Below are 115343 nucleotides of genomic sequence, written 5' to 3'. Positions count from 1 at the left end.
ATCTTTATTTAAAAGATGAAAACAATCACGAAACAGTGGAGGAATTCGAATTCGGCAGTGGAATCGTTGTTTTGCCCTATCATCAATCAGAAGCGATGTATCTTGAGCTTGTAGCGGTTGACAGCAGCGGCGCCAGTGGGCGATTCAAATTAGAACATCCGATTACTGTGGTAGATCCACCCACTCTGCCGTCACCAACTCCAGATGAAATTAGTACTGAATTCTTTTGGGAGGATGAAAGAACATTTGTGAACAATCGCTTATACATGGGAATCGCTGGAGAAACAGAAATAGACAGATTCCGAGTATCAGAAGCGAAGATCCATGAAGCAGTCGAATCGATTGGCGGGACAATTTTGCAAGAAGCGGATTGGTCATGGCACATTCTCATAGGTGTCAAAAAAAGTACCGCTGAAGAGCTGATCGCCATGATTATGAGTCTGGTGACGAATTATCCTGAGGTCTTCGACGGGGGCAGTTTAGATATAATTGAGAATGTCGGACATGCAGGAGAGACAAGTGAGACATTTGATGTGGACACGAACGAGACCTTAAATGATCCGTTGGCCTATGCACGATCAAATGAGGCTGCAGCTTCTACTGAGCCGTTGGAGATTCCCACCGGAATGACACTATTTCTTTATATAATAATGGTAATACCAGTGCCAAGTTTGGCCATAACATGGTTTTTACTCAGACACAAACGCTAAATAGGAGGAAAAATGGAAATAAAAAAGAAACGATTGCGCAATAAAGTCGTGGTATTAGTGATCATCTTGCTGTTTACACCCAAAATCAGTCATGCTGAAACGAATAGTAATACAGAAAGAGACGGGCAAACAATTATAAACATGGAAGATAAACCGATCATCGAACTACTCAGTGAAGAGCCTGGTGCAGAATTAAATGTGCCCTTTTTTGAGATAATCTACGCAATAACCCCTACTACAGGTAGTTTTATTGATGAAGTGTTCGTGAAGGTCGATGGGGAATTCGATCGTTATCTTTTTCGAAGTATCACTTCATCAGTAATGATCGAACCCGGTCGAAAAATAGCTGACGCACGTTTATTTCTTCCAACTGAATCTGAAGCGCATCGATTTGAACTTGTAGCCATTGACAGCACAGGAGCAATGGCGACCTATTCATTTGAAGAACCATTTTATATGAACGAATCTCCAGGCCTACCTGCACTGTTTTTGGAGCATATCACTACTTATGAGGCAGACGGCGTAAAAAAGGGTTTTGTGAACAATCGCATACACCTTGAAATCGACCGTGCTGCTCGCGATGAGCAGTTTCCCACATTGACTGAACAATTGTTGGATAGTCTCATCACACGTGAAGCTCAACTTTTAGCTGGACCTGATCAAAATGATCGAGTAACAATTGAAGTAGCACCCTTTTCCTTTGAGGAATTTCATCAGATCCTCTTTGAAATCAGACAATTTTCTTCTGGGTTGATCAAAAGGGGAGCTTTGGAAGAAATTGATCCCACGACTGTTTCACTTGATCCTAGAGACGAAAAGCATGCAGCTCGGCCCATGACAATTACTTCAGATATGGTTCAGACAGGGTGGGTCCCTGGACTATTTTTGCGCAAATATCAAGCGAATCTGCTCAGGTTTAAGTTTACCCTGAGTGAGGAGAATTATTTGCTGCACAAGTACTTTCCGTCCACTGATTTAGGACGATCATTGTTCTATCAACGGGCGGACGATGCCGTAAGGCAAATCGATGGAATCAGAGTAATCGATCCTCTGCCGATGTTTCCGTATATATGGGTAGAACTCGATGAAAATAGTCCCAATGAATTGATCGAAAAAGCCCAAAAAGTAATGAGAGAATCCGCGGATGTATTTGACCAAGCAGAGATGGTCTTGATCAATGATTTTCTAAATGGCGAACCATTCTACGAAGAGGTGCATAGGCAAGTACCAGTTGTGATCAATGAGAATGGTACCGTAGGCTCGCTGTTTTCGGTAAAATGGATAGGGATCACACCGACTATGAAGTCAACTTACCGCACTATCATAAGTCTCCCCATAATTTACTTATGCTTCATTTTTTGTGTGTATCTTTGGAACCGAGTGCGTTTTCGTCCCAAATAGTTTTAGATTTTTCAGGAATCGACGGCGATCAACAAGGCAGGTTCAGAAAGGAGCTAAGAAAGCAAGGTGGTTGAAGGAAGCTGAGTTGTTACAAATTTGCTTTTTGATTATTTCTGAAACAGAAAAGACGAAAGCGAAAAAACTTTTAAAAGTTTTTCATTTTGTTAAGAATTCTAAGAATGTTCGTTTAGTTTTTTAAAAGACTCTTTCCCGAGTGTAAAGTGAACATTGTTTGCACTGTTAGATGTTTTTCCGTATAATAGCTGTATTGATTTATTTGAAAAAACGTATAGTTACTGGAGGAAAAAAATGGGAAGTTATCAAACAAGAAGTGAAAGACATCATCAACCAAAGAAGACGATAAAAAGACCTACTAAAAAGGCGGTGGTCTCTTTGATGGGGGCAGGAATGATGTTAGCGCCAATGACGGTCACTTTCGTTCCTCAACAGGTACAAGCTGCTGAGAATCAATACGCGACGCAGGACGTCTCAGGTTTTATTGAGCAAATTGGCTGGTCAGCACAAGATGTTGCTGCCAACAATGATCTCTATGCTTCTGTGATGATTGCTCAAGCGATTTTGGAAAGCGGCTATGGTTCTTCCGCGTTATCCAATGCACCCTATTACAATTTGTTTGGGGTCAAAGGCAGTTACAACGGACAAAGTGTCTATATGCCTACACAAGAGTATTTGAATGGTCAGTGGGTAGAGATGAATGAACCGTTTCGTCAATATAACTCTTACTGGGAATCGTTTCAGGATCATGCGAATGTCTTGCGCAGCACGAGTTTCGCGACAGGAACTGCTCATTACAGTGGTGTTTGGAAAAGCCAAACAACCTCATTTTATGATGCAACGAATTACTTGACGGGGCGCTATGCTACCGATCCAGGGTATGCACAAAAACTGAACTGGTTAATTGAAACGTATCAGCTCACACGCTTTGATACTGGGACAACGCAAAGTACCGCATGGACAAGTACAACGAGCACGACTAGCACCAGTACTACGCAAACTACAACGACGACTCAGGTAAACAGCGGATCTACAGCGCAGAGCTATCACGTTGCTTCAGGCGATACACTTTGGGATATCGCCAATAAATTTGGCACAACGGTCGACGCTCTAATGGCAACAAATGGGTTATCTAGTGAGGTCATTGTTGTTGGCCAAGAATTAATCGTTTAATTATCTGATACCGCCTTAAGAATGATTGCTCTAAATGGCATCATTCTTAAGGTTTTTTTGTAATGGAAAAACAAAATCAAGAAAGTGAATACTAACAAATATAAAAAAATAAGAAAAAAATTGAAATTGCTTACTTTTTATTCGCAACTCGGGGTTATTTTAGGTAGAATGGAAGAATAAGAACGGGAGGGATTTTCAATGACAAAAATCTATCAATCGGTCAATGAGTTAGTTGGGCATACGCCAATCGTCAAATTAAATCACATCGTAGAAGAAGGTTCTGCGGATGTGTATCTGAAATTAGAGTTCTTCAATCCTGGGGGAAGTGTCAAGGACAGAATTGCTTTAGCCATGATTGAAAAAGCAGAAAAAAATGGCTTGTTAAAAGCTGGTTATACCATCATCGAACCAACATCTGGGAATACTGGGATCGGCTTAGCCATGATCGGTACGGCAAAAGGCTATCGTGTCGTGCTGGTTATGCCAGAAACCATGAGTATTGAAAGACGTAAAATTGTTCAAGCTTATGGCGCAGAGTTGATTTTGACCCCTGGGTCTGAAGGAATCACTGGTTCTATCAATAAAGCAAAAGAATTAGCAGAACAAGACGGCTATTATATGCCATTACAATTTGAAAACCCAGCCAATCCAGAAGTCCATGAAAAAACGACAGGGAAAGAAATTGAGGATGCGTTTGAATCTAAAGGGTTAGACGCTTTTGTTGCTGGGATCGGCACAGGTGGCACGATCACTGGTGCGGGGAAGGAATTGAAGCGCGTCTATCCTAATTTGAAGATCGTGGGCGTTGAGCCTGCAGAATCAGCTATTTTAGGAGGTGGCAAACCTGGTCCCCATAAGATCCAAGGGATCGGCACGGGATTTGTTCCTAAAGTACTAGACACTGAGATTTATGATCAGGTGATTGCCATCGCTAGTGAGGATGCCATGGAAACTGCGCGTCAAGTTGGGATGAAAGAAGGAATCTTAGTAGGAATTTCTTCTGGTGCAGCGATCAAAGCGGCATTAGAGGTTGCTAAGGACTTAGGAAAAGGCAAAAAAGTCTTAGCGATCGTACCAGATAATGGTGAACGCTATTTGTCTACGGCACTGTATCAGTTTGAAGACTAGCAAAGAGGGGGAAAGCAGGCATTCGTTTGTCTGCTTTTCTTTCTCGAAAAACTGAGGGAAGACGGGCTAGGCAAATGCGTTATTCCTTTAAAAAAACAAGGAAAGCTGTTTGAATTTTTAGGTTTTACATAGTATGATAGGTAAGATAAGAGAAATGGAGGAACTCCTGTGAGTACGATCTACGATGAAGCGATCAAACGATTAAAACATGAAAATATTCGTATTACACCGCAGCGAGTAGCGATATTAGAATTTTTAGCCAGTCACGATGCCCATCCGACCGCTGAAGAGATTTATCGGGCGATCGAAGTTCATTTTCCTGGTATAAGTGTCGCAACGGTATACAATAACTTACGTTTGTTCACAGAAATTGGCTTTGTAAAAGAAATGAATTATGGAGATGCCTCCAGTCGTTTTGATTTTACAACGGAGCCTCATTATCATGCTATCTGCCAAAAGTGTGGAAAGATCGCTGATTTTTACTATCCAGGATTGGAAGATGTCGAGATGGCAGCTTCGAAATTAACTGGGTATCAAATAAATAACCATCGACTAGAAGTTTATGGTCTATGTCCCGAATGCCAAGTGAAAGAGGAGGAAACAAAATGAAGATAATTTCTACAGATCAAGCACCACAAGCAATCGGTCCTTATGTTCAAGCAAAAATCGCAAACGGCTTTTTGTTTGCTTCTGGTCAAGTGCCATTAGATCCTGTTTCAGGGGAAGTTGTCGGTACGACGATTGAAGTACAGACACAGCAAGTATTGAAAAATATCAACGCGATTCTTGAAGCGGCGGAACTTACGCCAGATGACATCGTTAAGACGACATGTTTTTTAAAAAATATGAATGATTTCGTTCCTTTCAATAATACGTATAGCACATTGTTCAATGAAGCGTTACCTGCACGTTCTGCTGTCGAAGTTGCTCGCTTACCAAAAGATGTTTTGGTTGAAGTTGAGATCATCGCAGCAGTCAAAGAAAAAGCGTAACCAACAAAGAATCGTGGGACGTCCGCATTTGCGTCGTCCCCTTTTTATTGATTCGATCCTGATAGGAAGAATCTTAATGTTTCAAGTGAGCCAAGGAGAAGAGGATGTAGTATGGTTTCGTTAAAGGAATATTTGGCAAAAGGGCAAACGACGATTTCAAATTTGCTTTTAGAGAATTACCATCATCTTGGTTTGACGAATGATGAATTTTTGTTATGGCTGCAACTGTATCGCAGCCATGAGCAAGGCAATGATTTTCCAGATTTACGTGAGATCGCCTCGGTGATGGGCAGCGACCAAAAAGAGATCTATCATTGGTTGAATCAATTGCTGAAAAAAGATGTGCTGCGAATGGGTTCTAAAAAAGACGACGCAGGAAAAATGGTTGATTATTATGATTTCACTGGCATTTATGAACGGCTCGAGTTTCTTTTACAGCAGCAATCCAAAAAAGAAGTCGCTGAAACAAATGAAGAGAAGATACGCGAGTTGTATCGCTTATTTGAAGGAGAATTTGGTCGCCCCTTATCGGCGATCGAATACCAACGGATCGGGCAGTGGTTGGATGAGGACCACTATGATCCCGAGCTGGTCCAGTTTGCTTTGCGAGAAGCGGTCTTGAATCAAGCGTATAGTTTAAACTATATCGATCGTATTTTGCTTTCGTGGGAACGCAAGAATATTACCTCAAAAGCGCAAGTAGAAGAAGAGCAAAAAAGAAGAAAAAAACAGTTTCTTCAAAATGAAACCACGCCACAAGAAGATGGCCCAATGCCCAAAATCCCTATGCATAATTGGTTAGAAGGAGAGTAAGATACAAGGAGTTTAATTCGTCCAATGATCAGTAAAGAAAAAACAATGACTGCGATAGAAATAATGTATGAGATGTTTCCTGAAGCACATGGAGAACTAGTGTCACAAAATGCCTTTGAATTGCTGATTGCTGTCATTCTAAGCGCACAGGCAACGGACGTGTCAGTCAATAAAGTGACACCGGCACTTTTTGAAGCATATCCAACGCCTCAGGCTCTCAGCGAGGCGCCGTTAGAAGACATTATTGAAAAAATCAAATCGATTGGCCTCTATCGAAACAAAGCGAAAAATATCAAAACTTGTGCCTCTGAATTGTTGCTGCGTTTTGGAGGCGAAGTGCCTCAAACCAGAGAAGACTTAATTTCTTTGCCAGGTGTCGGCAGAAAAACAGCGAACGTCGTTCTTGGCGATGCATTTGGCATTCCAGCAATCGCTGTCGATACGCATGTCGAACGGGTATCAAAAAGGCTGCGCATCTGTAAACTAGACGCCAACGTATTAGAAGTCGAACAAACATTGATGAAAAAGATTCCAGATACGTTGTGGGTCAAAACGCATCACACGTTAATTTTCTTTGGTCGTTATCATTGCACAGCACGGGCACCTAAGTGTGAGGTTTGTCCATTGTTGACAATGTGCCAAGAAGGAAAACTTCGGATGAAGGGGAAGAAAACCATTTAATGGTGAACATAAACCAAAAGTAACTAGGATCAAGACGCTAAGCGAAATCGCTTAGCGTTTTTTTTTTTTTTTTTGCACAAATTGATAAAAAAACAGGTAATTAACGTAATACACTTTATTAAAGCCCTTTCAAGTAACTGGAAAAACATAAGCTTACTGAATTTTTTTGATTACACCACTCAAAATTAGGTGCTTTTTCACAAAGAGATCGTGTGAGGGATGATGCTCGATGCGAAATGAACCTTCCGATACGCCTTTTTTTTGAAACTATTTGTAAGCTTAGTATGATGGGCTTCTTTCGCACAGTTTTTACCCTTTCTTTTTATAAAAATGCTTATTTATAGTCAATAAAATGTAAAATCAATAAGAAAATTCACCTATTGGTGAAAAATAGTATTTCAAATCTGTGAAAATCATCAGTATAGTGAACTTTGTCAAAGGTTATAAGTCTTTCTCTGCTATTTTACGAATGACAGAAAAAGCGTTGCACAGTTCAAATGATTCTGTAACGATCTCAAAATCATTTTTTGTTAACGGGTCTTAGACAAACGCAGTTTTGAAAAGATCACTTATAAGATGTGGCAAGTATAGAGGAGGAGGGAGAATGAAAGGAGAAAAGGTATGGAAATTAGTTCGTATGGTTCTGTTTTGCACTCTTTTTTATGGGATAACTATTTCTACGGCAGCGGTGAATGCTCAGGAAGTGCAGTCGGTTGAAACAGAAAGCTCTGTGCTTTTTACCGGTGTTTATGAGCCTATTGGGCAACCCGAACCAGCACCGCCAGCAGGCCCTACAGAGAATATCTCGCCACCAAACGAGGTAGCAAAACCAGGTGGTATTTTACCAAAGACCAACGAGACAAGAACTTACGGCGTAATCTTACTTGGATTACTGCTCGTACTGGTTGTATTGTATGTGCAATATACCAAACATCGATCAAGATTTATGATGGTTAAAAAGAAAAGACAAATAATTTGAAAGCAGGGATGAATTTGAAATTCGTACGATTTGCATCGGCAGCTGTTTTAGCTGCAACTTTATTTACTATTAGCGCGCAAGCCTTCGCTACTGAAAGTGTAACAAACCATGATACAGAAGGGAAAGTTCTCTTTGTACCAAACGATAGCGAAGCGACAGTGGTTCAACCACCAAATCCTGGTCCTAATGGTCCAGATGTAGAGATCAATCCAGTCGGCCCGGAAGGACAAACGGGACCATTGACGATTGCTTACGCACCTACGCTTAATTTCGGTGAGCAAGTGATTTCTAATACCGATCAAGAATATAAGCTAGTGGCTGAATTACACAAGCTAAAAGACGCGGAAGATAGTGAAGAAAGAGTTCCATATGTTTCATTTGCTCAAGTCCAAGATACGCGTGGGACAAATGCTGGTTGGGACTTAAAAGTTTCCTTAAGTGCTTTTGAATCAGGAACACAGAATAATGAACTGACTGGAGCAAGAATTCGTTTTAATTCGCCAAAATTGGAATATAACGGAAGCAACCAAGAAAATGAACCACAAATTCATGCGGATGGATTGATTTTAGATGCTACAAATAGTGAGCGTTCGGTTCTGACCGCTGCTCAAACAAAAGGTGCTGGCGTATCGTCAGTCGTTTGGGGCGATCAGGAAGAAATCAATCGACAAGTGGAAGCAGGCGCAGAGGTTGTTGAAAATGCTGGAATCGAGTTACTTGTTCCTGGATCAACAGCAAAAGACGCTGCTCTTTATGAAGCAACCCTTACTTGGACATTGGCTGCAACAGCTGGACCGGACGGAGAAACGGTTCAATAACTTAGTTTTGTACTGAATAAAAAAGAAAGAAGGAACTAGAAATGAAAAAGATTCGTTTAGCTACGGTCGCTGTATTATCCACCACTTTACTAGCAGGAGGCGTTCAAGCCTTTGCCCAATCTTCATTAGAAACGACTACCGATAACGTTGTAGGATTTACCTCAGACGGAAGCGATCTAACAGTGGTACAACCGCCAGTCGTGCACCCAGAAGTAGAAACGATCGAACCAACACCGCCAGGACAAACGGGTCCATTTACCATTGCTTATGCACCACAAACATTTGATTTTGGTCAGAATGCTATTTCTACCAGTGATCGTTGGTATTCGATCGTTGCTGATGAGCGTAATTTGGCTGATCAATCAGGTACGACACCGTATGTATCGTTTGCCCAAGTACAAGATACCCGAGGAACGCATGCTGGTTGGACATTAAATGTTAGTCTAACTGATTTTACTTCTGAATCAGGGGATGTCTTGACTGGGGCAAAAATCAAGTTGGCAAACCCTGAGATCGTGTTCAACAAAGGTGAGGGTGATCGAGACTTACAGCCAAGTGCCGTTATCAATAATGAAGAACAAAATGCGTTGATCCTAGATGTCAACGATCAAGACATTCCTGTCATGCGTGCTTCGGTCGGTCAAGGCGCGGGCGCTTCATCGATTTACTGGGGAGATCAAGAAAAATTGACGGAACAAAATCTTAATAAACAAGAAGGCGAAATTATCAGAAATGATGATATTCAACTATTTGTACCAGGCTCTACCACGCAGCTAGCAACTAACTATACTGCGGAAATGACATGGACGCTAACTGCTTCTGTTGATAGTAGTGGCGAAACAGTAAATCCGTAAGAAGGATCATAGCTTGCAACAAGAAACAACTGGCAGGAATAGTAAATTATTCCTGCCTTTTTTGGAAGGAGAACCACTTTTGACTGAACAACGTATGAGAATGAAATGGATAAAAACGGTTACCTGTACGGTCATCCTACTATCATTCTTTTTTTCACCAAGATTGAGCTATGCTCAGACAGAATCAGAATTAAACTTCTATGTGACGCCTATCTTACCTGAAAGTCAGCTGGAAGGAGGGGCGTTAGGGTATTTCGATTTAAATCTTGGGGCGGGAGAACGTGATGAATTGGCTTTAGAGATCGAAAATGGTTCTGATCAAGCGATCGAAATAGAAATTTCTGCCCATACGGCATTTACGAATGTGAATGGTGTTGTGGAATATGGCCGGGATGCAGAATCCCCTGATCCGACTTTACCTGCATCAATTGATGAACTGGTAGAGGTGCCTGAAACCGTATCGTTCGATCCATTAGAAAAACGAATCATTTCTTTACCGATTACGATGCCAGAAGAGGAATTTAAAGGGGTTTTGGCAGGTGGCATTCGAATCAAAGAGGTTATTTCGGAAGAGGAGCAAACACAATCTGCTGAACAAGGATTAGGCATTCGGAATGCATTTTCCTATGTCATTGGTGTGGTAGTAAGCAACAATCGGTCCGCAACGGATCCGGGATTGGAACTGCTTGATGTTTTTGCCGATCAAGTAAACTACCGAAACGTATTTAGTGCTGTTATCCAAAATTATACTTCAACATTTGTCAATCAATTGGAAGTAACAGCTGAAATTCGATCTGTTGGCAGTGAGACGATTTTATATGAAACAAGTCAATCAGCGATGCAAATGGCTCCTAATTCACATATGCATTTCCCAATTCCCTTGAATGGTGATCGTTTTCGTAATGGGGAGTATGTATTGAATCTTACTGCGCGGTCAGGAGAGGAAGAGTGGTCTTGGGAACAGACATTTAGCGTAGAGGCAGAAGATGCTCGCCGCTTAAATGAACTCGATGTCACTGTAGATACGTCACTCAATTGGTGGATGATCGCCACGGCTGGTCTAATCAGCTTGTTTCTATTGCTTGCGATCATCCTAATTGTTCGTCAGAAAAAAAATGCAAAGGAAGGTGGGAAAAGTTGAAATGAAGAATACCTCACACAAGGTAATAATTGCGATCATTATTGGATTACTAAGTGTGCAAACTTTTTTTCCAAGTCTGAGCAGTTTACTATTGCCAGAAATCCACGCCATCGATCACACGATTGAACCATTGGACGAAACGCAGAACATGTCCTTGCTTGATAAAGCAACACAACCGATCCAAACAAAAGAATTTGACATCCATACCCCTTTTTTTCAGTTTCCAGTTAGTGTGATTGAAGGTGTCGTGGATCAACCGATCGATGTTTTCGTCGTATCAAGCCAACCGTTAGATGAGATTACGCTGGTTGTAGCGAAAGAAGCAGCGATCGTGGAAGAAGAATTTGCTGCAGAAGTGAAGAGTAAAAAGCTGTCTGAAGAAGAACAGGAATGGACGCTTACCTTTGATGAAGAGCTAATGGAGTTCGAGATTCCTATCGTCTTTAATAAAATAGGCGATTATCAACTGGTTATAGGTGAAGCGGAACTAACGATCGAAGTACAGGCAGAAGATGACGAGGAAGAGGACTCGGATGATGATGCAGATAATGAAACGATCGAGACAGAAGTCTCACCATCAGAGACGCCGCAGGAAGGGGAACGAACCACGCAACCTTCCAATGACGCGAACCTAAACGAGAATCAGCAAGACACAGAAGCTGATCAAGCAGAAGCGATTGCCCAATTGACAGAACCGGTCACACCGTTAAACGAAATCAGTCACCGGGATGTTTCCAACTGGCAAGAATTTATGGCGGCAATCGTGAATAAAGATGTAAATTATATCAATATCGTAAACGACTTTGAATCTTCGGATAATCCTACTCAAGGAGTTTCTGGAGTGGCTGTGGGAAGTGCAACTTCCAACCCAACAAATGGATTAGCCTATATTTGGACCAATGCTTCTGGAATTTCAAGAACGCTTGTGATCGAAGGCAATGGGTATCAAATCGACTTTAGAGCTGTTGCTGTCGGATTTTATGATAGTACCGTCAATAGTGCAACGCCGTGGGACATCACGTACCAAAATATCGATATCGTTCATGGCAACTATTATGGCTTCATGAATTTTACGAATATGAGCATTCCACAACAGAATCTATCCAGAATGCGCTACCATAACTTGACCAATGCGGGAAATCAATTGATTCACTCGCACGCAACACCTGTCGTTATGTCTGGCGAGGTAACATCGCATCAATCACCGACGTATACGTCCCGATCAGGACGAGTACAAACGATCAACGCAACGAATCAAGTAAATATGGAAATAACCCAATTAGAAGTTCTTGATAACGCAGTAGTTGACATGTCAACGATTAATGCGGGAAATATTTATTTGTACTATGCAACGGGTCGAATGATTATTGGCGATGATGTGAAAATGACCTTGCGAACAGCTGGCACAGGAGGAGAAGCCTATGGGGCAAATATTTACATTCAAAATGGTCGGATCGATATCGGTAATCGATCAGAGCTTCATTTGAATGCTCGAGCCAACTCCCCCGCAATCAGTATGTATGCTAGCGGCGCCCACTTTGAAATGTCTGAGGATAGCAAAGTGGTAATCAAAGCTGACGGACGTACCACAAGCCTCAATGGATGGGGCTATAACATTATCTACATGGGTGCTGGAAGCACGATGCTTATTGGAAATAAAAGCAGTGTCGAAATTGATGCAGTGAATCAAGGGACCACCACATCCGGAGTGATCCATGTAGCTGGTGCCGCCACATTTATTGTTGCTAAAGAAGGAATCTTGGATATTAAGTCAGACGGAACCAATCCCTCTCATTCCTTGATGACATTTTTGAGCTCGGCCTCAACCTTCACTTTTGCGGATGCACAACGCATCAATTTAGAGAAAACAAGGGCGGTTACCGGAAATGCAGCAAATAGCAGCCTTATTTCGATCTCCGGCAGCGGTGGGCTATTAGATGTGGATATTCAAGCAGCGAAACAATGGCGGCACGGAAACTTGACGGAGGAACCAGACTTCAGTTGGAGTCCAATCTTCAACTTAAAAGTGAATTTTGCCTCTACCTTGTCATCGATTTCGAATGTTTCTTCCATCTCTCAAGAGATCGTTGATCATTTTCGCGCGAATTTTACCACAAGAGCACAACGTATCCTATTTGAATATATTCCAGATGTCGAGGTTCATTTAGAACCATTAACGGAAGACCCGGCACTGGAAGGTTCAAGAATCATTAGGGGAAAAGCCACACCTTATAGTGTGATTCGTTTTGACGGAGATCCAGCGATTCCCGCACCGCAACTGCAATCACCTTCTTTTGATGATAACAGCTTGTTCCATCTTCAAGCAGATGCCAATGGTGATTTCAGCTTGACTTTAGCCGAGGGGGATCGGTTTACAAAACATAATACGGTGACGGCTTACGCTTTCTTAAATGGAAAATTTGATACAGCTGAAACAGTTGTTCAAGAGATTGCCACAATGAATCCACGAGATCCGATCGCACCAGATATTGAAGTGAACCCAGAAAATAAACCGGATATACCAGAACATTTAGGGTTTATCAGTATCGATTTCATCTCCCAGTATAGCTTTGGAGATGTATCAATAAGTGCAGATACCAAACAGTACAAGGCATTGCCGCAACGTCTTAGTAGTGCAGATGGCTCAGTAACTGAGGAACGGCCAAATTACGTGCAGATTTCTGACCGGCGCGCTCAATTTACCGGTTGGGAACTTAACGCGACATTATCCGCTGCAGGATTTCGTAATGATCGAGGAGAAGAACTTCGGGGTGCACGAATTATTTTAGAAAATGCAGTTATGCTGACGAATGCTGCCAATTCAGCAATTCCTCCCACTTATAGTGAATCAATGATCCTTGATCCTGGGGTACCCGCTTTGATCGCTGAAGCAGATGCAAATGAAGGAAGCGGTACCTGGATTCAGCGCTACGGGGATATGGGGACGATGGGGGATAGTGTCAAACTTGAAGTACCCATTGGATCAAATCCGCGTAACATGACCTACCAAGCAACAATTGAATGGGAGTTAAGTTTTGTCCCATCTACCGAATGATCAATGCTCAATCTTATCAAATGGAAGCTGTTGACGCCTATGACAGCTTCCATTCTTGATAGGAAGATAGTGAGTAAATCGCTTGAAAAGCAGTGGGTTTTACCGTTTTTTTGCGGTAGATCACGCTTGCTTCATAATAACCGCGAAGATATAGAGTTCACCTAAACTCGTGCAAAAACTATTCAAGCAGCTTTGAATCAGTTCGTCAGGTTTTGTTCAAAACCAATGATGCCAGCTGAAACAAGAGAAAGGAAACTGTATGAAGAGTAAAAAAAAGAAGTCATATCTGACATTATTCAGTGCTGGGATTTTAGCAAGCCAACTTTTTGTTTCTCCCGTATTGCTGGCGAAAGAAAGCCCTCAGCCTGATAACTATTCAGAAAATACAAATGTCGAACAGCAACTTGATGACCAAGATTCATCGGCAGCAGAAGACCAAGAAAGTCAAGAAGACGTCAGCAAAGAGCAAACGGAGGACTCGACCGAGTTATCCTCCGAATCAAATGAACCGCTTATGGATTCAGAAACAGCAGATCCCGTTGTAGAATCTCTTGATTCGTCTGAAGAATCAGACTCAACACAAACGACCGAGTCAGCGGAAACGACCGAACTAGAGGAATTAGAGTCCACGGAACCTTCCGAGGAAGAGGAAAAAATAGATGCTGAAACGGACGATCTAGAAGTAGAAACAGAGAACAAGCCAAAAGAGACCGACTTGATTGATGAGTCATTGGCACCAAAAGAAAATGAAATTTCAACTGAGAGCAACGAAAATACTGAAAATGCAAAAAAAGAGGAGCCGAAAACACCTCCGATTATTGCACCTGAGCAAGTAATAAACCCTGTCGTTCAATCACCAGATGCTACTTCTCACTTGAAAAATTCTTTTTATGATGGACGTACCATTGATTTACCAGAGAGTTTTCGGGCAGCGAAGATCGCAGATTCGAATCTGTTAGATTTCACCTTGCCGATATTAGCTGATTATGATGCCCAATGGCAAGCGGCATTGGTCTACGAGATCATCGGGCAAATTGGTGAACTAGAAGAACCATCGACAATGGACGAATGGATCAATGAACGGATCAAAGCGGTTATAGAAGGAAAAGCTAGCTGGATAGAAAAAGAACAGCAGGTTGAACAATTACAACCGGGGGATCTTTTATATGACGCAAATAAGTTAATCGGTATCTACCTCGCAGATGGTTACCAAGCAAGTTTAGTGACAAATCAAGAAGAGCCAACGAAAACTGCCATCGAAGTTCAGCGGGTTTCAATCGAAGAGCCGCTATCGATCAGACGGCTATCAAATCCTGAATTGGCTACATATGGCGAAAAGCTAGTTACTGAATATCCAGCCCCTTACGAATTTACAGTGAATCAAAAGACCCAGACGTTTATTGAAACATTGGCACAAGAAGCCCAAAGCTTAGGGCAAGAATACGATGTCTTTGCTTCTGTATTAATCGCGCAAGCGATCCTTGAAAGCGGCAGTGGCGACAGCGGGCTTTCCAGCAGTCCCCATTATAACCTTTTTGGGATCAAAGGCAGTTATCAAGGAAGCAGCGTGACTTTACCAACAATGGAAGATAAAGGCAACGGAGAACTATTCCAAATTCAAGCAGCCTTTCGTTCCTATTCAAGTTATCGAGATTCGATGGCAGATTATGTCAAATTGATTCGCGGAGGAATCACTGGAAATCCAACCTTTTATCAAGACGTGTGGCGCTCTGAATCAAAAAACTATCTTCGGGCAGCAGATGCTTTGACGGGCACTTATGCGACCGATGTTAATTATAGTAAAAAAATCAATTCACTGATTGCGGTCTATGGATTGACGCAATATGACCAAGTGATCGCAACAGAAACAGGCTTGTTTATCCAAGGAAAAGAACAAATTCCAGAAGAGTATCGCTCCCTCATGACATTTCCAGAATACAACGGTCGTGACTACAATCTTTCTGGTTCGTATCCTGTTGGACAATGTACTTGGTATGTGTTCAATCGGGTGAGTCAATTAGGCGGTCAAGTAGATGACTACATGGGAAATGGTGGTCAATGGGGCAATACCGGACGACGTTTAGGTTACAACGTCAGTCAAACGCCTAAAGCAGGTAGTATGATCTCTTTTGCACCTGGAACAGCTGGATCTGATCCTCGTTATGGTCATGTCGCTTTTGTTGAAGCCGTTGGTCCAAATGGTATTTTGGTTTCAGAAGGAAATGTCTATGGTGGAACCACAATCTCTTATCGCGTGATCAGCAATGAATTGGCGCACTCATCAAGTGTTTCATATATTATGCCAAAATAAGGATGGAGGGCTGGCAATATGAGTAAAAGGCATAGACAAATAGGTCTTCCTATCAGCGGTATCTTTTTGATGGTCCTTTTGCTTATTGCGTTTCTTCAGCCGTATCGACTGGCGTTAGTCAGAGGAACGTCCATGCTGCCGACGATCGAGGATCGACAAGTTGTGCTGATTCATAAAAAGCGCCAGCCAAATCGCTATCAGCTGATCGCTTTCGAACAGGAAGGAAAATTTTTGATCAAGAGAGTGATTGGTGTACCGGGGGATTCCTTCGTTCGTACACAGGAGCGGTTGTTGATTGGGGCGGAGGATACTGACTTTGATTTTTCATTTATGATCACTGTGAAGGATGAAGCCGTTGAGGCGTTGCCGATTCGGGGGTACCTCAAAGAAGATGAGTACTTTGTCGTTGGCGATGCACTGCTCACTTCAAGTGATAGTAGAGAATTTGGAATCATTTCAAGTAAAACCTTTTATGGTGTGGTGACCACGTTCTTCTGACACATCAGCTTTTTGAAAGGAAGTTTGCGATGATTCATTTCTTGCAACATATCAACGAGACTAAGTTTGTATCAAAATGGATGAATAAAACGAATTTTAGTTTTGATGGAAGGAAGAGACTGTGATTTTTATCTATATTGGGATGATACTGCTTGCCATTGGAGCAGGTAGTATCATCGGTTGGCGATTGTATCGAGAATATTTATTAAGAAAAGTTGAAAAGCAGCTGTCGTCAGATGCTTTATCCAAAAGGAAACTGCGTTTATTTAAGCACAACCTGCGCAGTGGGCACCTGCTAATTGTATTGGGCTGCAGTAGTGCCATAATCGTAAGTGTCTTGCTACTAACAGTTTTTCAGCTGACAGGCGGCATTCATTTGCAAAAGCTGCAAGAAGAAACCAGTCAATTGAAAGAGGAAGTCTTCGCGCTAAGAACTGAACAAACGGAATGGATGCGTATGCCGATTTTTGCATATCCTGAGAACGGCTTTTCTTTTGAAGCGATTGATTGGGAGCATTTACTCGTCTCCAATGATCGTGAAGCACAGTTTGCAGCTGAATATGAGTTGGCCTATCAGTTATCACCATATCTAGGTCGCACTGTAGCGATGATTTTTGTTGATCAGCCTTTGCAAGAAATCTCGATTGTTCTATCTAGCAAATTACCATCAATTGATGACTTAAACGGATGGGAAGAGAATTTTTCTCGTCTACTCCATGATATGTAGAACGTTCCCCTGATCACCCAAGGAACCTTCTCTGTCCAATTTTCCAAGGATTCTGATCAGTCCTTTGAGCAGACGATCATTCGTGACGAGAATGGGGTCTGGACCCTTTTAGAACGCAGATTCCCAAACACTGATGCTCAAGAAGTAGCCAACAACGAGAGGAGCGAGAGCATATCGTCTACTCCTCAAACGGATCAAAGTGAAACGATCAATACAAATGAACAAAAAGGCAGTGTGAAAAATTAATGATGAAAAAGAAAAACAAAGGTTGGTTTTCTGCCCAAAAGCTAATGGATGAAGTGAATCAATTATCCATAGAAGAGCTGAATGAATTTGAGGAGACAAATCAAGAAGAGGGAATCGTTGAGGATCAAGGGTCCGCAAAGGCTACCCCTGAAAAAAAAGAGGATAAGACCAATCGACCAGCAGACAATGAACTCCCTAAAACCCAGAAAGAAGCAGTAAAACCTGTCGCACAAACTTTCGCAAAACCGATTTCTCACCAAAGAGTGGCTGGAGATCAGCAGAAAGAGCAAAGTGTCAAAAAGATAGCAGTGCAGCAAAAGTCCTCTGGCAACCGTGATAGCTACGCCAAGGATAGTCAACTCGTTGAAGATAAAGGAGAACGTATGGAGAAAGAATTGAGTACAAACCAGACAAATAAGCAAGAGTCAAAAGAACAAGAAAAGGATCATATGATTGAAAATTTATCTTTTGAAATCAAAGAATTGATTTTAGAAAATGAGCAACTACAGGAAGAAAAAAATCAGTTAAAAAAACAGCAGAAGGTAGTGGCTCAACAAGAAGCAGAGGCAAAAGAATTAAAAGCTTCGCTAGTAGAAGCGAATAAGAAAGTCAAAGACCTAGAAGAGCAGCTTGCAAAAGTAGATACAGAAAAACTTGAAGTAAAAATCCAGCAATTAGAAGCCAAGTTAGCTGTTCAGCAAGAAAAAGAGCAACAAGAGAAACAAACTTACGAAAAGGAACGCGCTGAATGGACCTTGAAGCGGCAAGAAATCCAGCAGCTGCAAGAGGTAATTGCTGATTTGAAACAGCAATTGGCAGAAAAAGAAGAGCTTGCTGCAAATGTATCAGCTAGCGAATCAAATGAAGAAGTCGCAGAGCTTCAGGCGACAATCGAAGCATTAAGGGAAGAAAATGCAGCCCTACAAATCGAAAACGAGCAGTTCCAAACAGAAATCAGTGAGGTCTTAGTCTTTGCTAGAAGAAAAGCGAATCGCACAATTCAGGAAGCGAAAATCGAATCTGAACGAATGATCCGTACAACAGAAATGCGGATCGATGGGATTCATGATCGTGCCAAAGAGATTCTTTTTGAAGTGAACGAGACGAAAGAAAATGTGATTCACTTGTTTGACGATCTGCATAATCAAGTTTATCAGCTTTCCGATAAAAAATTGCTGTTTGAAGAGCTTGAAAAGTAAGCTTCTACATTTATATGGCAGTTAGTTATAAAAAAACAGTAGATCAGATTTTGATCTACTGTTTTTTTGCGATTCTCCATTATTCGACACTACCATCGTTTGGTTCCGGCGGGTCCGGTGGTGAGGAAGGATTATCCTCACTGCTGGAAGGTGTTGTTGAACCGGGATCCTGACTAGAAGCAGGAGGCGTAACGACCGATGATGAATCATCCTCATCAGGTGTTGTCACTGGTGGTGTTACTTCGCTTGATGATTCTGTTGTACTTGATGGTGTTGATTCGCTACTTTCTGTAGAAGGTGTCGTTGGTTCAACGTAGGAACTGCTGCTGGACGAACTTGGTGCTGAATAGCTTGGTTGGGTGTACGTCCCTTCAAGATAAAGCTCTCTTCCGATCCGTGTCAATCCGTCAGGCATTGTCCAGTCCGTGTTTTCTACAGAAGCAGAAACATAGCGCATCAATTCACGATAGACATCTGAAGCCACATGGGTACTACTATCAGTGATCGGTGTCATTTTGTCGTTGTAGCCTGTCCAAACCGCCAATGAGTAGGAGGGAGTATAGCCGGCAAAGGTAATATCAGGGTAGGCACCATTCGATGTATCCAGTTGTGCTAACTGGTCATCGGTGTAGTTGGACGTTCCCGTTTTCCCTGCTTGGTACAAACCATCGATTTGCGCGTTGGTTCCAGTTCCGACAGAAATAACATCTTTCAAGATATCGGTCACCATGTAAGCTGTCGTATCATCCATTGCTTCTTGACCAGAAACTTTAAAGGATTCTTCGTCTTCTGTACCATCTTGCATGACGATTTTATTGACGTACTGTGGTTCATAATAGGTGCCACCATTTGAAAACGCAGCATAAGCAGCGGCCATTTTCAGACTGGAGATCCCATACTTTGTGCCATCCAATTTATCCGTATTGCTGGAAATCGCATTGGATTGGGTGATCGTATCATATTCGATTCCTAAACCACTGAGAAAGTCTGCGATATTGTCCGCGCCGACTTCATCAAACAGCTTCACTGCCGGCACATTTCTAGACTCTGCTAGAGCGGTCCGCAAGGTGATATTGCCCATATATTGGCGATCCCAGTTGTAAACAGGAATATTCGTCCCTTTATACGTGTAAGGTTCATCTAAAATCATTCTACCCGTGGAATCTTGTAGAAATTGAAAGGCAGGGCCATAGTCTGTGATTGGTTTGACGGTCGAACCAAAGTCTCGTGCGACATTGACAGCCAGGTTATTTGCTAGAACATCATCAACATTACGGGCACCGATCTGAGCGGTCACCTTGCCTGTGTTAACATCAACTAAGGTAGCGGCAACTTGCATCTTGTCATCTGGGTAATCAACGTAGTCGTCACTGTTGACGATGTCATATAATCGTTTTTGTGCATCGATATCGACATTAGTATAAATATCTAAGCCGTCAGTATACACATCTTTCCCAGTTTTTTCTTTGACTTCAGCGATCACTTCGTTAAAGTAGTTGTCAAAGTATTTCCACTCTTGGTTTTCACGGGGATTGTCTTGCAAGCCTTCTTGAATATCCTCGGCAACGGCCGCATCATATTCCGCTTGCGTGATTTTTTCATTTTCCAGCATCGCACCTAAAACAACATCTCGCCGACTTTTCGCATTATCAGGATGCGCAAATGGGTCAAAAGCTGAAGGGGCATTTGGTAAACCGGCAATCAAAGCGGTTTGCGCAAGGTCTAGTTCAGCTAACGGCTTGCCGTAAAACTTCATTGCGGCCGTTTGCATCCCATATACACCATTGGACATATATACTTTATTGATGTAGTAAGTGAGGATCTCTTGTTTTGATTTCATTTGTTCAAGACGAACCGCCATCCATGCTTCTTGTGCTTTTCGACGTAATGTTTGGTCTTCAGCGCTGGTAGAAAAGAAGGACAGCTTGATCAATTGCTGTGTCAACGTACTTCCGCCTTGCATACCGCCGGTTGTGGCATTGGATAATGCGGAACCGACGATCCGAATCGGATCGACTCCGATATGCTGGTAGAAGCGGCGATCTTCGACAGAGACGATCGCGTCTTCCAGCAGTTGAGGAATCTCACTTGCTGTAATTTTTTCTCTGGTTTCACTACCGAATTCAGTGATCAATTCGCCATTTGACGCATAGAAACGAGAAGAAACCGTTGAATCCAAACGTGTTTCATCAAGTGCAGGCGCATCTTTGGCATACCACCAGAATAGCCCCATCCCGGATAGAATCCCGATACAGCCTAAGAAAAACAGCCCCATAAATACTTTTAAAAGAATACTCCCAATGCTTCGTTTGCCTTTTGCCTTAGGAGGCTTTGGTGCTTTTTTAGCTGTACCTTTTTTAGAATCATGCCGAGAGGTCCTCGATTGTGATCCATTTGCCATACTAATCATTCTCCTTCATCGTTAAAAATTGATCAACTGCTTTTAAATAGGGAATACGCGGCGCAATTGAAGGGATGATTTCAATCCCATTCGTTTCAATATAGGCCAGTGTCATTGATTTTTTTCCCGTTTCTTTTTGCAGGTGCCATTGAGAAACTAAGCACTTGCTATCGAGAAAAAAGCAGCGTTGTAGACTAGAAAACCATAAAAGAACAAAACATAAACCCGCTTGTTCCAAACAGTCTTCCATATGCTTGATTTGGTGTGGATGAAAATTTTTAAAGGGAAATGACGTTTTGTTTTGAGTCTCTTTCGCTTCAAAGTCGATATATTGCCCTTGATAAACCCCATTGTAATCAGTGGTGGATGCCTCACGGAAATAGGCTTCTTTGATTACGGCGGCGCTTCTTCTTGGATAATCTACTTTCACGATTTGAATTGGTGTCGGTTTCTTATGAATGACAGCAAGTTTCCGATTCAAATAATAAAGGTTGCTTTCATTGATCGCTTCTTCAAAACGCATCCCACGATTGGCATACGTTTTTGGCTTTATTAGTTTCTCTTGCATTTTTTGTTTTTTGCCGTCATCATAGGTAGTAGATTGTCCATTCGGGTAACGAATAACCATGTTGTTCACACTCCTAGGCAACATTATACCAAAAAGTCGTTTGGAAAGAAAAGAGATGACCAGAGAAACAATGAAAACCTTATACTTTACTGGCTATCGTAATTATGAATTAGGTGTCTTTCAAGCAAAAGATCCCAAGATTGCAGTTATTAAGAAAGTAATAATGTCGACTTTGACCAATTATGTCGAAGAAGGGTTAGAATGGCTCTTGATCAGCGGGAATCTTGGCGCGGAGCTGTGGTGTGCCGAAGCCGTTGAACAATTAAAACAGACATACCCAGAACTGAAACTAGGAATTATTTTTCCATTTGAAGGGTTTGGTGAAAATTGGAACGAAACAAATCAGCAGGCACTGCAAACAGCGAAGTCATTTGCCGATTATGTCAATGCCACCAGCCATAAGCCTTACCAAGACCCCAGTCAATTAAGAAATCACACGGCATTTTTACTGGAGCATACCGAAGGCGCACTTGTGTTATATGATGACGAATTTCCAGGAAAACCTAATTATTTCTTAAGAGATGCCAAAGCTTATAGTGAGCAAAATCCCTACTTTATTCATCAAATAACAATGGATGACCTACAAAACGCAACATTTGATAGTAATTTACTTTGATTTTCGTATATTTTTTGATAGAATGGTCTAGAAAGTGAAAACCATTTGGAATAAACAATGAGGTGTAAATAATGGCAAATTTAATTTATAGTCCAAAAGATATTCTGCAACAAGAATTCAAAACAAAAATGCGCGGGTATGATCCAGTTGAAGTGGATGAGTTTTTAGATAATATCATTAAAGACTACGAAAGCTACAATAAAGAGATCTTAGCCCTGCAAGAAGAAAATGACCGTCTGACAGCGAAAATCGATCAATTGTCGAAAAACCAAGCGATCGCATCTCGTGTTCAACAAGAAGCGCCGAAAAGCCAAACCGTTACAAACTTTGATATTTTGAAACGTTTGTCTAATCTTGAAAAAGAAGTGTTTGGCAAAAAGCTTGATCGTGAATCAGAACCTGTCACTCGTTCTTCTTCCTACAACAGCAACTATACAAATGCTGATTTTGAAGATGACAACGAAAAAACCCGTCAATTCTAATCTATTTTAGAAAAGATAGTTGTGGTTTTCGGGTAATTGCGGCATAACTCGATTATGCTGAGGAAAGTCCATGCTCGCACAAGCTGAGATGCTTGTAGTGTTCGTGCCTAGCGAAACCATAAGCTAGGGTACTTGAGAAAGTAACGGCAGGAAAAATGGCTAAGGTGTAAGCTATGCCAAAGTATCCTTGAAAGTGCCACAGTGACGAAGCAAGGCGGGAAACCGTCTTGGTGGAACGCGGTAAACCCCTCGAGCGAGCAACCCAAACAATGGTAGGGGCACTTTTTGCACGGAAATGAACGGAGCAAGAAGGCAAGTAATTGCAGATAGATAATTACCCAGTGTTTTCTTCTCCCTGAGGAAAATACGGACAAAACATGGCTTATAGAAAATCACAACCTATCAGGGAATCCTTCCAGCAACGGAAGGTTTTTTTATACCAAGAAGGAGAGCGTTATGACTGAAAAAACATTTAATTGTATTGCCACCGCTGCGAGCGGTTTAGAAGCACTAGTGGGCAAAGAATTACGGGATTTAGGGATCGAGTGTGAGGTTGAAAACGGCCGAGCGCGTTTTAAAGGGACGATGGAGACCATTGCTACCGCGAACTTGTGGCTCCGTACAGCGGACCGTATCAAAATCGTCGTCGGGGAATTTGACGTATTGACTTTCGATCAGCTGTTTGAAGAAGTTAAAGCGTTACCGTGGGAAGACTTTTTACCTTTAGATGCTGAATTTCCGGTAGCTGGAAAATCAATCAAATCAAAATTGTATAGTGTACCTGATTGTCAAGCGATTACCAAAAAAGCAATCGTCAATCGCTTAAGAGAAGTATACCATCGTCCAGCAAGTGTGCCGCTGACTGAAACGGGCGCTTTTTTCCAATTAGAAGTCGCTTTATTGAAAGACCATGCGATGATCACATTGGATACGACTGGCCCTAGTTTGTTTAAACGTGGCTATCGTTTAGAAAAAGGAGGCGCGCCGCTGAAAGAAAACATGGCTGCGGCTTTAGTGATGCTGACAAATTGGTACAAAGACAAGCCGTTTGTCGATCCCGTTTGTGGATCAGGCACGTTGTGCATTGAAGCAGCGTTGATCGGTCACAATATCGCCCCTGGCTTTAATCGGGAATTTGTTTGCGAAACGTGGGATTGGTTCCCAGCAGAAGTATTTGAAAAAGTACGGAAAGAAGCAGATGAAGCAGCAGATTATGATGTCGAATTAGATATTACCGGTTCGGATATCAATGGTCGAATGATTGAGATCGCCCGCAGAAATGCGGAAGAAATCGGTCTAGGAGATTCGATCACCTTCAAACAACAAGCCGTTAAAGACTTTAAAACAGAAAAAGAGTATGGTGTCGTTGTGGCTAACCCTCCTTATGGTGAACGCTTAGGAGAAGAAGCGTCCGTTCAGCGACTGTATCAGGAAATGGGCCAAGTGTTTCGGCCGCTAAAAACCTGGAGCAAGTACTTTTTGACCAGTGACTTGACTTTTGAGACCCATTACGGCGAAAAAGCGACAAAAAAACGCAAATTATACAACGGTGCGATTCGTACCGATCTCTTCCAATACTGGGGACAACGTCCGCCACGCAAAAAGGAGTCTGCTGAATGAAAGAACAAGAATTTCTGAAAGAATTAAAAGAAATCGATCTATTACAACAAGCAATGGGGATCTTAGGCTGGGATAATCAAACAGGGATGCCAGAAAAAGCCAGTGATTACCGTGCGGAAGTTGACAGCTATTTATATGGTCTATACTTTGATAAAAAAGTGGGGGAACCAATCCAAGAAGCGATCAGCTATTTCGGGAAACACCCAGATGAATTATCAGAAGTAGGGAAAGCTGCGTATCAATTAGTCAAAGAAGAATATGAATTGCAAAAAGATGTACCCAATGAGTTGGCGATGGCGGCTTCCGCAGCTACGTCAAAAGCACATACTGCTTGGCTCAAAGCCCGTAAAGAAAAAGATTTTTCTTTATTTAAAGACGCTCTTTCTGAAAACATTCGCTTGACGAAAGAATTGATTCCTTATTGGAAGAAAAATGAGCTGACGAACTATGACGTCTTGTTAAACCAATACGAGCCGAATATGACGGTTGAGATCTTGGATAACGTATTCTCACAAGTGAGAGACGGTATCATGGATATTCGTCGTCAATTGGCTGAAAAAGGAACAGCGCCAGACACTTCGATCCTTTCACGTAAGATGACCGAAGCGCAACAACGTAAATTTATCTCAAAAGTGATCGCCGACTTAGGCTATGACTTTTCTCGCGGCCGTTTGGATAATACGGTCCACCCATTCGCTACGGGGATCAACCACAATGATGTACGGTTGACCACACGCTGGAGCGAAACTGACTTTTCGATGGGACTGTTCGGTGTGATTCATGAAGCTGGTCACGGGATGTACGAGCAAAACATCGATGAGAAATACGAAGGCACGCCTGTTCATGAAGGGGCGTCCATGGGAATCCACGAATCCCAATCGCTGTTTAATGAAATCATTATCGGCAGCAACCGCAATTTCTGGGCAAAGCAATACCCATTTTTCCAAGAATGTGCGGAAGGCACGTTTGATGATGTGTCTTTTGACACTTTCTATGACTCCTTAAAGCACTCAAAAGCTAGCTTGATCCGTATTGAAGCTGATAGTCTGACATATGTCATTCATATTATTATTCGTTACGAGATCGAAAAAATGATCTTTAACGAAACCGTATCGATCGATGAACTGCCAAAAATCTGGAATGACAAATACGAGGAATATTTAGGGATTCGTCCAGAAAATGACTTGGAAGGGATCTTACAAGACGTTCATTGGTCAGGTTCAAGCTTCGGGTATTTCCCATCCTATGCTCTAGGATATATGTATGCAGCGCAATTACTCCACGCCATGGAAAAAGAAATTAATGTCGATGAAGTGTTGGCTTCGGATGATTATTCACCGATTCGTAAATGGCTGACTGAAAATATTCATCAATATGGCGCATCCAAGAAACCAAATGAATTGATTTTAGATGCAACGGATGAATTATTGAATCCTCAATATCTATTAGACTATTTACGCAAGATCTATTTTAGTGTCTATAAAATCAGCGAGACGCAAGATTTCGCTTAAAAGTAACGAGTGGAAAGAAGCTTCGCAAGACGTTGCCGCCCCAATTATTTCATGGGGTGCTCGTCTTGTTGAACTTCTTTTCCTTTTGTATCAATCACCATCGAAAAAAGAAGGCTAGCTGCTTTCATATCGAAAGAAGGAAAAAAATGAAGGAAGAAAACAATGTTGCCGATCTTAGCAAAGTAATTGCTTATGCCGAAAGTATTCTGGGGAATGATTACACAGGACATGGGTTTGATCATGTCAAACGAGTGGCTGGGTTAAGTCAAGCCATCATTGATGCCGACGAATTGGCAGTTGATTGCTTTGTCGTACAGGCGGCAGCCTATCTCCATGATACGGTGGATGACAAAGTTGTGGCGGATGTCACAGCGGCGTCTAACGAAGTGCGAGCTTGTTTGACCACAGCGGGAGCCAGTGAAGCACAAACGAAAGAAATTTTTTCTATTATCGAGAATCTGTCTTTTTCAAAAGAACTTTTGCAAGGCGCGCAAGTTGTCTCAGTAGAGGGCCGCGTCGTTCGTGATGCGGATCGTCTCGATGCTTTAGGTGCGATCGGTATTTTACGGACGAGTTATTTTGGTGGCAGTCATCAACACCCGATCCATGTCAGTGACTTAGCCCCGAAGACGTTTCAAAATCATGAAGATTACCGAAAAGGGACGACGGTGATCAATCATTTTTATGAGAAACTATTTTTGCTTCCTGAAAAGATGACCACGGCGTATGGCAAAAAAGAAGCCCAACGACGTGTGGCTTTCATGAAGGATTTTTTAGAAGAATTCTATGCAGAATGGGATGTCTAACTTTGTTTAGAGTTTTTTAAACTAGAATTCGATTATTTCCTTTTTCCTCCTTTGTTCTTTATAATAGTAAGTACAAAGGAGGGATGGAAATGTACTACCAACAGGCATTACAACCGAATGAATTATTGCCAGCGATTTCCAATTCAGGAGAGTGCTTTTTTGTCATTCGGGCTGAGCTACCCATCCGGCAATATCAAATCGCAGTCTATCTTTACGACGATCAATTCTTTTTGTTGCAAGATGATCGCTTGTTTGATCAAATCGACCAAATCTCTAGTGAAACATTAGGGGATGAAGAAGAGATTTTACCATTTATCGAAGAAGCGCTGGAAGAAAACCATTATTTATTAGTGGAAAAAGCGTTTATTCGTTTAGATCTATCTACTTTACAAAAGATGACCGATCTTACTAGTTTCGATATCTTGTTTTATGAATTTTTTGACTCATGGGGGGAAGAAGGATGAAACGGACTGAATACGTAACGCTACAAGACCAAACATTGATCGACCTATTCCAGCAGTTAGGAGAGGATGTTTCGAATCTCGAGCTGATCGATGAAGAAAAGAATATCGATGTGGTGGTTGTGTCGAATAGTGACTGGCAATATTTATTGGAGCAAGTCAATGATGATGTGAAAGAGTCTTTTGCTGATACCTCAGAGACAGACCTGGATGAAGAACTAGCCGACGAATAAACCTTTTTTTAGTTGATAAACTGTTTTACTACGAAAGTGGCGGATGGATCTTTAGAAGGGGTCTAGCAATCTAGGCAGCTTACCAAAAAAATACGAAGCGATCTCATTTCCCGTCAAGAGGAGCAGGATCAATTCGTATTTCTAGGTAAGTTGTTTTTATTTTGTCCGCAGACGAACGTTTTTGACTTTTAAATAGCCGCGAATCAAGTTGACAATCAGTAAAAGAATGCCCACAATCAATGGAATCGCTAATAAGTAAGGCGAGTAAAGGTGGGTTGCTTGCACGTGTTCAAGAGATGTTTTTTCCACTTCATTGATGGCTTGTTGAATGACTTGTAAACTAAATCCTGTCAGAAAACCAGCAATGATGAAAAGGACGAAGCCTAAATAGGGAATATCGGAAGACCGGCGAAAAAGAGCAAAAGCTGCATATAAAACCAAAAGGAATGCCGGTACGCCAAAGGCAAAATAGGGATTTAACATGGTTTTTTAACCTCCTTTTCTTTTATGATACTCCAAAATTTACGTTTTGGGAAATAGCGTGTAAGATAAAAAGAAAACGTGAAGGAGTTCTTTATGTCCGCTTATATTACCCCAATAAAGGTTGCCTTGCTGGTTTTTCCTTTCCTAGCATTGGCGATATCAATGATTTTTTTTGTTATCCAATATCGAAAATACGGTCGTTTTATCTTGTCACGCGCACTGGTTCTGTATTCATTTGTCTTCTATTTATTGTGCGCCTATTTCTTAGTTATCCTACCATTGCCCTCGATCGAAGAGGTAGCGCAGATGACTGGTCCTAAGATGGAATTGCAGTTAGGGGCATCGTGGCAACATTTTGTCCAACAGACCGTCTTAAACATTCACGATCCGCAAACCTATCTTCCCGCTATGAAGCAGGGGGTCTTCCTTGAGCCACTCTTTAATTTATTGTTGACCTTACCATTTGGGGTCTATTTGCGTTATTACTTCAAATGTTCCTTTTTAAAAACACTCGTTATTACGTTTTGCCTGACGTTGTTTTTTGAATTAACGCAGTTGACGGGACTGTATTTTATTTATCCTCGTCCGTATCGCTTATTCGATGTCAATGATCTCTTTGTCAATACAATTGGAGGGCTTGTGGGCTGGACGATCGCCCCACTTTTTACGTTCTTATTGCCATCAAGGGAAGAGATGGATGCCGATTCTTACGCCAAAGGCACTCGGGTGACTGTGACACGAAGGGTGTTTGCTTGGTTGATCGACTGGGGAATACTGAATGTGGTCAGTTTTATTGTGGTGATCGCTGTTCGTTTGCTCACTCAACAGACGGTACGGGACTTTAGTGGGGACTATTGGTACTTTGCTCTTGAAGTGTTGCTGTACTTTGTGTTGTTGGCTTACCTTGCCAAAGGACAAACGATTGGAAAAAAACTCGTACGAATCAAAATCATGCAAGAAGGTCGTGAGCGTGTCAGCTTGGGGGCTTTATTGAAACGCTATGGTTTGTTTTATCTGATTTATGCCAGCATCAGTCGGGTCAATATCTTTTTCGCACCGTTTCTTGAGTCCAACAATCTGCTGCTTTTAGTCGTTAGTTTGTTGATGGTAGTTATTTTTGGGTTGATCCAGTTTGGTTTTTACTTGAATCTCTTGTGGGCAGCAATAAAAAAAGAAAGCCGCTTTTTCTATGAACGCCGCAGTGCAACGTATACTATCAGTACGATCGATCCTCAATCGATTACAAAAGAAAGTTAGGAAAACAAGGCAACATATGCTATAATCCAAAGGATGCTAAAAGAAAGAAGGTGTTTGAATGTCTTTTGAGTCATTTAAATTTCAACCATTTATTTATGAAGCACTTGCTGATAAAAAGTTCTCTAAACCAACAGAAGTGCAAGAAAAACTGATACCTGTTATCCAAAAAGGACGCAGTGTTGTAGGGCAATCACAGACCGGAAGTGGTAAGACCCACACATTTTTACTGCCGTTGATGGATAAAATCGATGCCGAAAAAGATGAAGTGCAAGTAGTGATCACTGCACCGAGTCGTGAATTAGCCACGCAAATCTATCACGCCGCAAAACAAATCGGCGGATTTCATGATCCTGAAATTCGAGTGTCAAATTTCGTCGGAGGAACAGATAAGCAACGTCAATTAAGCCGTCTGCAAAATCAACAGCCCCATGTCGTGATTGGGACACCTGGTCGTATCCTGGATATGATCAACGAACAAGCGTTAGGGGTTCACACTGCCAATGTATTTGTCGTGGATGAAGCAGACATGACCTTGGATATGGGCTTTTTAGAAGAAGTCGATCAAATTGCGGGGCGTTTGCCTGAGAAACTACAAATGCTGGTTTTCTCCGCAACGATTCCAGAGAAATTGCGCCCATTCTTGAAAAAATACATGGCCAATCCATTGATCGAAGAAATCAAATCGAAAGCAGTCATCTCTGATACGATCGAGAATTGGTTGATTTCTACCAAAGGGAAAAATACCAATAAATTGATCTATCAATTATTGACTACAGGCCATCCCTATCTTGCCATCGTTTTTGCCAACACGAAGAGCCGTGTGGATGAAATTACGGATTACTTAAAGGAACAAGGCTTAAAAGTAGCGAAGATCCACGGCGACATCAGTCCTCGTGAAAGAAAACGGATCATGCGCCAAGTGCAAAATTTGGACTACCAATATGTTGTCGCAACAGATTTAGCTGCGCGAGGAATTGATATTGAAGGGGTTTCTCATGTCATCAATGCTGAGATTCCAGCTGATTTAGACTTCTTTATCCACCGTGTTGGTCGGACCGGTCGAAACCAAATGGATGGGACCGCGATCACTTTATATGATCCAAGCGATGAAGGGGCAATCCAAGCCATCGAAGATCTAGGGGTTGTTTTCCAACCGAAGGAAATCAAAAATGGCGAGATCGTTGCGACTTACGATCGGAATCGTCGGCAAAAGCGAGAAAAATCTCGTGACGAATTAGACCCAACCTTGATTGGCTTAGTCAAGAAAAAGAAGAAAAAAATCAAGCCTGGCTACAAGAAAAAAATTCAATGGGCTGTTGATAAGAAGAACAAAGAAAAACGGAAGATCGAACGTCGTCAAACGACTCGAACGGCCCGTAAAAACAAGAAAAATTCGAATAGCTAATGCTTAGCAAAACAGCAGTCAAGGAAGAGAACTACTCTTCCTTGACTGCTGTTTTTAATTGTTTGGTCATTTCTACACACAATACGCCATCTTCAGCATAGGGTTCAGATGTTTTTTGATACCCACAGGATTCATAAAACGCACAAGCGTCGATCTCTGCGGATAACACTGATTGGAGGGCACCCTCTTGGACACCACGCATTTCGAGATAATGCAATAATTTGGTGCCGTATCCTTGGTGCCGATAGGCCTTAGCTACGCAAAAGCGATCAGGTTGCAGGGTGTTTGGCGTAGAGAATTGATATCTGATGGTAGCGATCGATGCGTTTCCATCTAGCCAAAGATAGTATGGGCAAGTTTGGTCTTTTTCATCAAATTCCCATTCTATAGGGATTTGCTGTTCTTCCACAAAAACGGCTTGCCGCAGGGCGAAAACCGCTTGTAGCATCCACGGACTGCGTCCAAAATAAAGCATCCGTCGTTTTCCTCCTTTTTCGTGGTATACTCGTTATATAGTAATTGTAGCAGATGAGAGGAGAAATGACGTGGATTTTTTTGAGGCGTTACAATGGTCAAATTGGAAGACACTGTCCTTTGAAATCAAAGAACAGCTGATCCAGCAAATTTTAATGTATTTTGTCAGTCCTTTAAAGGAGATCACCGATGTCCATTTTAGTCAGTTGACGTATGCAGGGTTGAAATGTGCTACCTTTGAATTAACGATCGATGGCGAAGACTTTGTCTTTATACCAGGGAACTCTGAGGCGATCTTAGGTTGGGATCTCGGTGTGCAAGGATTACCAGCTACTTGCTGGAGTAAAAATTGGCAGTCAGCCCCCAACGAGATCATTCGCCAGCTGGAAACAATCTATGAGTTAGAAACCAGCCAGGATTGGGGGATTTTTGTCAATGAGTCTACGAGCCCTTTGCGCAAAGCTGTGATTGATCCTATGCTAGTCCAAAAAAGTTCTCTGCCTGCTGGCGCAAGGTATATCGGGCAGTTAAATACGATCACTGGGGAGTTTCACGGGTTAGTCGATCAATTCAGTGTTTTCGAAAAAGAGCTAAAGGCACAATTCACAGCACCAGCGTCCTTTGAGGAAAGCTTGCGTTGGGAATTACCCGCTTTTTATCACGAAGAGAATCGCTATTTTGCTGCACTCGAGCCGTTATCGGAAACCTATCAGTTATTTACCCACGAATCCGTCAGTCAAACAGAATTGAAACAGCAGTTAGACAAACAAGGCTTTCAGCTGCTATCAGAGGATCAATGGGAATACGTTTGCGGTGCTGCGACTCGGCGACTTTTTCGCTGGGGCAATGAAAAGTCCTGCGACGATGGTGTCTCTTTGTCAACCGCTGAATTGCTTGAACCGAATTTATTTGGCTGCACCTATGGGCTTGCGGATGCGTGGGAGCTGACAGATGGCTTGTCTTTAAAAATGGAGAACTGGCAGATTTGTGGGCATCCCTTATTCGATGCCTTGCCATATGCCAGTTATTACCGTTCACGGAAAATGCTGCAGCCAGATCAAAAGCTTTCTCCCCAGAGCTATCGTTACCGCAAAGCGATTCTGATCAACAAAGAACGGATTTGAGGATTGACTTTTTCGAAACATTTCCTTATACTTTGATTGACGAAGGATATGGTCGGTTTGATGATTCATTACAGAAAGTTTTTCATTGCTGAGAGAAAAACATGAATTCGGACGGATTGCTCCCTTTGGTGCTCAACTGCAGCAGAAATGTTGCCGTCCACTCCGCGTTAACGAGTCTAAGAGGTAATGAGTCACATCATTGCAAGCAAGGTGGTACCGCGTATCGACGTCCTTGCTCTGCAATGGTGTTTTTTTATCGTCAAAATGACTCTACAGGAATAAGAGCGCCTTACCAGCAATTTTGTCAGCCCCTGTATCTTAAGCGAACACAGAAGAAAGTAGGAGAATAACGTGAAACAATTATCCAGTGCAGAAGTACGCCAAATGTTTTTGGACTTCTTTCAATCAAAAGGACATTCCATCGAGCCGAGTGCGTCCCTTGTTCCAGTCAACGATCCAACCTTGTTATGGATCAATTCAGGGGTGGCAACGCTAAAAAAATATTTTGATGGCAGTGTTGTTCCTGAAAACCCAAGAATTACCAATGCGCAAAAATCGATTCGGACTAACGACATTGAAAACGTTGGAAAAACAGCAAGACATCATACGATGTTTGAAATGCTAGGCAACTTTTCAATCGGCGATTACTTCAAAAATGAGGCGATCCATTGGGCATGGGAGTTTTTGACCTCACCAGAATGGATGGCTTTTGATCCAGACAAATTATATGTCACGGTTTATCCAAAAGACACAGAAGCAAAACGGATTTGGGCAGAAGAAGTCGGCTTACCAACAGAGCATATCGTTGAGATTGAAGACAACTTTTGGGACATCGGTGCAGGACCTTGTGGACCGGATTCAGAGATTTTCTATGACCGTGGTCCTGAGTTTAATGACGTAGCGGAAGATGATCCCGAAAACTACCCTGGTGGCGAAAATGAACGCTATTTGGAAATCTGGAATCTGGTCTTTTCAGAATTCAATCATCAACCAGATGGCTCCTATGAACCACTACCACATAAAAACATTGATACGGGGATGGGGCTGGAACGAATGGTTTCCATCGTTCAAAATGCACCAACCAATTTTGAAACAGACTTGTTTCTGCCGATCATTAATGCAGTGGCAGATTTAAGCGGTCGTGTGAACTACGGCGACAGCAAAACGACAGATATCTCCTTTAAAGTGATTGCAGACCATATCCGCGCGCTTTCTTTTGCGATCGGCGATGGGGCACTTCCTTCAAATGAAGGCCGTGGCTATGTTTTACGTCGTTTATTACGTCGTGCAGTCATGCATGGGAAAAAATTAGGGATCGATACTGCCTTCTTATACAAATTAGTACCGATCGTTGGCGAGATCATGGAAAGCTACTATCCTGAAGTACTAGAGCAGCAAGAATTTATTGAGAAAGTGATCCGCAACGAGGAAGAACGTTTCCATGAAACGATCAATGAAGGGTTAGATATTTTAAATCAAGTGATCGCCCAAGTAAAAGCAGACGGTCAAGATACGTTAGCTGGTCAAGATATTTTCAAATTGTATGACACTTACGGCTTCCCAGTTGAATTGACAGAAGAAGTGGCGGAAGACGAAGGGTTGAAAGTGGACCACCAAGGGTTTGAACAAGAAATGGATGCACAACGTGCCCGTGCTCGTGCGGCTCGACAAACGGAGCTTTCAATGGGCGTACAATCCGCTTTATTGACAGATATCAAAGTAGACAGCCGTTTCGTTGGCTATGATTCACTTGAAGCAAACAGCGAATTATTAGTGATCATCCAAGACGAAGCGTTACATGATTCTGTTTCGACAGGTGAAGCAAAACTGATTTTTGCCGAAACACCATTTTACGCAGAAATGGGTGGACAAGTTGCGGATACAGGCACGATCGTAGCAGAAGATGGTACGATTGTAGCGGAAGTGACGGATGTCAAAAAAGCACCGAACGGTCAGTTCTTGCATACTGCTACAATCAAAGCGCCACTAAAAGAAGGCGTGAACTATTTCTTACAAGTGGATCAGCATCGTCGCAATAAGATCATTAAAAATCATACGGCGACTCACTTATTGCATAAAGCCTTAAAAGAAGTATTAGGCAGCCATGCGAACCAAGCAGGTTCATTAGTTGCTCCAGGACATTTGCGCTTTGACTTTAGTCATTTTGGGCAAGTGACCAGCGAAGAGCTGAGCCAAATGGAACAAATCGTCAACCAGAAAATTTGGGAAGCTCTTCCTGTTGTGACGATCGAAACGGATATCGATACCGCAAAAGGCATGGGAGCGATGGCACTCTTTGGTGAAAAATATGGGCATGACGTTCGCGTCGTCAATGTTGCCGATTGGTCGATCGAATTATGCGGGGGAACCCATGTAGCAAATACGGAGGATATCGGTATTTTCAAAATCGTTTCTGAATCAGGGATCGGTGCTGGTGTTCGTCGGATCGAAGCAGTGACTAGTCAAGAAGCTTATACGTTATTTCATGAAGAAGAAGCGCAATTAAAAGCAATTGCAGGGATCGTTAAATCCGCCCAATTAAAAGAAGTCGTTGCGAAAACAGAACAACTGCAAGCGCAGCTGCGTGAATTGCAAAAAGAAAACGAAGCTCTTGCCAGCAAGTTAGCAAACCAGCAAGCAGGGGATGTTTTCAAGGATGTCAAAGAAGTAAATGGTCTGCGTCTGATCACAGCAAAAGTGACTGTAAAGGACATGAACCAATTACGTCAACTAGCTGACCAATGGAAACAAAAAGACCATTCTGATATTTTAGTGTTAGCTACCGCGAATGATGGCAAAGTGAATCTTTTAGCTGCCATGAACAAAGCAGCCAACGAAAAAGGATTGAAAGCAGGCGATTTGATCAAAGAGATCGCGCCTAAAGTTGGCGGCGGCGGTGGCGGCCGTCCTGATATGGCACAAGCCGGCGGGAAGAATCCAGAAGGAATCGCAGCAGCGCTTGAGACAGCAGCAGCGTGGTTAGCTGCCAAGTAAGCACACTATGGTTGAATCTGTACCCGCGAGTTCCTTTCCTTTAAGAAGATAGGTGAAAGAGGAGCGTAGGTCTTTAACACATTCCTTTTTTGAACGAAGATGACGGAGGGGGAGACCCTTCCGTTATCTTTTTCCTTTTTTCCTACGTGTTATCTGAAAATGCGTTTGATAATTGAAGGGAATTCGCTTTTTTTTCGAAAAAACGATACGAATAGTTGTTTAATTGAATTCCTTCGGGGTAAAATAAGAAAGATGGTTTTTTGAGAGGGTGATGATTTGCTAAACTTTTTTTTAAATCGCAGCAAAAAAAATGGTGTCTACGAACGTACAGCCATCGGGAAGTTAGCAGGCAGCCTCGGGTTGCTTTCCAACCTACTATTATTTGCTGGGAAATTTATCATTGGCTTATCTGCCCAGTCTGTTTCGATTATGGCAGATGCCATCAACAGTCTTTCAGATACCGCTTCGTCTATTTTAACATTGATCGGTTTTCGGATCTCTGCGAAACCAGCCGACAGTGAACATCCATATGGTCATGAGCGATTTGAAGCCATCAGTGGGTTTGTAGTATCTTTGATCATCACGTTTGTTGGCGGCCAATTTCTCATCAGCTCTGTGCAACGCATCATGGAACCGACGAGTATCCGTCTTTCCCCACTATTGTTTATCGTTTTGGTCTTATCGATTTTGATCAAAATCTGGCAGGGAGCGATGTACCGCAAACTGGCGAACCTGATCGGCTCTCAAACACTTAAAGCCAGCGGACAAGACAGTCTCAACGATGTGTATACAACGGGGGCAGTTTTGTTTTCAGCGACGATCGAGTGGCTGACTGGCCTACGTATCGATGGCTTTGTCGGCTGTCTGATTGCCTTGTATATTTTGATTAGCGGAATCAAAATGATTCGTTCCTTTATCAACGAATTATTAGGGGCACGCCCAACCCAAGAAGAAGTAGCTGCCATGGAGCAACGCTTGGATCACTATCCGACGATTCTCGGTTACCATGATTTACTGGTTCATAATTATGGACCGAAAAATCGCTTTGCCAGTGTGCATATCGAAGTGGATGAAACGTGGTCTTTACGAGAAGCGCATGAGGTGATTGATGCGATTGAACAAGATTTTCGCCAATCTTTAAAGGTCGACCTGGTCTGTCATCTTGATCCAGTACCAATTCAAGATCAGCAGTATCGGCATTTAAAAAAAGAAGTGTCAAAGATCATTCGCTTCGTTGACCCACAGTTACGGATGCATGATTTTCAGGTCAAAGGAGATCTGTTGGCTTTTGATTTAGTGATTCCCGCAAAATCGGCGTATAGTGATCAAGAAATCGAAGAAATGCTGAAACAAAAAATCAAAGAAACACTAGGGGACTATGAATTGAAGCTTGCTTTCGATCACAGTTACCTATTATAGGGTTACAGGATATAGGAGGAAACTATGATAAAAATGGATATGAGCATGATTTCCACGGTATTATTGGCACTTTTGTTTATTAATACGATCGCTGCCTTTATTACTGTTTTTCGGAAACCACGCTCGATTGCAAGTGTCTTTGCTTGGATGATGACGTTGGTATTCATCCCCGGCATCGGGTTCTTGTTGTACTTGTTTTGTGGTCGGGGGATCGACGGAGAAATTATTTATAAATTTAGTGAGCACCACCAAAGTAGGATCAATGAGTTGAATCAAATCATCAAAGTGCACAATTATTCTTTTCCTGAACATCCTTACTCAGATGACAATCATCTATTAGAGCGCTATTTTAAGAACCTTGATGAATCGCCCTTGACGAAAGGAAACAAAGTAGAATTTTATACAGATGGAAAAGAAAAATTTGCAGCATTGTTTGAGGACATGAAGCAAGCAGAAGATAATCTGCATGTGGAGTATTATTCGTTTTTTAATGATGAGATCGGTGGCCAATTCTTGTCAATCTTGATCGATAAAGCCCGTGAAGGTGTTGAAGTGCGTTTGGTCTATGATCCATGGGGGTCACCGAAGGCCAATCGGAAATTCTTTCAACCGTTGATTGATGCCGGTGGAAAAGTCGTGCCTTTCATCACTTCGAAGAACCTGATCCGCAACACACGATTGAACTACCATCTACATCGAAAAATCGTTGTGATCGACGGTCAAATCGGATGGACTGGCGGCTTTAATGTCGGCGATCAATATTTAGGGAAAAAGGCCAAATTTGGCTATTGGCGAGACACCCATGCGAGAATCGTAGGTACTGCCAGTTTTACACTACAAGAGATTTTTATTCGTGACTGGAACGCATCTGTAAAAAGAGAAGAGGATCAGCTGGAATACGAGGATCGCTACTTTATTCTACCGCCGAAAGAGCGCTCTGGAAATGTCGATTTGCAGATCGTCGCTGATGGGCCTGAAAGTGAGACCCAAATTCTCAAAGGCGGTTTTGTAAAAATGATCTTAGCTGCCAAAGAATCGATTTGGATCCAAACGCCTTATTTGATTCCTGATGACAGTATGATGAACGCATTGGAAATTGCCATCCACTCAGGTGTAGACGTCCGAATCATGATTCCATGTATGCCTGACCACCCATTCATTTATCGGGCAACACAGCATTATGCCAATTACTTGCATCGCCGTGGTGCAAAAATCTACATCTATAACAATGGTTTCCTCCATGCGAAGACGGTCATGATGGATGATACCATTAGTTCCTTTGGGACGACGAATCAAGACATTCGGAGTTATGCCTTGAATTTTGAAGTCAATGCCTTCGCCTACGATCACGATGTCACGCAAACGTTGAAAGGCTTCTTTGAAGAAGATATGGCACAATCAACATTACTGACGGATGAAATTTTGGCGAAGCAATCTTACTGGTTGCGCTTCAAACAAAACTTCTCTCGGTTATTGTCTCCGATCCTTTAATTTCATCGCTTTTGCTAATCCTTGGCGTGCCAAATGGTCGGCACCTTTGTTTTGACTCTCAGGGACCCATTGGATGATTGCTAAAGCGAACTGTTTCAACAAGTATTGAATTTCTGTTAAATAATCAGAAAAAGCAGGGTTTTTGGTATAATTCTTGTCGATGGTCTGCGCAACGACTTTGCTGTCGGTATAGAGCATAATTGTCTGTTCCTGTAAACCTTTGTCAATCAGCAGCTGCAACGCGTTGACCATCACAGCGAACTCTGCTTGGTGGTTGGTTGAATCAGGTAGCGGAAACGCAATTTGTTCATGCAGATCAGTACCGACAATGACGATTCCACCGCCACTAGGGCCGGGGTTGCCTTTCGTGGAAGCATCAAGATAAACTTTTAACATTGTCTCACCCTTTTTTGATATGATAAAGATAGTATACTAGAAATTTTATGTTGTGAGGAACTTTTATGAAGCGTAAATTGTATTGGCAACCGGAAGCTGCTACAGCGATCATTTATTGGTCGTTTACTATGATGATATTATTTATCAGTTTGATTCTTTCGTTAGAAAATACCAGACCTTATTGGAAAAGCAACCTCGTTTTAGCCGTCTTTTTCTTTTTTGTATGGTTAGGGATTCACCGAAGCATGCTCATCAGGAATGATTTGCTCCTGATTCGCTATGCGCGCTTATGGAAGAAAAGCCTTATTTCTTTACCTGAGATAGAAAAATGGCAAATTATAAACCGTTTAATAAGCATTACCGATCATCAAAAAACATATACCTTCACGTTGCGTAAAAAAGATGTGGCATGGTTAGAAACTTTTTTTCAAGAAAAAATCCCTGAAAAAAGGGTGCAGATCGAAACCAACGAGTAATTCATAGGAATCTAGAAAGCAACGATCACTCCTTTTGGCGTTACAGCCTTAGGAGGGACGTTGTTTTTTGTTTACATAAAGGATTCGTGAAACTTCTTGTAAAAGTGTGAAAAATCACTCTTTCTTTCTGAATAAAATCAAGTATAATAAGAGCATAGCAAACAAAATACATTTTAAAGTGCTAAATAGTTCGTGAATTGAGGGTAAAAATGAAATCAGATATCGAAATTGCACAAGAATCAATGCCTAAACCGATTATTGAAATTGCTGAACCACTTGGTTTGACAGGCGATGACCTGGAACTTTATGGCAAATATAAAGCAAAAATCGAATGGTCGGCAATCAACGAAAAAGCAAACAATCCGCTGGGTAAACTCATTTTAGTCACAGCGATCAGTCCGACACCCGCTGGAGAAGGCAAGTCAACCGTGACCATTGGACTTGCAGATGCGTTAAATCAAATCGGCAAGCAAACCGTCATCGCCTTACGTGAGCCATCTTTAGGACCAGTAATGGGCATCAAAGGCGGCGCCACCGGCGGCGGCAAAGCACAAGTGTTGCCGATGGAGGACATCAACTTACACTTCACTGGCGATATGCATGCGATCACAGCAGCAAACAATGCCTTGTCTGCATTGATCGACAATCATATCCAGCAAGGCAATGAGCTGGGGATCGACGGACGTCGGGTCACATGGAAACGGGTTGTCGATTTGAATGATCGAGCGTTACGACAAGTGATCGTCGGTCTAGGGGGACCGTTACAAGGCGTTCCCCGAGAAGACGGTTTTGACATCACCGTTGCTAGTGAAATCATGGCGATTTTGTGCTTGGCAACAAGCATTGATAATTTAAAAGAGCGATTAGGAAAGATTTTAATTGGTTATTCTTTTGAGAAACAACCGATTTACGTAAAAGATCTGGCGGTCCAAGGTGCTTTAGCCTTACTTTTAAAAGATGCCCTCAAACCGAATCTTGTTCAAACGATTGAAGGAACCCCTGCGCTGATCCATGGCGGACCTTTTGCAAATATCGCTCATGGGTGTAATAGTGTCATCGCAACCGAGACGGCTTTGCACTTAGGCGAATACACGGTGACCGAAGCTGGGTTTGGTGCTGACTTAGGGGCAGAGAAATTTCTTGATATCAAAACACCGAACTTATCAAAGGCACCAGATGCGATCGTAGTAGTAGCGACGATCAGAGCACTGAAGATGCATGGTGGGGTCGCTGTGGCTGATTTAGGGACAGAAAACTTAAAAGCATTAGAGTTAGGCTTCAGTAATTTAAAGCGACATGTTGAAAACATGCGTAAATACGGGATTCCAGTTGTCGTTGCGCTTAATGAGTTCTCACAAGACACCGAAGCGGAGCGAACATTAGTCGAAACCATGTGCCAGCAAATCGACGTCACCATCGCACGGACAGCCGTTTGGGCAGACGGTGGTGCAGGTGGAACGGATCTAGCAAAAGCAGTGGTTCAAGTAATCGAGGAAAAACCTGCCAACTATCAACGCTTGTATACCGACGATTTGCCTTTAGCGGATAAAGCTTCTTTGATCGTGCGGGAAATCTATGGCGGGGCAGAGGTTGAGTTTGCGCCGAAAGCCAAGGCACAGTTGCAAAGCTTCAAAGAACAAGGCTGGGATCAGCTGCCGATCTGTATGGCAAAAACCCAGTATTCCTTCAGTGATGATCCAAAGCGATTGGGCGCACCAGATGACTTTACAGTAACGATTCGCGAATTCGTGCCAAAATTAGGGGCTGGCTTTATCGTAGCCTTGACAGGTGCCGTGATGACGATGCCAGGATTACCGAAGAAACCTGCCGCCATCAATATGGACGTGACTTCTGATGGCCAAGCGATCGGTCTTTTCTAAAAGAGCTATCACAAACAAAGAAGGCATTCGCGGCATTTGAAACGGAAAAACGGAAAGAGATGATTTGAAAGGACGGGTGCAAGCGGCATTCGTCTTTTTCTCGTTCATTAGACGTGATGGAAGATAAAAGTAGGGATTCTTGTTATAATAATCAAGGAAGCAAGCAAAAGTCTATTTTCTTTCTTTTGATAATCAAGTATACTTAACCAATTGAGGTGATCTTTGTCAATGGAGCTACAACTAACTAGGAGGACTGGTTTTTATGGAATGGGCAGTCCCTTGGAGGTCATGCAAGGAAAAAAAAGAATCGCTGCCATCAATCATCAGCAAACGATTTTTTTGGGGCTAGCTGAGCAGACGCCGATTCGTGTGCGCATGTTTTTTTTAGAAAGTCAGCCTTTTCAGTTACCAAAAGGCCAATCAGCGCTCAAGCTGGAGGTCGTGATGAATCCTGCGCTTAAAAGAATATATATCGGCTTTTATTTAAGCCTTTTTCTCATGATGGGGGTATTGGGCTTATTATCCATCTCCCTTTACTCGTTGCTTTTTGTCGGTGTGTATTTAGTGGCATATTTTGTCTTTGTTTTGATTTATTTAAAAAAAGCGTATCTTATCAAGGAGGTTCCTCATGGCTAGTGGTGCAGATCAATTTTTGAGCAGTTTCAATCGAATTGAAAAGCGGCTTCGTGACGAATTGGATAATCCGCGGAATATGGGTTTTTCTGAAATGGTTCGTCGCTTGTCAAAAAGCAAAAATATCAATGTCAGAAGAGCAGAAGATGATCTATTACAAATGGCTCAGCTGCGCAATGCCATCGTACATGAAAAAATCGGAGAAAACTTTGTCATTGCGGAACCGAATGAATGGGTTGTCAATCGCATCCAAGAAATTGAACGCTCCTTACTGGCACCTGAAAAAGTCATGCCGCGTTTTGCGAAACGAGTGACTGGTTTTGAAAAGCACCTGCCATTACCAGAGTTATTGAAAATCGTTGCCCAAAAGCGCTATTCACAATTTCCGATCTATGATAATGGTCGATTTTTGGGCTTGATCACCTTGCGGATGCTGGGATACTGGTTAGCGAAAGAAAGCCTCCATGGTGAAATCAAGTTGGCAGGCAGAACGGCAGATGAATTATTAGCAGGAGATGGGAAACGATCGAATTATTGTTTCGTGTCGGCTGAAACGGCCATCGTAGAAGTGGAAGAATTGTTTCAAAAAAATGCCCTGCTTGAGGCGGTTTTGATCACCAAGGATAAAAATCCGAATGGAAATCTCTTGGGCATCATCCGTCCGCGAGATATTTTTAAAGAAGAAAGAGTGGAAAATTTATGATCGCGTTGTTTTTTTTGTTAAGTGCTGTTGTCATTGGCTTGGATCAATGGCTGAAAATTTGGATCGTTGCCAATTATCAACTGGGTGAAACACATTCTCTGATCGACAATGTGTTGTCCCTGACCTATCTTCAGAATACGGGCGCAGCTTGGAGTATTCTAGAAGGAAAAATCACCTTTTTTGCGATCATCACCGTTATCGCGGTTGCTGTTGTTGTTTACCTATTGTTTCGCTACCAAAAAAGCAGCCTATGGTTTCGTTTCGGACTGGCGTTTGTTCTAGGTGGGGCGATCGGTAATTTTATCGATCGGTTGCAGCATGGCTTTGTGGTCGATATGTTCCAGCTTGATTTTATCAATTTCCCAATTTTCAATATCGCTGATATGTCATTAGTGTTCGGGGTGATCTTGATTTTTATTTATGCACTGGTAGATGACGAAGCAAAAGGGAAACAAGGAGAATCAAATGGAAAAGCAAATTGAAGTAATCATTAAAGAAGAAAATGGGCGGGTCGACAAAGTGTTGGCTGAACGCTTGCCAAATCATAGTCGGTCACAAATCCAGCAGTGGCTAAAAGAAGATGCGGTCACATTGAAGGGCAAAACGGTTCGGGCAAATTATAAGGTAAAAGCAGGTGATCACTTGATCATCCAAGTACCAGAACCTGAAGTTGTAGACTTACAACCAGAAAATATTCCTTTGACGATCGTCTATCAAGATGCTGATGTGGCAGTCATCAACAAACCGCAAGGGATGGTGGTTCATCCATCCGCTGGGCATCCAAATGGCACCTTGGTTAATGCGTTATTGTACCATATGAATGATTTATCCACGATCAATGATGTTGTTCGGCCAGGAATCGTTCATCGAATCGACAAAGATACGTCGGGTCTGTTAATGATCGCCAAAAATGATCAGGCACATGAGTCGTTAGCGAAACAATTGAAAGACAAAACATCGTTACGCAAGTACGTAGCATTGGTTCATGGTACGATCAGCCACGAAAAAGGCACCATCAATGCACCAATCGGTCGATCAAAAGTCAATCGCAAAATGCAAGCCGTGATCGAAAATGGCAAACCCGCTGTCACTCACTTCACCGTGTTGGAGCGCTTCGAGCAGTTCACCTTAGTAGAACTACAGCTGGAAACAGGAAGAACCCATCAAATAAGAGTCCACATGCAGTACATCGGTTTTCCGCTAGCTGGCGATCCGCTATATGGACCTAAACGCACGCTAAAAGGCAATGGGCAGTTTTTACATGCCAAGCTTCTAGGCTTCACCCACCCAACAACAGGCGAGTCGCTGGTCTTTGAAGCGCCATTACCAGAGCTGTTCGCCGACACGTTAAAAAAATTGCGAAAAAATGATTGATTTTTTTGTGTGAGAACTGTATAGTAATTGTAACAACTAAATAGCTCCTTTAAATGTAGTCCCGTGAGGCTAAGAAGGAATGAGTAAGCAGACGACTCCCGCGTTGGAGATTCGAACCCTTACTAGATGATAACGTGTACCCAAAATCCACAGAATGGGATTTTAGGCAACGATCGGAAAACATGACTCCTACCTCAAGCAGGTAGGAGTTTTTTTATGTTCAAAATTAGGAGGGAATAACATATGGCAGCGAAAGAAGTAGTAGATGCAGTAACAATGAAACGAGCGTTAACGCGGATCACCTATGAAATTATAGAAAGAAATCGCGGCATTGATAACTTGGTGCTGGTAGGGATCAAAACCCGCGGCATCTATATCGCGCAACGAATAGCAGAACGTTTAAAACAACTAGAAGGCGTAGAAGTACCTGTCGGTGAATTGGACATCACCTTGTACCGAGATGACAAAAAGACAGAAGATGATCCAGAGATCCATTCATCAGACATCCCGACTGCCATTGATGGCAAAGAAGTCATCTTGATCGATGATGTCTTGTTTACAGGACGGACGATTCGGGCAGCTTTGGATGCCATCATGGATATTGGTCGACCAAAAAGAATCTCACTCGCCGTTTTAGTTGACCGCGGTCATCGTGAACTGCCGATTCGGGCAGATTTTGTTGGAAAAAATATTCCAACTGCTTTAAGTGAAGAAATTATCGTGGAGATGGAAGAATCAGATGGTTCTGACCGGATCATGATCAATAAAGAAAACGACTAGGAAGAAGAGTGACAGCAACATGCAGAAGCAAGAATTTCGTAATCCAGACGCAGTTTTAGACATCAAAGATCGGCCCAAAGCGCTGCCTTGGTTAGGCCTAAGCTTACAACATCTTTTCACGATGTTTGGGGCAACCGTTTTAGTTCCGATCCTCGTTGGGATCAACCCCAGCATAGCATTAGTTAGTTCAGGTATTGGAACATTGGTTTACTTGGTCACGACGAAAGGGAAGATTCCAGCGTATCTAGGCAGCAGCTTTGCGTTTATCGCAGCGATGCAGATGCTGATGAAATCTGACGGCTACCCAGCTATCGCACAAGGCGCCATCACGACTGGGTTGGTCTACGTGATCGTTTCGATGATCATTAAACGTGCAGGTGCTGCTTGGTTGGATAAGATCTTACCACCGATCATTGTCGGTCCTGTGATTATGGTGATTGGATTAGGGTTAGCCGCTAACGCAGCTCAGAATGCGATGTACAATGACTCAGTCTACGATTTCAAGTACATTCTGGTAGCCTTGGCTACCTTAGGATTAACGATTTTCTTCAATATGTTTCTGCGAGGGTTCTTAGGACTGATTCCGATCCTTCTGGGGATCGTGGGCGGATACTTGATCGCCTTAGCAGCGGGAATCGTCGATGTACAGCCCATCATTGACGCCAACTGGTTTGGCATGCCGAGCTTCGAGATTCCCTTCATTAACTATGAACCAAAACTGTATCTGAATGCGATCACGACGATGGCGCCGATCGCTTTTGTTACCATGACCGAACACATCGGTCATCTGATGGTCTTGAACAAATTAACGAAGCGGAACTTTTTTGAAGAGCCAGGCTTGAACCGAACACTTTTGGGCGATGGTTTTGCTCAAATCGCAGCTGGTCTCGTTGGGGGACCCCCAGTGACAAGTTACGGAGAAAACATCGGGGTTTTAGCCATTACACGCGTCCACAGTGTGTTCGTCATCGGTGGTGCGGCAATTCTAGCCATCGTACTAGGCTTCGTTGGAAAACTAAGCGCATTGATCTTAAGTATTCCTGGTCCAGTCATCTCAGGGATCAGCTTCCTGCTCTTTGGCGTCATCGCTGCCAGCGGGTTAAAAATTTTGATCGACAATAAAATCGATTTTGATCGTAAAAAGAATTTGATCATTGCGTCAGTGATCCTTGTGGTAGGAATCGGCGGGCTTGTCTTCACGGTCGGGACCTTCACCTTATCCGCAATGGCGTTAGCAAATGTCCTAGGAATCTTCTTGAATCTTATTTTACCTGACAGCTCTCGCAGCGAAGAAAAATAACTTGTGCCAACTCATCGTTTAAACAGAATCAAAGGAGGAATTCATTCATGATTATTCAATCCGAAAGAATCAGCTTAAAGCATCTTTTGACGGTCGAAGCATTGACAGACCGTGAAGTGATGGGACTCATCCGCAGAGGACAAGAATTCAAAAGAGGGGCGAAATGGATGCCCCAAAAAGAACAATATTTCGCAACAAATCTCTTTTTTGAGAACAGTACCAGAACCCACAAAAGCTTCGATGTTGCTGAGAAAAAACTAGGGATCGAAGTCATCGAATTTGAAGCCTCCACCAGCTCTGTTCAAAAAGGCGAGACCTTGTATGACACGGTCTTGACGATGTCGGCTTTAGGTGTAGACGTTGCGGTCATTCGCCACGGCGATGAAAACTACTACGACTCTTTGATCCAAAGCAAAACGATCCAGTGCAGTATCATCAATGGCGGGGACGGCAGCGGCCAACACCCAACGCAATGTTTGCTAGATCTGATGACAATCTATGAAGAGTTCGGGCACTTTGACGACTTGAAAGTCGCAATCGTAGGCGACATCACCCACTCACGGGTCGCAAAATCAAACATGCAAATGTTGAAGCGTCTCGGCGCGAAAGTCTTCTTCTCAGGTCCAAAGGAATGGTATGACGAAGAATTTGAAGTATACGGTCACTGGATGCCACTCGACGAATTGGTCGCAGAAGTCGATGTCATGATGATGCTTCGTGTCCAGCACGAGCGCCATGATGGAACGGAAAGCTTTTCAAAAGAAGAATACTTAAAAAATCACGGATTGACCGTCGAACGCGCCGCAAGAATGAAAGAGCATGCGATCATTATGCACCCAGCACCAGTCAATCGCGATGTGGAGTTAGCTGATGCCTTAGTTGAAAGCTTACGCTCGCGAATCATCACCCAGATGTCCAATGGCGTCTTTGTTCGAATGGCAATTCTTGAAGCGGTGTTGAACGGTAAGGCCTAACAGGCAAAAAGGAATGAATTAGAGGAGGAAGTTTACATGAAAACGCTCATTAAAAACGGTAAAATCATCAAAAAAGACAATCACTGTGTTCCTGCAGCAATTTGGATCGAAGACGGAATCATTCGCGGGATCGGTACAGAATTTCCCGAAACAGATTTTGACGAAGTCATCGATGCCAAAGAGCAATTGATCACACCAGGTTTAGTGGATGTTCATGTACACTTCAGAGAACCGGGCTTTGAATACAAAGAAACAATCGAAACGGGCAGCATGGCAGCCGCTCGTGGCGGGTTTACGACAGTTTGCGCAATGCCAAACCTTGACCCAGTTCCTGATACACCAGAAAAATTAGCAGCTGTTTACGAAAAAATCAACGCAGATGCATCAATCAATGTCTTACAATACGCCCCGATCACCGAAAACTTGCGCAGCGAAACGTTGACGGATGCAGCTGGAATGAAAGCCGCGGGGGCATTTGCCTTAACAAATGACGGTGTCGGGGTTCAGACTGCTGGCACAATGTATTTGGCAATGAAGCAAGCCGCCGAAAATGACTTGGCATTGGTTGCCCATACAGAAGATGATTCCTTACTCTTTGGCGGCGTGATGCATGCTGGTAAAAAAGCGGAAGAACTTGGATTGCCAGGGATCTTGAGTGTAACAGAAGCATCTCAAATCGCTCGGGATGTGCTTTTAGCGGAAGCAACAGGAGCCCATTACCATGTCTGCCATGTCTCTACGAAAGAAAGTGTTCGAGTGATTCGAGATGCCAAAAAAGCTGGGATCCATGTGACAGCCGAAGTTTCTCCCCACCATTTGCTTCTCATCGATGAAGATATTCCTGCCGATGAAGGCTTTTGGAAAATGAACCCACCGTTACGTGGGCAAGAAGACCGTGAAGCGTTGATCGAAGGTCTGTTGGATGGCACGATCGATTGTATCGCAACGGATCATGCCCCACATGGCTATGAAGAAAAAATGCAAAGCTTTTTAAAAGCACCCTTTGGCATCGTCGGATCAGAATATGCCTTCCAATTGTTGTACACTCATTTTGTGAAAACAGGACGCTTTACCTTGCAGCAGCTAGTGGATTGGATGACCGTGAAACCAGCGTCGCTCTTTGGTCTAAGTGCTGGAACGATGATGGTCGGAGACAAAGCCGACCTGGCAATTTTTGACTTAGAATCAGCTTATAACGTGGATCCTAAGCAATTCCTATCAAAAGGAGTCAATACGCCTTTCGGTGGATGGACGTTATATGGGGATACGAGTTATACATTTGTAAATGGTAAAACAGTATGGCAAAAAGGTGGGCAATAATATGAAGCGTTGGCTTATTTTAGAAGATGGAACATACTTTGAAGGCGAAGGGTTTGGTGCCAGTGTCAATGTTTTTGGTGAGATCGTTTTTACCACAAGCATGACAGGGTATCAAGAAGCCATTACGGATCAAAGCTTTAACGGACAAATCATTACGTTTACGTATCCGATGGTTGGCAATTACGGCGTCAACCGAGACGATTACGAATCAATTTCACCGACTTGTAAAGGGGTTGTTGTGAAAGAACACGCGCGTCTAGCAAGCAATTGGCGGAAGCAGCTGACGTTAGACGAATTTTTAAAACGCAAAAATATTCCAGGGATCGCAGGAATCGATACACGAGCGCTGACGAGAAAGATTCGTCAACACGGGACCATGAAAGCGAGTATCGTTGATGCAGGCGATGTCTTTGATCATGCCTTTGATCAATTAAAAGCGGCGGTTTTACCAACCAATCAAGTGGCACAAGTTTCTACCTCAAAACCTTATCCAAGTCCTGGAACGGGTCGCAATATCGTAGTCATCGACTTCGGCTTAAAGCACAGTATTTTACGGGAGTTGTCACGCCGCAACTGCAATTTAACGATTTTGCCATACAATACGACAGCCCAAGAAATTTTAGACCTCGCACCAGATGGTGTAATGCTGACGAATGGACCAGGCGATCCCAAAAGCTTGCCAGAAGCAATTAAAATGATACAAGGGATTCAAGGCAAGGTACCAATCTTCGGGATTTGTTTAGGCCATCAGCTCTTCTCATTAGCAAATGGGGCAGATACCTATAAAATGAAATTCGGTCACCGCGGATTAAACCATCCGGTAAGAGAGATCGCCACTGGTCGGATCGATTTTACCTCACAAAACCATGGCTTTGCTGTGGATGAAGCATCCATCGATCCAGAAAAACTAATGGTAACCCACGTCGAAGTAAACGATGGCACGATCGAAGGGGTTCGTCATCGCCGTTACCCCGCATTCAGTGTCCAGTACCACCCAGATGCGGCACCGGGCCCGCATGATGCAGTCCACTTATTTGACGAATTTTTAGAGATGATCGATGCATGGAAGGAGCAGAACTAATATGCCAAAACGTACAGATATCAAGAAAATCATGGTTATCGGTTCTGGACCGATTATTATAGGACAAGCGGCAGAGTTTGATTATGCCGGTACACAAGCTTGTTTAGCTTTACGAGAAGAAGGCTACGAAGTGGTGTTAGTCAATTCGAATCCCGCAACGATCATGACGGACAAAGAAATTGCTGACAAAGTCTACATTGAACCAATCACATTTGAGTTCGTCTCACGGATTTTACGTAAAGAACAGCCTGATGCAATTTTACCGACATTAGGCGGACAAACGGGCTTGAATATGGCGATGGAATTAGCCAACTCAGGTATTTTGGATGAATTAGGAATTGAGTTGCTAGGAACCAAATTAGCAGCAATCGACCAGGCAGAAGACAGAGATCTATTCAAACAATTAATGGAAGAATTGGATCAACCGATCCCAGAATCAGAAATCGTGTCAACGGTGGAAGCAGCAGTTGAATTTGCGAAAAAAATCGGCTTTCCAATCATTGTTCGTCCAGCATTTACGCTAGGAGGAACGGGCGGTGGCATGTGTAACAATGAAGAAGAACTTCGCCAAATCGCTGAAAACGGCTTGAAGCTCTCGCCAGTGACCCAATGCTTGATTGAACGGAGTATTGCTGGATATAAAGAGATTGAATATGAAGTGATGCGAGATTCTGCTGACAACGCGATCGTCGTTTGTAATATGGAAAACTTCGATCCAGTCGGTATCCACACCGGCGATTCCATCGTCTTTGCGCCGAGCCAAACTTTGTCAGACCATGAATACCAAATGTTACGGGATGCCTCATTAAAAATCATCCGCGCGTTAAAAATCGAAGGTGGCTGTAACGTTCAATTGGCGCTTGATCCTCATAGCTTCAACTACTATGTCATTGAAGTAAATCCACGGGTCTCACGTTCCTCTGCGTTAGCAAGTAAAGCTACAGGGTACCCGATTGCCAAACTGGCAGCGAAAATTGCCGTCGGTTTAACATTGGATGAAATGAAAAATCCAGTCACAGAAACGACGTATGCAGAATTTGAACCCGCCCTTGACTATGTCGTCGCAAAAATTCCTCGCTGGCCGTTTGACAAGTTTGAAACTGGGGAACGTCGATTAGGAACACAAATGAAAGCGACTGGTGAAGTGATGGCGATCGGTCGTAATATTGAAGAGTCATTATTAAAAGCCGTTCGTTCATTGGAGATCGGCACACACCATATCGAAATGAAAGAATTAGAAGCTCTTTCTGACAATGATCTGATGGAAAAAGTCATCAAAGCGCAAGATGATCGCCTATTCTACGTCATGGAAGCCATCCGAAGAGGGTACACCATCGAAGATTTGAACGAAATGACGAAAATCGACTTGTTCTTCTTGGATAAGATGCTTCACATCTTTGAGATCGAACAAGCATTAGCAAACGAACCACATTCCCTTGATGTGTTGAAAAAAGCCAAGCAAAACGGCTTTACGGATAAAAAGATTGCTGAGCTGTGGGAAACCACGGAAGCTGAGATCCGCACGCTGCGTCATGAGCAAAAGATTTTGCCCGTCTACAAAATGGTAGATACATGTGCCGCAGAATTTGAATCAGCAACACCTTATTTCTACAGCACCTATGAGTTTGAGAATGAAAGCAAGCGCAGTGAAAAAGAATCTGTTCTTGTCCTAGGTTCTGGACCGATCCGAATCGGACAAGGGGTGGAGTTCGACTATGCAACAGTGCACTCGGTGAAAGCGATCCAAGCTGCTGGCTATGAAGCGATCATCATGAACAGTAATCCTGAAACGGTTTCGACTGACTTTTCTATCTCCGACAAGCTGTACTTTGAACCATTGACCTTAGAGGATGTCTTACACGTCATCGATTTGGAACAACCCATTGGGGTCATCGTCCAATTTGGCGGGCAAACGGCGATCAACTTAGCAGAGCCTTTAGTAAAAGCTGGGGTCAAAATCTTAGGCACCAGCATTGAAGATCTTGATCGTGCCGAAAATCGTGATCTCTTTGAGCAAGCATTACAAGCGCTAGATATTCCGCAACCACCAGGGGATACAGCGACGAACGAACAAGAAGCGATCGCCATCGCTCAAGAAATCGGCTATCCTGTTTTAGTCCGCCCAAGTTATGTCTTAGGGGGACGTGCGATGGAAATCGTGGAAAACCAAGCCGATTTAGAAGATTATATGCGTCATGCAGTGAAAGCATCACCAGAACATCCTGTTTTGGTCGATCGTTACTTGGTCGGTAAAGAATGTGAAGTCGATGCTATCTGTGACGGCAAAACTGTTTTGATACCTGGAATCATGGAACATATCGAGCGTGCAGGGGTCCATTCAGGAGATTCAATGGCGGTCTATCCACCGCAAAATCTTTCGGATGAACTAATTGTTACGATCGAAGAATATACCAAACGCTTGGCATTAGGTTTAAATTGTATCGGTATGATGAATATCCAATTTGTCATCCATGAGAACAAAGTGTATGTCATTGAAGTAAATCCTCGTGCTAGCCGAACCGTACCATTTTTAAGCAAGGTAACAGAGATCCCAATGGCCCAAATTGCCACGAAGGCGATTCTCGGGGAAGAGATCACAGCGTTAGGTTATCAAGACGGACTTGCCCCAACACCAAATGAAGTACACATCAAAGCACCTGTCTTCTCCTTTACAAAACTTTTAAAAGTCGATACTTACTTAGGCCCTGAAATGAAATCAACGGGTGAAGTAATGGGATCAGACAAAGATTTGGCAAAAGCACTTTATAAAGCTTTTGAGGCATCAGGCCTGCATATTCCTGAATTTGGAAAAGCACTTTTCACCGTTGCAGACGAAAGCAAAGAAGAGGCAGCAGCACTGGCAGCGCGTTTCGTAGAGGTCGGCTTCACCTTATTGGCTACCAATGGAACCGCCGATTACTTTGAAGAAAAAGGACTACAAGTGACTCGGGTTGCCAAGATTTCCGAACAGCAAGCAGAAGAAACGGTTGTTGATTTGATCCGTAAAGGAACGACCCAAGTAGTAGTCAATACCATGGACAAAGATCGCCAAAATGCAACGGAAGACGGATTTATCATCCGCCGTGAAGCGGTGGAACATGGTGTACCGACCTTTACTTCTCTTGATACAGCGGATGCGATTCTAAAAGTGATGGAATCCCGCAGTTTTTCAACGAAAGCAATTTAACGCAGATAAAGGAGTTTTTTGATGAAGCAAGAAATCATGACCATCAGCAAACAGCGTCAACTGGCACCGCGGATTTTTGAAATGACATTGACGGGTGAATTAGTCAATGAGATGAGGACCCCAGGGCAATTTCTACACCTGCGGGTTCCTCAAAATGCCTTTCTTCTTCGCCGACCGATCAGTATCAATCATATCGATGCTGAGAAAAAAGAATGCCGAATCATTTATCGGGTCGAAGGAGATGGCACAAGAATTTTTTCAGAAATGACTGTTGGTGATCCAATCGATGTGATGGGGCCGTTAGGAAATGGGTTTCGCTATCATCATTTAAACCAAGGGGACACTGCATTTATCGTAGGGGGCGGTATCGGTGTACCGCCGCTCTATGAATTATCGAAACGCCTGACGCAACAAGGCGTCCACGTCATTCACTTTTTGGGCTTTGCCAGCAAAGACGTCATGTATTATGAAGAGGAATTTCGCGCACTGGGAGATACGAGGATCGCTACCGATGATGGCAGCGCGGGTTTACAAGGAAATGTTGGCAACCTGTTATTAGCTGCAGAGCAAACACCTGCGGCGGTCTTTGCTTGCGGAAATAACGGTCTTTTAAAAACCACCGCCCAGCTTTTCGAAGACCTTCCAGATGTTCAATTATCCATGGAGGCGCGAATGGCTTGCGGGATGGGTGCCTGTTATGCCTGTGTTTGCCATACGAAAGATGATGAACAAGGCACAAAAAGTGTCAAAGTTTGTGACGAAGGGCCTGTATTTCAGGCGAGAAAGGTGGTCATTTAATGTCGATCAATGTCGAGCTACCCGGATTGAGTCTAAAAAATCCGATCATGCCTGCCAGCGGCTGTTTTGGGTTTGGTGCAGAATATGATAAATATTATGACATCAGTCAATTAGGTGCGGTGATGATCAAAGCGACCACACCTGAACCACGTTTTGGCAATCCGACCCCAAGGGTAGCAGAAACGCCTAGCGGTATGTTAAATGCCATCGGGTTGCAAAATCCTGGGTTAGAAGCGGTCATGAATCAAATTTTACCCGACTTAGCTCAAAAACACCCCGATTTGCCAATCATCGCGAATGTTGCCGGTTCGACCGTCGAAGATTATGTTCTTGTGTGTCAGGAAATCAGTCAGGCAGAAAATGTCAAAGCGATCGAATTGAATATCTCTTGCCCGAACGTCAAGCATGGCGGCATCACGTTCGGAACCGATCCTGCGGTTGCTGGTGCATTGACTGAAGCGGTCAAAAAAGTCTCGCAAGTGCCGATCTATGTCAAACTTTCGCCGAATGTGACGGATATCGTCCCAATTGCACAAGCGATCGAAGCAGGCGGCGCCGACGGGTTTACGATGATCAATACACTTTTAGGCATGCGGATCGATCTAAAAACACGGAAACCAATTTTAGCTAACCAAACAGGGGGCTTGTCTGGTCCGTCAATCAAACCAGTGGCGATTCGCCTGATCAAACAAGTGGCGCAAGTTTCTCAATTACCAATTATTGGCATGGGGGGCGTGATGTCAGTGGATGATGTCCTTGAAATGTATCTGGCAGGTGCTAGTGCTGTTGCAGTCGGAACCGCAAACTTTACCGATCCTTACATTTGCCCAAAGTTGATTGAAGAATTGCCTATACGAATGGCAGAATTAGGAATCCCTTCTTTGGAACAGCTGATAAAAGAAGTGAGAGAGGAGCACATGTGATGAGTGAACGGCCAATTATTGCCTTAGATTTTCCTAACAAACAGGCTATTGAAACTTTTTTAGCGCAATTTCCTATAGAGGAAAAGTTGTTTGTGAAAGTGGGAATGGAGATTTTCTACCAAGAAGGACCAGCGATCGTTACTTGGTTAAAAGACTGTGGTCATGATATTTTTTTAGATTTAAAACTACATGATATTCCCAATACAGTAGGACGAGCAATGGAACGCTTAGCTTCTTTAGGTGTGGCTTTGACGAATGTTCATGCAGCCGGTGGGATCGAAATGATGACTGCTGCTAAAAAAGGCCTGCAGCAAGGAACCCCCGCAGGGCACAAAGTTCCTGATTTGATTGCAGTTACCCAATTGACCTCCACTAGTGAGGCACAAATGCATCATGATCAGCAGATCATGACGTCACTGCAAGAAAGTGTCATGCATTACGCCACTTGTGCCCAAAAAGCTGGGTTAGACGGTGTTGTTTGCTCCGCTCACGAAGCAAAGCAGATCAAACAAAGGACAACGGATGCCTTCATACGCTTGACGCCTGGTATCCGACCAGCTGGCAGTGAAGTTGGTGATCAAAAACGGATCATGACACCTGCACAAGCTCGTAAAGCAGGGGCTACCATGATCGTTGTGGGACGTCCAATCACCCAATCTAAGGCACCGTATGAAAGTTATCTGCAAATAAAACAAGAATGGAAGGAAGCTAGCCAATGAAAGAACAATCCAATCAAATCGCCAAAGATCTTTTAGACATCGAGGCGATTTTCTTACGACCGAATGAACCATTTACTTGGGCAAGCGGCATCAAAAGCCCTATTTACTGCGACAATCGAATTACTATGAGTTATCCACATGTACGTCGCGCCATTGCGAAAGGCTTAGCTGCAGTCATCAAAACGACTTACCCAGAAGCAGAAGTGATTGCAGGGACCGCAACAGCTGGGATTCCCCATGCTGCATGGGTCGCTGAATTGTTAGATTTGCCAATGGTTTATATTCGCAGCAAAGCAAAAGAACACGGTAAAGGCAATCAAATTGAAGGGCGTATTCAACCAAATCAAAAAATGGTCGTCATTGAAGATTTATTGTCAACAGGTGGGAGTGTCTTAGAGGCTTGTGAAGCAGCCAAAAGAGAAGGAGCCGATGTATTAGGCGTCGCTGCGATCTTTACTTACGAGCTGCCTCAAGTCCAAGAAAATTTTGATCAAGCAGGTTTATCCTATGTGACTTTGACAAACTATACAGCGTTGATCGAGTCGGCTTTAGAAACGGGTGCTATTCAAGAATCTGATGTTGCCCTGTTACAAGAGTGGCGTAAAGATCCTGCTGCTTGGTTGAGTGAATAAGGAATTGAAATAAGAAACGGATATGTGAGGGAATGACCAAGCATATTCGTTTTATTTTTACCTATTTTCTGATAGCATTGGGAGAAAGTTTTTTGATAGGAAGGTCTATACCTTGCTGTCAACTTGAATTAGGAGGCTGTTTTTTTTGAAAAGAAATATGGACGTTCCCTGGAGTTATTCCGGAGACAATGGACCTGAACATTGGCACACTTTGTGCGACTGGTATGCACAAGGTGCCGAATTTCCTTACCAATCCCCAATCGCTTTAGTCCACGATGAGACCGAAGAACCCATCGATCAGGACTTGGCTTTTCACTATAAACGAGAGCGGTTCACGGAAAAAGAATTCAAAAATACGATTCACTTCGTTCCTTATAACAAAGAAAGCTATGTCACATTTAAAGGGATCAACTACTATTTGACGGATATTCATTTTCACATGCCGTCTGAACACATTATCGATGACGAGCAGCAAGAGTTAGAGTTTCACCTCGTTCATATGAATGATGACGGTGAAAACTTGGTGGTGGGTATCTTATTCAAACTGACGGATAAACTCAACTGGATCTGCAATCAGCAAGACGACAGCATCTGGGACTTTGAGAACCACACCCAATGGTTTGATCCGAGCATGTTCTTGCCAGAACGTACCCACCATTTTCATTATGTTGGTTCCTTGACGACCCCACCAACGAAAGGGCCAATCAACTGGTTTGTCTTTGACTGGATTGGGGAGATGAGCCGTCGCTTCATTTTAGAATTCCGCGAAGAAGTATTAGAAAATAATAATCGCCCATTACAAGACCGCAAAGATCGGCCTATTTATTTCTATTGATTTATAAAAATGGTTCCTTTTACGTATTTTTTTCGGACTTCTCTTCTGATTATCCTATAAAACCCGACGTAGTGGGAACCTTCAAGCAATACAATAGTTTAAAACGAACGGAAAAAAAGACGAGAATCCTCGTCTTTTTTTATTTTCATAGGCATCGAGCACAAAGACTATGCTAAACTAATCAATAAGCAGGTTTTAAGTATTCGTTTTATTGTGAAATAAAACACAATTGAATCAATTGAAAAAGAGCAGACACGGTAAAGCTTTTTTAGCGAATTATTTTATAGTAAAAGAAAGGAAATTCATATGCATGCATGGGAGGCAATCCAAAAATCAATCGATTATATTGAAGACAATCTTACCGAGCCGTTAGAGATCGAAACGTTGGCGCAAGTTGCATCATTGTCCGTTTTTTATTATCAGCGCTTATTCACTCGTTTGGTTAAAATTTCTGTTAGGGAATATATAAAACTGCGTCGTTTGGCAAGAGGTGCGCTTTTATTGAAAAACCAAAAGAAGCGAGTCATTGATGTCGCTTTTGAAGTCGGCTTTAGCAGTCATGCCGTTTTTTCAAGAACGTTTAAAACGGTCTATAGAATTTCACCCTCGCTTTATCAGAAAAAGCCCATTGGCTTACAAAACTTTGATAAGCCAGATCTTTCATTAGGATATATTGTGACGGAAGAGGGTATCCCATTGATCAGTGAAGGGGTTGTTTTAGAAATCCAGAAAAAAAGCAATCCGCATCCACTGGTCTTCTATGGGATCGTCGGTTACTACCCATTCAACTATGGGAAAATGCTAGGGCAACGAACAGGGATCGACCCGATTGAAGAAATTTGGCATAAATTTCTTCAAAAGATTGCCAATCAACCGGGAAAAGCCAACTACCAGATCGGTGTTTCGTTTCCAGGAGATGCGCCAGAAGGCTATTCGAGTTACTTTGTTGGCCAAGTAGGTGATGACTCACAGGGATCGACCTTCAGTGAATGGACGCTACCGGCTCGGGATTACGTTGTTTGCAGTTTTGATACGATTTCAGAGCAACTGATCATCAATATGGGGAAGGCGATGCGCTATACCCGTTTCTGGTTAAAGAAGAAGGGGTGGATTGCTGAGGATTTTTTCCCTGAGCTTTATCAAGAAAGAGAAAATCATGTCGTTCATGTTGAATTATGGATTCCTTTTAAAAAAAGAAGTGAGATGTAAGGAGGAACAGTACAATGACTCAGTTTGAAGAAGGAGTAAAACTACTTGAAGAAAAATTCGGACATTTTAAAGACAATGTAATCGCCCTTGCCACGACTGCTTGTAACGAGAATGACAAGGGAGAAACACAGCCAGTCGTCCGAGAAGTAGATGCTTTTTATGAAGACGGCGTTTTTTACGTGTCAACTCATGAGCAATCAAACAAAATGAAGCAAATCAGTAAGAATTCAGCAGTTGCGATTGCTGTCAGTGGTGAATGGTTTACTGCGATCGGTCAAGGAGAGAATTTAGGGTGGGTGCTAGACCCTAAAAATGCAGAATTAAGAAGCAAAATTCGCAAAGCCTTTGTCTGGTACGACGAAGTTAACAATGAGGATGATAAAGGCTGTTGTTTTCTAGCGATCCGTTTGACCAAAGGAACGTTGAATATCAATCACTGGGAAAAGCTGTATCATTTTGATTTTGAGAAGAAAGTCACTATGGAGGATGGCGGGATTTATTAGCCAGCAGAGCCTATTAGCCGCAGGTGCTGTTCAATTGCCATTCTAGCGGATCTAGCAGATATGTTGATGGCTGAATTCTGAGAAGGCTTGCCTTTTGTGATACAAGCTAAGCAAAATTGTTGCTGAAAGAGCAGTAGATAGAACGAAAAAGCATAAAAACCGATCACAAGCGCTGCGAAGAGGCACGCGCTTGTGATCGGTTTTTTGATTGATTACTTTATGATTTTTGATCCGAATAAACTTAGAAACAGCTAGGACTGTTTTAATCTCAAAATTCCCTCATCAGGTGTCACAAAAAGTGTTTTTTGATTCTCATAAATGACGAATCCAGGCTTGGCACCATTCGGTTTCCGAATATGTTTGACTTGCACGTAGTCCACTGGTACTTGGGCAGATTGACGATATTTTGAGAAATATGCGGCAAGCTCTGCAGCTTCCATTAAGGTTGTCTCACTAGGATCATCCGAACGAATGATGACATGAGAGCCAGGAATATTTTTGGTATGCAGCCAGGTATCACTCTTACGAGCTGTTTTTAAGGTCAGTTGGTCATTTTGTAAATTGTTTTTTCCGACGAAAATTTCAGTTCCGTCTGAAGAAAGAAATCGTTCTGGTTGCGAAGGAGCAGCTTTTTTACGCTGTTTCGCCCGATTTTTGACATAGCCTTGTGCGATCAGTTCTTCCCGAATAACCGCCAGATCCATGGGAGAGGCGATTTCTAATTGGGCTAACACGGATTCGAGATACGCGATTTCTTCTTTCGTTTCGGCAATCTGCTGATGGATCAGTTTGACTGCATTTTTTAATTTCTGGTAACGTTGAAAATATTTCTGAGCATTTTGATTTGGAGAAAGAGCAGGATCGAGTTTGATCGTCAAAAGCCGATTCTCATCATAATAATTTTCCAAATCAACTGAAGCAGCACCACGGGGGACTTGATTCATAAAGGTCGTCAAAAGCTCACCTTTTTGACGGAATTCTTCGGCGTTTTCTGAATCGATCAACGTTTGTTGGCGTTTCTTTAACTTCAATTGGTTCCGTTTCAGTTCATTCTCAATCTTCTTTAGTAATTCGCCACCTTGTTGTTTGACCCGATCTCTTTCCGCCTTGTCGTGATAAAACGCATCTAAAAGCTCGCTCAGACTCTGATAATGGGTGACAGTGGTGGTCGCATCGATCAATGTTGGATAGGGAATTGGTGTAAAATATTCCTTTTTCTCTGACTGGAGATAACTTGGTGCTAGCTCCTGGGTAAGCTCTGTAAAGAAAGCTTCCCACTGACGCAGTTTTTCATTGGGATTGGCATTGATTCGAGCGATCAATTCTTCTGCTGTATCGCGGCCTAAGCCTTGGAATCGTTGTTGAAGTTCTTTTGCCGTCAATGGATCAAGAGTAGATAATTCTTCAAAAATCTTGGTGCGAGAGGCTGTGAAAGGATTAAGCGTCGATTGCTTTGGTGGTGCAACATAGACAGCTCCTGGCAATAAGGTACGATACGTATTTTGGGAATGACCAATGTGTTTGATCGTATCGACGATTTTTCCACTCGTCTTATTCATTAATAAAATCGTACTGTGACGGCCCATTAGTTCGACGATCAAGACGAGGGCTTGCAAATCACCTAATTCATCTCGTCGCGTGAAATGAAAATGGATCACACGGTCATTGTCGATTTGTTCGATTGATTCTAAGATCGCCCCTTCTAAATATTTCCGTAGCATCATCAAGAAATTCGGTGGGGTTTCTGGATTGCTATAGGCGATCGTTGTGCATTGTACACGAGCATAGGTGGGGTGTGCGGATAGCAAAAGTTTGTGATTTTTCCCTTGGGAACGAATCACAAATACGACCTCATTTTCATAAGGTTGATGAATTTTGTTTACACGTCCACTGGTTAATTGATTTTGTAATTCTTGGACCATTAAATGGGTAAAGACACCATCAAAAGACATATTGTTTCCCTCTTTTCTTTTAAGAATAGTTTGACTGAGGGATTGATCCTTCCAATGTCAAATATTCCTATCTATTATACCGAAGAATCCAAAGAAAAGCCATGGCAGCTAGCTTTCCTTTTTCTTGGTAGGTTGGTGATCGGTGGTTTGCAGTGCACGCTCGATTTCCTTATTCAAGAAATAAGAGATAACTGTCCGAATAATAACGACGGCAGCTAGACGTACGATGTCTTCGAAAGTAGGGTGGATGATCGTCTCAATAATATCTGCTGCAATCAAGATCTCCAGACCTAATAAGACATAGCTCCCTAAATAATTGCGGATAAAATTATTCTCTCTGGCTGCCACCAATCGATCCTTTTCTGTTAATTCGTAGCGCACAAAATCAATGCCTGCGATCAATACACCCCAAACGATGACAAAAATGGAGAGAAAGTTCAAACAGACAACGATGAAATCGAAGATTGGATTGGCTCCAGTCATCAATGAATCAGCTAGATTATGCATAATGACTCCTTTACCGTTTTCTTTTATCTTACCGAATTATCGAAGAAATGTGAAGTTTCTTGACGTTCTAGGAGGGAATTGATAGTATGAATTAATAGTAGGATTTTTAAAAAAGGTGGGCAAATTATGGAACAAGTTAGGAACTTTGTTCATTACACGAAAGAAAAAATAGTTGAAAGCTGGCAAGCTTTTTTAGATGATCTTTATCGAGATCAGAAAAAAACGATTTTCACGCTGATCGGGGGAATTCTTTTCGCACTGGTCTTCGCAGGTTTGATCGTCTTTTCTCAAAATCGTATCAATGCTTCTTTAGTGGATCGGATCGCTTTTGACAAGCTGCCGTCAGAAAAAGTACAGCCATTGCCTTATCTGACTGCAGACAAGACGATTCGTGAAACACGAGCGATCTCGGTGATGTTTAGTAAGCCCAACGGACCTCAACTCGATCAAGTATTTGATCTGATCCAATCGCAAGAAGATGAGCTGAATCGGACATTTTTTTATTATCCAATCGTCTATGATGCGGCTTTTTTCTCCAATGAATACAGCGTTGATCCTGATAAAGTGACGTTTGTTTTTTATGAAGAAGGGGTTGAGAAAAATCGCTTTACCTTTGATTCATTTGAGCAGCCAACGACGGAATTCATCCCAGAATTGAATCGTTTACCGATGTGGACGATTCGTTCTTCTGCCAATGATCGATAAAAAAATCTGACAATTTGACAGAAAATTGTTGACGTTTTTTTATCAATAAGCTAAACTGAATTCAATCAAGAAAGAAAACAAGTTGAGAAGGAGGAACAATCATGAAACTATTTATTCCATTGCAAGTGAAATCATGGCAAAACTGGCGTAGATAGTTGTATTGATGGGACCTCATTCCATAGATACAACTTTTTAGAGAACCTTCTAAAGTGCTGTATCTATGCTGGTAGTTGAATTTATCGCCGCATAGGACAAGCTTCTATGCGGCTTTTGCTTACTTGCAATTGCCGTCACATAGGCAGTTGCTTTTTTTGTTCTCAAAAACCATAAAATGAAAAACACGAAAAACGTAAGCAGAAAAAGGAGAATGAAAAATGAAAAACAAGGGATTAATTGCATCGGTTGCCGTTATTTTATTATTTTTAGGAGCGACATTTGTCTATCAGTTAGGAATGAGAAGTGGGACCAATCAAGCTAGTGAGACTTCGGAACCAGTAGAAAAAGCTGAAAAAACAGTCGGGATCCTGCAATTTGTCAGTCATGAAGCATTGGATGCGATCACCGAGGGGATCAAAGAAGGCCTTAAAGAATCAGGCTATACCGAAGGGGACAACTTGACGATCGAATTCCAGAACGGTCAAGCGGATCAAAGCAAATTGGCAACGATGAGTCAGCAGCTGCTAAATAAAGATGCCGACGTTTTGGTTGGGGTAGCAACACCCGCAGCACAAGCGTTGGCGAATGTCACTCAGGATGTACCGATCGTTTTAGGAGCGGTCACTGATCCAGTTGGGGCAAATCTGGTGGCAGATATGGATCAACCCGGCGGCAATATCACTGGTGTTTCCGATAAAGCACCAGTTGCTGCACAAATCAAACTAGCAAAAGATTTGCTGCCAGAGGCAAAAACAGTCGGTATTTTGTATTCTTCGACCGAAGACAATTCGAAATACCAAGTGGCAGAAGCAGAAGCTGCTGCCGAAGAAAATGGCTTGACCAGCAAATCGTATGCCGTTCCTTCAAGTAATGAAATTGCGCAAATGGTGCAAGTGATGGCACGGGAAGTCGATTTTATCTATATTCCGTTAGACAATACGATCGCAAATGCTATGCAGACCGTAGTTCAAGAAGCCAATAAATCAAAAACACCAATCATTACTTCCGTAGACACGATGGTGGAACAAGGCGGTTTGGCAACGGTCGGACAAGATCAATTTACGATAGGCGTGGAAACTGGGAAGATGGTGGCAGCAATTCTTGATGGGACAGCAGAACCTGCGACAACACCGATCTATACATTCAGCGATGGCGAAACGATCATCAATGAAACTCAGGCGCAGTTATTGGGCATCACTATCCCAGAAAACCTCAAAGACGAGGCGAAACTGATTACAACGACGCCAGAAAGCGAAGCAAGTGACGAGTAATAACCAAGAACAGCGACCACCTGCGATCATCGAGAGGGTCTTGAAAGAGAAAACTTGTAAGAATATGGAGGAAGAATGATGATTGTTTCAGCAATAGGGCAAGGACTACTTTGGGGAATCCTGGGATTAGGGATTTTTATGACCTATCGAATTTTAAATTTCCCGGATATGACGACGGAAGGGTCCTTTCCGTTAGGCGGTGCTGTCTGTGTGACAGCGATCACCCATGGGGTGTCGCCCGTCTTAGCGACTTGTTTAGGAGTATTGGCTGGGATGTGTGCGGGCTGTGTGACAGGACTTCTTTATACAAAAGGCAAAATTCCCGTGATTTTAGCTGGAATCTTGGTGATGTCTTCATTGAACTCGGTCATGCTGTTTGTGATGCGCTCACCCAACCTCTCTTTATTAAACCAACCGAAAATTCAAGATTTTTTTACTAGAATGAATTTACCGAATTATTATGATACGGTGATCATTGGATTGATCATGGTCTTGTTGATCGGGGGCGTCTTGGTTTACTTTTTCCATACGAATTTAGGTCAAGCGTACATCGCTACAGGTGATAATGAGCATATGGCAAAATCGATGGGGATCAATACCGATCGAATGAAAATCATTGGATTGATCGTCTCCAATGGCGTGATCGCACTCTCAGGCGCATTGATTGCGCAAAATGACGGCTATGCCGACATAAGCAAAGGTATCGGTGTGATCGTTATCGGACTGGCGTCAATCATCATTGGTGAAGTGTTATATGGGGAACTGACCTTGCTGGAACGTTTGATCGCTATTGTGATTGGCAGCATTATTTACCAATTATTGATCCTATTTGTGATCAAAGCTGGATTTGATACGACCTACTTGAAGATCTTCTCTGCAATCGTCTTGACGATCTGCTTGTTGATCCCTCAATTTAAACAAGCCTTGCATCTACGCACTGGTTTTGAAACGGAGGACGAATAATGTTAGCCTTAAAAAAAGCCTTTAAAGTTGTCGGCAACGGACCAAATGAGAAAAAAGTACTCTTGAATAAAATCGATCTTTCTTTAAAGCCAGGAGAATTTGTCACGGTCGTTGGAGGAAACGGCGCCGGCAAAAGCACGTTATTCAACTGCATCTCAGGCACCATGCCCTTGACGAGTGGGCAAGTGATGATTGATGATCAAAATGTGACTACACTTTCGGAAGAAAAACGCGCACGCTTTTTGGCGCGGGTTTTCCAAGATCCGAAAATGGGCACTGCTCCCCGTATGACAGTGGCAGAAAATCTGCTGTTAGCCCAAAAAAGAGGACAAAAACGGTCACTTGGTCTTCGACAACTCCAAGGACAAAGGGAAATGTTCTTTGCGCTTTGTAAAGAAATCGGCAACGGGTTGGAAAATCATTTGGATACGCCAACGGGCAGTTTATCTGGTGGTCAACGACAAGCACTAAGTTTATTGATGGCAACGATCCAAACTCCAAAACTGTTGTTGCTAGATGAACATACGGCTGCGTTAGATCCAAAGACCTCCAAACAGCTGATGCAAATCACTGCAAAACGCGTGGAAGAACAAAACCTGACCTGTCTAATGATCACCCATCGGATGGAAGATGCATTAAAATACGGGGACCGCTTGATCCTGCTCAGAAAAGGGGAGATCGTCAAAGATCTTTCGGCGGAGGAAAAAGCGCAATTAAGCTTACCAGAACTATTACTGTTCTTTGAGGATGACTTATAAACCCTTGATAGAACAGTGTTTTCAAAAAAAACAATCAAATAAATGAAAAAAATAAGAAAAAATCATTGACATCTTTCAAAGTTAAACCTATACTTAGGTCAATCTTACATCAGTTTGGAGCGAACGACTATGCAAAAATTATTGCTAACGAACCCCACACAACTGAATAAATATTACTTTAGCTATTTTAGATAGGTTTGTATTCATGAAGGCATGGGTACAAACGCTAAGTTTGTATCTATGATGGCTAGAGCATTTCGTAATGAATTCGCAGCCACGTAGATCGTAAAATCTATAGTGGCTATTTTTTATATTCACATATCGGCTCTGTCGTTATGTAATGTTTGAAGGTGTTCACTGTAGATTCTTAAATTTACGGTGGACATCTTTTTTTGTTGAAAGGAATGAACCAGATGAAACAAATGATAACCGGTCACACACGGTTGGCGGCACTATTTGCCAAACCAGCCAAACACAGCATCTCTCCAGCGATGCACAATCTTTCTTTTGAAGAACAAGGGATCGACGCCGTGTATCTGGCCTTTGATGTTGAGCCGGACGATTTAGCCGCTAGTATCCAAAGCATCCGTCAGTTGGACCTCTTAGGTGTCAATTTATCGATGCCTCACAAAATGGCGGCTGTAGCGCTGATGGATGAATGTTCACCCGCAGCCGAGTTGATCGGCGCAATCAATACGATCGTCAATCAAGAAGGTCGCTTGATTGGGCACAATACAGACGGCATCGGCTTTATGCGAGCTCTTGATGACATTCAAGTATCCATCATTGGCGACACCATGACGGTGATCGGAGCTGGGGGAGCGGCGACAGCGATCATTAGCCAAGCTGCACTAGACGGCGTCAAAACGATCCATGTCTTTAACCGCAAGGATGAGTTTTATCCAATCATCCAAGAAAAATTAACACAGATTGCACAAAAAACAGCTTGTGAAATTACCTTAACCGACTTAGAAGATCAGATGGCTTTAAAAACAGCCATCGATCAAAGCAGCTTATTGGTAAATGCCACGGGCGTGGGAATGAAACCAAATGATACCGTAAGTCCTCTGAAAGATAAAACACTCCTACGGGAATCATTAGCTGTCTATGATGTCATCTATAATCCAAGAGAAACGCAGCTTTTGAAAGATGCGAAAGCAGTCGGCGCCAAAACTGCAAACGGCTTAAGCATGCTACTCTATCAAGGTGCAGCCGCATTTGAACTTTGGACTGGCAAAGCGATGCCTGTTGAAAAAGTCAAAGCACTCATCGAATCCATGTAAAAAATAAAAAACAGAAAAAAACGAAAGTAGGAAGAAAAAATGATCGTAATTATGAAACCAGGCGCTACGCCAGAACAAGTTGAAGTTGTTGTAACAAGAATCAAAAAAGAAGGCTTAGATGTTCAAGTCAACCAAGGAAAAGAACAGGTCGTTATCGGCTTAAAAGGGGATACCCGCCGCATCCAAGATGTTGCTTTTCGCAGCTACGAGGGTGTCGAAGATGCCATTCGGATCTCAAACACCTACAAATTGACCTCTCGTGAGTTCCATCCGCAAGATACGGTTGTGGATGTAGATGGCGTGAAAATCGGTGACGGCAACTTTGTTACGATGGCTGGTCCATGTTCGATTGAAGGCTTAGACCAAATTCGTGAATGTGCCCGAATCGCTAAAGCTGGTGGTGCACAAATCTTACGTGGTGGTGCCTTCAAACCACGCACGTCGCCATACGCATTCCAAGGGCTGGAAGAAGAAGGGCTAAAATACATTCGTCAAGCAGCGGATGAAACGGGCATGAAAGTCATCACAGAAGTCATGGACGAAGGACATATCGATATGGTTGCGGAATACAGTGACATTTTGCAGATTGGTGCTCGGAACATGCAAAACTTCAAATTGCTAGCTGCCGTTGGGAAAACTGGGAAACCAATTGGCCTTAAACGAGGCATCTCTGGCACGATCGACGAATGGTTGAATGCAGCGGAATACATCGCCGTTCAAGATAAAAGTGAAGTGATTTTCATTGAACGTGGGATCCGAACTTACGAAACAGCAACCCGTAATACCTTTGATCTAAGTGCGGTACCAATCATCAAAAAACTGAGCCACTTCCCAATCATCGTTGATCCTAGTCATGGAACAGGTATCTGGGATCTCGTACCGCCTATGGCTAGAGCGGGTGTTGCTGCTGGCGCCGATGGGATGATCGTTGAGATCCATCCAGATCCAGCCAATGCTTGGTCTGATGGTCCTCAATCACTTAATGAAAAAACGTACATGAACATGATGAAAGAAGTCCATATCATGGAAAAAGCGATGAAAGAAATCAAAGCGTTGCAAGACTAAGCGTCAAGACAACCAATAAAAGAGGTGCAAAAATCAATGTTACACATTCATTTAGAAGAACATTCCTATGATATCCTCATCAAACGAGGGGCGTTTCAAAAAGTCGGAACCTGGGTGCAACAGTTGTGGGACAAACAGCGTATTGCCGTCATTACAGACAGCAACGTCGCACCCCTGTATGGCGGACAAATCGTCGATTCCTTAACCGCTGCAGGGTTTGAGGCAACACTGTTAGTCGTACCAGCTGGCGAAAAAAGCAAATCACTAGAGCAAGCAGCTAATTTATATGATGGTCTTGCCCAACTCGGAATGACCAGAAGCGATGGGATCATTGCCCTTGGTGGCGGTGTGATTGGTGATCTTGGAGGATTTGTTGCTTCTACTTATATGCGCGGCATTGATTTCTTGCAGATTCCAACGACGTTATTGGCACAGGTCGATTCAAGTATCGGCGGAAAAACAGCTGTAAATACTGGCAGTGCCAAGAATCTCGTCGGGACATTTGCACAACCAGCCGGTGTAATGATCGATCCAGATTTACTTACAAGTTTGCCCCTCAAACGCGTCCAAGAAGGCATTGCTGAAATCATCAAGTCAGCCGCTATTGCAGATCCTGAGCTTTGGCAAACGTTAGCAGGTTTGAAAGATGAAGTCGATCTTTTGGCACATGCTGAGAAAGTAATCACTGCTTCTTTAAAGGTAAAACAAAAAGTAGTAGAAGAAGATCCTTTTGATCATGGCAGTCGTCTGACACTGAACTTCGGTCATACGATCGGGCATGGCTTAGAAAGAACAGCCGCGTTTGACACCAGTCATGGCGAAGGGGTTGCAATGGGGATGATCATGATCACCCGTCATGCAGAAGCCATCGGATTAACACCAAAAGGTACGACCCAGCAGCTTACAGAAATGGTTGAGAAGTTTCATTTGCCGATCACACCAAGTGAAATAGATAAAGAGCAATTATACCAAGCAATCACTCATGATAAAAAAGCCCGTGGGCAACAATTGAAGATTATTCTATTAGAAGCGATCGGACAGGCGAAAATCGTGACGATCCCGACTGAAAAAATCAAAGACTACCTATTATAAGAAAGGAAGGTAACGGATCATGCGTTATATTACAGCAGGCGAATCACATGGACCAGAGTTGACCGCCATTATCGAAGGGTTACCGGCAGGATTGCCATTAACAGCAGAAGACATTAATTTTGAATTAGCGAGACGACAAACCGGCTATGGTCGCGGGGGACGGATGCTGATTGAAAAAGACCAAGTCCGTATCACTTCGGGTATCCGTCATGGAAAAACACTAGGCTCTCCTGTAACTTTAGTGGTTGAGAACAAAGATTGGAAAAACTGGACCAAGGTCATGGCGATCGAAGAGGTACCAGAAAAAGACCGCAAACTACGACGAGTGGCACGACCAAGACCTGGTCATGCTGACTTAGTCGGCGGCATGAAATACCATCATCAAGATTTACGAAACGTTTTGGAACGCTCATCTGCTCGTGAAACGACCATGCGGGTAGCCATCGGAGCAATCGCGAAGAAAATTTTAAAGGAGCTTGGCATCGATGTGGCGGGTCATGTAACAATGTTAGGCGGCATCAAAGCGGAAATTCCTGAAGGGTTGACCGTCAAAGAAATCGCAGAACGCTCTGAAGCTTCAGAAGTAAGGGTGTTAGATCCGTCAGTCGAAGAAGAAATCAAGCAGCTGATCGATCAAACGAAGAAAAATGGCGATACGATCGGCGGTGTAGTGGAAGTACTTGTTGGCGGCGTTCCTGCTGGTTTAGGCAGTTACGTGCAATGGGACAAAAAACTTGATGCGAAAATCGCCCAAGCCGTGGTCAGCATCAATGCCTTTAAAGGTGCTGAGTTCGGCGTTGGCTTTGAGGCTGGTGTTTTGCCAGGTTCCAAAGTCATGGATGAGATTTTATGGGACGAACAACGAGGCTATACCCGTCGCAGCAACAACCTTGGCGGGTTTGAAGGCGGCATGACGAACGGTGAACCAATCGTGGTTCGTGGTGTTATGAAGCCGATCCCGACCTTGTACAAGCCGTTGCAAAGTGTGGATATCGACAGCAAAGAACCGTATAAAGCAAGCGTCGAACGCTCAGATAGCACCGCTGTACCAGCAGCCAGTGTTGTTTGTGAGAGTGTGGTGGCGACAGTGGTGGCCAATGAACTATTAGAAAAGTTCCCAAGTGATTCATTCGCAGAATTGACTGCATCTGTTCAAGCGTATCGAGAATACTTGTTAACCTACTGATTAAAGAACCAGCAAAAATTCCAGTAGAAATGAGGATTCTTTTCATGAACCAAAATATCTTTGTCGCCGGTCTAGGATTGATCGGCGCTTCCTTAGCAAAATGTATCAAAAAGGCACATCCGCAAGTGCATTTGATGGGCTGGGATTGTCAGGAAACCAATGAGATCGCATTAGCAACAAGTTTAGTAGACGAAGTGCCCCCTTCATTTTCAGAAGGTGCTGTCCGTGCCGACGTGATTTTGTTGGCATTGCCGGTAGAGATCACCAAAAAATATCTTTCCGAACTGGGGACACTTTCATTAAAGCCTTCGGTGCTGGTAACAGACACCGGCAGTACCAAAGCGGAAATCACCCAATTCGCCGAGTCCTTTTCCTTTGATTTTATTGGGGGCCATCCGATGGCTGGCTCTCATAAATCAGGGATCACAGCAGCCGATGAGAACCTTTTCGAGAATGCTTACTATATCTTCACACCGACGAAAAGTCAGCGGATGGAAGAGCTGCAAGAGCTTTTTCGCGGCACCAGAGCCAAATATGTGGCGCTTGCGCCAAAAGAGCATGATCAAATCACAGGGATGTTGAGCCATTTGCCCCATATTATTGCTTCTGGATTAGTCAATCAGGCAGACGCTTTCAACCAAGCCCACCCCAGAGCGCAACAACTTGCAGCAGGCGGTTTTCGCGATATCACTCGCATCGCTTCTTCAGATCCTCGCATGTGGACCGATATCTTATTGAGTAATCGACAGGAACTACTGCAGCTGATCGATGAGTGGCAAAAACAAATGACGACCATGGCTCACTGGTTGCAGGAAAAAGACGAACGGGCGATCTTTCGGTTCTTTGAATCCGCGAAGGAAACACGGGATCAATTGCCGGTTCATCAAAATGGCGCGATTCCGGCATTCTATGATCTATTCATCGATGTACCGGATCATCCCGGTGTTGTCGCTGAAGTGACGGGGCTATTGAGCGAACATCAGCTCTCTTTGATCAACTTAAAAATTCTTGAAACTCGAGAAGACATCATTGGTGTTTTACAGATTTCATTCAAAACGCAAAATGATTTGCTGCAAGCAGAGCAGCTGATCCAAAACAAGACGACCTATTCGTGTCGAAAAAAATAGGAGGCTGGGATGAAACTAAAAAAAGCAACACATTTAAAAGGGACGATAGCGGTCCCTGCTGACAAATCGATCTCGCATCGCAGTATCATGTTCGGGGCGTTAGCTGAAGGAACAACGACTGTCCGAAATTTCTTACGTGGAGAAGACTGCTATAGCACCCTTCATGCATTTCAATCATTAGGGGTTCCGATCCATGATGACGGTCAGACGATCACGATTGAAGGACAGGGCTTCAATGGCCTTAAGCCTGCTGACGAACCAATCGATATCGGTAATTCTGGCACAACGATTCGTCTAATGATGGGGATTTTGGCTGGACAGCCATTTACAACTACCTTATTCGGTGATGACTCATTGAATAGACGACCAATGAATCGCGTGATGCTGCCATTAAGAGAAATGGGTGCCAATGTGAGAGGGTATGAACAGACGGAGTTCCCACCGATCACCATCAATGGCACGGCTTCATTACATTCCATCAATTATCAGATGCCCGTAGCAAGTGCTCAAGTAAAATCAGCGCTGATTTTTGCGGCACTACAAGCACAAGGTACATCTACGATCATTGAAAAAGAAACAAGCCGCAACCACACCGAAGAAATGATCCGTCAATTCGGTGGTGTCATCACAACACAAGGCAAAACGATCACTGTGACGGGACCTCAAACACTCCAAGGACAAGAAGTAGTTGTTCCCGGTGATATTTCCTCTGCTGCCTTTTTCTTAACAGCTGGCGCGATTATGCCAGAAAGTGAGATCGTTTTAAAAAATGTCGGGATCAACCCCACTCGTACAGGAATTCTTGACGTGTTAGAGGAGATGGGTGCTTCGATTGCTTTTTCTAATCAAGATGATCAGAATCAATCAGCTGACCTTACCGTTCAAAGTTCTACCTTGCAGGCAGTAACCATCGCTGGCGATATTATCCCACGCTTGATCGATGAATTGCCGATCATTGCGTTGTTAGCCACGCAGGCGCATGGCAAAACGGTGATCAAAGATGCGGAAGAACTAAAAGTAAAAGAAACCAACCGAATCGATGCAACTGCCGAAGAGTTGACAAAACTAGGAGCGGACATCACTCCCACCGAGGACGGGTTGATCATCAACGGTCCAACCCCTTTGCATGGCGGACGTGTGTCAAGTCGGGGGGACCATCGCATCGGCATGATGCTGCAAATTGCCGCCTTATTGACAGATGAAGAGGTAGAATTAGAAAAAGCCGAAGCCGTAGCAGTTTCTTATCCTGATTTTTTTGAGGATGTCGCACGTTTGGCTAAAGGAGGAAACAGCGAGTGAAAAAAGTGATATTAATTGGCTTTATGGGTGCTGGAAAAACCACGATTGGTCGTCTTTTGGCTGAAGAAACGAAACAGTCTCATGTGGATTTTGATGACTTGATCGTTGCTGAGATCGGCATGACCATTCAAGACTTTTTCGATCAACACGGTGAGGAAGCCTTTCGCAAAATCGAAACGGATATTTTAGCTAAAACTTTGGCAAAGGAACAAATTATTTCCACTGGTGGGGGCATCGTATTAAAAGAAGAAAATCGTCAGCTTTTAAAAAAGATGCCGCTCGTCGTGTATTTAAAAACAGATCCCGAGGAACTGATCCATCGCTTAAAGGCGGATACTGGCAGCATTCGTCCCTTAGTCGTCTCAAAATCACCAGAAGAAATATTGGCTGTTTACCGTCCTCGGATCCCTCTTTATGAAGAAACTGCTTCATTGATCGTTGAAACGACGAACAAAACACCAGAAGAAATCGTACAGGAAATTTTGATCAAAGCAGGTGCATAAAATGAAGATTGGTTATTTAGGACCGAAAAGTTCCTTTACGCATTTAGCTGCGCAAGAAGCGTATCCAGAAAATGCCTGTATCCCTTATGGATCGATTCCACTTTGTATTCAAGCGCTATCTAATGGCGTGATCGATCGTGCGGTCGTTCCGAACGAGAACTCATTAGAAGGGTCCGTTCATGCCACTATTGATACACTGTTTCGTCAAAATCAATTGAGCATCGAACAGGAAATTATTTTACCGATCAATCATCAATTGTTAGTTTCTCAGCAAACAGCAAAAGACTACCGTCCCATCACTAAGATAATTTCTCATCCGCAAGCCTTGGCTCAATGTGCCGACTTCATCGAAGCCCGATTTGCTGGAGCTACTGTTGAGGCGGTTGCTTCCACAACGACTGCAGCAGCGTACGTAGCAAAACATCCAGAAGAAGCAGTTGCGGCGATTGCTTCCAAAGAAGCCGCTTTGGCTTATCAGTTAACGATCAAAGAAACCAATATTCAAGATGTTGCCTTTAATCAAACCCGTTTTTGGGTTTTGACGAAGAAAGCAGCAAACACCCAATTACCAGAGCAGACCGTCGAGAAAGCAACGATTTTTGTGACGCTGCCAGCAAATCGCCCGGGAATCTTGCACAAAATCTTAGCAACCTTTGGCTGGCGAGAAATTGATTTAAGCAAAATTGAATCGCGGCCGTCAAAAACCACCTTAGGGGAATACTTTTTCGTGATCGATCTGGTGATGGACAAACCGTGGCAACTGATTGTAAATGCCTTTGAAGAGATTCAGTTGTTGGGTGGACACGTCCATCTTCTCGGCGTGTACTCGGTAAATGTTGTTGAGGAAGTGACAAAAAATGACTCAAGTCAAAATAAAAATTAGCCAAGATGAAACACTTTTAGCAACGTTTCATAAAGAGATCCAAACGCAGCACCATCAATGGTACCCAACGATTTTTAAGCCCTTTGATCAGTCAAGATTTGAACAAGCAATCACACAGCAGCTGCAAGAGCCAAGCCACCACTTTTTTATCGCTTGGTTGGCGGAACAGCCTTGTGGCTTTGTGCATCTTCAAGAGGTCCGTTTGCCACAAAATGCGATGATGCATGAACGAAAGTGGCTGGAAATTGCAGCGATCGCTGTTGACCCTCGGTACCAAGGGATGCATATTGGAAAACAATTGTTGGCATTTGCTGAAAACGTTGCGCTGGAAAAAGGCTTCGATGATCTCTCACTAAACTTTTGGTCGGCAAATCAAGTGAAATCATTTTATGAGCAAGCAGGATTTGTGAGCACACGACAAGGAGCATCAAAGCATCTAAGGTAGAAAAATGAAGAAATTTCCTAGAAAAAGGTTAAAATTTCAGAAAATAGCTTTCTTTCTATAAGGTCTAGGGTATCCTTATAGACAGAGAGCTATTTTTTAGTTGGAGGATCAGAAGCAATGAGCAGGATGGAAAAAAATAAAAAACTGCATGAACGGCTAGAAAAGGAATCCAGTCAGGCAGCCAAAGAAAGTATCTTTGCCCGCCGAGAAGCCAAAAGAAGAAACCAGCGCGTCAGACCGAGTGATTCTACTTCGTCTGCTGATGAGCCAGTAAGAGACATTTTGTATCAAAACACCGAGCATCCTAGGGCAAGCGACCCTCGTGCGGCTCAAAGTTCCCGAGAACAGTCACAAGTAGGAATAAAAAAATCTGAGGGACGAAAAAGCGCAATCCCCCCGCTATCTGCTCAGGGACCTGCGATGCATCAAGGCCAGGAACAAAGCAAACAAAAACCGCAAAAGCTTAAGAAGAGCAAGCAACCCAAACAAAAGAAAAAGCGGAAGCACCCAGTTCTACGTATTGTGGTCCGGGTACTATTGGTGCTTTTTGCCTATTCATTAATTGCTTTTCTTGTCGGTCAGCAAGTCGCAAGAAGTGACGCTGCTTTTGCTACGACTGATGAAGAGACCTTTAATGGTACGGCCGCTGCTAATGGTGCTCGTAATATATTGCTCATTGGTAGTGATAGTCGTGAAGGAGAAGCTGGACGCGCAGACACTATTATGGTTTTGCAATTAGATGGTCCCAGTAAGCAACCGAAGCTGCTTTCCTTTATGCGGGATACTTTAGTTACGATTCCCGGTTATGGCGAAAACAAGATCAATGCGGCGTATGCCTTTGGTGGTGCTGATTTAGTCAGACAAACATTAGCGGAGAATTTCGGGCTAGAAACCAACTATTATGCAAAAGTTGACTTTCGTTCCTTTGAAAAAGTGATCGACACACTGTTTCCCTCAGGTGTTGCTATCAACGCGGAAAAAGATATGAGTAAAAATCTTGAAGTTGCCATCAAACAAGGGCAACAACAAATGAATGGGCTTGAGCTGTTGCAATACGCACGCTTTCGGATGGACGAAGAAGGTGACTTCGGTCGTGTAAGACGACAGCAGCAAGTAATGGATGCGATCTTTAGCGAAATGAAAAATCCTTTAGCTATTTTAAAATTGCCTTATGCAGCAGGAAAAGTCTTAGGCTATGCTTCCACCAACCTGCCAATGTCTTTCCTATTAAAAAATACCTTCTCGATTGCTCGAGGGGCGGGAGGAGTCGACAGCTTGACTGTCCCAGTCGCTGACTCTTGGCAATACGGTTCAAGTGCGAGTGCTGGAAGTGTGTTAGTCGTCAATCTTGAAACCAATCAACAAGCGATCAGGAATTTTCTTAATGAGTAAGCAGAATGAAAAGTTCTGAAAACCATTTGAAAGTAAGTAAATTTATGCTATATTATTAATGACGTTTGAAATTTGTTGAAACGAGGAAAAAGAATGAAATTAGCCGTTGTTACTGACAGTACAGCTTATCTGCCGGAACGGATCAAAAACCATGAAGATTTGTTTATCATACCGATTCCTGTTATTTTAGATGGAAAAGTCTACAATGAGGGTATCGACATTGAAGCTGATGAGTATTACGCTTTGCTGAAAAACAGCAAAGAATTCCCAACCACTTCTCAACCGGTATTAGGAGAAGTGTTAGCCTTATATGAGTCATTGAAAGATCGCGGTTACGACACGATCATTAGTATCCACTTATCAAGCGGGATCTCTGGATTTATCGGAACGCTGTATGGAATCACCGATGAAATCGAAGGTGTTCAAATCATTCCTTACGATTCGAAAATCACAAGTATGCCGATGGGTCACATGGTAGAAACCGCTCTTGATCTATCAAGTCAAGGCAAAACCGTCGAAGAGATCATTTCCCATCTGGACACTATCAGAGACAATACCTATGCCTATTTGATCGTGGACGACTTGAATAACTTGGTTCGCGGCGGTCGCTTAACCAATGGGGCAGCCTTGATTGGCGGATTATTAAAAATCAAACCGATCTTGACCTTTGATCAAGGAAAAATTGTGCTTTACGAGCGCATTCGTTCCAGTAAAAAAGCATTCAATCGCGCAGAAGATATCATTGGTCAACGGGAGCAAGAAATCGCATTGCCTGTTAAATTTTATGTAATCCACGCCAACAATTTAGAAGTAGCGAAAGAAGAAAAAGCGAAGCTACAAGCGAAATACCCAAATGCAGAAATTGAGATTGGACACTTCGGACCAGTTATCGGCACGCATTTAGGAGAAAAAGCCATTGGGATCGCTATTTCAGCGCAATAATTTTTATTTTTTCTATGTTTATCACGCCATTATCTTTTCAAGACGATGTATGTAAGAACCAGTTAGACGTTTGTCTAGCTGGTTCTTTTTTCTGCTTTTTTGAGATTCGCTTGTAAAAAATCACACAAACTCGTACAATAGGATCAAAATGAAGGACTGACAAAGGAGGAATTGCTATGAAGTGTTCCTTAAGAAGGTGGCAAATGAGCGATGCGCAAGATTTAGCCCATGCGTTAAATAATCAAACCATCCACGATTATTTACGAGATGGGTTGCCATTCCCCTATACGGTCGCAGATGCACAAGCCTATATTCGATCTGTGGAGGAAGCAGAATTTGCCTTTGCGATCACTGTGGATGACCGAGCAGTCGGCAGTATCCGTGCTGTTCGCAAAGAAAATATTCATTATAGAACGGCTGAGATTGGCTACTCTATTGCACAAGAGTATTGGGGAAAAGGCTTGATGACGCAAGCCGTTCAGCAACTATGTGACTATGTATTTACTACATCAACTATCGTTCGTATTTCTGCTGAATCTTTTGCGAAGAATCATTCCTCTTGTCGTGTGTTGGAAAAGGCAGGTTTTACGTTAGAAGGCGTTTTGCGAAAGCATGCGGAGAAAAACCAACAGCTGTTCGATATGAAGCTCTATGCGTTGGTTCGTCAAGAGAAAGAGGGGCAAGATGACCACAATCAAAAAGGAGAAACCTATGAATGAACTGCAAAAATTACCAAATGTAGGTCAGGTTTTAGCGGATCACCTGGTTCGTATCGGCATCAATACCCCTGAACAACTACGCACAAAAATGGCCGAAGAGGTTTTTCTAGCTATCCGCCACCAATGCGATGCGGGCGCTTGCTTGCATATGCTCTACGGCATTGAAGGGGCGATCCAAGGCATTCCTAAAGCGCAGCTTACATATCAGAGAAAACAAGCGTTGCGCCTTTTTTTCAATCAATTGAGTTAGTGAAGTAATGCGTCATAAAAAAGCACTTTTTAAGAGCGTTTGTTTTTAGATGCTTCTTATCAAGTGCTTTTTTACGGCTTGTTTCCTCATTCAGCGAAGACACATTGGTCACATTGGTATTGGTTCCTGAAATCGCCGCAGTCATGGACAGAATCGTTTGCCACTGAAAATCAACTAGACACCTGTCCCTAGCTACTAGAAAAGACCTTTTGCTTGTTCCAAACCAGCTTCCTCATTATACTTACTCTATCTAGTAAATTACTAATTTACTAAACAAGGAGTGAGAATAATGAAAATACCAGAAAACTTGAAACATAAGCCCGTCATTAAAGTGGAAGACTATGATACTGTTGACGGAAAAAATGCGTTACATACAGATGCAAAAGGCCTTTCCCTCGGATTAGCACAATGGAATGATCGCGGAAAAGTCGATATCTCAGGCAAGGTTTGGCGCCATACAGGTGAAAAATGGTCTCGTCAGTCAGAAGAACTACCCCTCACTAGAATCTTAGATCTAGCAATCTTAGTGGCGCAATCTAGTTTGTATTTTCAAGAGGCCTATCGCCATGAAAAGTTTTACGATCCTGAAAATCCGTTGATCGAGATCATTGGCCTGCAAGGAAATCGTATGACCGTTGAAGTAGACACCGAAAATCCTAAAATCGATGAAGACATTCTGCTTTTTTATGATTCCTTGCAAAAAGATGGCGAGCTATACGGCGAACGCTTCAAAATCCTAAAGCGGCTTTTAGATGAGCTAGGTTATTAAGAAAAGGAGCAGATTGCCATGACACAAAATCAACCGTCTTTTGTCGTAACGAAAGGACGCGCTTTTAGCAAATTAGAACAAACCATGATTTGGAAAAAACCACAAAGTCATCAGACCAGTGCTGAAGAACTACGAATTGCTTCAGAGATCGCGTTGAATTGGGCGGATCCAGAGATGAAGATCTTCAATGTGTTGCTGGAAGGCGATGCTGGGTCGGGTAAGACTCAGTTGGCAAAGGCACTTTCTGCCGACTTGCAACTGCCCTACACCAAAATCACCTGCTTTGCGGATATGGATAAGTCAGATGTATTTGGTGCTTTATTACCAGTGATCAACACCGACCAAGAAGAGGACAAGGACTTGCTGGATGCGATTTATCAAAGTGATTGTTTTGAAGATGTCTTGGCATTGATCCAGCGGCATTTTTCCTTGACTCGTGAGCGGGCACGGGCGAAATTTGCGGAACTGATCGAACGGATTGAAACCAGTGATCAGCAACCGACGATTCAATACAAATTTTATCCCTCCGAAATCGTACGGGCGCTGGAAAAAGGCTATTTGCTTGAGATTCAAGAACCAACGGTCATTCGTGATGCTTCGGTACTAGTGGCACTAAACTCGGCCCTTGAACAAAACGGGATGCTAAATATCCCGACTGGCTTTGTTCGACGACACCCTGACTGTGTGGTGATCATCACAACGAATCGGAATTACCAAGGTAACCGCCCCTTGAACGAATCCTTGCGAGATCGGATGCAGCACGCTGAAAAAATGGATTTACCTGAGCTAGCAGTTATGGTGCAGCGAGGCATTGCCAAAACCAATTATCCGGACAAAACGACTGCAGAGAAAATGGCTGAAATCATCCGCTTACTAGACGTGACCGCCAAAGCCAACGCTATCAAAGGGGTGGCGGGCATGCGTTCCTATTTTTATTGGTTAAATGCAGTCAAACAAGGACAAGATCCCTTTACAGCAATTGATAGCAAAGTGCTCTACAAAATCACTACCGACCCAAATGAGCTTTCTCTTTTACAACAGGCGTTAGAAGCTTCAGGGTTATTGGCGCAATTGCGGCTTTTGTTTTCTGGACAACCGCTAAATGCCTTTAAAGAACAAATCAAAGGACGCCGAATCAGCAGCGAAGAGGCTGACCAACGCAATGTAGTGGAAGAAGGCACGACCGTCCTAAAAAATGAGCAAGTCCTTGAAACTGCCAATCAAGAAACTGAGGCGGAAACGATGGAAACCAGTGATTCTGACAAACAAGAAGCGAAAAGCGCAGCAACTGAGGCGACGTTTTCAGAAGAACTAGAACGCAATAGTCATGATGGCCAAGCAAAAGCTGGGAGTGAGACACAAGAGGCAGCTCCTGCTTCTCATTCTTTGTCGATCGAAGCGTATGAAGCCCAGGAGAAAGAAAAGAAAACCACGGCATCAAAGGCAGCACGACAAGCATTGAAAGAATCGATCCATGCCAAAGAAGGGCTGATCGTTCATCGACCACCCGTCGATTTAGAAAAAGCGACTGAAGCGCAACAGCGTTTGCAGCCGTTGCTGCCGATCGTAGAGTCATTGATCAAGCAAACCCAAGAAGTATTGGAAAACGAACAAGCTTCGGCATACAGTAAAGGTAAGTACAGTGGTACACGCTTTGATGCCAGCAAGGTTGCGTATCAGGATTTCCGGACCTTTGACAAGAAGAATCCACCTCACGAAGAGCCTTCCTTAGCTCTTGCTTTGCGCATCGATGAATCAGGTTCGATGATTCGAGAAGATCGGATATTGTATGCCCAACAGGCGGTCTTAGCGGTGAATGCTTTTGCCCAACGTTTATCTTTGCCATTGATGATCTATGGCGATACAGCGGACGTGACCGCTCGTGAAAAAACCTCGCTTTTTGCATACAAAGAATTTAATGAAGGCTTTGGATTTGTGCCAGAGAAACTCATGACAATGAAGCCTCGGCAAAATAACCGTGATGGAGCTGTCTTGCGCGTGCTAGCTGAAAAGCTCGCTCATCAGCCGGCAACCACTAAATTACTCTTGAATATCAGTGATGGCCAGCCAAAAGCTCTTCCTGATTATACAGGGGGAAAAGCCAAAGAAGATATTCAGCAGGTGATCGCTGACTATGAACGACAAGGGGTGCTGTTTCTTGCAGCTGCTATTGGGCAAGACAAAGAGGTGATCAAAGCGATTTATGGGGAAGAACGCTTTATTGATCTTTCCAATCTAACAGAATTTCCGCAGCGTTTGTTGCAGCTACTGACAAGGTATTTGTAAACGTCGATAGCGAAAGGGAAAAGAGTGTGGACTGCATGCCGCACTCTTTTTTTGATCATAATTATATTATGTAAACAAGATGATATTTGTCTAAATTTGGATGGTTCTGTAAAATAGACGCCAAAAGGAGAGATATCATGAACAAATGGCGGTACTTCTACTATCCTTGCCAATTCGGCTGGCACGCAGCACTTCGTAGGCGCAGTTTGCTGATGAGTGGTGTGTTGGCGATTCTTTTACTGATCATCGCCATCTTTGCAGAGCATTGGTTAGTGTTTTTTCATCAATGGCTACAATATGAAACAAATAGCAGTGAGAATCAGATGGATCTCACGTATGCCAGTTGGCTTTTCTTTTTGCAGTTGCTACGCTTCGTACTAGGCGTTCTAACTGTAGGCTTGATCGCCGCCTTTTTATGTCACTGCAATCACATGTATCGTTTTCATTTGATGGGGGAGGAGCAGCAATCTCTGAGTATTCGGTTGTTGTTAGGACAGTCTCCGTTGTTGGTCACCTTAGAAGAGCTTTTCTTTGTAGGCATTCAAAGCACTGTTATTAGTTTGATAGGGCTTGTCAGCGGTTTGTGGCTTAGTCAAAAAGCACTGCAGGATTTCTTCCATTTCTTTCATCTTCCCACAGGCTTTACTTTTGAATTTCCCTTTAAAGGTCTATTAATCGCTCAACTTGGTGTGCTCTTGTTGCTTTTTTTGTTACGATTCCGCGGTACAAAGAGGACGGTTGAAGAGATTCTCGTTAACGGATGCCCGAATGGGTGAGGGGATGATAGGCTGCTTTTATTTCCCTCTTCCAAAATGCGAACGTATGTTTTATAATGGGTGAAACAAGACAAAGGTCGTGAATTTGTGAAGACATCCTTAACTTTAGAAATGGAAGAGGCACTTTATTATTATTGTCGGGAAAACAGTGATATTGTGGTAGAAGAGGTAGTCATGCCAGATGATCACGGCATCGTGGATACTTTGAGTTGTCGCTTGACGACTGAAAATACCTTTGAATGGCGTTGCTACGAACTCAAAGTTAGTTTGGCAGATTTTCGCTCAAAAGCAAAACTATCCTTTATTGGGAATTATAATTATTTTGTCTTACCCAAGGCATTGTATGAGAAAGTCAAAGATCAGATTGGACCTACAATTGGTGTTCTGGTCTATCATGCATTTCTTGAAAAAGAAACGGGCAGCAAAGGGTATTTCAGTGTCGAAAAGAAGCCCCAACGGCAAGAGCTGCAGGTTCCAGAAAATGCCTTATTGTTTCGGTTGATTTCGGCACAAGCGCGAGAAGTCGGCAAAGCAAAACAGACTGCTCGAGGATTGCGGGTATTTTCAACAGAACGTTTGTACCAAGAACTGAAGAAACGTCAGCCTGAGTATGACTTGTTCGGTGGTGGAGTCAATTACTATGATCGATTTATTGAAGAAACTCAGCTGCAAGCGATCGAAGCCTTGAAAGAAGAATTGGCCGCTACGAGAGCAGCCTATGAAGCGCTGGAAAAACGTTTTTTATCAGGCGAGTAAGAAGGAGAGAAGAAGATGTACTTCCCGTATATTCGTGGAAAACAATTTGATTTATTGGCGTTGAAAGCACTGTTGGAACAAGATTGTTTGTCAGACGCGATCCAGCCGATCATTGAACCAGTCAAGCAATCAAAAACGTTTTGGACGACCATTGACCTGTTTCAAAGGAAGCAGCATCCTTTTTATCTGGTTCGCAATCCACAGGCGGGGGCTTTTCTGACGGCAGAGGGGTTAGCAGAGTTGCAAAATGTTACTGCCCCTAAAGCAATGATCGTAGATCGCCCCATTGAGACAGTGGAAGAAAAGCCTGATCTTTGGATCATTCATCAAGCGGACCAAGCACTCGCTAGTGATTGGCGGGAAAATACGCTGCCGGTACTGGTAAGCAAAGAGTTTCGTTTGTTAAATAAAATCAACGGCCCGAAACTACTGATGGAAGATCCGTTTACCCGTTTACCTAAAAATAGTTTTTATACAGAATGTCCAGACGAAGGATTTTCAAAAACCCATCATCTTTATCATAAATTGGGCTATGCGGGATTTAGTGATTTTTCTGTCGATAGCAAAATTTATTATGAGCACAGTTATCCCTCAAAACGGTTGGTTTTGCATTGGATCTATCCGACAGCAGAGCAAGACTTGCGAATCGTTCACTTATTTTCTGAGGAAGAATTACCAAGTCAGAAAGAAAAGTTTTTTGAAGTCATGGAAGCTTTGTTGCAGCATGAGGAAGAGTATCCTACACAAACAGCTGGGCTGCAGCTATTAGTTGCTGCTTATCAGCAAGGGGCGTTTCCAGGTATGGGCGTTATTCGGAAAGCTGCCGTTATGAATCACTTGGAACTCGTCAGTCGTCTTATTTAGTCGCTATACGCATACGATTGTAGGCTCTAACAAAATACTGCCATTTATTGTACAAAACACCTTGATTGCACCCATTGTTTTCAGGATAGTGATAAAATCAGGGAAAAGGAGTTGGCGCTCGTGGGAACAAAAGATAGAGAATATTATCGAAATGAAGGAAAAGAATTTGAAAAAAATAAGAAAAACCTGCTTATTCAACGTTTAAATCAACTAATCGTTGTCTTGGTCATTTTGATCATTGTCTTTTCGGCGATCCTGTATTACATAGTTTGAAACTTTTGTTGCTGTCATTGCTTTATTGGCAGCAATAAAACGAAACTTGTACTTAGATGACTGTGCACCCTTGATTAGGACTCGCTATGGGAATCTGAATCGTTTAGGTGAAAACTGAACGCAACGAAACGTTTCTTGTTTATCGTTGCTGGTTTGCCTGTGATTAAGATTCCCATTAGGCTATTAGTTAGCACAAATTTGCTGGGTTAAGTGCGAATCATTACTGATAAGATCGTGAACAACGATTACTTGACTGATTCATTGAGTTTGGCCAGCAGCTGCAAACCAAAGCTTGAATTTAAAGAATCAAGGATCAACAAAATCAAATACAGATAAAGGTTCAGAGATAATTTGTCTGTTGCATGTTGTTTCACTCGTAGAACCAACAAAAATCTAAAACTATCGCTCAAATGACCATTTTTTTGATTATGCTGCCAATTAGGTGAATTTGAAGGAAATAATCCTAAATAAGAGGGAGGAGAGCCGTAAAATTATCCGCTAAATACGGTGTTCGAAAAATTTCATTTTTTAGTTTACATAATATATATTATACAAAGTTGTATTCGAAAAAGAGTTCGTGATATTTTAGACAGTTCAAGTCAATTTTGCATCATTTTACCTCCCTCCGAATGACTTTTATCAGGAAATTGTCACTAATTCATCTAAAATTCAACTAAAGCTAAGAACTTCTTATTTTACAAGTTTCTTCAGATTCTTTTTTATGATTTACTGATCAACAGATTGTTAACGGTCTTGTAGCAAGTTACTTGCGGATTCGTCTTTTTTATCTCAGCAAATACAGATTCAAACTATCAGCCTTGATTCACGAACCAATCGGTTTGATTGTATGCTATAATCATTTTGAAAATCTTTGAGCTTTTACCTAGAACTTTATTCATATAGCCAATCCGTTTCAAAATTCTGACACAAGTAGTTAGACGTTGCAAATGCCAACAAATATCTACTACATGATTCGATAAAAAAGAACCCTAAAATCATGTAGATAACTTAGGGTATTTCGTTATTTAATATAATTGTAATGTTCATAGGTCGCCATAAACGTCCATATTTTGCTAAAAAAGTCTGAATAAAGCGCCGTTGATCATTCCTTGGAATACTAGAACCATGGCAAGTAAAATTAAACCAGCAGCTACCCATAAGTTTATTTTTCCTTTTCGTCGACTGCTGAACGGGTTTTGCTTCAAGTTGCCACTCGTCAGGATGAAATACATAATCATGCTGAATGATATGAGCAAAATAATTTCTATCCCTATACCTAACCATAATCGCTGATTGTTTATTATTGTCATTTTATCACCTCAACTCATTTTACCATTAATGAGTTGCAGACTACTGATTTGCCTAGTTTGCAGCTTGTTTTTTCCATTTGTGTAATTAACACCCGATAAAAGCAATTCCATCCGTATAAGCTGACAATTCTAAAAGGAGAATAAAAATGAAAAAGAAGAAGCAATTAAAGCTAGTCTTTTTACCAAAAATCTGGGCGTCACTCCTCTACTTGCTTTTCGTGTTCACAGCCCTCTTCCTCTACTTATCAAAGTACTTGGACATTTCTTTCTTTACTTCGATGTATCCTGACTTTTATCTTCATATCTCCAATTTTTCGATTAGTTTGATTATTGGCTTACTGGGATACTTTTGGCTTCTCGTAGGTGCGCCATTTAAAGCCGTCACGCTATTGACCCTGCTCTTACTCATTGCCAATCTATTGAGCGAGACTGTCTTGGACTTTATGAACACCCCCGATCGAATCGATTTACTTTTTGGGATTGCAGGAACGCTCGTCGCATATTTTACTTTGGCAATGATCAAAAGACACGGTTTAGTCAAGAATCAATCGGTTTGATTTCAACAGTCGTAGCTTCTCCTTATATGATCCCTTTGCTACTTAGGTCCAACCGATTTTTTTGAAAAGAAACATCTTGCTGCAGTGATTTAGCCGAAAAAAGCACTCAATAAAGGGAGTGCTTTTTTTCGTTTCCATTGGCGATACTTTCGTATGGCTAGTCACTTGGTAGCCAATACAATGGACTTAGCTGTAGATTTTCCCAATACGGGTTGTGAAACCCTATCAAATAGTGCATAGCTAAATACCCGAAAATCATAAAGCCAAATGACAAAGTCACGATCCGTCCCCACCGTGGTATTTCTTTGATAAATAGACCTAGCATACCTATCAATAAGGGGAACGAATAATTAAACAGTAAATCACTTCTAATATTTTGGTTCCGAGGATCCTTCATTATTTTGTCATTTAAGCCCCAACTTATGCCGACGATCACAAACATAAGCGCCAGAATAGTCAATCGTTTGCGATCAAAAAGCCACTGTTCTTTATCTTTCCTACTTGCAAAGTAGATCGTAAGCAGGACCACGATTAATCCAGACATACTATTCTCCTTTTTCGCCAGCTATTTTCTAAAACGTTCATGATTCCTTCAGGATAAATTATAACATATATAGTATAAAAAAACGATACCCGCTACTATCCCCTTGTTTGATGCACTTTTTAGATGTTTCATAGAAGAATCAGAAATTTAAAAATCTGTTCGCTTTACAAAAGAGAACGTATGTTTGTATTATATAGATAAGAGGTGATTGCTATGGGTATGCTGCAACCATATGAAGATCGGAAAAAGCTAAAGTGGCAAGGATTCTTTTTATCTGAGCATACAACTGAAATTGAAGAAGAGCCGACACGCACGTTTGATTGTCCGCCTAAGCCGTCACTCACAACGGAAGAAATTAATCAATGCTTATTCGAAGCGATGAAAAAGAACGTAACTGTGGCGATCCAACGAGAAGAAGTCAATGAAGAAGGCGGCTATACCCCAGATATTGTCGGAAAAATCAGCGGATACGACACATTGGGCATTTATTTGACGGGAGAAACCATAGAAAAAATCCATTATGATGAGATTCGTCATGTTGCTTTCTATGAAGAGAAAAAATGGTTTGATCTCAACGAATGATCCGCTTTTTACTACTTACTAAAGGAGGAATACCTGATGCAAACACAAAAAGGCGCTGTCTCAAAAATAAGGATCGTCTCCTTTGCCCCCTCCCCTTTGGTCCGCTTTACACTAGGCACCACCAACTGTTTGATTGCGAAGCACAGTTTGAATTTTTTAGGGGATGTTGATGAGGGCATGTTTCTAACTGTGGGTGGCTATTGGAATAAGCGCCACCAATTCGTGGTGCAAAAATATACGGTGTACGGCAAAACAAAAATCATGTTGGATATCGATGCCTATCGACAAAAAACAGTAAAGGCGGGTTCACTATGAGAGCAAGAGACCTCTTGACAGCACTGACAACGTCGTCGAGTGCAGCAGATTACCAAGGAATTTATTTAACTTACAAAGAAAACCTGATTCCTTTTACGACGATCGCACAAGATAGTCATAACCAATTGATTTTATTTTTCGAACCCAAAAAGCCTGCTCTGACTCTGAAAGAATTATATACACAGCTAATGCTGCATAAGAATTTGGACTTGCTCTATTGGGATGGCGAGTCACGACAAAAGGTATTGGGGTTTCGTGAACAAGAAGAAAAAATCATCCTTTAGTCCCCTCGCCTATTTTGGCACACAACAAACGTTGAAAATCTCGGCAAAAAGAAAAAAATGAAGTATACTTTGTGTAAAGACTAAAGGAGTTTATCATGAAAAATCAAAAGATTACCCAAATGAGTTTTGCGAAAGTCTATCCTCTGTATATTGCCAAAGCAGAACGGAAAAATCGGACAAAAGAAGAAGTAGATCAGATTATTACCTGGCTGACTGGGTATGACCAAGAAACACTCCAACAGATGGCTGATGATGTTTCTTTTGAACGCTTTTTTAAGCAAGCCCCTCAGCTCAATCCTGCACGAAAACAGATTACTGGTGTGATTTGCGGGATTCGGGTAGAAGAGATCGAAGAGCCAATAGTTCAAGAAATTCGTTACCTAGATAAACTGATCGATGAATTGGCGAAAGGAAAAGCCATGACGAAAATTCTGCGCTCTGCTGAATGAGGCGTTTTTTTCGAGTTGCTATTTAAGAATCAACGCTTTATACTAGAAATACCTTGGCAGGGGCAAATCATTGCTCAAAACACAGTGGGACAACACCCCACTGTGTTTTTTTATCCTGCTTTTCTTGACGACAGCTTGTAACCAGGCAGGCGATCTTAGTTTAGTTCAACCACTTAGCATGTAGTGCCCTTTGAAATTGGCCGCCTTTTCATGAAAACACAAGAACATTGGCTGCGGCTCTCCTCTTCTTTACTCAACAAGGCGCTCTTGACACGTACAAAAAAGCACTCCTCTTATAGAAAGGAGTGCTAACTATTACTTTTTCATTTCTTTGATCTGTTCTTTTCGTTTCAAATACGCCAGCTCTTTTTCCATTTTGCGATAGCGAGCGAAGGCTGCTTCTGAAAGCTCACCGGCAGCAATAGCTGCTTTTACCGCACATTTCGGTTCTGTTTCATGCTGACAGTCTCTGAAGAAACAACCTTCAGCATATTGACTGATCGCTTCAAAGGATTGCTCGATCGAAGCTGACCGAACGGTACTGATGCCAACTTCCCGCATGCCAGGAGTATCGATGATCATTGCGCCAGAGGGCAGTGTGAACAACTGGCGACTCGTCGTCGTGTGTCGTCCTCGACTATCCTCTCGTATGTCATTGGTTTTTTGAACGGCTTGTTCCATGAGCTGATTTAATAAGCTGGACTTCCCGACGCCTGACGAACCGATAAATGCACTGATTTTTCCGTCTGAAAAGTAGGCTTCTGTCAGCAATTCGTTCGGTTCATAAATAGAAGTAGCGAATGCTTTCACACCAAAAGCATCGTTTAATGCTTGCAGCAGCTCTGCTTTTTCATCAGCTGTGACTTGATCGGCTTTGGTCAAGAGAATCACTGGGTTAGCGCCACTGTCCCAAGCGATCGTGACAAAGCGCTCTAACCGAGCGAAATTAAATTCTTCATTGGCACTAGTAGCAATAAAAACCGTGTCGATGTTCGCAGCGATCCCTTGTTCATCCGTCCGATTTCCGGCTACTTTTCGTTGTAAAAAACTCTTTCGTGGGAGCAAAGCATCAATCAAGAAATGATCTTGATCATACACCTGCCCTTGGACAAAATCACCAACAATAGGATAATCCTTTGGCGCTCGTGCCTGTTGACGAAATTTTCCTGAAACGGTTGCTAAACATTCTTCTCCTGTGGTCAGGCGGACTTTTGCGATATCCTTAGCCTGAAAGACCACGATTCCTTGTTTTTCCATGATTTCCCTCCAGTTAATTAGGAGGCCGCACTTAAAAAGAGAAACCTCCGAGTTGATGTTGCTTCATTTGATTTGTCATAGGACATTTCCCCTTTCTATGTTGTGCTCATCATGTGATGTCGCTTTATTATACCACTGGAACGGGCAGTATGCTAAAGCAAATGACCCAAAAGAACATTTACTGAAACGAAGTAGATAAACAAGCCAGCAATATCTTTGATCGAGGTGATGATCGGTGCCGAACCGGCTGCTTGGTCGATGTTTAGTTTAATAAGTACAAACGGGACTAAAAAGCCAAGTGCTGCCGCTAAGGTCATAGCAAAAACTAATGAAATCCCAACAGCGACCCCTAACATCGGGATCCCTTGCCAAAGTGAAGCAGCGGTTCCAGAGATGATCCCGACGATCAAGCCTAGACTCAAACCGATCCAAACTTCTTTAAAGAAATGTCTGGTGAAGGTTGAAAGATCAATATGCCCTAACGACATCCCCCGAACAAATACAGTAGAGGATTGTGTACCAACGTTTCCACCCATATCCATGATCAAAGGAATAAAAATCGCAACGGCTGCCACCGACTCTAACGTTTGTTCAAATTCATCAATGACGACCCCAGCTAAAAGTCCAGCCACTAAAGTGATCACTAAGAATGGCAAGCGGACTTTCCAGATTTGCCACAGGCTGCCATTGATCAAAACATTACTACGGTCTGCTTCGTTGGAGGCGACATCGACCAAACCAGCGGCATTAAACATGTCTTCCGTTGTTTCCAACTCGATGACATCGATCGCGTCATCGACGGTAATGATCCCAACGATTCTTGATTCCTTGTCTACGACTGGCAGCGCAATGATATCTAGTTCATTTAGCAAACGGGCTGCTTCTTCTTGGTCGGTGTCAGTGGTCACATAAATAACTTTTTGGGACATGATCTCACTGATGCGTTGATCCCCTTGTGCTATTAAGAGATCTTTCAGCGACAAAACACCTTCTAACGTTTTCGTTTGATCAGTAACATAAAGCGTATAGATCGTTTCTTTTTCTTTGGCTTGCATTCGCACTTTTTCCAATGCTTGATTGACTGTCATATCTTTTTTCAATGTAATGAATTCCGGTGTCATCAAGCGACCCGCAGTTTCGGCTTCATACCCTAGTAAGAGGTTTGTTGCAGCTCGTTCATCAGGCGCCAATGATTGTAAAAGTTTTTGTGTTACGGTCGCTGGCAACTCATCTAAAAGCCGTACACGAACATCTGGCGCCATCTCATTCACAAATTCGGTTGCTCGTTCATCGGTGAAAGAGCGTAATAAGTGTTGTTGGGTAGCTGGTGTCAAATCTTCAAACAGGATAAGGGCTTTGTCTTTCGGTAACAGTCGGAAAACGATCACTTTTTCATCCGCGGATAAGTTGCTGAATAATTGTAATAGCGGCAGCTCTTCCATTCCTGATACGAGTTCTTTTAACTTTTCAGAGTCTTTCTTATTTAAATAATGTAAGATGGTTTCTTGCTGGTTCATGGGATACACTCCTTCTCCTATAATTTTGGTCAAAGAAAGAAAGGCAATCGTTCAGAAAATTGTCCAGTTTTCTTTCGTTTGAACGTTGTCTGCTAGACAGCTGAAAGTTTGTTCCGCAGCTGGAGATGACTGTTATTAAAACAAGCACCAAAGGGATAGAGCAGCAACTTTATTCATTATATCACATAGTTTTTTTAAAATATGAAAAATATCACTCGCAGACGAAAAATTCTTTTAAAGGACGTCGCTTGTAAAGAAAATTGACTGAAGTTTGTCAAGAACAAAAGGCAAAAGAAGCTAGCAGACGCTGTAAAACATCCCCCGCAAATGGTATGATAAACTAGTTGTGATTTTTTTACTCACCGTTTATTCTAAACCTATATCAATGAAAAGAGAGGCAATAAAGAGATGGCAAAGAAAAAAACATTGATTGGATCGGTCACTGCGCTTCTCGCACTCGCAGCAGTTGGCTTTGGTTTCCTACAAAACAATGACCTATTTCCAAAGCAGGAAACGCAACAATCAGAGGTAAGCACCCCTTCTGCTAAAGATATTCGCGCAGACGAATTGGCACAGCTAACCTACCAAGGCACCCAAACAATTGAAGTCAATCAAAACATCCCTGAGTTTTCAGAAGACGACCTTTCACTTGAAAATGGTGCCTGGGAAGCATACGGCGACCTTGACCACCTCAATCGAGCGACTTCGGCTGAAGCAATGTTGAATCAATCCTTAATGCCTACGGAAAAACGTGGCGATATCTCCAGCGTGAAACCGACAGGCTGGCGTAATAAACAGCTCCCCAATGGGAAATATTTATATAATCGGACGCATTTGATTGGGTTTGCTTTAGCTGGCGAAAATGCAAACTGGAAGAATTTGATCACGGGAACTAGTCAATTGAACAATCCAGAGATGTTGCGCTTAGAAATGGATATCAACTACTATCTCAAGCAAGACAAAAACCATTATGTTCGATATTCTGTCACTCCAATCTATCGTGATGACGAGCTGGTTGCCCGTGGGGTACAGATGCAAGCCCAATCTATTGGCGACGATACGATCCAATTCAACTATTATATCTTCAACATCCAAGATGGTGTCACGATCAACTATGCGGATGGCAGCAGCGAGATTTCAAATGAAGATATGACGCAACAGGAGAATGCTACAAGTAGTGAGAACAACACGACAACAGCCACTTCTCAAAACAGTGAAACAGAGGAGAAACAGAAAGAATATGTCGATCAACAAGGAAATGGTTTGATCAAAGGATCAAGAAGCGGCATCTATCATTTGCCAGGATCTAAATACTATGATGATACGACGAATCCGAAAGAATGGTTCAAAACGATCGCTGAAGCGGAAGCTGCTGGCTACCGTGCACCAAAATAAAAAAGCCTCTAGGCTTTTTTATTTTGGTGTTAAGCTATTCTTCATTGCCATGCGTTTGTTTTTCGTCTGCTAAAAGTGCTTGTCGCAACGCTTTGACATAGGCCTTCCCTTCGTCAGTAAAACGAACCGAACGTGACTTAAAGCGATAAGCTCGGTAAATTAGGCCTCTTTTTTCGAGACGCAGCAAATGACGATAAACCAAAGAGGTCGTTTTTATTTCTTCATTGGCACAGATTTCTCGTATGGTAGGTGCGCAACCTTGAGCTTGCATATATTCGTCAATGAAAAGTAAGATTCGATCTTTTCTAGGCATAAGTCCTCCTTTCCGCAAAACAGTCTTCACTGCTGCAAATTCGTAAAAACCGATAAACTGCTACCTGGTCTGCTTTTTGTCCGATCAATACACTGAAAATCTATTGATCTGTCTCTTTTCCCCTTCTTCTAACGAGTAAAAGTTCTTTTTATACGCTGAAATTTTCCCCTTAACGAGAAAAGCATCGGCTAGCAGCGCTCTTTGGTATTGATTTTATCAAATTTAGCAGCAAAAAATAGCAAATTTCAAAATTGTTTTCCTTTTTATTGACCTAAAAATAAATAGAGCTATTATTTTTTCTTAGAATTTGTTATTCTAAATTTAAGTAAAGGAGGATTTTATATTAGGGATCGGTTTATTTTTTGTAGGAATTACTTTGATAATCAACGGCTGGGGCAGCTTACTTCACATTGACTACCGCTCACTTGCTTTGATCAATCTTTTTACAGGTACGTTATCTTTTATTATCAATCTAATCTATATGCTTCAAGGCGCTTATTATGAAGCAGGCACTGGCTTTCTCTTTGCCTTCACGTATTTGTTGGTAGGGATCATTTACCTTTTTGATTTAGATCTACGTATTTATGGGATTTTCGCACTATTCGTAGCCATCAATACCTTACCTTTTGCTTGGGTCTCTTGGCAATGGGAGCAAGATCCCCTCTTTGCATTGATTTGGTTAACATGGGGAGCGTTATGGTTTTGCGGCTTTTTGGATACGATCGTGAAGGTAAACTTTGGTCGTAAGATTCATTATTTTGCGATCGCTTGTGGTATCTTCACTACGTGGGTCCCAGGCTTGCTGATGCTAGTAGATCTCTATTAAAAAAGAGTGATTATCTCAATGATAATCGCTCTTTTTTAATAGGAAAATTTAGAAAAATTGTTTTTTTCTAAAAAGTGTTCAATCTCCTGCATCGCTTTCTGAGGACCATTTGCCGGGAAATCCTTCTTTAACTGATAGGCTTGTTGGCAAATCTTCGGAGCACCAACCTCATTCAGGGCAGCTTCCAGCTTTTTCTCAGTTAATGGTTTTGTCAGCGCGATTGCATTGCCATACGCCACGCAGTACTGAATATTGCAGCATTGCTCATAGTGCATCCCAATTCCGATAAACGGCTTCCCAGATGCACAAGCTGTTTGAACAGTCCCTTCCCCACCATGGATAAAAGAAAAATCGATATGCTCATGCAATAGATGACTTGGCAGATATTCGGTCAAGAACAGATTCTCTGAGTCGTTGTGTTTCCCCTTGAGTAGATGTGTAACCGGAGCAATGATCGCTAGTTCCGAACGGTTTCGCAAGAAAGCTAAGATTTTTCGCACCATGCGCGGATTCCCCGAACTGCCCATCGCAAAATAAACGATTCATTTTCTTTCCCGCCGCTTTTGTTGAATAAAAGTCAACACTTCGTCTGGTAAAGAAGACCCGAGCTTCGCAAAAATCGGCCCAACGATTTGATAATTTTCTGGCAGCTGCTCTTTCGTTAAAAATAAATCAGGAGTGGTGATGAGATTTAAATCAGCGTCCATCATTCGTAAGCTCGTTTCAGGCATAAAAAGTTTTTCTGTTTGAGCAGCGTGTTTGAATGCTCGGGGCATCCAGCGGGATTTTACTAATTGTTTTCTTATCCAATACCAAAGTGGTTTCCTTAGCGGTCCGAAGAAACGCAAACTAGAAGGGATAAATGCGCTATCTGATCGAAAAAAGGGATCGCTCATCGCATAGGGTTTTACGTAGATTAAGGGAATCTGTTTGCTGCGAGCAGATAGAAAGATCGTGACATTCGATCCAGTTACAATGACCTGAGGAGCAAGTTTATCGATCAGCTTTTGTTCGCTCAGAATACGCGCGGCAACCATCTCTTTGGTGAAGGGATTTTTGATTGAGCGTAGTTGATCTAATTTTATGATCTGTTCCTCTTGTTTTTCTGTCAGAGTCGGCGTCAGCAAATGGTACGTAAAGCCACTTTCAGTGATAAGTGAAGCAAAGGTTTTTGAAAAACCAAAGAACTCGCAGTGGTGATTTCCTTGCATTTGTTTAGCGACTTCGATCATCCTTGTCGTTTCAGCCAAGTTGAATACCGCAGGCGCAAAAAGAATCGTTGGCATGAAATCCTCCTTATGTATCGAGTCCATCCACTCGTTTCTTTCCAGTATACTAAAAGTAGGCACATGTAGGAGAAGTTTTTTTGCAGATCTTCTCGTTCATCTTTTTACATTATTTAATTAAAAATTTGCTATAATAAAGAAAACCTTTCAAGGAGTAAACCAATGCGAAAAAAAATATCTTCCTTGCGGCTTAATACATTATCAAGCGGGCTCATTCTCTTTGCTTTCTTTTTCTTGATTCAACAATTTTGGGAAATGGTTGTTTCTGACTTTGCACTTTTGCCTTCGCTGGCATTCATCCAAATTCTCTTGATGATCCTTTCAACCTTTCTCATTAGCAAGTTTGTTAAAAAACGCTCGTGGCGGCAAGTGCTTTTTGGCAGCTACCTATTCATCATCGGCTCGCTATTTTCTTTCTGGCTAGCAAATAATCCATTGGAGCTGCAAGCAGTCATTCTTTATATGATAGGCGCTTTTTTTGGCGGCATTCTTTGGGAATATTTGGCCCAGCGCTTGGCAACAGATCTTCTGGCCAAAGAACATGAACCTCGTTAACAGAGGTTTTTTTCTTTTTCTGATAGAAAAGGCAAACATTCTTCGTATATAGTGTGAAGGGGTGAAAAAGGTGCAGGATGAAGAAATCATTGAACGAATCAAAAAGAAAGACTATGCCGGCTTAGAAGAACTGTTAGCTGTTTATGGTGATAGCATGCTGAGGACGATTCATAGTGTCCTCTCCCAACCGCATGAAGTGAGCGAGCGCCAAGATGTAGCGAACGAAGTTTTTTACGAGGTTTGGCAAAAGATTGCTGCGTATCAACCAGAAAGAAGCCGCTTGATTACTTGGCTGCTTTTGATCAGTCGTAGTCGTGCGATTGACCACAAGCGGAAGTTGAACAAGCGCTCACTGGAAGAAAAACCTGTTGATGAGCAGGAACTAGCTATTGAAGAATCACCTTTAACAAAGGAAACCTTTTTGGGCTTTATTGAAGACCTTGAAGCCCTCGATCAAAGGATTTTTCTGCTCTACTATTTTTACCAAGAGTCACCTGAAACCATCGCAGAGCAGACGGACTTAAATGTCTCAGCGATCTACAATCGTCTTTCCCGTGGCCGCAAACGCTTAAAAGAAAGGATGACTATCGATGGATTTTAAACAGTTAGTCTTAAATGAAAACAATTCACTGACAAAAATATCTGAACAAGAAAAAGCAGCAACATTCGAGCTGTCCAAACAATATGTTTTCTTGCAAGATCTATTAGAGGAGCTTCGGACGCTTTTAGCAAAAGACGAAACGATTCTTGGCTATCTGCCTTTGACGCCAGATGGAAACCTCGCCTTCGCCAATCAAGGGCTTGGCGCCTATGCCTATGCAACAACCGAGAAAGCAAAAGCATACCGTGACATCTTTCATGATACCCGCGGCAATCGTTTGTTAGTTTTCACAGAAACCCGCATGCTTTTTCTGGTCATCATCGACTATTTAGAAAGTAACACCTATTTCAGTTACCCCTATGAGACCATCAAGGCGTTCACGATCAAGCCAAGAAAGCTGATGAAGCACGAATCACCAGAGGATAAAGAACAATTCCATTGGGGCTATTTCGACTTTCAGGCAGGGACGCACATTTTCTCTGAAGTACTGACGAAAAAAGACTACGAATTATTTACGTCCTATCACGAATCGATCCCTGCACTCAAGAAAATTCCGATTCAAAACAAAGTTTACCGAGCAGCGAAATATCAGTATTTCCTGAGTAATTGGCATTTCAGTTTTCGCTTGATGACCGCTTTCAACCTGCTTTTCCTGCTGCTGTTTGTATTAATGATTCTCGGATTTTTCTTACACATTGGCCCACTGAAAGGATTTTATTATAAGGATCTGTTGGACATAGGTATGGTCATTTCCCTTTTTTATAGTAAGAACATTTTGCCATAAAAAAGGACTGCTGCTCCTTCCTAAGCATTTCTTTGGTATCAATTGAATAAAGCACCAGATTTTCTACAAAAGAGTACCCCTTGCAGGATTCAAGTCAAAATGAATGCTGCAAGAGGTATTTTTCGTCTCGGACAATTGGGATATTCCTAACCGTTCGTTTTTTCATTTCCTTTTGAAATTCTCAGATTTCTTGTGAACTTTTCAGAAGACTCCACTCATAATTTCATACATGCCTAATGGGATTATTTTTTCCTTCACGCTTGCTTTTTAGGAAGAAACGTTATGATGATTTTACTTGCTAGGAGGTGTGAAAAATCGAACTTATCGGACATTTGGTCTTTTGGATCCCGTTTTGTCTTTTTCTAGTGATTGGATCGTTTTTCATACAATGGCGGAAACGTTTCGTTTCAACCCTTATTGCAGCGATCCCATTTCTCTTTTTTATGGTAAAAATATTCAATTATCGGCACTATGAGCCAGATTCTATTTTCATCATCTATTTGGTCGGGCTCTTCTTGTCGGCGATCTTACTGATTGCTGCTGTCCGCCGGCTGTCAAAAAAAGCCTAAACCTAGGGTTACTAGAAAACAAAGACATTGCTTAAATGAAACCCAGCCTAACTTTAAGGTTCATTTAAGGTTCACGGACTATAGTCAATACGGACATAATAATTTAGAGCCTGTGCTAGCGGAAACTAGCGCAGGCTTGTTTGATTATTTATAGAAAATAGGACAAATCGCTAGCAGGTGTTGGGTAGGCAAAAATCATTTGGGCCAGCGCTTCTTTCGATAGCTGATTCTCCAACACAAAAACGAAGTGGTTGATCAACTCATCGGCCAATGCAGAAACGATCGTGACCGCAACGATGGTATCAGATGTGTTATAAACCAATTTGATTTTTGCATCTTGATCATTGATTCGTCGATAGGTATACCAAGAAGAAAGATCCATCACCTCGCTATGATATTCTGAGGCATGATCGGCAATCTCTTGCTCACTGATCCCGACTCTTGCCAGTTTTTCCGCACCAAAAACCAGCGTAGGGATCAGCGGATAGCGGATGGGTGTTTTCTGATCATCTATATGCTCGACAAGATAGGCGGCTTCAAAGCTGGCAACAGGCGTCAGTTTGGGCTGCTTTTTCGCTAGCACATCCCCGATTGCATAGATGTGTCTTTGACTAGTCTGCAAAAACTCATTAACTACGATCCCTTGTTTTGACGTTTCTACCCCTGCCTTTTCCAATTGCAGCTGGTCGCTATTGGGTCTGCGTCCCGTGGCACCAATCACTGCTTCTACGGTGAGAGACAATGCTTGTGTCTGGATCGTATAGTGGTTTTGTTCTTTCGTGATTCGCTGCGTGTTCTGATTAAAGTGGAACGAAACGCCTTGGTCCTGCATTGAACGAACCATTTCTGCGGTCAATTCAGCATCAAATCCTTTTAGCGGCTGGTCATTATGATGGATCACATGAACTTCAGCACCTGCTGCTTGAGCGATCATCGCCAATTCGAAGGTAATATACCCAGCACCTATGAAAGCAATCGTTGCTGGCATCTTTTCAAAGGAAAGAAAATCAGTACTGCTTTGTAAATGCTCCTTGCCGACGATGGGCAGTACGGCTGGACGCTGTCCTGTCGCAATAATTATTTTTTCTGCTTGAATCTCTTCTGCGTCCACGACGACCGTATGGGCATCACGAAAAGCGACTTGTCCGTAGTAAGTAGTGATCCCTTCTGCTAGTAACCCTTGTTTGGTTGACTCTGGCACCCGATCGGTATACGAGCGCTTAAACGCCATCAGTGCCGGCCAATCAATGGCTACCTGCCCTTGAACACCATTGCCTTGCATACGTTTCGCCTCTGTTTTGACTTCTACGCCTCGCATCAGTAGTTTTTTTGGATCGCACCCGCGATTGGGGCAAGTGCCACCCCATAAATCGGCTTCAACGATCGCCACTGTCTTACCTTTGGCTTTTAACCCATAGGCAGCAGCCGTTCCAGCTGGACCCGCTCCGATAATCAGTACATCCACCTTTTTCATCTGTCTCCTCCTTCTCCTAAAAAAATATTCCTGCGCTTTCTCTTCCCTTCAAGTATAGCGAATCACGGCCAGTCGACAAAACAATTCGCCTTTAGCGGCTCCTGCGAAAGATCACATTCAGCCCTTGAAGTTGCATTTGATGTGGTATACTTTTCTTGTCAGTTTAACGACAAAGGAGAATGAATGACTGTGAGTTTTAAACGTTTTTTTCAGCTCTTTCTTTTTTATTTTCTCTCGATTCTGGTGGCATATGGCCTGATTGCATTTCTAGCAGTAGATAACTTTTGGCTGGTGGTCTGTTTGATGACGATTGTCGGCTACCTCACCTTGGGTATCCCACTAACCTTATTGAGTTTAAAGAAGAAAAAATAAGACAACAGACAAAGACACCAGCAACTTTTCTAAGAAGCTGGTGTCTTTCCTCATTGATGCGATTATCCTAATACGATCTGGGCATCTGCCAATGCTTTTTCCACGACTTCCATCACCAGCTTGCTATGGGCAAGGCGTTCCTTGACAAAGGCCTGATCATTTTCGTGAATGGCTTGTGCAAAGCGGACAAATTCTTCAAACATACGATGTCCGTGAACGCTGCGATCCTGATGGCTTTTTGCCCCATGAACCGGTTCAACGTCATAACTGGCAAGCATATTCGTCGGCCCATTGACGATGATCGATCCTTTCGTCCCTTGGATCGTTGAACGAATCGTCGCTGTCGAATCTTTGGCGCCGATACAAACGACTTTTGTTTGTTCATAGTCTAAAAACAGCATGCCAGAAGTATCGATCCCCTGTTCGACATTAGCAAAATAGCGGACACTTTTTGGTTTTCCTAAAAGCCCGACGACAAAATGAATATTATAGATATTGATATCCATCAATGCCCCACCACCCATTTTCGGGTTAAATGCAGGTAAAACGGTTCCCTCTTTGAATAAATCATAACGAGAAGAATACTGCGAATAGTTGCATTCAATCAATTTCAGCTCTCCCAATGTTTCAAGCTGCGCTTTTATTCCTTGATAGTTGGCTAAGTACTGATTTGTGATGGCTTCGATCAAAAGCACCTTGTGGGCAGCAGCCAATTCTGCTAATTCTACTAATTCTCGTGTCTGCAACGTAAATGGCTTTTCACAAATGACGTGTTTGCCAGCGAGGATTGCTTCTTTGGCAAAGGAATAATGCAAATGATTGGGCAGTGCGACATACACGGTGTCAACGGATGGATCCGCCAAACATGCCCCTAACTCTGTGTAGACGGTTTGAATCGTGTATTGCTGTTTTAAGTGATTCATTTTTTCTAAATCATTTTCTGTCCCAAAAATAGCGGACAGTTCAAGTTGTGGGACATCCCCTGCCACCGTTAAAAAATCATGGACGATCATGCCTGCCCCTAAAATCGCTAAGTTCATCTTGCTTCCCCTTTTCTATCTTCTTAAATCATTTGTTTCAATACTTCGGTGATCACTTTATGATCCTCTAAATGGGCCAAACCTGACACACAGATAGCACCAGTGACTTTCCTGTCTTCGATAATTGGAAAACCACCACCACAAATTGCATAATGTTCGTCTTGTGCCCATTTAGCAAATTGTATATCTCTATCTTTTTGCGCATAGACGTATAGTGAACTATGCCCGCTTTCTAGTACCGTTCGTTCTTTTCTTTCAAGCCAAGGGCTCTCTTTTCGCCCTGCCATTAAAAATCGAATGATCGGCAAGCCCTGATGAACAACTTTGATCCCTACCGGCTTCGGGTAGTTCCTTTTAACGTACTGATCGATGGCAATAACCAACCGCAATGCGAGGTCATTGTCAAAATGAGCAAACTGCAGCTGCTGTTCTTCTTGCAGGATTTCTGAAGGTTCGATTCGGATCTACTCCTTTACGTTGAGTCAGTTGATGCCTTCAGGCGCTTTGTTTGTCAAAAGCCCCATAATCACTCTGCCTTATGACTCAGTGATCACTTGATTGATGCCTGTTTCTAGCATTTCGATTTGTAAAATCGTTTCTTCGTCTTTCACGATTTTCTCTTTGCCATGGATGATCGTTTCATAGACGCCCTCATACACACGGCTATAATCACCAATTTCAGAGATGACTTTTTCTTCATGGTAGTTCCCGTTAGCATCCATATAAGTTAGTGTGCCATAGTGCTCTGGCAAATCGATCCCAAAATCGGCATGATCTGGGAGATAAAACTGTTTTAGATGCTCTTCTTGTCGATCCTTGGTTTGTTTTACAAAAACGCCGTTTTCGCCATAAACGACAAAACTAGGCCGCTCTTTTAATCGGAAGTAACTAGATTTGACTGAGACTTTCATTCGACCATAAAACAGATCCAAATCGAAGTAATCATTCATGCGATTTTTTCCAAGCAATTGCCGAACCTCATAATGGACATCGTCTGGTTGTCCAAAATAGGAGATCACTTGGTCCAGTGTATGACAAGCGTGTCCGTACAAGTAGCTAGTATTCAATGAAAATTCGGTCACTGACCGTGGAATCTCTGGACGAAAATAATCATAATGCAGCTCTACTTCTAAGAGATCTCCGAGCACGCCGCTTTCGATCACTTTTTGCGTAGTCAAAAAATCGGAATCAAAGCGGCGATTTTGATAGCATTGCACAAACAAGCCTTTCTCCTGCGCCAGTGCGAACAATTCCTTTGCTTGTGCCGAAGTTTCCGTAAAAGGTTTTTCGATCAAGACATTTTTCCCATGAAGCAAGACATCCTTGCCTAATTCATAATGCAAATGACTGGGGGTCGTGACCACAACTAATTGAATTTCAGGATCACGGTAGATATCCTCTAAGTCAGAGGTGTAATGAACGCCTTCTAGTGTTGGCCAGGTCAGCTTGCCGCTTGGTGAATAGATCGTCTTTACTTTGATCTTATCCTGCAGCTTGGTTGAAAAAGGCAGATGGTAGCGATTGGTGCTTTTTCCGTTTCCGAGATATGCGATAGTTAACATTATGACGCCTCCTATGAATTGATAGCTTGATTATTGCTGATATCCTTCGAAATGAGAAGTCTTTTGCCAAAAACAGGTTCTTTTGACCAGACTTTTTCGCAAACTGCTCAGTGGTTCTGAACATTTTTACCAAATTGCCAAAAAGGTACAGTTTTTGCTTTTGGTTTTCTTTGTCCTAGGCTATGATTAGAAAGAGGTGGTTTGATGTTATTAGGAGATAAATTACGGCTTCAAGAAGGATTGACCAATACGGAGAAACGGATTGCCGATTATATTTTGCAAAATATCAATGATGTGCCTTCGTTGACGATTGAAGTCATCGCTAAGCATACATACACATCCCACTCTTCCGTCATTCGTCTAGCCAAAAAGATGGGGTATGAAGGATTTAAAAGTTTTCGCTTAGGTCTGGCTGAAATTGCCCATAATCAGATGTTCAACCCAACCTTTGTTGACGCGAATTTTCCCTTTTCGCCTAAGGATCAAACACCTGACATTTTGAAAAAAATGGCCGATCTAACGATCAACTCGATTCACAAAACCCACGCTCAGGTTGCCCCAGAAACGATGGAAGCAGTGGTGCAATCGTTGGAAGCTGCGCAACGGATTTTCTTATTTGCTCGCGGCGATTCTCAGATCCGGGCAAGAAGTTTTCAAAATAAGTTGGTCAAAATCAATAAGTATCTGATCCTAGCTGATGAATATGGGGATGATGCGTGGAATGCATCGAACGTCACGCAAAATGATTGTGCCGTGTTTATTACCTACCGTGGGAAAAATACGCAATACGAAAAAATCATGCAGCACTTTCGTGATGTCGGGGTACCAGTGATCGTGATTTCTGGAAACGCCCATGCGAAAATCATCCCATTAGCGACCCATGCGATCATCGCTTCTCATGATGAACGTGATTTTCTCAAAGTCGGCACCTTTTCTTCACAGGTCGCCTTTGAGTATATTTTAGATTCACTGTTTGCATTGCTGTATGCCAAAGAATACCAAAAAAATATTGTCGAGTTAAGAAAAAAACAAACTGTTTTGGAATCAGGGATTCTCTCAGAATACCCGTCAACTGAAGAAAAGAGGGAAATGAAATGATCAATTGGGGAATTATTGGTGCCGGAAATATCGCCAATCGCTTTGCTGCAAGTTTAGAAAATTTTCAAGACGCCCAGCTTTATGGGGTTGCTTGTCGTACGATGGAAAAAGCGCAAGCGTTTCAAGCAAAATTTCCGTGTGACGTCGTCTTTGATGACTACCAAAACCTATTAGATGATCCAACTATCGATGTCGTTTATATTGCTTTGCCACATTTGTATCACTATGAATGGATCATCAAAGCCTTTCAAGCGAAAAAAGCTGTTTTATGTGAAAAACCAGCAACCTTGACTGCACAAGAAATGCGCGATGTACAAAAACAAGCTCAAGCACACGAAGTCTTCTTTATGGAAGCTATGAAGCCACGCTTCACCCCAGCGTATCGCAAACTAAAAGCACTTGTGGATGGTGGTCATATCGGTGAATTAACAAGTGTCACGACTACTTTTCGCCGCCATTTACCAGTCGAAGGCAGTTCTTACCATTATCTGCCAAAACAAGGGGGTGCTTTACTGGATATGGGGATCTATAACTTAGCCTTTATCCAAGATTTTTCACCAGAAAATTTAACTGCCGAATTGATCGATTACAGCCTGTATGAAACTGGGGTTGATACCTACGTTGAAGCACGCTTTGTCAGTGAAGACTTTGTTGCAGTGATTGAGACTGGATTTGACCAAACAAAAGAGACGGTGGCGGAATTACAAGGAACAAAAGGGAAAATCACGATCCCCAACTTCCATCGCCCCGCTTCTTTTACCGTGACGATTGACCAAGAAGACACGGTCTATGATATTGGGTACGAGATCGATGATTTCCATTCAGAGATTCAAGCAGTTCACACCGCGCTTGCACAAGGACAACTCGAAAATCCCCTGATGTCCTTAACAGATAGTATTGCCTGTATCGCTTTAGCAGATGAACTAAGAAGCTTGCTAGATGCGGAAAAAAAAGACAATTAAGATCATGCCCCATCGTTTTTGAATAGAACTGACCAGTGGCTACCACTCGGTCAGTTTTTTGTCAAAAATTGAGCGCTTTCTTTGACGCTATTGAAATGGTTATATTATATTTATTGAGTATATTTTTATACAAATAAAAAAAGAAAGGAAAACGCTTATGACTCCAGAAATTATAACGTATCTTATTTGTTTATTGACCTTCGCTTATCTAGCTGTGACGGTTTTTACTTTTGTAAAAAATCGTCGGACAGGTGACGGCTATCGCCTCCGTATTTTTTACGTGTTGGCAGCAGCACTCGTCTTTTTGCTTTCCGTTTATGCAATCGCTACCGGTCAAACCTATGACGACTTAGTGACATCGATAAATGATCTTTTTCAATAAAACAACGACGGCACGAACCCCAGCGGATCTCTTCGTTTGTGAACCTGTGGTTGAGGGAAGGATCAAAACAGAAACGAGCCAATGAAAGACTGCTAATCGATGGCTTTTCCATCAGGATCTGCTAAGCCGAATCAATGTCTTTCAATAAATGATGTCTGATTTTTTATGGAGGTGTGCATGCTCATTCAGCTTAAAGAAGCGAAGCTTTCCGATCTGCTTTCAATCTACTTGATACAAAAAGCGGCCTTCAAATCCCTCTTTCTCCGTTATCAAGACAAAGAAACTTCTCCCTATTTACAAAGTTTCGAGAAGCTAAACGCAAAGTTTTCTGCGTCGAATACCACTTATTATTTAATCATGACCGCTCAGAAAACCGTGGGCTTTATAAAACTGACGGTTGAGCAGGAACATACGACGAAGCTATCTTCCATCGCCCTTCTTCCCTCCTACGAGAACCGCGGGATTGGTAGACAAGCAATGACCTTGATTGAAAGGCTCGTTCAAACAGATACGTTACGTTTGAATACGATCCTGCAAGAACCTAAGCTGGTTCACTTTTATCACTCGTTAGGGTATTCAGCAACAGGGATGTTTCAAAGCCCCTCTTCAGCAATCTGCTTTGTCTCCTTTACGAAAAAAATTGCTGCGAAATAAAAAAGCCATCTCGCCTTTCATCGGCAGAGATGGTTTTTTCTATCAATTGCCATCCTTTACAGCAATCATTTTTATTGGTCCTGCAAGGTGTCATCGGATTTTTTACGCAATCGCGGAATCTCTTTCACATTCATTAAATCTAAAAAGAAAGTGAACAATGGGATCCCGATGATCAAGCCCCACAAGCCAAAGAGATGTTCGCTAAGATACAGGAGAATAAACGTGTAAAACATCGGGATCTCTGTTTTATTAGCCATCAAGCGCGGATTTAAGATATAGGATTCCAACGCATGAACAAACACTATGATCAATAGAATGTAGATCACGTCATTAAATCCGCCGATAGAATAGGCAATAAACGTCAATGGAATACACGAGATGATCACACCAGCAACAGGAATCAAGCTGAGAAAGAAAATCATCAACGCCAAACTCAACAGCTGCGGAAAGCCCATCACCGCTAAGGCGAAAACAGTGATCGCTGTATTGACTAAGGCGATCACCAACTGCGTCTCGATCACATTTCCGAAAGCCCGCGTAAACTTAGCTCCTAAATAGTAAACATCTTCAAAGAACCACGCCCCTCGCCCTTGCAAAAACAGCCGAGAAAACGCAACGGTCTTTTTGTTATCGATCATAAAGAAGAAGCTAAGCAGAAAGGAGATCAGCACAGTCAACGCCAACTCACCGAAATTATACAGATAATTGATCACGACTAGAACGCCGCTTTGTAATTTCTGGATGTATTCGCTGGTCTGCAATAAATTCAAGACATATTCGATCAATTCATTATTGGAGTCTGTCCGTTGGTAGAAATCAGCAACGGAATTGACTAATTGGACGGATTGTTTGATGATGATGGGTACATAATTTGTTGCTACTAAATAAAGAATAAAAACAATCAAGCTGTAGGTCAGGATGCTCGTAAGCTTGATGGGCAGATGGCTTTTTCGATGGAGCAAAAGAACCAGCCGATAAATCAGATACGTAAAGATAAAGGTCAGCAAAAGAATGGTCATCAGACTGCGAAACAAAAAAAGAATGCCCGCAAGCATAAACAGGACCGTCCAGCGCCGCAACACAAGATTTTGAAGAAAAGCATTATAGTATTTCATCTGTAACTCCTTTATTCGTTGCAATGGAGCAACGAAGCATTTCAGTAGTGCCTAAGAATTATCTAATCATTAAACTATGCAAATAGCAAGAGATTTTATTTTTCTTAATCGAGCGAAAAAATGAAACAAAAAATCCTTAGAAGAATCGTTGCCTTTCTTCTAAGGAAAAGAGTTATTGGTAAACGGTCTTTCCTTCGTTTACGGGTAAAACCGAGTTGATGGACAATAAAAAGAAGCTGGCAGCCAACAGATCAGCACTGCCGCCTGGAGACACATTTTCTGACTGGCAGAAGGCTGCTAGTGCATGAAATGCTGGGTTCGGCAACGCTTGCTGATTGGCTTTTTGTGCGAGTTGCTGAACCAGTGCCAGTACCTCTTGATTGCTGCGGTATAAAATACACGTATCGTCCAGCGTAGCGATGATTGCCAACAGCATGTGGAGCCTTTTTTTGGTCTCATTGGAACAATCCCGAGAAAAGTAATCCGCTAGAGCGATTTGAACATGTGGGAACCCAGCAGCAGCTTCCCCATACGCACCGAGATGTCCATATTTGGCTTGAACAGTTTTGCCATGACTTTCTGTTTGTTGAATCAGCGCACGATCAGGAAATGCAGTGAGAAATTGGATATCAGAAAAGACTTCTGGTAAAAAAATCCGCTGTTTGCGACTAAGTTGGCTACTGACGGCGCTGATGAGCAAGCCTAATGCCCAGATGGCTCCTTTATGAGTGTTGATGCCACCAGTGGCTGCCAACATCGCCTGTTCTGCCTTCCGACCGATGGCAGCGATTGCTTCCCGCAACTCTTGAGACATGCTGCTTCCCCAAGACACCAAGGCCATTTCTTCAAAGTATGGCGTCAATGCTCGAGCTGATCGCAGAAAGAGTGCTTGATCCATATCGTGATGGGCACCTGAATCAATGGCATCCACTAACCCAGGTTTTGGGGACAATGTCACTTCTGCAATCAAGGCTTCTTCTACCAATTGGGCGAGTCGTCGACAATTTTCTTCTACAGCTAATGCAAACATCCAACTCCTCCTCTAGTTTTTGATTTGACCTTTGATCGTTACCCATAAAACATGCAAAACATAGCTTGTTAAAAAACCACAGCTGGCAGTTGCCAAATAAGCGACGATGATCATGATGCCCATTGGCAGTTGCAGCAACAAATCTTTGAAGCATAGCAACAAGACTTGAAAGACAAAAACATTGGCAAGATAGGTCCGATACGCATAAGTAGACAGCCACTTAAATGTCCCTAACTGAGGGGCATTGTTTTTGATCATAGTTGATCCAAACATAAAGACTGCAAAAATCAATACTAAGCTATATAAGCTTTGCAATGTATTTAAATACGGTGCATGAGCGAAACTTAGATCACCTGCATAATGTAGCAGATGATTGGCAGATAATAGCCCTAATGCTAAGCCCACTGGCAAGAAAGCGTAGCGAATCTTGTATAGGAAGCGATAAACGGTTTCGTGATAAATCAAAGCGGCTTCGCCATAGATCCCGTAGATCACAAAGCTAAAGACAAACCGATCCAATAAATACCAGCTTTCATGATGCGGTCCTTCAAAAACTTGGCGATCATAAAATACATACCAAACGACATACAAAGCAGTTGTGACGATCAATACTGGCCAAACAGCTTTTTTCTTCGTCAACACTTTGTAGCCTAACCAGACAAAAAACGGCATCAACAATTGGATCTGCAGCATCATGATCGTATACCATAAGTGTGGCGCCGCATCCCCCGTCACATATTTCAGTAAAAACGTTGCTGTGTCAGTATAAGGTTTTCCTTGTTGGACAGCGGGAAACAGCCATAAATAAGCCGTCGTCCAAAGCACATATGGCACGACAAGTTCAAAAAACTTTTCTTTCAAAAATTCTAGATAAGACAGATGTTGACTAGTCTTAACCATGTTATAAACAATAGCAAAAATAAACAGGGGTGCGGTAAATTTCACCAAGACATAAAAGGTACCGATGAATGCTGCAGTCTTTTCATCTTGGGTATTGGATAAGGCAAAAGTCAAAATCGTTTGCATCATTACTGCTGTCACGGCAAATACTTTTTGGAAATCACTGATGTTGATTTTTAAATCGTTGTTCTCAAACATGTTTTTCGCTCACTTTTCTAATAATTACCAAATCTCAGTGGTGAGTTTTGGCCCTTCGTCTGTTTTTACTAAGATTTTTTTTGATGGATGTTCCAAATACTCCTTTAAGGCAAACCCGCCTTGTTTTGTGATAACTTGAACATCGATCTGTTGAAAAAAGGCTGCCTGCTTTTCCAATAGTTCCAGTGGCAGCTTTTCTTTCGTGTCGGCATAAAGCAACAGATCTAAATCACTGGTCGGCTTGATTGCTGCCTGTTTTGCAGCCAATTCAAAACCCAAGCTGCCACCGATTCCCCAAGAATAGTGCTTCAATAAAAGCCGTGCTTGTTGATAGCTGCGGTAAACTGGATAATTGGCTACTTCATTGAATCGAAAGCTCTCACGAGTGATCAATTCCCAAGGATGGATCGTTCGTTTGATCATGTTGCAGGGTGCCTCAAAGGCAAACCGTTCTTGCCGCTTTTCCCCGCGCAACCCCACTGGTAAATAGCTGGGGTTACGGGGTTTCCCACGACGGACGGTCGCAAAAAGCTGTTCTTTTTCAGAAAACCATTTGGGAATATCAATCATATCAAGAACTTCTTTATCTAATTGAACGATATCGTGGGCACGGTTCATTCGTTACTCATTCCATTCTGCATTCATTTTTTCAAATACGTTATTCGTTTCCAGCCGGCCGCTCTTTTTAGCGATCGGATTGGTGTAGCGACTGGTCAACATCGTGTCATTCGTTTTACGCACATCATCAATCGCCTCATTGATCGCTTCAATTACAGTCGCTTTGCTTTCAGAGGTGACAGACTGATCCGTAATGGAGGATAAGAAAGTGAAGATTGCCCCAAGTTTCGTATAATTTTTGATATCATAAGCAATACTTGGTACTTTTTCCGCCGCGGCTTCAATCGCTGCAATCGACCGTTTGGTGACTCGACTTGCACTTTCTTTTGACATTGCTTGAACAGTGATCTTTTCACTATTTAATGCGATCAGACGACTTGATTGCAAGCCATGCGCTAAGAAAGCCCCAGAGATCGCATTACCAGCGATAAAACCGATCACTGGATGACCCGCTTGGCGTAGTTTGGCATAAGCTGCCGCACTATTTGCTAAAGCTGCATGAATACCAATCAATTCTTCATTGTAGCCATACGCTTGGCTAGGGACATCGATGACCGCAACGATTGGCCGTTTGATTGCTTTATCTTTGTCTTCGTGATAAACAGTTTCTAACAGATGGCCCATCTCGTACCCTTCGACTAAACCAACTTCTCCATTGCGTACCCGATACATCGGATTATTTGCGTTTGGCACGATCGCTGTAACAACGACTTCTTCAGTAAAAAGGTCAGATGCAGCTGCATAGACTGTTGCACTAGTTGAGGTTGGGAACTGCAGATTCGTCAATGCTGAAAACCAATGATAACCGATACTGTCAGCAGCAGCTTCTTGGCCTTCTGTTACAGTAATAGGTGCCACTTCAGTTGCTTTATGCGTTGCAAGAGCCTTATTGTATGCCTCGATAGTCAGCGGCTTTGATAGATCAAGTTCGTTTAAAAGAGAAAGATAAAAACCACTTTTTTCGCTGTGATGACTGTCTTTCTTTTCAACCATCGCCGCAATCACAGCTTCTTGGATCGATTCGACACTGTCAGTCACTAGTTCATCGATCATTTGTGCTTCCAAACGTTGTTTGGCGCCAATGGTATTCCAAATCAAATCTTTATCACTGGAATCAAATTCTCTCACGCCAGCTTCTTGTTCGATGACTTCAGGACCGTTCAAACCGATACGGGCTTTCTTCGTCGCTATCAAGTAGCTCATAAGTGCTGAGGTAATGGACATACCGCCAAAAGAACCCACCCGACCTGGCACTAAGCCAATCACTGGCACATACGATTTTATTGCAACGATCAAATTGCCGATTTCTGCGATCGACAATAAGCCGTAATTGGCTTCTTGGAGGCGTACGCCACCAGTATCGAGGATGATGATCGGTGTGATCGGATTGCCCTTTTGGTTTTCTTCCAACACATGCGTCAATGCAGCGATGATTTTAGCACCAGAAACTTCACCGATACCGCCACCTTGGAATTTCCCTTCCATAGCGATCACGACCACGTTTTCTCCAGAAATCGTTCCACGACACACAACGATCCCATCATCGCTTTGTGGCACGATGTCTTGAGCCACCAGATTGGGGGCGATCATTTGGTCGAATGGATCGATCAATTCACGACCGCTCTTGGCATCCAATAAGGCGTGCACCCGTTCTCGAGCATTTAATTCTACAAAACTATTCTTCATCTGCTAGTTCCTCCATTGCTTGGGTTAATCGTAGGTAAACCACACCGGGAGTGGCGCCAAAGTCGTTGATCACTATTTGCGCACTGATTGGATAGCGCTCAAAAAAACGCGTCAAGACATTTTGCCACACATCGCCAAAGCCGTCACTTCCTGTACAAACTGAAACGGTGGTTTCTTGTTTGTCTGTTGGAAAAAGCAGAATTTCCAAGTCACCAGAACCCACCACGCCAACATGGACTTTTTTGGTGACTGGTTTCGTTGTTTGATACGTATAAGCTAATTTTTCCATCTCTTCTTCTCTCCTCTTGCTCTTATTAAGACCACGTTCTGAATTTCATTGGCGGTTCGTACAACCCATCGGACCATTCGATCAAATCATCAACGGTTTGAGCTGCTAGCAATGATCGTTTGGCATCACTGCGTTTGATCCCTAAGTCTTCTGGTAATTTCACGATCCCCGCTTTGCGAAGGGCATCCAGAGAAGCTTTTGTGCTGGTCATTCCTAGTGGGGTTACACCACCGATGGCTGCGATGGCTGCTTGTTTTTCCTCTTTTGAATTTGCTTTATAAAGATAAGCGATGCCTTCTTCTGTCACGATATGCGTCGTATCTTCGCTATAGATCATAATTGGGGCATTGGCTAAACCAGCTTGCTTTTGGACAGCCAACGCATCTAACGTTTCTACAAAAACAGGTTTTTTATTGGACCCATATGTTTCAACCATTTGAACGACTAATTTTTGTCCTTTTGCTAAAGGATCTGTTTCATCCCGCAAGGATTGCCAAGCTGGAGTCGAATGCCGACGGCCCCCCGGATTATGCCCCATATTTGGTGCACCACCAAACCCAGATAAGCGGCCTTTCGTCACTGTAGAAGAATTTCCTTGATAATCTAGTTGTAAGGTCGAACCGATAAACATATCGATGGCATATTGACCTGCAGTTTGTGATAATGCTCGATTGCTGCGCATCGTGCCGTCTTTTCCGACAAAGAATACATCGGGTCGAGCGGCAATATATTTTTCCATACCAACTTCCCCACCAAAACTGTGGATGCTTTCGACCCAACCAGATTCGATAGCTGGAATCATCGTTGGATGAGGATTCAAGACCCAGTTTTTCGCTACTTTCCCTTTGATTCCAAGCGTTTCTCCATAGGTTGGTAAAAGTAACTCGATCGCAGCGGTATTAAAACCGATCCCATGATTCAACGATTGTACTTCATGTTCTGCATAGATTCCTTTTAATGCCATCATCGCCATCAAAATTTGTAATTCCGTAATGTTTTGCGGATCTCTCGTAAAGAGGGCTTCTAATTGATACGGTTGGTCTGCTACCACGACGACATCGATCCAATCGCTGGGAATGTCGACCCGCGGCAAACGATCGACCACTTCATTAACTTGGACGATCACAATCCCATCTTTAAAGGCTGCTGCTTCGACGATCGTTGGCGTTTCTTCCGTATTGTAACCTGTATAAAGATTTCCTTGGCGATCGGCTTTGTCCGCCGCCACAAGGACCACATTCGGAATCAAGTCGATAAATAAGCGACCATATAATTCCAAATACGTATGAATGTCCCCTAATTTCATAGTTTTGTCTTCAATCATTTGGGCAACGCGCGTACTTTGTGCGCCTGCATAAGAAAAATCGATTTTCGCTGCAATGCCTTTTTCAAATATCGTCAAATGTTCTGGACGGGAGATACTCGACATGATCATATGCAAATTATTGACTTTTTGAGCATCGACTTGTTCTAAGCTTTTTGATAGGAAGCTTGCTTGTTTTTGATTGTCGCCTTCAAGGACCACTTTGTCTCCCGGACGGATCAACTGTTCTAAGACTTCAATGATCGCTTCCGTTGGGACATATTTTCCATCGAGAAGATGCTCGATTTTTTTCATGGTTTGGGCCTTCTTTTCACGTTTACTTGCCCAGTTTCTTGCAGGTTTTTCCATTCTATTCATCTCCATTTTTGATATAGGAATAAAGCATCATCCAAGCCATGTTGATCCAAATTGATCACACGGATCGCTTTGTTTTCACCAAATTTTGCTTGGATCAGTTTTGTTAGGGTATTGCCAGGAGGAAATTCAAGAGCCAAATCAAGTCCTGCTTCGTAGGCAACATCCATGATCTTGTTCCACTGCACCGGATAAGCAATATTTTGCAGCAAATCTCGACGGATCTCTTCAGGGTTCATGGTCATCCGACCATCCGTATTTTTGAGGTAGGGACAGATAGGCACATCAAGGAATACCGTGTTCATAAATGGCGCAAACCGTTTCACGGGTTCTGCCATCAACACACAATGGGACGGGACAGGCACTGCTAAAAGTTTGGCGGTTTGCGCATGATAATCTTTCGCTTGAGCTAGCGTCTTGCGCAAGCCTTTGATATGACCAGAGATCGTATGCTGCATGGGGCAATTTTCATTTGATAAATAGACGGGAGCAGCAGGATCAAATGTTTTTGCCACGAGCGCTTCTGCTTCACTTCTCGTTACACCAACCAGTACCCCCATGGCATAATCAGTCGGATAGGCTTCTTTCATCAATGTCGCCCGATGATAGACCAAGCTAGCGGCATTTTCGAAACTCAAGCTTTCACAAGCTAACGCAGCGGAAAAAGCGCCAATCGAATGCCCCGCCACAAGCTGAGGTTGCACACCAGATGCTTTCATCTGGTCCGTGTAAAAAGCCGCTTTTACTAAAAGGGCCAACTGAATAGAGACGGTATCTTGTTTGAGATCCCCCGATACAGGGTGTAAATCAAAGCCTGTCGCCTGTTCTAGCCGATGGAAATAACTGGCAGGCACGTCCTCAAGCATCTTGCTGGTCTGACTGCCTTGTCCTGGGTATAAGAAACCTGTACTCATGAAACACCTCCTAAACAATTTCTCTTTCCTGTGTCATAATAACGGAAGTTTGTTATAATAAAAAATACCAGTTTCGTGAATATCCATAACCATAAGGTATGGAAAGAGGAGTATCTGATGAACCTTGATCATTTACGCTACTTTAAAAAAGTAGCCGAATCGAAAAATATTACCCAATCTGCACAAGAATTATACATCTCACAACCTGCCTTGAGCCGTGCCATGAAACACCTAGAAAGTGAACTAGGCGTTCCTTTGTTCTATCATGCCGGTCGGCATATCGAGTTGACGATGTATGCTGAAGAATTTTATCCCTATGTCGTTGAGACGTTAGCACGTTTCGACGAAGGAATGAGTGCGATCCAAGCCTTAAATGGAGAAATGGTCCCTGCAGTGACGATCTACTCTGAAGTCGCTTCTGTTTCCTTGCCCAACTTGGTGGCGACATTCGTTGAAAAGCACCCTGAGATCCAACTTTCGATCAAGCAGCACGGCAGTAAGGAGACCAACAAAGAACAAGCCTTCTACATTACCTCTGAGCCAAAGAACGGCTTGACCAATCTGCCAATATTCACGGAACCCATCTTACTGGCGATCCCCAAAAAGCATCCCTTGGCAGAAAAAAAAGACTTGCAAGTTGCCGATATCCAACACGTGCCTTTGCTGATGCTGGTTGAAAACAGCCCGCTGCGTAGAACCATCGACGAAGCTTTTGAAGCAAAAAAAATCAGTTTGGCTATCGGTTCAACGACGGACGATCCGGCGACGTTGCGCTCCCTTGTCAATCAAGGACTAGGAATCACGTTTTTTCCTAAAATTACTTGGGGCTATGAAGATGAGGCACCTTTCGTTTTACGTGAACTAGCAGATTTCCCCTTATCAAGGACGATCTATTTAGCATCAAGCTTTACTAAAGGTCATCCCATGACAAAACTAATTGCAAAAACGTTGATTGAATTTTATCTTGGCTAAACAAAAAGAAGCGTCCATTCGCACGTTAGCTGTGCAAGTGGACGCTTCTTTTTTCTCTCCTATTTATAAAGGTTGAATCATCGGCTCGACCGTACATTCATTCACATTGATCACTCCGATCTCTTTTGACTCGCTACACTATTGGCTGCCCCAGTCAGGTGAGACCCCATAAGATTTGTTACACGCCTTCCAGTACGGCTGCCTTATCATCGCTTATGCATCGAGCAATTGATCGTATTCTTCATCACTGACTGCTTCTAACCATTCTGAAGCACCAGCAGTAATCGCTACATGGGCAAACCAACTATTTTTTGCTGCACCATGCCAATGTTTGACCCCTTCCTTGATGACTACGACATCACCAACAGTAAGTTTTTGCGGTTTCTTGCCTGCTTCTTGGTACCAGCCTTCTCCTGAAGTCACCATCAACAATTGATACCCACCATCGATATGCCGATGCCAATTGTTGCGGCAACCTGGTTCAAAGGTCACATTGCCAACGTTGACTGGAATCGCTGGATCAGCTACTAAAGGATTCAAGTAACTCTGACCGCTAAAATATTGTGCATAGGCGTCATTTGTGTTCCCTAATGAAAAGATTCCAGCTTCTTTTGCTGCATCGAGTTCTGACATTTATTTTTCCTCCAATTCAGCTAGCTCTTCTTGATAAACCGTTTTGGCGATGTTAAAAGCAGACCAAGCTTTGGGCCAGCCAACATAGAAAGCCAGATGAGTGATTACTTCTGCAATTTCCTCTACAGTGATCCCGTTTTCCTTGCCAATCGTCAGATGGGCAGTCAATTGTTCAAAATTGCCACCCGAAATCAAGGCAGATATCGTTAATAAACTTCTTGTATGAGGAGCCAATTCTTCCTCACGTGACCAAACTTCACCAAATAACACATCATCATTTAATTGCGCAAATTTCGGCGCAAATGTCCCTAGGTTATCTCTTCCTGAAGTTTGTTTCTTTACCATATCGATCGACTCCTTCTTCTATTGTGATAAAATGCTGGCTCACCCAATTTTGAATGGCAGTATCCGCCTTATTCACTCGTGACCCACGGATGGCTAGTCCAGGATAAATGAGGGCTTCAGGACAAGTTTTTTTAAAGTCTTCTAGGCTATTGCCGAATCCTGAGCCTTCATGAGTACAAAAGGGAAAAATAATCTTCCCATCGAAATGATGGTCTTTTAAAAAACTCGCCACGATCATCGGATAGGTCCCCCACCAGTTGGGAAATCCAACAAATAGTATCCGTTCTTTAAAAAACGCAGACGGTACTGTTTGATAGCGGGGAAAATCATTAGCAGCTTTTTCTTTTTTTGCATGTTCGACCATCGCCCGATAACTTTCAGGATAAGGTTCCACAGGGTCAAGAGTATAAAGGGGGCATTGCAGCTGCTCTGACAGCTTCTCTGCTAGAATCTGCGTATTTCCTATGCCCAGTTTTTTGAGCTGTCCCTCAATCAGATTTTCACCAGCTCGTGAACAAACAAGTATTGCCGCCATTGTGTCACCTCCTACTCTTTGTTTCCTGATAGATTTAATGGTAAGCCAATCGAGTTGGATTGGCTAATGCTTTTTCACACAAGACCTTATGCTTACAAAGCATAGCTGGTTTCGATATACAAAAAAGAAGCGGATATCACCGCTTCTTTTGATGTTTACACTGAGATTATTGAAAGGAATCGCGAAATCGTCGAATAAACTCGATAACGACTGGAGACAGTACACGATTCTTTTTCCAAACCAATACACAGCTGGTCTCGATTTGTGGTACTAAAGGCAGAAACTTGATTGCCTCATTCCTTCGCTGACCAACAGCGCCACTAACAGTCAGTGCTGAACCAACATGGTTTTCTACTAAGGAAAAGACATTGAATATTAAATTGTAGGTACCCACGATCGGCAACTCTTCCACTGGTGTCTTCGACCATTGGCTGAACATTTGCTGTACTTCTGGACGCTTGGAGATCAATAAAGGCACACCTTTGATGTCTTCGGGTGTAATTTCTTCTTTATGCGCAAGAAAAGAATCAGCCGAAGTCAAAAAGCCCCATGTTTCTTTTCGTGGAAGAACGATTTTTTCATACTTCTCGATTTCAATCGGTTCGATCAAGATCGCTAGATCCAACAAGCCTTTCTCTAGACGATCGCTGATATCATCTCCGGTACCACTATGAATATGAAAGCGAACATCCGGATAATCATTGATAAATTCTTCCAACATCAAGGAAAGCGTATCGGAATTATCTGCTTCCACACAACCAATCGTGAAGTGACCGCTAAATAAATGTTTTTTACGATCTTCAAACGCTTGCATTGTCTGGTCTGTCAAACTCAAAATCTCTTCCGCACGGCTTTTAAAAAAACGCCCCGCTTCCGTTAAAACCATTTTACGATTATCACGAGTGAATAGTGCCGTCCCTAACTCGTCTTCTAATTCTTTTAATTGTCGACTCAATGTCGGTTGTGTGATGTGGAGCACTTCTGCAGCTTGAGAAATCGTCCCTTCCTCCGCAATCGTGTAGAAATATTTTAATAACCGAATTTCCACAAAATCTCCTCCTCATTTTTTTCTTTTGCATTCCAGGTGTTCGAAACAAAAGAGAACCTCCCTCTCCAGTCTCCTTTTCAAGTCTTATGATAACAAAGAATCACTGTTCCAGCGAATCTAGCTAAAAAAGCGTAGGAAATTGCAGAATTGTAAAAAGATTCGTCAACAACATGTAAAAACTGTTCGCTTAAACGAACAGTTTTGTCAGCTGCTTGCTTTTTACGGCTTTTGGCGTAGGATGTATGAGTATCTTGGTATGAGTCCTCATACAATGATTTGGAGGAATACAATGTTAAATCTATCAATTCTTTTATTTTGTGTAGCGATCGCTTTACTCGGACTTGCAGGATTCATCTTTAGAGTGCGTGCGTTGCTGAACAAACGTCCGTGGAATGGTCCTGTATTGCCATTGTCGGTTATTGGTGTGATTCTTTTCATCGTCTCTTTGGTCATGATCTACCTTTCTTATCCGAAATAACAGAATTGTAGTAAACCTAGAACGAATAAATCGGAAAAACTGACTATTCTCGGGAAGAAGAAGCTCTTGCTTCTAATCCATCAACTCATCCCAAATGATTCATAAATCAACCGCACTAGTTTACC

116 protein-coding genes, 1 other RNA gene and 1 pseudogene (1 of these 118 only partly in view) are annotated in these 115343 nt (G+C 42.7%); 90 read left to right on the top strand and 28 right to left on the bottom strand.

Annotated elements, in window-relative coordinates; all coding sequences use genetic code 11:
* The 17 genes from IGI77_RS09015 to IGI77_RS08935 form a co-directional block, all read left to right on the top strand.
* Nucleotides 1–710, top strand: partial view of a hypothetical protein gene (locus IGI77_RS09015; RefSeq protein ID WP_438769887.1) — the 3' portion only. It extends 298 nt beyond the left edge of the window; the window shows 710 of its 1008 coding nt (coding positions 299–1008); its start codon lies off the left edge, out of view; it ends in the stop codon at nt 708–710.
* 12 nt (nt 711–722) lie between these two features.
* On the top strand, nt 723–2111 hold the full coding sequence (locus tag IGI77_RS09010; RefSeq protein ID WP_438769886.1) for a hypothetical protein: 1389 nt from the start codon (nt 723–725) through the stop codon (nt 2109–2111).
* 309 nt (nt 2112–2420) lie between these two features.
* On the top strand, nt 2421–3299 hold the full coding sequence (locus tag IGI77_RS09005) for a glucosaminidase domain-containing protein (RefSeq protein ID WP_438769885.1): 879 nt from the start codon (nt 2421–2423) through the stop codon (nt 3297–3299).
* A gap of 198 nt (nt 3300–3497) precedes the next feature.
* Complete coding sequence (cysK, locus tag IGI77_RS09000; protein WP_438769884.1) at nt 3498–4427, top strand: cysteine synthase A; 930 nt, start codon at nt 3498–3500, stop codon at nt 4425–4427.
* 168 nt (nt 4428–4595) lie between these two features.
* Nucleotides 4596–5036: a Fur family transcriptional regulator gene (locus IGI77_RS08995; RefSeq protein ID WP_005226158.1), complete on the top strand. Its 441-nt coding sequence runs from the start codon at nt 4596–4598 to the stop codon at nt 5034–5036.
* The gene (locus tag IGI77_RS08990) at nt 5033–5419 is read left to right on the top strand and encodes a RidA family protein (protein WP_015509753.1); all 387 of its coding nucleotides are present in this window, start codon (nt 5033–5035) and stop codon (nt 5417–5419) included. Before IGI77_RS08995 ends, IGI77_RS08990 begins: the two co-directional genes overlap by 4 nt.
* Before the next feature lie 111 nt (nt 5420–5530).
* On the top strand, nt 5531–6232 hold the full coding sequence (locus IGI77_RS08985) for a DnaD domain protein (protein ID WP_010748401.1): 702 nt from the start codon (nt 5531–5533) through the stop codon (nt 6230–6232).
* Nucleotides 6233–6256: 24 nt separating this feature from the next.
* Nucleotides 6257–6913 (top strand): endonuclease III, encoded by a 657-nt coding sequence (nth, locus tag IGI77_RS08980; protein WP_195960721.1) that lies wholly within the window; start codon nt 6257–6259, stop codon nt 6911–6913.
* Between the two features lie 604 nt (nt 6914–7517).
* A complete protein-coding gene (locus IGI77_RS08975; protein ID WP_005226154.1) occupies nt 7518–7892 on the top strand; it encodes an LPXTG cell wall anchor domain-containing protein in 375 nt (124 codons plus the stop codon).
* 14 nt (nt 7893–7906) lie between these two features.
* The gene (locus IGI77_RS08970; protein WP_015509752.1) at nt 7907–8710 is read left to right on the top strand and encodes a WxL domain-containing protein; all 804 of its coding nucleotides are present in this window, start codon (nt 7907–7909) and stop codon (nt 8708–8710) included.
* Between the two features lie 41 nt (nt 8711–8751).
* Nucleotides 8752–9564, top strand: coding sequence for a WxL domain-containing protein (locus tag IGI77_RS08965; RefSeq protein ID WP_005226152.1), 813 nt, complete (start codon nt 8752–8754; stop codon nt 9562–9564).
* 13 nt (nt 9565–9577) lie between these two features.
* On the top strand, nt 9578–10705 hold the full coding sequence (locus IGI77_RS08960) for a DUF916 and DUF3324 domain-containing protein (RefSeq protein ID WP_284591734.1): 1128 nt from the start codon (nt 9578–9580) through the stop codon (nt 10703–10705).
* Nucleotide 10706: 1 nt separating this feature from the next.
* The gene (locus tag IGI77_RS08955; protein WP_284591733.1) at nt 10707–13760 is read left to right on the top strand and encodes a WxL domain-containing protein; all 3054 of its coding nucleotides are present in this window, start codon (nt 10707–10709) and stop codon (nt 13758–13760) included.
* A 259-nt stretch (nt 13761–14019) separates the two neighbouring features.
* Nucleotides 14020–16071: a glucosaminidase domain-containing protein gene (locus IGI77_RS08950; RefSeq protein ID WP_123834592.1), complete on the top strand. Its 2052-nt coding sequence runs from the start codon at nt 14020–14022 to the stop codon at nt 16069–16071.
* A gap of 18 nt (nt 16072–16089) precedes the next feature.
* Nucleotides 16090–16569 (top strand): signal peptidase I, encoded by a 480-nt coding sequence (gene lepB, locus IGI77_RS08945; RefSeq protein ID WP_015509748.1) that lies wholly within the window; start codon nt 16090–16092, stop codon nt 16567–16569.
* A gap of 121 nt (nt 16570–16690) precedes the next feature.
* On the top strand, nt 16691–17296 hold the full coding sequence (locus IGI77_RS08940; protein ID WP_438769883.1) for a hypothetical protein: 606 nt from the start codon (nt 16691–16693) through the stop codon (nt 17294–17296).
* A gap of 245 nt (nt 17297–17541) precedes the next feature.
* Nucleotides 17542–18741, top strand: a complete 1200-nt coding sequence (locus tag IGI77_RS08935) for a hypothetical protein (RefSeq protein ID WP_404603605.1) — start codon at nt 17542–17544, stop codon at nt 18739–18741.
* A 79-nt stretch (nt 18742–18820) separates the two neighbouring features.
* Here IGI77_RS08935 and IGI77_RS08930 read toward each other — a convergent pair whose 3' ends face one another.
* Together IGI77_RS08930 and recU are read right to left on the bottom strand one after the other, a co-directional pair.
* Entirely contained in the window at nt 18821–21142 is a 2322-nt protein-coding gene (locus IGI77_RS08930) for a PBP1A family penicillin-binding protein (RefSeq protein WP_034857413.1), read from the bottom strand.
* Nucleotide 21143: 1 nt separating this feature from the next.
* A complete protein-coding gene (gene recU / locus IGI77_RS08925; RefSeq protein WP_015509744.1) occupies nt 21144–21770 on the bottom strand; it encodes a Holliday junction resolvase RecU in 627 nt (208 codons plus the stop codon).
* Between the two features lie 70 nt (nt 21771–21840).
* On the opposite strand from recU, the gene IGI77_RS08920 reads away from it, so the two are divergent.
* From IGI77_RS08920 to IGI77_RS08885, 8 genes are all read left to right on the top strand, one after another.
* A complete protein-coding gene (locus tag IGI77_RS08920) occupies nt 21841–22386 on the top strand; it encodes a DUF1273 domain-containing protein (protein WP_005226143.1) in 546 nt (181 codons plus the stop codon).
* A gap of 71 nt (nt 22387–22457) precedes the next feature.
* Nucleotides 22458–22868 carry a cell division regulator GpsB gene (gene gpsB, locus IGI77_RS08915; protein WP_005226142.1) on the top strand — a complete coding sequence of 137 codons (411 nt, stop codon included), beginning with the start codon at nt 22458–22460 and terminating at the stop codon, nt 22866–22868.
* Nucleotides 22869–22892: 24 nt separating this feature from the next.
* Nucleotides 22893–23258: RNase P RNA component class B (gene rnpB / locus IGI77_RS08910), an RNA gene on the top strand.
* A 66-nt stretch (nt 23259–23324) separates the two neighbouring features.
* On the top strand, nt 23325–24488 hold the full coding sequence (locus tag IGI77_RS08905; protein WP_010748389.1) for a THUMP domain-containing class I SAM-dependent RNA methyltransferase: 1164 nt from the start codon (nt 23325–23327) through the stop codon (nt 24486–24488).
* Nucleotides 24485–25999 (top strand): carboxypeptidase M32, encoded by a 1515-nt coding sequence (locus tag IGI77_RS08900; protein ID WP_015509741.1) that lies wholly within the window; start codon nt 24485–24487, stop codon nt 25997–25999. Before IGI77_RS08905 ends, IGI77_RS08900 begins: the two co-directional genes overlap by 4 nt.
* Before the next feature lie 146 nt (nt 26000–26145).
* Entirely contained in the window at nt 26146–26805 is a 660-nt protein-coding gene (locus IGI77_RS08895) for an HD domain-containing protein (RefSeq protein WP_010748387.1), read from the top strand.
* A gap of 83 nt (nt 26806–26888) precedes the next feature.
* A complete protein-coding gene (locus IGI77_RS08890) occupies nt 26889–27269 on the top strand; it encodes a hypothetical protein (protein ID WP_005226138.1) in 381 nt (126 codons plus the stop codon).
* Nucleotides 27266–27499: a hypothetical protein gene (locus tag IGI77_RS08885; protein WP_010748385.1), complete on the top strand. Its 234-nt coding sequence runs from the start codon at nt 27266–27268 to the stop codon at nt 27497–27499. The genes IGI77_RS08890 and IGI77_RS08885 overlap by 4 nt, the downstream gene beginning before the upstream one ends.
* Nucleotides 27500–27655: 156 nt before the next feature.
* Here IGI77_RS08885 and IGI77_RS08880 read toward each other — a convergent pair whose 3' ends face one another.
* Complete coding sequence (locus IGI77_RS08880; RefSeq protein ID WP_005226136.1) at nt 27656–27982, bottom strand: hypothetical protein; 327 nt, start codon at nt 27980–27982, stop codon at nt 27656–27658.
* Nucleotides 27983–28075: 93 nt separating this feature from the next.
* Here IGI77_RS08880 and IGI77_RS08875 point away from each other — a divergent pair, with 93 nt between their 5' ends.
* The gene (locus IGI77_RS08875) at nt 28076–29239 is read left to right on the top strand and encodes a VanZ family protein (protein ID WP_284591726.1); all 1164 of its coding nucleotides are present in this window, start codon (nt 28076–28078) and stop codon (nt 29237–29239) included.
* A 58-nt stretch (nt 29240–29297) separates the two neighbouring features.
* The gene (locus tag IGI77_RS08870) at nt 29298–30644 is read left to right on the top strand and encodes a DEAD/DEAH box helicase (RefSeq protein WP_005226134.1); all 1347 of its coding nucleotides are present in this window, start codon (nt 29298–29300) and stop codon (nt 30642–30644) included.
* A 31-nt stretch (nt 30645–30675) separates the two neighbouring features.
* Here IGI77_RS08870 and IGI77_RS08865 read toward each other — a convergent pair whose 3' ends face one another.
* The gene (locus IGI77_RS08865; protein WP_438769882.1) at nt 30676–31119 is read right to left on the bottom strand and encodes a GNAT family N-acetyltransferase; all 444 of its coding nucleotides are present in this window, start codon (nt 31117–31119) and stop codon (nt 30676–30678) included.
* Nucleotides 31120–31189: 70 nt separating this feature from the next.
* Here IGI77_RS08865 and IGI77_RS08860 point away from each other — a divergent pair, with 70 nt between their 5' ends.
* The 4 genes from IGI77_RS08860 to cls all read left to right on the top strand — a co-directional run bounded on the left by IGI77_RS08860 (nt 31190) and on the right by cls (nt 38146).
* The gene (locus IGI77_RS08860) at nt 31190–32242 is read left to right on the top strand and encodes a DUF7278 family profilin-like fold-containing protein (RefSeq protein WP_074535777.1); all 1053 of its coding nucleotides are present in this window, start codon (nt 31190–31192) and stop codon (nt 32240–32242) included.
* 351 nt (nt 32243–32593) lie between these two features.
* Nucleotides 32594–35236, top strand: coding sequence for an alanine--tRNA ligase (gene alaS / locus IGI77_RS08855; protein ID WP_438769881.1), 2643 nt, complete (start codon nt 32594–32596; stop codon nt 35234–35236).
* A 276-nt stretch (nt 35237–35512) separates the two neighbouring features.
* Entirely contained in the window at nt 35513–36655 is a 1143-nt protein-coding gene (locus IGI77_RS08850) for a cation diffusion facilitator family transporter (protein WP_060791946.1), read from the top strand.
* Nucleotides 36656–36679: 24 nt separating this feature from the next.
* The gene (gene cls / locus IGI77_RS08845) at nt 36680–38146 is read left to right on the top strand and encodes a cardiolipin synthase (protein WP_015509734.1); all 1467 of its coding nucleotides are present in this window, start codon (nt 36680–36682) and stop codon (nt 38144–38146) included.
* Here cls and IGI77_RS08840 read toward each other — a convergent pair.
* A complete protein-coding gene (locus tag IGI77_RS08840) occupies nt 38126–38542 on the bottom strand; it encodes a ribonuclease HI family protein (RefSeq protein ID WP_005226128.1) in 417 nt (138 codons plus the stop codon). The genes cls and IGI77_RS08840 overlap by 21 nt on opposite strands.
* 65 nt (nt 38543–38607) lie before the next feature.
* On the opposite strand from IGI77_RS08840, the gene IGI77_RS08835 reads away from it, so the two are divergent.
* The 19 genes from IGI77_RS08835 (at nt 38608) to IGI77_RS08745 (ending at nt 57869) form a co-directional block, all read left to right on the top strand.
* Nucleotides 38608–39018 (top strand): EbsA family protein, encoded by a 411-nt coding sequence (locus IGI77_RS08835; RefSeq protein WP_015509732.1) that lies wholly within the window; start codon nt 38608–38610, stop codon nt 39016–39018.
* A 209-nt stretch (nt 39019–39227) separates the two neighbouring features.
* A complete protein-coding gene (locus IGI77_RS08830) occupies nt 39228–40898 on the top strand; it encodes a formate--tetrahydrofolate ligase (RefSeq protein ID WP_142964935.1) in 1671 nt (556 codons plus the stop codon).
* A 228-nt stretch (nt 40899–41126) separates the two neighbouring features.
* Nucleotides 41127–41534 (top strand): hypothetical protein, encoded by a 408-nt coding sequence (locus IGI77_RS08825; RefSeq protein WP_015509730.1) that lies wholly within the window; start codon nt 41127–41129, stop codon nt 41532–41534.
* Nucleotides 41527–42234, top strand: a complete 708-nt coding sequence (locus IGI77_RS08820) for a CBS domain-containing protein (protein ID WP_428206219.1) — start codon at nt 41527–41529, stop codon at nt 42232–42234. The genes IGI77_RS08825 and IGI77_RS08820 overlap by 8 nt, the downstream gene beginning before the upstream one ends.
* Nucleotides 42231–42716 (top strand): signal peptidase II, encoded by a 486-nt coding sequence (gene lspA / locus IGI77_RS08815; RefSeq protein ID WP_005226122.1) that lies wholly within the window; start codon nt 42231–42233, stop codon nt 42714–42716. Before IGI77_RS08820 ends, lspA begins: the two co-directional genes overlap by 4 nt.
* Nucleotides 42700–43608 (top strand): RluA family pseudouridine synthase, encoded by a 909-nt coding sequence (locus tag IGI77_RS08810; RefSeq protein ID WP_438769880.1) that lies wholly within the window; start codon nt 42700–42702, stop codon nt 43606–43608. Before lspA ends, IGI77_RS08810 begins: the two co-directional genes overlap by 17 nt.
* A gap of 243 nt (nt 43609–43851) precedes the next feature.
* On the top strand, nt 43852–44388 hold the full coding sequence (gene pyrR, locus IGI77_RS08805) for a bifunctional pyr operon transcriptional regulator/uracil phosphoribosyltransferase PyrR (protein ID WP_005231374.1): 537 nt from the start codon (nt 43852–43854) through the stop codon (nt 44386–44388).
* Nucleotides 44389–44407: 19 nt separating this feature from the next.
* A complete protein-coding gene (locus IGI77_RS08800; RefSeq protein WP_438769879.1) occupies nt 44408–45688 on the top strand; it encodes a solute carrier family 23 protein in 1281 nt (426 codons plus the stop codon).
* Nucleotides 45689–45735: 47 nt separating this feature from the next.
* A complete protein-coding gene (locus tag IGI77_RS08795; protein WP_005226118.1) occupies nt 45736–46662 on the top strand; it encodes an aspartate carbamoyltransferase catalytic subunit in 927 nt (308 codons plus the stop codon).
* 36 nt (nt 46663–46698) lie between these two features.
* Complete coding sequence (locus tag IGI77_RS08790; RefSeq protein WP_015509725.1) at nt 46699–47982, top strand: dihydroorotase; 1284 nt, start codon at nt 46699–46701, stop codon at nt 47980–47982.
* A gap of 1 nt (nt 47983) precedes the next feature.
* Nucleotides 47984–49063, top strand: a complete 1080-nt coding sequence (locus IGI77_RS08785; RefSeq protein ID WP_010748372.1) for a carbamoyl phosphate synthase small subunit — start codon at nt 47984–47986, stop codon at nt 49061–49063.
* A gap of 1 nt (nt 49064) precedes the next feature.
* A complete protein-coding gene (carB, locus tag IGI77_RS08780) occupies nt 49065–52250 on the top strand; it encodes a carbamoyl-phosphate synthase large subunit (protein ID WP_221693087.1) in 3186 nt (1061 codons plus the stop codon).
* 21 nt (nt 52251–52271) lie between these two features.
* A complete protein-coding gene (locus IGI77_RS08775) occupies nt 52272–53048 on the top strand; it encodes a dihydroorotate dehydrogenase electron transfer subunit (protein ID WP_005226114.1) in 777 nt (258 codons plus the stop codon).
* Nucleotides 53048–53971, top strand: a complete 924-nt coding sequence (locus IGI77_RS08770) for a dihydroorotate dehydrogenase (RefSeq protein WP_005226113.1) — start codon at nt 53048–53050, stop codon at nt 53969–53971. Before IGI77_RS08775 ends, IGI77_RS08770 begins: the two co-directional genes overlap by 1 nt.
* Nucleotides 53971–54690 (top strand): orotidine-5'-phosphate decarboxylase, encoded by a 720-nt coding sequence (pyrF, locus tag IGI77_RS08765; RefSeq protein ID WP_005226112.1) that lies wholly within the window; start codon nt 53971–53973, stop codon nt 54688–54690. Before IGI77_RS08770 ends, pyrF begins: the two co-directional genes overlap by 1 nt.
* Nucleotides 54687–55322 (top strand): orotate phosphoribosyltransferase, encoded by a 636-nt coding sequence (gene pyrE, locus IGI77_RS08760; RefSeq protein WP_005226111.1) that lies wholly within the window; start codon nt 54687–54689, stop codon nt 55320–55322. The genes pyrF and pyrE overlap by 4 nt, the downstream gene beginning before the upstream one ends.
* A 157-nt stretch (nt 55323–55479) precedes the next feature.
* On the top strand, nt 55480–56157 hold the full coding sequence (locus IGI77_RS08755; RefSeq protein WP_017144366.1) for a carbonic anhydrase family protein: 678 nt from the start codon (nt 55480–55482) through the stop codon (nt 56155–56157).
* A gap of 306 nt (nt 56158–56463) precedes the next feature.
* Complete coding sequence (locus IGI77_RS08750) at nt 56464–57366, top strand: AraC family transcriptional regulator (protein WP_087627525.1); 903 nt, start codon at nt 56464–56466, stop codon at nt 57364–57366.
* A gap of 14 nt (nt 57367–57380) precedes the next feature.
* Nucleotides 57381–57869 (top strand): pyridoxamine 5'-phosphate oxidase family protein, encoded by a 489-nt coding sequence (locus IGI77_RS08745; protein WP_060791939.1) that lies wholly within the window; start codon nt 57381–57383, stop codon nt 57867–57869.
* A 251-nt stretch (nt 57870–58120) separates the two neighbouring features.
* Here IGI77_RS08745 and efbA read toward each other — a convergent pair whose 3' ends face one another.
* Entirely contained in the window at nt 58121–59821 is a 1701-nt protein-coding gene (gene efbA, locus IGI77_RS08740; RefSeq protein ID WP_438769878.1) for a fibronectin-binding protein EfbA, read from the bottom strand.
* A gap of 108 nt (nt 59822–59929) precedes the next feature.
* Nucleotides 59930–60328 carry a DUF1622 domain-containing protein gene (locus IGI77_RS08735; protein ID WP_016609320.1) on the bottom strand — a complete coding sequence of 133 codons (399 nt, stop codon included), beginning with the start codon at nt 60326–60328 and terminating at the stop codon, nt 59930–59932.
* A gap of 126 nt (nt 60329–60454) precedes the next feature.
* Between IGI77_RS08735 and IGI77_RS08730 the strand changes: the two genes are divergently transcribed.
* From IGI77_RS08730 to IGI77_RS08615, 24 genes are all read left to right on the top strand, one after another.
* The gene (locus IGI77_RS08730) at nt 60455–61033 is read left to right on the top strand and encodes a hypothetical protein (protein WP_438769877.1); all 579 of its coding nucleotides are present in this window, start codon (nt 60455–60457) and stop codon (nt 61031–61033) included.
* A 374-nt stretch (nt 61034–61407) separates the two neighbouring features.
* On the top strand, nt 61408–62460 hold the full coding sequence (gene trpX, locus IGI77_RS08725) for a tryptophan ABC transporter substrate-binding protein (RefSeq protein WP_010748363.1): 1053 nt from the start codon (nt 61408–61410) through the stop codon (nt 62458–62460).
* Nucleotides 62461–62538: 78 nt separating this feature from the next.
* Nucleotides 62539–63423, top strand: a complete 885-nt coding sequence (locus IGI77_RS08720) for an ABC transporter permease (protein ID WP_010748362.1) — start codon at nt 62539–62541, stop codon at nt 63421–63423.
* Nucleotides 63423–64181: an ABC transporter ATP-binding protein gene (locus IGI77_RS08715; RefSeq protein ID WP_005226102.1), complete on the top strand. Its 759-nt coding sequence runs from the start codon at nt 63423–63425 to the stop codon at nt 64179–64181. Before IGI77_RS08720 ends, IGI77_RS08715 begins: the two co-directional genes overlap by 1 nt.
* A gap of 413 nt (nt 64182–64594) precedes the next feature.
* The gene (locus IGI77_RS08710) at nt 64595–65464 is read left to right on the top strand and encodes a shikimate dehydrogenase (protein ID WP_034857425.1); all 870 of its coding nucleotides are present in this window, start codon (nt 64595–64597) and stop codon (nt 65462–65464) included.
* Between the two features lie 39 nt (nt 65465–65503).
* Nucleotides 65504–66529, top strand: a complete 1026-nt coding sequence (aroF, locus tag IGI77_RS08705) for a 3-deoxy-7-phosphoheptulonate synthase (RefSeq protein WP_005226100.1) — start codon at nt 65504–65506, stop codon at nt 66527–66529.
* A gap of 36 nt (nt 66530–66565) precedes the next feature.
* On the top strand, nt 66566–67621 hold the full coding sequence (gene aroB, locus IGI77_RS08700; RefSeq protein WP_015509713.1) for a 3-dehydroquinate synthase: 1056 nt from the start codon (nt 66566–66568) through the stop codon (nt 67619–67621).
* 19 nt (nt 67622–67640) lie between these two features.
* Nucleotides 67641–68807, top strand: a complete 1167-nt coding sequence (gene aroC, locus IGI77_RS08695) for a chorismate synthase (RefSeq protein WP_005226098.1) — start codon at nt 67641–67643, stop codon at nt 68805–68807.
* A 44-nt stretch (nt 68808–68851) separates the two neighbouring features.
* Complete coding sequence (locus tag IGI77_RS08690) at nt 68852–69934, top strand: prephenate dehydrogenase (protein WP_368742216.1); 1083 nt, start codon at nt 68852–68854, stop codon at nt 69932–69934.
* 9 nt (nt 69935–69943) lie between these two features.
* Nucleotides 69944–71233 (top strand): 3-phosphoshikimate 1-carboxyvinyltransferase, encoded by a 1290-nt coding sequence (aroA, locus tag IGI77_RS08685; RefSeq protein WP_438769876.1) that lies wholly within the window; start codon nt 69944–69946, stop codon nt 71231–71233.
* A complete protein-coding gene (locus tag IGI77_RS08680; RefSeq protein ID WP_438769875.1) occupies nt 71230–71736 on the top strand; it encodes a shikimate kinase in 507 nt (168 codons plus the stop codon). Before aroA ends, IGI77_RS08680 begins: the two co-directional genes overlap by 4 nt.
* A gap of 1 nt (nt 71737) precedes the next feature.
* A complete protein-coding gene (gene pheA / locus IGI77_RS08675) occupies nt 71738–72619 on the top strand; it encodes a prephenate dehydratase (RefSeq protein WP_438769874.1) in 882 nt (293 codons plus the stop codon).
* Entirely contained in the window at nt 72594–73064 is a 471-nt protein-coding gene (locus IGI77_RS08670) for a GNAT family N-acetyltransferase (protein ID WP_005226093.1), read from the top strand. The genes pheA and IGI77_RS08670 overlap by 26 nt, the downstream gene beginning before the upstream one ends.
* Before the next feature lie 117 nt (nt 73065–73181).
* On the top strand, nt 73182–74456 hold the full coding sequence (locus IGI77_RS08665; RefSeq protein ID WP_086338205.1) for an LCP family protein: 1275 nt from the start codon (nt 73182–73184) through the stop codon (nt 74454–74456).
* Nucleotides 74457–74549: 93 nt separating this feature from the next.
* Nucleotides 74550–75398 carry a DegV family protein gene (locus IGI77_RS08660; RefSeq protein WP_005235946.1) on the top strand — a complete coding sequence of 283 codons (849 nt, stop codon included), beginning with the start codon at nt 74550–74552 and terminating at the stop codon, nt 75396–75398.
* 176 nt (nt 75399–75574) lie between these two features.
* On the top strand, nt 75575–76117 hold the full coding sequence (locus IGI77_RS08655) for a GNAT family N-acetyltransferase (RefSeq protein ID WP_010748353.1): 543 nt from the start codon (nt 75575–75577) through the stop codon (nt 76115–76117).
* A complete protein-coding gene (locus IGI77_RS08650) occupies nt 76110–76367 on the top strand; it encodes a TfoX/Sxy family DNA transformation protein (RefSeq protein WP_438770524.1) in 258 nt (85 codons plus the stop codon). The genes IGI77_RS08655 and IGI77_RS08650 overlap by 8 nt, the downstream gene beginning before the upstream one ends.
* Before the next feature lie 289 nt (nt 76368–76656).
* Nucleotides 76657–77136, top strand: a complete 480-nt coding sequence (locus IGI77_RS08645; protein WP_005235941.1) for a DUF6530 family protein — start codon at nt 76657–76659, stop codon at nt 77134–77136.
* A gap of 18 nt (nt 77137–77154) precedes the next feature.
* Complete coding sequence (locus IGI77_RS08640) at nt 77155–79422, top strand: AAA family ATPase (RefSeq protein WP_438769873.1); 2268 nt, start codon at nt 77155–77157, stop codon at nt 79420–79422.
* Between the two features lie 137 nt (nt 79423–79559).
* Nucleotides 79560–80198 carry a hypothetical protein gene (locus tag IGI77_RS08635; protein WP_438769872.1) on the top strand — a complete coding sequence of 213 codons (639 nt, stop codon included), beginning with the start codon at nt 79560–79562 and terminating at the stop codon, nt 80196–80198.
* Between the two features lie 87 nt (nt 80199–80285).
* Nucleotides 80286–80954 carry a hypothetical protein gene (locus tag IGI77_RS08630; protein WP_438769871.1) on the top strand — a complete coding sequence of 223 codons (669 nt, stop codon included), beginning with the start codon at nt 80286–80288 and terminating at the stop codon, nt 80952–80954.
* Nucleotides 80955–80969: 15 nt separating this feature from the next.
* Nucleotides 80970–81818, top strand: a complete 849-nt coding sequence (locus tag IGI77_RS08625; RefSeq protein ID WP_005226083.1) for a sce7725 family protein — start codon at nt 80970–80972, stop codon at nt 81816–81818.
* A 120-nt stretch (nt 81819–81938) separates the two neighbouring features.
* Nucleotides 81939–82091: a hypothetical protein gene (locus IGI77_RS08620; RefSeq protein WP_170927527.1), complete on the top strand. Its 153-nt coding sequence runs from the start codon at nt 81939–81941 to the stop codon at nt 82089–82091.
* Nucleotides 82092–83547: 1456 nt separating this feature from the next.
* Entirely contained in the window at nt 83548–83958 is a 411-nt protein-coding gene (locus IGI77_RS08615) for a hypothetical protein (RefSeq protein WP_438769870.1), read from the top strand.
* A 157-nt stretch (nt 83959–84115) separates the two neighbouring features.
* Here IGI77_RS08615 and IGI77_RS08610 read toward each other — a convergent pair whose 3' ends face one another.
* Complete coding sequence (locus IGI77_RS08610; protein WP_086338212.1) at nt 84116–84502, bottom strand: hypothetical protein; 387 nt, start codon at nt 84500–84502, stop codon at nt 84116–84118.
* 213 nt (nt 84503–84715) lie between these two features.
* Here IGI77_RS08610 and IGI77_RS08605 point away from each other — a divergent pair, with 213 nt between their 5' ends.
* From IGI77_RS08605 to IGI77_RS08590, 4 genes are all read left to right on the top strand, one after another.
* Nucleotides 84716–85084 (top strand): hypothetical protein, encoded by a 369-nt coding sequence (locus IGI77_RS08605; protein ID WP_438769869.1) that lies wholly within the window; start codon nt 84716–84718, stop codon nt 85082–85084.
* A 36-nt stretch (nt 85085–85120) separates the two neighbouring features.
* On the top strand, nt 85121–85399 hold the full coding sequence (locus tag IGI77_RS08600; protein ID WP_010748343.1) for a hypothetical protein: 279 nt from the start codon (nt 85121–85123) through the stop codon (nt 85397–85399).
* Nucleotides 85396–85683 carry a hypothetical protein gene (locus IGI77_RS08595; RefSeq protein ID WP_005226077.1) on the top strand — a complete coding sequence of 96 codons (288 nt, stop codon included), beginning with the start codon at nt 85396–85398 and terminating at the stop codon, nt 85681–85683. The genes IGI77_RS08600 and IGI77_RS08595 overlap by 4 nt, the downstream gene beginning before the upstream one ends.
* 95 nt (nt 85684–85778) lie before the next feature.
* On the top strand, nt 85779–86132 hold the full coding sequence (locus IGI77_RS08590; protein WP_015509694.1) for a DUF2200 domain-containing protein: 354 nt from the start codon (nt 85779–85781) through the stop codon (nt 86130–86132).
* A gap of 315 nt (nt 86133–86447) precedes the next feature.
* Here IGI77_RS08590 and rsgA read toward each other — a convergent pair whose 3' ends face one another.
* Together rsgA and mgtE are read right to left on the bottom strand one after the other, a co-directional pair.
* On the bottom strand, nt 86448–87389 hold the full coding sequence (gene rsgA / locus IGI77_RS08585; protein ID WP_015509693.1) for a ribosome small subunit-dependent GTPase A: 942 nt from the start codon (nt 87387–87389) through the stop codon (nt 86448–86450).
* 152 nt (nt 87390–87541) lie between these two features.
* The gene (gene mgtE / locus IGI77_RS08580) at nt 87542–88906 is read right to left on the bottom strand and encodes a magnesium transporter (protein ID WP_010748340.1); all 1365 of its coding nucleotides are present in this window, start codon (nt 88904–88906) and stop codon (nt 87542–87544) included.
* A 408-nt stretch (nt 88907–89314) separates the two neighbouring features.
* On the opposite strand from mgtE, the gene IGI77_RS08575 reads away from it, so the two are divergent.
* On the top strand, nt 89315–90301 hold the full coding sequence (locus IGI77_RS08575; protein ID WP_086338215.1) for a DNA/RNA non-specific endonuclease: 987 nt from the start codon (nt 89315–89317) through the stop codon (nt 90299–90301).
* Between the two features lie 34 nt (nt 90302–90335).
* Here IGI77_RS08575 and IGI77_RS08570 read toward each other — a convergent pair whose 3' ends face one another.
* Complete coding sequence (locus IGI77_RS08570) at nt 90336–90614, bottom strand: LexA family protein (RefSeq protein WP_005226072.1); 279 nt, start codon at nt 90612–90614, stop codon at nt 90336–90338.
* Nucleotides 90615–90954: 340 nt separating this feature from the next.
* Here IGI77_RS08570 and IGI77_RS08565 point away from each other — a divergent pair, with 340 nt between their 5' ends.
* A complete protein-coding gene (locus tag IGI77_RS08565) occupies nt 90955–91440 on the top strand; it encodes an AmiS/UreI family transporter (protein ID WP_005226071.1) in 486 nt (161 codons plus the stop codon).
* A 35-nt stretch (nt 91441–91475) separates the two neighbouring features.
* On the opposite strand, the pseudogene IGI77_RS08560 reads toward IGI77_RS08565, so the two are convergent.
* Nucleotides 91476–92726: pseudogene (locus tag IGI77_RS08560) on the bottom strand (glycosyltransferase).
* A gap of 162 nt (nt 92727–92888) precedes the next feature.
* On the opposite strand from IGI77_RS08560, the gene IGI77_RS08555 reads away from it, so the two are divergent.
* The 3 genes from IGI77_RS08555 (at nt 92889) to IGI77_RS08545 (ending at nt 94666) form a co-directional block, all read left to right on the top strand.
* The gene (locus IGI77_RS08555) at nt 92889–93281 is read left to right on the top strand and encodes a hypothetical protein (RefSeq protein WP_438769868.1); all 393 of its coding nucleotides are present in this window, start codon (nt 92889–92891) and stop codon (nt 93279–93281) included.
* 61 nt (nt 93282–93342) lie between these two features.
* Complete coding sequence (locus IGI77_RS08550) at nt 93343–93882, top strand: sigma-70 family RNA polymerase sigma factor (RefSeq protein WP_051095336.1); 540 nt, start codon at nt 93343–93345, stop codon at nt 93880–93882.
* A complete protein-coding gene (locus IGI77_RS08545; RefSeq protein ID WP_016609351.1) occupies nt 93872–94666 on the top strand; it encodes a hypothetical protein in 795 nt (264 codons plus the stop codon). Before IGI77_RS08550 ends, IGI77_RS08545 begins: the two co-directional genes overlap by 11 nt.
* Before the next feature lie 717 nt (nt 94667–95383).
* Here IGI77_RS08545 and IGI77_RS08540 read toward each other — a convergent pair.
* A complete protein-coding gene (locus IGI77_RS08540) occupies nt 95384–96709 on the bottom strand; it encodes a dihydrolipoyl dehydrogenase family protein (RefSeq protein WP_438769867.1) in 1326 nt (441 codons plus the stop codon).
* A gap of 183 nt (nt 96710–96892) precedes the next feature.
* Between IGI77_RS08540 and IGI77_RS08535 the strand changes: the two genes are divergently transcribed.
* Nucleotides 96893–97081: a hypothetical protein gene (locus tag IGI77_RS08535; RefSeq protein WP_005226063.1), complete on the top strand. Its 189-nt coding sequence runs from the start codon at nt 96893–96895 to the stop codon at nt 97079–97081.
* A 62-nt stretch (nt 97082–97143) separates the two neighbouring features.
* Here IGI77_RS08535 and IGI77_RS08530 read toward each other — a convergent pair whose 3' ends face one another.
* The 3 genes from IGI77_RS08530 to IGI77_RS08520 all read right to left on the bottom strand — a co-directional run bounded on the left by IGI77_RS08530 (nt 97144) and on the right by IGI77_RS08520 (nt 99683).
* Nucleotides 97144–98121: a Gfo/Idh/MocA family protein gene (locus tag IGI77_RS08530; RefSeq protein WP_438769866.1), complete on the bottom strand. Its 978-nt coding sequence runs from the start codon at nt 98119–98121 to the stop codon at nt 97144–97146.
* A 23-nt stretch (nt 98122–98144) separates the two neighbouring features.
* Nucleotides 98145–98543: a heme-binding protein gene (locus tag IGI77_RS08525; protein ID WP_080542651.1), complete on the bottom strand. Its 399-nt coding sequence runs from the start codon at nt 98541–98543 to the stop codon at nt 98145–98147.
* Nucleotides 98544–98657: 114 nt separating this feature from the next.
* Nucleotides 98658–99683: a Gfo/Idh/MocA family oxidoreductase gene (locus IGI77_RS08520; RefSeq protein ID WP_438769865.1), complete on the bottom strand. Its 1026-nt coding sequence runs from the start codon at nt 99681–99683 to the stop codon at nt 98658–98660.
* Between the two features lie 204 nt (nt 99684–99887).
* Between IGI77_RS08520 and IGI77_RS08515 the strand changes: the two genes are divergently transcribed.
* From IGI77_RS08515 to IGI77_RS08500, 4 genes are all read left to right on the top strand, one after another.
* Entirely contained in the window at nt 99888–100781 is an 894-nt protein-coding gene (locus IGI77_RS08515) for a MurR/RpiR family transcriptional regulator (protein ID WP_128489631.1), read from the top strand.
* On the top strand, nt 100778–101743 hold the full coding sequence (locus tag IGI77_RS08510; protein ID WP_438769863.1) for a Gfo/Idh/MocA family protein: 966 nt from the start codon (nt 100778–100780) through the stop codon (nt 101741–101743). Before IGI77_RS08515 ends, IGI77_RS08510 begins: the two co-directional genes overlap by 4 nt.
* 157 nt (nt 101744–101900) lie before the next feature.
* The gene (locus IGI77_RS08505) at nt 101901–102125 is read left to right on the top strand and encodes a hypothetical protein (RefSeq protein ID WP_005226057.1); all 225 of its coding nucleotides are present in this window, start codon (nt 101901–101903) and stop codon (nt 102123–102125) included.
* Nucleotides 102126–102302: 177 nt separating this feature from the next.
* On the top strand, nt 102303–102779 hold the full coding sequence (locus IGI77_RS08500; RefSeq protein WP_167821864.1) for a GNAT family N-acetyltransferase: 477 nt from the start codon (nt 102303–102305) through the stop codon (nt 102777–102779).
* 71 nt (nt 102780–102850) lie between these two features.
* Here the strand turns inward: IGI77_RS08500 and IGI77_RS08495 are convergent, their stop codons facing one another.
* The 8 genes from IGI77_RS08495 to IGI77_RS08460 form a co-directional block, all read right to left on the bottom strand.
* Nucleotides 102851–103894: an AI-2E family transporter gene (locus IGI77_RS08495; RefSeq protein WP_005226055.1), complete on the bottom strand. Its 1044-nt coding sequence runs from the start codon at nt 103892–103894 to the stop codon at nt 102851–102853.
* Nucleotides 103895–104066: 172 nt separating this feature from the next.
* A complete protein-coding gene (locus IGI77_RS08490) occupies nt 104067–104924 on the bottom strand; it encodes a triphosphoribosyl-dephospho-CoA synthase (protein WP_438769861.1) in 858 nt (285 codons plus the stop codon).
* A gap of 12 nt (nt 104925–104936) precedes the next feature.
* Nucleotides 104937–106022 (bottom strand): acyltransferase family protein, encoded by a 1086-nt coding sequence (locus IGI77_RS08485; RefSeq protein ID WP_438769860.1) that lies wholly within the window; start codon nt 106020–106022, stop codon nt 104937–104939.
* Nucleotides 106023–106046: 24 nt separating this feature from the next.
* Nucleotides 106047–106640 (bottom strand): malonate decarboxylase holo-ACP synthase, encoded by a 594-nt coding sequence (locus tag IGI77_RS08480; protein WP_016620112.1) that lies wholly within the window; start codon nt 106638–106640, stop codon nt 106047–106049.
* A 3-nt stretch (nt 106641–106643) separates the two neighbouring features.
* A complete protein-coding gene (mdcD, locus tag IGI77_RS08475) occupies nt 106644–108326 on the bottom strand; it encodes a biotin-independent malonate decarboxylase subunit beta (protein WP_438769859.1) in 1683 nt (560 codons plus the stop codon).
* On the bottom strand, nt 108316–108615 hold the full coding sequence (locus tag IGI77_RS08470; protein WP_005226050.1) for a malonate decarboxylase subunit delta: 300 nt from the start codon (nt 108613–108615) through the stop codon (nt 108316–108318). Before IGI77_RS08470 ends, mdcD begins: the two co-directional genes overlap by 11 nt.
* 25 nt (nt 108616–108640) lie before the next feature.
* On the bottom strand, nt 108641–110287 hold the full coding sequence (gene mdcA, locus IGI77_RS08465; RefSeq protein WP_015509676.1) for a malonate decarboxylase subunit alpha: 1647 nt from the start codon (nt 110285–110287) through the stop codon (nt 108641–108643).
* A 5-nt stretch (nt 110288–110292) separates the two neighbouring features.
* Nucleotides 110293–111207, bottom strand: coding sequence for an ACP S-malonyltransferase (locus tag IGI77_RS08460; RefSeq protein ID WP_010748321.1), 915 nt, complete (start codon nt 111205–111207; stop codon nt 110293–110295).
* A 117-nt stretch (nt 111208–111324) separates the two neighbouring features.
* Between IGI77_RS08460 and IGI77_RS08455 the strand changes: the two genes are divergently transcribed.
* A complete protein-coding gene (locus tag IGI77_RS08455) occupies nt 111325–112179 on the top strand; it encodes a LysR family transcriptional regulator (protein WP_438769857.1) in 855 nt (284 codons plus the stop codon).
* 213 nt (nt 112180–112392) lie between these two features.
* Here the strand turns inward: IGI77_RS08455 and IGI77_RS08450 are convergent, their stop codons facing one another.
* From IGI77_RS08450 to IGI77_RS08435, 4 genes are all read right to left on the bottom strand, one after another.
* Nucleotides 112393–112812, bottom strand: a complete 420-nt coding sequence (locus IGI77_RS08450) for a cupin domain-containing protein (RefSeq protein ID WP_438769856.1) — start codon at nt 112810–112812, stop codon at nt 112393–112395.
* Nucleotides 112813–113157 (bottom strand): carboxymuconolactone decarboxylase family protein, encoded by a 345-nt coding sequence (locus tag IGI77_RS08445; protein ID WP_438769855.1) that lies wholly within the window; start codon nt 113155–113157, stop codon nt 112813–112815.
* Nucleotides 113126–113692 (bottom strand): flavodoxin, encoded by a 567-nt coding sequence (locus IGI77_RS08440; protein ID WP_438769854.1) that lies wholly within the window; start codon nt 113690–113692, stop codon nt 113126–113128. The genes IGI77_RS08445 and IGI77_RS08440 overlap by 32 nt, the downstream gene beginning before the upstream one ends.
* Nucleotides 113693–113858: 166 nt before the next feature.
* The gene (locus IGI77_RS08435; protein WP_005226043.1) at nt 113859–114740 is read right to left on the bottom strand and encodes a LysR family transcriptional regulator; all 882 of its coding nucleotides are present in this window, start codon (nt 114738–114740) and stop codon (nt 113859–113861) included.
* A gap of 289 nt (nt 114741–115029) precedes the next feature.
* Here IGI77_RS08435 and IGI77_RS08430 point away from each other — a divergent pair, with 289 nt between their 5' ends.
* Nucleotides 115030–115218, top strand: coding sequence for a hypothetical protein (locus IGI77_RS08430; RefSeq protein ID WP_074535879.1), 189 nt, complete (start codon nt 115030–115032; stop codon nt 115216–115218).
* Nucleotides 115219–115343: the final 125 nt, after the last annotated feature.

Source organism: Enterococcus sp. DIV0213h, from assembly GCF_051711285.1.
Classification (GTDB): domain Bacteria; phylum Bacillota; class Bacilli; order Lactobacillales; family Enterococcaceae; genus Enterococcus_D; species Enterococcus_D casseliflavus.
This window is presented reverse-complemented; position numbering and strand designations above follow the sequence as displayed.

What these genes read in the sequence shown, in the direction of transcription:
- IGI77_RS09010 (WP_438769886.1), top strand. Translation starts at nt 723, where the DNA reads ATGGAAATAAAAAAGAAACGATTGCGCAATAAAGTCGTGGTATTAGTG.
- IGI77_RS09005 (WP_438769885.1), top strand. Translation starts at nt 2,421, where the DNA reads ATGGGAAGTTATCAAACAAGAAGTGAAAGACATCATCAACCAAAGAAG.
- cysK (WP_438769884.1), top strand. Translation starts at nt 3,498, where the DNA reads ATGACAAAAATCTATCAATCGGTCAATGAGTTAGTTGGGCATACGCCA.
- IGI77_RS08990 (WP_015509753.1), top strand. Translation starts at nt 5,033, where the DNA reads ATGAAGATAATTTCTACAGATCAAGCACCACAAGCAATCGGTCCTTAT.
- IGI77_RS08985 (WP_010748401.1), top strand. Translation starts at nt 5,531, where the DNA reads ATGGTTTCGTTAAAGGAATATTTGGCAAAAGGGCAAACGACGATTTCA.
- nth (WP_195960721.1), top strand. Translation starts at nt 6,257, where the DNA reads ATGATCAGTAAAGAAAAAACAATGACTGCGATAGAAATAATGTATGAG.
- IGI77_RS08975 (WP_005226154.1), top strand. Translation starts at nt 7,518, where the DNA reads ATGAAAGGAGAAAAGGTATGGAAATTAGTTCGTATGGTTCTGTTTTGC.
- IGI77_RS08965 (WP_005226152.1), top strand. Translation starts at nt 8,752, where the DNA reads ATGAAAAAGATTCGTTTAGCTACGGTCGCTGTATTATCCACCACTTTA.
- IGI77_RS08955 (WP_284591733.1), top strand. Translation starts at nt 10,707, where the DNA reads ATGAAGAATACCTCACACAAGGTAATAATTGCGATCATTATTGGATTA.
- IGI77_RS08950 (WP_123834592.1), top strand. Translation starts at nt 14,020, where the DNA reads ATGAAGAGTAAAAAAAAGAAGTCATATCTGACATTATTCAGTGCTGGG.
- lepB (WP_015509748.1), top strand. Translation starts at nt 16,090, where the DNA reads ATGAGTAAAAGGCATAGACAAATAGGTCTTCCTATCAGCGGTATCTTT.
- IGI77_RS08935 (WP_404603605.1), top strand. Translation starts at nt 17,542, where the DNA reads ATGATGAAAAAGAAAAACAAAGGTTGGTTTTCTGCCCAAAAGCTAATG.
- IGI77_RS08930 (WP_034857413.1), bottom strand. Translation starts at nt 21,142, where the DNA reads ATGGCAAATGGATCACAATCGAGGACCTCTCGGCATGATTCTAAAAAA.
- recU (WP_015509744.1), bottom strand. Translation starts at nt 21,770, where the DNA reads ATGGTTATTCGTTACCCGAATGGACAATCTACTACCTATGATGACGGC.
- IGI77_RS08920 (WP_005226143.1), top strand. Translation starts at nt 21,841, where the DNA reads ATGAAAACCTTATACTTTACTGGCTATCGTAATTATGAATTAGGTGTC.
- gpsB (WP_005226142.1), top strand. Translation starts at nt 22,458, where the DNA reads ATGGCAAATTTAATTTATAGTCCAAAAGATATTCTGCAACAAGAATTC.
- IGI77_RS08905 (WP_010748389.1), top strand. Translation starts at nt 23,325, where the DNA reads ATGACTGAAAAAACATTTAATTGTATTGCCACCGCTGCGAGCGGTTTA.
- IGI77_RS08900 (WP_015509741.1), top strand. Translation starts at nt 24,485, where the DNA reads ATGAAAGAACAAGAATTTCTGAAAGAATTAAAAGAAATCGATCTATTA.
- IGI77_RS08895 (WP_010748387.1), top strand. Translation starts at nt 26,146, where the DNA reads ATGAAGGAAGAAAACAATGTTGCCGATCTTAGCAAAGTAATTGCTTAT.
- IGI77_RS08890 (WP_005226138.1), top strand. Translation starts at nt 26,889, where the DNA reads ATGGAAATGTACTACCAACAGGCATTACAACCGAATGAATTATTGCCA.
- IGI77_RS08885 (WP_010748385.1), top strand. Translation starts at nt 27,266, where the DNA reads ATGAAACGGACTGAATACGTAACGCTACAAGACCAAACATTGATCGAC.
- IGI77_RS08880 (WP_005226136.1), bottom strand. Translation starts at nt 27,982, where the DNA reads ATGTTAAATCCCTATTTTGCCTTTGGCGTACCGGCATTCCTTTTGGTT.
- IGI77_RS08875 (WP_284591726.1), top strand. Translation starts at nt 28,076, where the DNA reads ATGTCCGCTTATATTACCCCAATAAAGGTTGCCTTGCTGGTTTTTCCT.
- IGI77_RS08870 (WP_005226134.1), top strand. Translation starts at nt 29,298, where the DNA reads ATGTCTTTTGAGTCATTTAAATTTCAACCATTTATTTATGAAGCACTT.
- IGI77_RS08865 (WP_438769882.1), bottom strand. Translation starts at nt 31,119, where the DNA reads ATGCTTTATTTTGGACGCAGTCCGTGGATGCTACAAGCGGTTTTCGCC.
- cls (WP_015509734.1), top strand. Translation starts at nt 36,680, where the DNA reads ATGATAAAAATGGATATGAGCATGATTTCCACGGTATTATTGGCACTT.
- IGI77_RS08840 (WP_005226128.1), bottom strand. Translation starts at nt 38,542, where the DNA reads ATGTTAAAAGTTTATCTTGATGCTTCCACGAAAGGCAACCCCGGCCCT.
- IGI77_RS08835 (WP_015509732.1), top strand. Translation starts at nt 38,608, where the DNA reads ATGAAGCGTAAATTGTATTGGCAACCGGAAGCTGCTACAGCGATCATT.
- IGI77_RS08830 (WP_142964935.1), top strand. Translation starts at nt 39,228, where the DNA reads ATGAAATCAGATATCGAAATTGCACAAGAATCAATGCCTAAACCGATT.
- IGI77_RS08825 (WP_015509730.1), top strand. Translation starts at nt 41,127, where the DNA reads ATGGAGCTACAACTAACTAGGAGGACTGGTTTTTATGGAATGGGCAGT.
- IGI77_RS08820 (WP_428206219.1), top strand. Translation starts at nt 41,527, where the DNA reads ATGGCTAGTGGTGCAGATCAATTTTTGAGCAGTTTCAATCGAATTGAA.
- lspA (WP_005226122.1), top strand. Translation starts at nt 42,231, where the DNA reads ATGATCGCGTTGTTTTTTTTGTTAAGTGCTGTTGTCATTGGCTTGGAT.
- IGI77_RS08810 (WP_438769880.1), top strand. Translation starts at nt 42,700, where the DNA reads ATGGAAAAGCAAATTGAAGTAATCATTAAAGAAGAAAATGGGCGGGTC.
- pyrR (WP_005231374.1), top strand. Translation starts at nt 43,852, where the DNA reads ATGGCAGCGAAAGAAGTAGTAGATGCAGTAACAATGAAACGAGCGTTA.
- IGI77_RS08800 (WP_438769879.1), top strand. Translation starts at nt 44,408, where the DNA reads ATGCAGAAGCAAGAATTTCGTAATCCAGACGCAGTTTTAGACATCAAA.
- IGI77_RS08795 (WP_005226118.1), top strand. Translation starts at nt 45,736, where the DNA reads ATGATTATTCAATCCGAAAGAATCAGCTTAAAGCATCTTTTGACGGTC.
- IGI77_RS08790 (WP_015509725.1), top strand. Translation starts at nt 46,699, where the DNA reads ATGAAAACGCTCATTAAAAACGGTAAAATCATCAAAAAAGACAATCAC.
- IGI77_RS08785 (WP_010748372.1), top strand. Translation starts at nt 47,984, where the DNA reads ATGAAGCGTTGGCTTATTTTAGAAGATGGAACATACTTTGAAGGCGAA.
- carB (WP_221693087.1), top strand. Translation starts at nt 49,065, where the DNA reads ATGCCAAAACGTACAGATATCAAGAAAATCATGGTTATCGGTTCTGGA.
- IGI77_RS08775 (WP_005226114.1), top strand. Translation starts at nt 52,272, where the DNA reads ATGAAGCAAGAAATCATGACCATCAGCAAACAGCGTCAACTGGCACCG.
- IGI77_RS08770 (WP_005226113.1), top strand. Translation starts at nt 53,048, where the DNA reads ATGTCGATCAATGTCGAGCTACCCGGATTGAGTCTAAAAAATCCGATC.
- pyrF (WP_005226112.1), top strand. Translation starts at nt 53,971, where the DNA reads ATGAGTGAACGGCCAATTATTGCCTTAGATTTTCCTAACAAACAGGCT.
- pyrE (WP_005226111.1), top strand. Translation starts at nt 54,687, where the DNA reads ATGAAAGAACAATCCAATCAAATCGCCAAAGATCTTTTAGACATCGAG.
- IGI77_RS08755 (WP_017144366.1), top strand. Translation starts at nt 55,480, where the DNA reads ATGGACGTTCCCTGGAGTTATTCCGGAGACAATGGACCTGAACATTGG.
- IGI77_RS08750 (WP_087627525.1), top strand. Translation starts at nt 56,464, where the DNA reads ATGCATGCATGGGAGGCAATCCAAAAATCAATCGATTATATTGAAGAC.
- IGI77_RS08745 (WP_060791939.1), top strand. Translation starts at nt 57,381, where the DNA reads ATGACTCAGTTTGAAGAAGGAGTAAAACTACTTGAAGAAAAATTCGGA.
- efbA (WP_438769878.1), bottom strand. Translation starts at nt 59,821, where the DNA reads ATGTCTTTTGATGGTGTCTTTACCCATTTAATGGTCCAAGAATTACAA.
- IGI77_RS08735 (WP_016609320.1), bottom strand. Translation starts at nt 60,328, where the DNA reads ATGCATAATCTAGCTGATTCATTGATGACTGGAGCCAATCCAATCTTC.
- IGI77_RS08730 (WP_438769877.1), top strand. Translation starts at nt 60,455, where the DNA reads ATGGAACAAGTTAGGAACTTTGTTCATTACACGAAAGAAAAAATAGTT.
- trpX (WP_010748363.1), top strand. Translation starts at nt 61,408, where the DNA reads ATGAAAAACAAGGGATTAATTGCATCGGTTGCCGTTATTTTATTATTT.
- IGI77_RS08720 (WP_010748362.1), top strand. Translation starts at nt 62,539, where the DNA reads ATGATTGTTTCAGCAATAGGGCAAGGACTACTTTGGGGAATCCTGGGA.
- IGI77_RS08715 (WP_005226102.1), top strand. Translation starts at nt 63,423, where the DNA reads ATGTTAGCCTTAAAAAAAGCCTTTAAAGTTGTCGGCAACGGACCAAAT.
- IGI77_RS08710 (WP_034857425.1), top strand. Translation starts at nt 64,595, where the DNA reads ATGAAACAAATGATAACCGGTCACACACGGTTGGCGGCACTATTTGCC.
- aroF (WP_005226100.1), top strand. Translation starts at nt 65,504, where the DNA reads ATGATCGTAATTATGAAACCAGGCGCTACGCCAGAACAAGTTGAAGTT.
- aroB (WP_015509713.1), top strand. Translation starts at nt 66,566, where the DNA reads ATGTTACACATTCATTTAGAAGAACATTCCTATGATATCCTCATCAAA.
- aroC (WP_005226098.1), top strand. Translation starts at nt 67,641, where the DNA reads ATGCGTTATATTACAGCAGGCGAATCACATGGACCAGAGTTGACCGCC.
- IGI77_RS08690 (WP_368742216.1), top strand. Translation starts at nt 68,852, where the DNA reads ATGAACCAAAATATCTTTGTCGCCGGTCTAGGATTGATCGGCGCTTCC.
- aroA (WP_438769876.1), top strand. Translation starts at nt 69,944, where the DNA reads ATGAAACTAAAAAAAGCAACACATTTAAAAGGGACGATAGCGGTCCCT.
- pheA (WP_438769874.1), top strand. Translation starts at nt 71,738, where the DNA reads ATGAAGATTGGTTATTTAGGACCGAAAAGTTCCTTTACGCATTTAGCT.
- IGI77_RS08670 (WP_005226093.1), top strand. Translation starts at nt 72,594, where the DNA reads ATGACTCAAGTCAAAATAAAAATTAGCCAAGATGAAACACTTTTAGCA.
- IGI77_RS08665 (WP_086338205.1), top strand. Translation starts at nt 73,182, where the DNA reads ATGAGCAGGATGGAAAAAAATAAAAAACTGCATGAACGGCTAGAAAAG.
- IGI77_RS08660 (WP_005235946.1), top strand. Translation starts at nt 74,550, where the DNA reads ATGAAATTAGCCGTTGTTACTGACAGTACAGCTTATCTGCCGGAACGG.
- IGI77_RS08655 (WP_010748353.1), top strand. Translation starts at nt 75,575, where the DNA reads ATGAAGTGTTCCTTAAGAAGGTGGCAAATGAGCGATGCGCAAGATTTA.
- IGI77_RS08650 (WP_438770524.1), top strand. Translation starts at nt 76,110, where the DNA reads ATGAATGAACTGCAAAAATTACCAAATGTAGGTCAGGTTTTAGCGGAT.
- IGI77_RS08645 (WP_005235941.1), top strand. Translation starts at nt 76,657, where the DNA reads ATGAAAATACCAGAAAACTTGAAACATAAGCCCGTCATTAAAGTGGAA.
- IGI77_RS08640 (WP_438769873.1), top strand. Translation starts at nt 77,155, where the DNA reads ATGACACAAAATCAACCGTCTTTTGTCGTAACGAAAGGACGCGCTTTT.
- IGI77_RS08635 (WP_438769872.1), top strand. Translation starts at nt 79,560, where the DNA reads ATGAACAAATGGCGGTACTTCTACTATCCTTGCCAATTCGGCTGGCAC.
- IGI77_RS08625 (WP_005226083.1), top strand. Translation starts at nt 80,970, where the DNA reads ATGTACTTCCCGTATATTCGTGGAAAACAATTTGATTTATTGGCGTTG.
- IGI77_RS08615 (WP_438769870.1), top strand. Translation starts at nt 83,548, where the DNA reads ATGAAAAAGAAGAAGCAATTAAAGCTAGTCTTTTTACCAAAAATCTGG.
- IGI77_RS08610 (WP_086338212.1), bottom strand. Translation starts at nt 84,502, where the DNA reads ATGTCTGGATTAATCGTGGTCCTGCTTACGATCTACTTTGCAAGTAGG.
- IGI77_RS08605 (WP_438769869.1), top strand. Translation starts at nt 84,716, where the DNA reads ATGGGTATGCTGCAACCATATGAAGATCGGAAAAAGCTAAAGTGGCAA.
- IGI77_RS08600 (WP_010748343.1), top strand. Translation starts at nt 85,121, where the DNA reads ATGCAAACACAAAAAGGCGCTGTCTCAAAAATAAGGATCGTCTCCTTT.
- IGI77_RS08595 (WP_005226077.1), top strand. Translation starts at nt 85,396, where the DNA reads ATGAGAGCAAGAGACCTCTTGACAGCACTGACAACGTCGTCGAGTGCA.
- IGI77_RS08590 (WP_015509694.1), top strand. Translation starts at nt 85,779, where the DNA reads ATGAAAAATCAAAAGATTACCCAAATGAGTTTTGCGAAAGTCTATCCT.
- rsgA (WP_015509693.1), bottom strand. Translation starts at nt 87,389, where the DNA reads ATGGAAAAACAAGGAATCGTGGTCTTTCAGGCTAAGGATATCGCAAAA.
- mgtE (WP_010748340.1), bottom strand. Translation starts at nt 88,906, where the DNA reads ATGAACCAGCAAGAAACCATCTTACATTATTTAAATAAGAAAGACTCT.
- IGI77_RS08575 (WP_086338215.1), top strand. Translation starts at nt 89,315, where the DNA reads ATGGCAAAGAAAAAAACATTGATTGGATCGGTCACTGCGCTTCTCGCA.
- IGI77_RS08570 (WP_005226072.1), bottom strand. Translation starts at nt 90,614, where the DNA reads ATGCCTAGAAAAGATCGAATCTTACTTTTCATTGACGAATATATGCAA.
- IGI77_RS08555 (WP_438769868.1), top strand. Translation starts at nt 92,889, where the DNA reads ATGCGAAAAAAAATATCTTCCTTGCGGCTTAATACATTATCAAGCGGG.
- IGI77_RS08545 (WP_016609351.1), top strand. Translation starts at nt 93,872, where the DNA reads ATGGATTTTAAACAGTTAGTCTTAAATGAAAACAATTCACTGACAAAA.
- IGI77_RS08540 (WP_438769867.1), bottom strand. Translation starts at nt 96,709, where the DNA reads ATGAAAAAGGTGGATGTACTGATTATCGGAGCGGGTCCAGCTGGAACG.
- IGI77_RS08535 (WP_005226063.1), top strand. Translation starts at nt 96,893, where the DNA reads ATGACTGTGAGTTTTAAACGTTTTTTTCAGCTCTTTCTTTTTTATTTT.
- IGI77_RS08530 (WP_438769866.1), bottom strand. Translation starts at nt 98,121, where the DNA reads ATGAACTTAGCGATTTTAGGGGCAGGCATGATCGTCCATGATTTTTTA.
- IGI77_RS08520 (WP_438769865.1), bottom strand. Translation starts at nt 99,683, where the DNA reads ATGTTAACTATCGCATATCTCGGAAACGGAAAAAGCACCAATCGCTAC.
- IGI77_RS08515 (WP_128489631.1), top strand. Translation starts at nt 99,888, where the DNA reads ATGTTATTAGGAGATAAATTACGGCTTCAAGAAGGATTGACCAATACG.
- IGI77_RS08510 (WP_438769863.1), top strand. Translation starts at nt 100,778, where the DNA reads ATGATCAATTGGGGAATTATTGGTGCCGGAAATATCGCCAATCGCTTT.
- IGI77_RS08505 (WP_005226057.1), top strand. Translation starts at nt 101,901, where the DNA reads ATGACTCCAGAAATTATAACGTATCTTATTTGTTTATTGACCTTCGCT.
- IGI77_RS08500 (WP_167821864.1), top strand. Translation starts at nt 102,303, where the DNA reads ATGCTCATTCAGCTTAAAGAAGCGAAGCTTTCCGATCTGCTTTCAATC.
- IGI77_RS08495 (WP_005226055.1), bottom strand. Translation starts at nt 103,894, where the DNA reads ATGAAATACTATAATGCTTTTCTTCAAAATCTTGTGTTGCGGCGCTGG.
- IGI77_RS08490 (WP_438769861.1), bottom strand. Translation starts at nt 104,924, where the DNA reads ATGTTTGCATTAGCTGTAGAAGAAAATTGTCGACGACTCGCCCAATTG.
- IGI77_RS08485 (WP_438769860.1), bottom strand. Translation starts at nt 106,022, where the DNA reads ATGTTTGAGAACAACGATTTAAAAATCAACATCAGTGATTTCCAAAAA.
- IGI77_RS08480 (WP_016620112.1), bottom strand. Translation starts at nt 106,640, where the DNA reads ATGAACCGTGCCCACGATATCGTTCAATTAGATAAAGAAGTTCTTGAT.
- mdcD (WP_438769859.1), bottom strand. Translation starts at nt 108,326, where the DNA reads ATGAAGAATAGTTTTGTAGAATTAAATGCTCGAGAACGGGTGCACGCC.
- IGI77_RS08470 (WP_005226050.1), bottom strand. Translation starts at nt 108,615, where the DNA reads ATGGAAAAATTAGCTTATACGTATCAAACAACGAAACCAGTCACCAAA.
- mdcA (WP_015509676.1), bottom strand. Translation starts at nt 110,287, where the DNA reads ATGGAAAAACCTGCAAGAAACTGGGCAAGTAAACGTGAAAAGAAGGCC.
- IGI77_RS08460 (WP_010748321.1), bottom strand. Translation starts at nt 111,207, where the DNA reads ATGAGTACAGGTTTCTTATACCCAGGACAAGGCAGTCAGACCAGCAAG.
- IGI77_RS08455 (WP_438769857.1), top strand. Translation starts at nt 111,325, where the DNA reads ATGAACCTTGATCATTTACGCTACTTTAAAAAAGTAGCCGAATCGAAA.
- IGI77_RS08450 (WP_438769856.1), bottom strand. Translation starts at nt 112,812, where the DNA reads ATGTCAGAACTCGATGCAGCAAAAGAAGCTGGAATCTTTTCATTAGGG.
- IGI77_RS08445 (WP_438769855.1), bottom strand. Translation starts at nt 113,157, where the DNA reads ATGGTAAAGAAACAAACTTCAGGAAGAGATAACCTAGGGACATTTGCG.
- IGI77_RS08440 (WP_438769854.1), bottom strand. Translation starts at nt 113,692, where the DNA reads ATGGCGGCAATACTTGTTTGTTCACGAGCTGGTGAAAATCTGATTGAG.
- IGI77_RS08430 (WP_074535879.1), top strand. Translation starts at nt 115,030, where the DNA reads ATGTTAAATCTATCAATTCTTTTATTTTGTGTAGCGATCGCTTTACTC.